This window comes from Synechococcus sp. Lug-A (assembly GCF_024345655.1).
Lineage (GTDB): Bacteria > Cyanobacteriota > Cyanobacteriia > PCC-6307 > Cyanobiaceae > MW101C3.
Window position 1 is genome coordinate 111,817 of the sequence record NZ_JAGQBN010000001.1, and the last position, 114,384, is coordinate 226,200.

At 66.3% G+C, this 114,384-nt stretch carries 105 protein-coding genes, 1 pseudogene and 1 riboswitch (2 of these 107 cut by a window edge); of the genes and pseudogenes, 47 read left to right on the top strand and 59 right to left on the bottom strand.

From position 1 onward, the window contains the following. The 3 genes from cobW to KBY86_RS00570 form a co-directional block, all read right to left on the bottom strand. Positions 1-562: the 5' portion of a cobalamin biosynthesis protein CobW gene (gene cobW / locus KBY86_RS00560; RefSeq protein WP_255139752.1), read on the bottom strand. Its footprint begins 602 nt before the window's first position; only the first 562 of its 1,164 coding nucleotides appear in the window; its start codon is at positions 560-562; its stop codon lies off the left edge, out of view. Between the two features lies 1 nt (position 563). Next, positions 564-1,169 carry a HupE/UreJ family protein gene (locus tag KBY86_RS00565; protein ID WP_255100869.1) on the bottom strand — a complete coding sequence of 202 codons (606 nt, stop codon included), beginning with the start codon at positions 1,167-1,169 and terminating at the stop codon, positions 564-566. Positions 1,170-1,259: 90 nt separating this feature from the next. Then, positions 1,260-1,416: riboswitch (cobalamin riboswitch) on the bottom strand. Beyond that, a complete protein-coding gene (locus tag KBY86_RS00570) occupies positions 1,410-1,940 on the bottom strand; it encodes a pentapeptide repeat-containing protein (protein ID WP_369803028.1) in 531 nt (176 codons plus the stop codon). Its footprint overlaps the riboswitch before it by 7 nt. A 51-nt stretch (positions 1,941-1,991) precedes the next feature. Here KBY86_RS00570 and upp point away from each other — a divergent pair, with 51 nt between their 5' ends. The 3 genes from upp to glmU all read left to right on the top strand — a co-directional run bounded on the left by upp (position 1,992) and on the right by glmU (position 5,538). Beyond that, positions 1,992-2,660, top strand: coding sequence for a uracil phosphoribosyltransferase (gene upp, locus KBY86_RS00575; RefSeq protein ID WP_255100868.1), 669 nt, complete (start codon positions 1,992-1,994; stop codon positions 2,658-2,660). Between the two features lie 99 nt (positions 2,661-2,759). After that, positions 2,760-4,097, top strand: a complete 1,338-nt coding sequence (aroA, locus tag KBY86_RS00580; protein WP_255139753.1) for a 3-phosphoshikimate 1-carboxyvinyltransferase — start codon at positions 2,760-2,762, stop codon at positions 4,095-4,097. Positions 4,098-4,158: 61 nt separating this feature from the next. Beyond that, on the top strand, positions 4,159-5,538 hold the full coding sequence (gene glmU / locus KBY86_RS00585; protein WP_255139755.1) for a bifunctional UDP-N-acetylglucosamine diphosphorylase/glucosamine-1-phosphate N-acetyltransferase GlmU: 1,380 nt from the start codon (positions 4,159-4,161) through the stop codon (positions 5,536-5,538). On the opposite strand, the gene murF is transcribed toward glmU, so the two are convergent. The 15 genes from murF to KBY86_RS00660 form a co-directional block, all read right to left on the bottom strand. After that, the gene (gene murF, locus KBY86_RS00590) at positions 5,502-7,025 is read right to left on the bottom strand and encodes a UDP-N-acetylmuramoyl-tripeptide--D-alanyl-D-alanine ligase (RefSeq protein WP_255139756.1); all 1,524 of its coding nucleotides are present in this window, start codon (positions 7,023-7,025) and stop codon (positions 5,502-5,504) included. The two genes, glmU and murF, sit on opposite strands and share 37 nt — an antisense overlap. Positions 7,026-7,029: 4 nt before the next feature. Then, positions 7,030-7,926 (bottom strand): hypothetical protein, encoded by an 897-nt coding sequence (locus tag KBY86_RS00595; RefSeq protein ID WP_255139758.1) that lies wholly within the window; start codon positions 7,924-7,926, stop codon positions 7,030-7,032. Positions 7,927-7,993: 67 nt separating this feature from the next. Continuing rightward, positions 7,994-9,538 (bottom strand): glycogen synthase GlgA, encoded by a 1,545-nt coding sequence (gene glgA / locus KBY86_RS00600; RefSeq protein WP_255139759.1) that lies wholly within the window; start codon positions 9,536-9,538, stop codon positions 7,994-7,996. A 105-nt stretch (positions 9,539-9,643) separates the two neighbouring features. Beyond that, positions 9,644-10,279, bottom strand: a complete 636-nt coding sequence (locus KBY86_RS00605) for a L,D-transpeptidase (RefSeq protein WP_399220886.1) — start codon at positions 10,277-10,279, stop codon at positions 9,644-9,646. A 561-nt stretch (positions 10,280-10,840) separates the two neighbouring features. After that, positions 10,841-11,338, bottom strand: coding sequence for an ATP-binding protein (locus KBY86_RS00610; protein ID WP_255139760.1), 498 nt, complete (start codon positions 11,336-11,338; stop codon positions 10,841-10,843). Beyond that, positions 11,335-12,336: a sugar transferase gene (locus tag KBY86_RS00615; protein ID WP_255139761.1), complete on the bottom strand. Its 1,002-nt coding sequence runs from the start codon at positions 12,334-12,336 to the stop codon at positions 11,335-11,337. The genes KBY86_RS00610 and KBY86_RS00615 overlap by 4 nt, the downstream gene beginning before the upstream one ends. Beyond that, positions 12,333-12,812: a glycosyltransferase gene (locus KBY86_RS00620; protein ID WP_255139762.1), complete on the bottom strand. Its 480-nt coding sequence runs from the start codon at positions 12,810-12,812 to the stop codon at positions 12,333-12,335. The genes KBY86_RS00615 and KBY86_RS00620 overlap by 4 nt, the downstream gene beginning before the upstream one ends. Then, positions 12,809-13,264 carry a PssD/Cps14F family polysaccharide biosynthesis glycosyltransferase gene (gene pssD / locus KBY86_RS00625; RefSeq protein ID WP_094512885.1) on the bottom strand — a complete coding sequence of 152 codons (456 nt, stop codon included), beginning with the start codon at positions 13,262-13,264 and terminating at the stop codon, positions 12,809-12,811. The genes KBY86_RS00620 and pssD overlap by 4 nt, the downstream gene beginning before the upstream one ends. Beyond that, positions 13,261-14,292: a glycosyltransferase family 2 protein gene (locus KBY86_RS00630; protein WP_255139763.1), complete on the bottom strand. Its 1,032-nt coding sequence runs from the start codon at positions 14,290-14,292 to the stop codon at positions 13,261-13,263. The genes pssD and KBY86_RS00630 overlap by 4 nt, the downstream gene beginning before the upstream one ends. A gap of 40 nt (positions 14,293-14,332) precedes the next feature. Further along, a complete protein-coding gene (locus tag KBY86_RS00635) occupies positions 14,333-15,310 on the bottom strand; it encodes a glycosyltransferase family 2 protein (RefSeq protein ID WP_255139764.1) in 978 nt (325 codons plus the stop codon). Positions 15,311-15,351: 41 nt separating this feature from the next. Then, positions 15,352-16,245 (bottom strand): glycosyltransferase family 2 protein, encoded by an 894-nt coding sequence (locus KBY86_RS00640; RefSeq protein WP_255139766.1) that lies wholly within the window; start codon positions 16,243-16,245, stop codon positions 15,352-15,354. A 128-nt stretch (positions 16,246-16,373) separates the two neighbouring features. After that, positions 16,374-17,654 carry a lipopolysaccharide biosynthesis protein gene (locus KBY86_RS00645; protein ID WP_255139767.1) on the bottom strand — a complete coding sequence of 427 codons (1,281 nt, stop codon included), beginning with the start codon at positions 17,652-17,654 and terminating at the stop codon, positions 16,374-16,376. A 164-nt stretch (positions 17,655-17,818) separates the two neighbouring features. Next, the gene (locus tag KBY86_RS00650) at positions 17,819-18,976 is read right to left on the bottom strand and encodes an O-antigen ligase domain-containing protein (protein ID WP_255139769.1); all 1,158 of its coding nucleotides are present in this window, start codon (positions 18,974-18,976) and stop codon (positions 17,819-17,821) included. Between the two features lie 187 nt (positions 18,977-19,163). Further along, entirely contained in the window at positions 19,164-20,675 is a 1,512-nt protein-coding gene (locus KBY86_RS00655) for a hypothetical protein (RefSeq protein WP_255139770.1), read from the bottom strand. A 6-nt stretch (positions 20,676-20,681) separates the two neighbouring features. Beyond that, positions 20,682-21,725 (bottom strand): polysaccharide biosynthesis/export family protein, encoded by a 1,044-nt coding sequence (locus tag KBY86_RS00660; protein WP_094512891.1) that lies wholly within the window; start codon positions 21,723-21,725, stop codon positions 20,682-20,684. A 595-nt stretch (positions 21,726-22,320) separates the two neighbouring features. Here KBY86_RS00660 and KBY86_RS00665 point away from each other — a divergent pair. The 5 genes from KBY86_RS00665 to KBY86_RS00685 all read left to right on the top strand — a co-directional run bounded on the left by KBY86_RS00665 (position 22,321) and on the right by KBY86_RS00685 (position 29,015). Then, positions 22,321-23,280: a glycosyltransferase family 8 protein gene (locus KBY86_RS00665; RefSeq protein ID WP_255139771.1), complete on the top strand. Its 960-nt coding sequence runs from the start codon at positions 22,321-22,323 to the stop codon at positions 23,278-23,280. A gap of 300 nt (positions 23,281-23,580) precedes the next feature. Further along, positions 23,581-24,642 (top strand): polysaccharide pyruvyl transferase family protein, encoded by a 1,062-nt coding sequence (locus KBY86_RS00670; protein WP_255139772.1) that lies wholly within the window; start codon positions 23,581-23,583, stop codon positions 24,640-24,642. A 59-nt stretch (positions 24,643-24,701) separates the two neighbouring features. Beyond that, complete coding sequence (locus KBY86_RS00675) at positions 24,702-25,301, top strand: heme NO-binding domain-containing protein (protein WP_255139773.1); 600 nt, start codon at positions 24,702-24,704, stop codon at positions 25,299-25,301. Between the two features lie 28 nt (positions 25,302-25,329). Continuing rightward, positions 25,330-27,837, top strand: coding sequence for an ATP-binding protein (locus KBY86_RS00680; RefSeq protein WP_255139774.1), 2,508 nt, complete (start codon positions 25,330-25,332; stop codon positions 27,835-27,837). A 5-nt stretch (positions 27,838-27,842) separates the two neighbouring features. Then, entirely contained in the window at positions 27,843-29,015 is a 1,173-nt protein-coding gene (locus tag KBY86_RS00685; RefSeq protein ID WP_255139776.1) for a PP2C family protein-serine/threonine phosphatase, read from the top strand. Between the two features lie 22 nt (positions 29,016-29,037). On the opposite strand, the pseudogene KBY86_RS00690 reads toward KBY86_RS00685, so the two are convergent. Continuing rightward, positions 29,038-29,385 (bottom strand): annotated as a pseudogene (locus KBY86_RS00690) (STAS domain-containing protein); the annotation flags it as partial. A gap of 204 nt (positions 29,386-29,589) precedes the next feature. On the opposite strand from KBY86_RS00690, the gene KBY86_RS00695 reads away from it, so the two are divergent. Genes KBY86_RS00695 through KBY86_RS00705 form a run of 3 tightly spaced genes read left to right on the top strand, consistent with a single transcriptional unit; the run spans position 29,590 to position 32,007 of the window. After that, complete coding sequence (locus KBY86_RS00695; RefSeq protein WP_255139779.1) at positions 29,590-29,937, top strand: PAS domain S-box protein; 348 nt, start codon at positions 29,590-29,592, stop codon at positions 29,935-29,937. Positions 29,938-29,944: 7 nt separating this feature from the next. Beyond that, positions 29,945-31,573, top strand: coding sequence for an ATP-binding protein (locus tag KBY86_RS00700; RefSeq protein ID WP_255139780.1), 1,629 nt, complete (start codon positions 29,945-29,947; stop codon positions 31,571-31,573). A gap of 26 nt (positions 31,574-31,599) precedes the next feature. After that, positions 31,600-32,007 carry a response regulator gene (locus KBY86_RS00705; RefSeq protein ID WP_255139781.1) on the top strand — a complete coding sequence of 136 codons (408 nt, stop codon included), beginning with the start codon at positions 31,600-31,602 and terminating at the stop codon, positions 32,005-32,007. Positions 32,008-32,021: 14 nt separating this feature from the next. On the opposite strand, the gene KBY86_RS00710 is transcribed toward KBY86_RS00705, so the two are convergent. The 3 genes from KBY86_RS00710 to menD form a co-directional block, all read right to left on the bottom strand. Next, entirely contained in the window at positions 32,022-32,993 is a 972-nt protein-coding gene (locus KBY86_RS00710; protein WP_255139782.1) for a sensor domain-containing diguanylate cyclase, read from the bottom strand. A 114-nt stretch (positions 32,994-33,107) separates the two neighbouring features. Further along, positions 33,108-34,010: a 1,4-dihydroxy-2-naphthoyl-CoA synthase gene (menB, locus tag KBY86_RS00715; protein WP_255139783.1), complete on the bottom strand. Its 903-nt coding sequence runs from the start codon at positions 34,008-34,010 to the stop codon at positions 33,108-33,110. 53 nt (positions 34,011-34,063) lie between these two features. Continuing rightward, entirely contained in the window at positions 34,064-35,887 is a 1,824-nt protein-coding gene (gene menD, locus KBY86_RS00720; RefSeq protein ID WP_399220895.1) for a 2-succinyl-5-enolpyruvyl-6-hydroxy-3-cyclohexene-1-carboxylic-acid synthase, read from the bottom strand. 57 nt (positions 35,888-35,944) lie between these two features. On the opposite strand from menD, the gene lepB (KBY86_RS00725) reads away from it, so the two are divergent. Continuing rightward, the gene (gene lepB / locus KBY86_RS00725) at positions 35,945-36,538 is read left to right on the top strand and encodes a signal peptidase I (protein ID WP_255139785.1); all 594 of its coding nucleotides are present in this window, start codon (positions 35,945-35,947) and stop codon (positions 36,536-36,538) included. A gap of 49 nt (positions 36,539-36,587) precedes the next feature. Then, positions 36,588-36,935, top strand: coding sequence for a DUF760 domain-containing protein (locus tag KBY86_RS00730; protein WP_094513026.1), 348 nt, complete (start codon positions 36,588-36,590; stop codon positions 36,933-36,935). 37 nt (positions 36,936-36,972) lie between these two features. Here the strand turns inward: KBY86_RS00730 and KBY86_RS00735 are convergent, their stop codons facing one another. The 6 genes from KBY86_RS00735 to KBY86_RS00760 all read right to left on the bottom strand — a co-directional run bounded on the left by KBY86_RS00735 (position 36,973) and on the right by KBY86_RS00760 (position 43,715). Beyond that, positions 36,973-38,184 (bottom strand): DUF4336 domain-containing protein, encoded by a 1,212-nt coding sequence (locus tag KBY86_RS00735; RefSeq protein WP_255139786.1) that lies wholly within the window; start codon positions 38,182-38,184, stop codon positions 36,973-36,975. After that, complete coding sequence (locus tag KBY86_RS00740) at positions 38,181-39,020, bottom strand: metal ABC transporter permease (protein ID WP_094512901.1); 840 nt, start codon at positions 39,018-39,020, stop codon at positions 38,181-38,183. The genes KBY86_RS00735 and KBY86_RS00740 overlap by 4 nt, the downstream gene beginning before the upstream one ends. Then, complete coding sequence (locus KBY86_RS00745) at positions 39,020-39,829, bottom strand: metal ABC transporter ATP-binding protein (protein ID WP_255139787.1); 810 nt, start codon at positions 39,827-39,829, stop codon at positions 39,020-39,022. The genes KBY86_RS00740 and KBY86_RS00745 overlap by 1 nt, the downstream gene beginning before the upstream one ends. Before the next feature lie 4 nt (positions 39,830-39,833). Next, positions 39,834-40,766: a metal ABC transporter substrate-binding protein gene (locus KBY86_RS00750; RefSeq protein ID WP_261347328.1), complete on the bottom strand. Its 933-nt coding sequence runs from the start codon at positions 40,764-40,766 to the stop codon at positions 39,834-39,836. Between the two features lie 250 nt (positions 40,767-41,016). Beyond that, on the bottom strand, positions 41,017-42,093 hold the full coding sequence (gene psbA / locus KBY86_RS00755; protein WP_094512903.1) for a photosystem II q(b) protein: 1,077 nt from the start codon (positions 42,091-42,093) through the stop codon (positions 41,017-41,019). A gap of 266 nt (positions 42,094-42,359) precedes the next feature. Further along, a complete protein-coding gene (locus KBY86_RS00760) occupies positions 42,360-43,715 on the bottom strand; it encodes a YcjF family protein (RefSeq protein WP_255139789.1) in 1,356 nt (451 codons plus the stop codon). A 112-nt stretch (positions 43,716-43,827) separates the two neighbouring features. Between KBY86_RS00760 and KBY86_RS00765 the strand changes: the two genes are divergently transcribed. Genes KBY86_RS00765 through trpS form a run of 4 tightly spaced genes read left to right on the top strand, consistent with a single transcriptional unit; the run spans position 43,828 to position 47,073 of the window. Then, a complete protein-coding gene (locus tag KBY86_RS00765) occupies positions 43,828-44,841 on the top strand; it encodes a cation diffusion facilitator family transporter (protein ID WP_255139790.1) in 1,014 nt (337 codons plus the stop codon). Further along, positions 44,834-45,364, top strand: a complete 531-nt coding sequence (locus tag KBY86_RS00770) for a hypothetical protein (protein WP_255139791.1) — start codon at positions 44,834-44,836, stop codon at positions 45,362-45,364. Before KBY86_RS00765 ends, KBY86_RS00770 begins: the two co-directional genes overlap by 8 nt. A gap of 51 nt (positions 45,365-45,415) precedes the next feature. After that, the gene (locus KBY86_RS00775) at positions 45,416-46,060 is read left to right on the top strand and encodes a hypothetical protein (protein WP_255139792.1); all 645 of its coding nucleotides are present in this window, start codon (positions 45,416-45,418) and stop codon (positions 46,058-46,060) included. Beyond that, complete coding sequence (trpS, locus tag KBY86_RS00780; protein WP_094512906.1) at positions 46,057-47,073, top strand: tryptophan--tRNA ligase; 1,017 nt, start codon at positions 46,057-46,059, stop codon at positions 47,071-47,073. The genes KBY86_RS00775 and trpS overlap by 4 nt, the downstream gene beginning before the upstream one ends. Positions 47,074-47,316: 243 nt before the next feature. On the opposite strand, the gene KBY86_RS00785 is transcribed toward trpS, so the two are convergent. Further along, complete coding sequence (locus tag KBY86_RS00785; RefSeq protein ID WP_094512907.1) at positions 47,317-47,775, bottom strand: TM2 domain-containing protein; 459 nt, start codon at positions 47,773-47,775, stop codon at positions 47,317-47,319. A gap of 75 nt (positions 47,776-47,850) precedes the next feature. Further along, the gene (locus KBY86_RS00790) at positions 47,851-48,183 is read right to left on the bottom strand and encodes a DUF2605 family protein (protein ID WP_233132991.1); all 333 of its coding nucleotides are present in this window, start codon (positions 48,181-48,183) and stop codon (positions 47,851-47,853) included. A 1,240-nt stretch (positions 48,184-49,423) separates the two neighbouring features. Between KBY86_RS00790 and thrS the strand changes: the two genes are divergently transcribed. The 5 genes from thrS to KBY86_RS00815 all read left to right on the top strand — a co-directional run bounded on the left by thrS (position 49,424) and on the right by KBY86_RS00815 (position 57,343). Further along, positions 49,424-51,259 (top strand): threonine--tRNA ligase, encoded by a 1,836-nt coding sequence (gene thrS / locus KBY86_RS00795; RefSeq protein ID WP_255139794.1) that lies wholly within the window; start codon positions 49,424-49,426, stop codon positions 51,257-51,259. A gap of 64 nt (positions 51,260-51,323) precedes the next feature. Continuing rightward, entirely contained in the window at positions 51,324-52,376 is a 1,053-nt protein-coding gene (locus KBY86_RS00800) for a glucokinase (RefSeq protein WP_094512908.1), read from the top strand. Between the two features lie 103 nt (positions 52,377-52,479). Beyond that, the gene (thrB, locus tag KBY86_RS00805; RefSeq protein WP_094512909.1) at positions 52,480-53,430 is read left to right on the top strand and encodes a homoserine kinase; all 951 of its coding nucleotides are present in this window, start codon (positions 52,480-52,482) and stop codon (positions 53,428-53,430) included. A gap of 165 nt (positions 53,431-53,595) precedes the next feature. After that, complete coding sequence (locus tag KBY86_RS00810) at positions 53,596-55,170, top strand: NAD(P)H-quinone oxidoreductase subunit 4 (RefSeq protein ID WP_255139795.1); 1,575 nt, start codon at positions 53,596-53,598, stop codon at positions 55,168-55,170. 61 nt (positions 55,171-55,231) lie between these two features. Then, positions 55,232-57,343: a M3 family metallopeptidase gene (locus KBY86_RS00815; protein ID WP_255139796.1), complete on the top strand. Its 2,112-nt coding sequence runs from the start codon at positions 55,232-55,234 to the stop codon at positions 57,341-57,343. A gap of 10 nt (positions 57,344-57,353) precedes the next feature. On the opposite strand, the gene KBY86_RS00820 is transcribed toward KBY86_RS00815, so the two are convergent. The 5 genes from KBY86_RS00820 to KBY86_RS00840 are packed head-to-tail and all read right to left on the bottom strand — an operon-like array spanning position 57,354 to position 65,532. Next, on the bottom strand, positions 57,354-57,950 hold the full coding sequence (locus KBY86_RS00820) for a triacylglycerol lipase (RefSeq protein ID WP_094512912.1): 597 nt from the start codon (positions 57,948-57,950) through the stop codon (positions 57,354-57,356). Between the two features lie 24 nt (positions 57,951-57,974). Next, positions 57,975-58,487, bottom strand: coding sequence for a dihydroneopterin aldolase (locus KBY86_RS00825; RefSeq protein ID WP_315855822.1), 513 nt, complete (start codon positions 58,485-58,487; stop codon positions 57,975-57,977). Then, a complete protein-coding gene (locus tag KBY86_RS00830) occupies positions 58,484-59,794 on the bottom strand; it encodes a glutamate-5-semialdehyde dehydrogenase (RefSeq protein WP_255139798.1) in 1,311 nt (436 codons plus the stop codon). The genes KBY86_RS00825 and KBY86_RS00830 overlap by 4 nt, the downstream gene beginning before the upstream one ends. Before the next feature lie 12 nt (positions 59,795-59,806). After that, positions 59,807-60,829, bottom strand: a complete 1,023-nt coding sequence (locus KBY86_RS00835; RefSeq protein ID WP_255139800.1) for an ROK family protein — start codon at positions 60,827-60,829, stop codon at positions 59,807-59,809. A gap of 11 nt (positions 60,830-60,840) precedes the next feature. Continuing rightward, positions 60,841-65,532: a translocation/assembly module TamB domain-containing protein gene (locus KBY86_RS00840; protein ID WP_255139802.1), complete on the bottom strand. Its 4,692-nt coding sequence runs from the start codon at positions 65,530-65,532 to the stop codon at positions 60,841-60,843. Positions 65,533-65,600: 68 nt separating this feature from the next. Between KBY86_RS00840 and KBY86_RS00845 the strand changes: the two genes are divergently transcribed. The 9 genes from KBY86_RS00845 (at position 65,601) to KBY86_RS00885 (ending at position 74,122) form a co-directional block, all read left to right on the top strand. Next, entirely contained in the window at positions 65,601-66,068 is a 468-nt protein-coding gene (locus KBY86_RS00845; protein WP_255139803.1) for a Ycf51 family protein, read from the top strand. Positions 66,069-66,082: 14 nt separating this feature from the next. Beyond that, complete coding sequence (locus KBY86_RS00850) at positions 66,083-66,472, top strand: DUF4332 domain-containing protein (RefSeq protein WP_094512917.1); 390 nt, start codon at positions 66,083-66,085, stop codon at positions 66,470-66,472. Between the two features lie 65 nt (positions 66,473-66,537). After that, the gene (locus tag KBY86_RS00855; RefSeq protein WP_255100827.1) at positions 66,538-66,846 is read left to right on the top strand and encodes a hypothetical protein; all 309 of its coding nucleotides are present in this window, start codon (positions 66,538-66,540) and stop codon (positions 66,844-66,846) included. 9 nt (positions 66,847-66,855) lie between these two features. Further along, positions 66,856-68,448: a CocE/NonD family hydrolase gene (locus KBY86_RS00860; protein WP_315855823.1), complete on the top strand. Its 1,593-nt coding sequence runs from the start codon at positions 66,856-66,858 to the stop codon at positions 68,446-68,448. A gap of 19 nt (positions 68,449-68,467) precedes the next feature. Then, positions 68,468-69,166: a DUF3887 domain-containing protein gene (locus KBY86_RS00865; RefSeq protein WP_255139804.1), complete on the top strand. Its 699-nt coding sequence runs from the start codon at positions 68,468-68,470 to the stop codon at positions 69,164-69,166. 52 nt (positions 69,167-69,218) lie between these two features. Further along, complete coding sequence (glgB, locus tag KBY86_RS00870; protein WP_255139805.1) at positions 69,219-71,528, top strand: 1,4-alpha-glucan branching protein GlgB; 2,310 nt, start codon at positions 69,219-69,221, stop codon at positions 71,526-71,528. A gap of 26 nt (positions 71,529-71,554) precedes the next feature. Continuing rightward, complete coding sequence (gene hemE, locus KBY86_RS00875) at positions 71,555-72,613, top strand: uroporphyrinogen decarboxylase (protein WP_094512920.1); 1,059 nt, start codon at positions 71,555-71,557, stop codon at positions 72,611-72,613. Beyond that, positions 72,610-73,632 (top strand): NAD(P)-dependent oxidoreductase, encoded by a 1,023-nt coding sequence (locus tag KBY86_RS00880; RefSeq protein WP_255100824.1) that lies wholly within the window; start codon positions 72,610-72,612, stop codon positions 73,630-73,632. Before hemE ends, KBY86_RS00880 begins: the two co-directional genes overlap by 4 nt. A gap of 145 nt (positions 73,633-73,777) precedes the next feature. Further along, entirely contained in the window at positions 73,778-74,122 is a 345-nt protein-coding gene (locus KBY86_RS00885; RefSeq protein WP_255139806.1) for a c-type cytochrome, read from the top strand. Between the two features lie 292 nt (positions 74,123-74,414). Here KBY86_RS00885 and KBY86_RS00890 read toward each other — a convergent pair whose 3' ends face one another. Further along, entirely contained in the window at positions 74,415-74,636 is a 222-nt protein-coding gene (locus KBY86_RS00890; RefSeq protein ID WP_255100823.1) for a hypothetical protein, read from the bottom strand. 65 nt (positions 74,637-74,701) lie between these two features. Between KBY86_RS00890 and KBY86_RS00895 the strand changes: the two genes are divergently transcribed. The 3 genes from KBY86_RS00895 (at position 74,702) to KBY86_RS00905 (ending at position 79,527) form a co-directional block, all read left to right on the top strand. Further along, complete coding sequence (locus KBY86_RS00895; protein WP_255139808.1) at positions 74,702-75,127, top strand: hypothetical protein; 426 nt, start codon at positions 74,702-74,704, stop codon at positions 75,125-75,127. Between the two features lie 121 nt (positions 75,128-75,248). Beyond that, positions 75,249-77,864, top strand: a complete 2,616-nt coding sequence (gene clpB, locus KBY86_RS00900; protein WP_255139809.1) for an ATP-dependent chaperone ClpB — start codon at positions 75,249-75,251, stop codon at positions 77,862-77,864. A gap of 22 nt (positions 77,865-77,886) precedes the next feature. Further along, positions 77,887-79,527: a bifunctional aminoglycoside phosphotransferase/ATP-binding protein gene (locus KBY86_RS00905; RefSeq protein WP_255139810.1), complete on the top strand. Its 1,641-nt coding sequence runs from the start codon at positions 77,887-77,889 to the stop codon at positions 79,525-79,527. 206 nt (positions 79,528-79,733) lie between these two features. Here the strand turns inward: KBY86_RS00905 and KBY86_RS00910 are convergent, their stop codons facing one another. The 3 genes from KBY86_RS00910 to KBY86_RS00920 form a co-directional block, all read right to left on the bottom strand. Continuing rightward, on the bottom strand, positions 79,734-80,024 hold the full coding sequence (locus KBY86_RS00910) for a 4a-hydroxytetrahydrobiopterin dehydratase (protein WP_255139811.1): 291 nt from the start codon (positions 80,022-80,024) through the stop codon (positions 79,734-79,736). A 97-nt stretch (positions 80,025-80,121) separates the two neighbouring features. Beyond that, complete coding sequence (locus KBY86_RS00915) at positions 80,122-80,583, bottom strand: hypothetical protein (RefSeq protein WP_255139812.1); 462 nt, start codon at positions 80,581-80,583, stop codon at positions 80,122-80,124. A gap of 217 nt (positions 80,584-80,800) precedes the next feature. Continuing rightward, positions 80,801-81,253 (bottom strand): secondary thiamine-phosphate synthase enzyme YjbQ, encoded by a 453-nt coding sequence (locus KBY86_RS00920; RefSeq protein WP_255139814.1) that lies wholly within the window; start codon positions 81,251-81,253, stop codon positions 80,801-80,803. Positions 81,254-81,379: 126 nt separating this feature from the next. Here KBY86_RS00920 and KBY86_RS00925 point away from each other — a divergent pair, with 126 nt between their 5' ends. Beyond that, positions 81,380-81,607: a hypothetical protein gene (locus KBY86_RS00925; RefSeq protein WP_094512928.1), complete on the top strand. Its 228-nt coding sequence runs from the start codon at positions 81,380-81,382 to the stop codon at positions 81,605-81,607. Here KBY86_RS00925 and KBY86_RS00930 read toward each other — a convergent pair whose 3' ends face one another. Both KBY86_RS00930 and KBY86_RS00935 read right to left on the bottom strand, forming a co-directional pair. Further along, positions 81,608-82,435 (bottom strand): response regulator transcription factor, encoded by an 828-nt coding sequence (locus KBY86_RS00930; RefSeq protein ID WP_255139815.1) that lies wholly within the window; start codon positions 82,433-82,435, stop codon positions 81,608-81,610. A 383-nt stretch (positions 82,436-82,818) separates the two neighbouring features. Next, the gene (locus KBY86_RS00935) at positions 82,819-83,295 is read right to left on the bottom strand and encodes a DUF2721 domain-containing protein (RefSeq protein ID WP_255100805.1); all 477 of its coding nucleotides are present in this window, start codon (positions 83,293-83,295) and stop codon (positions 82,819-82,821) included. Positions 83,296-83,356: 61 nt separating this feature from the next. Between KBY86_RS00935 and KBY86_RS00940 the strand changes: the two genes are divergently transcribed. From KBY86_RS00940 to KBY86_RS00955, 4 genes are all read left to right on the top strand, one after another. Beyond that, positions 83,357-83,797 (top strand): OsmC family protein, encoded by a 441-nt coding sequence (locus tag KBY86_RS00940; protein ID WP_255139816.1) that lies wholly within the window; start codon positions 83,357-83,359, stop codon positions 83,795-83,797. 41 nt (positions 83,798-83,838) lie between these two features. Further along, entirely contained in the window at positions 83,839-85,380 is a 1,542-nt protein-coding gene (locus tag KBY86_RS00945) for a carboxypeptidase M32 (RefSeq protein WP_255139890.1), read from the top strand. Between the two features lie 224 nt (positions 85,381-85,604). Continuing rightward, positions 85,605-86,192, top strand: coding sequence for an inorganic diphosphatase (locus tag KBY86_RS00950; protein WP_255139817.1), 588 nt, complete (start codon positions 85,605-85,607; stop codon positions 86,190-86,192). A gap of 36 nt (positions 86,193-86,228) precedes the next feature. Further along, positions 86,229-86,951: a L,D-transpeptidase gene (locus KBY86_RS00955; protein WP_255139818.1), complete on the top strand. Its 723-nt coding sequence runs from the start codon at positions 86,229-86,231 to the stop codon at positions 86,949-86,951. Here KBY86_RS00955 and KBY86_RS00960 read toward each other — a convergent pair. The 7 genes from KBY86_RS00960 to rpoD form a co-directional block, all read right to left on the bottom strand. Further along, positions 86,941-88,920 (bottom strand): chloride channel protein, encoded by a 1,980-nt coding sequence (locus KBY86_RS00960; RefSeq protein WP_255100802.1) that lies wholly within the window; start codon positions 88,918-88,920, stop codon positions 86,941-86,943. The two genes, KBY86_RS00955 and KBY86_RS00960, sit on opposite strands and share 11 nt — an antisense overlap. Next, positions 88,895-89,848 carry a hydroxymethylbilane synthase gene (gene hemC, locus KBY86_RS00965; RefSeq protein ID WP_255139819.1) on the bottom strand — a complete coding sequence of 318 codons (954 nt, stop codon included), beginning with the start codon at positions 89,846-89,848 and terminating at the stop codon, positions 88,895-88,897. The genes KBY86_RS00960 and hemC overlap by 26 nt, the downstream gene beginning before the upstream one ends. 119 nt (positions 89,849-89,967) lie before the next feature. Continuing rightward, on the bottom strand, positions 89,968-90,375 hold the full coding sequence (locus tag KBY86_RS00970; protein WP_255139820.1) for a DUF1824 family protein: 408 nt from the start codon (positions 90,373-90,375) through the stop codon (positions 89,968-89,970). After that, positions 90,372-91,040, bottom strand: a complete 669-nt coding sequence (locus tag KBY86_RS00975) for a phosphatase PAP2 family protein (RefSeq protein ID WP_255139821.1) — start codon at positions 91,038-91,040, stop codon at positions 90,372-90,374. The genes KBY86_RS00970 and KBY86_RS00975 overlap by 4 nt, the downstream gene beginning before the upstream one ends. Further along, positions 91,037-92,806 (bottom strand): glycosyltransferase family 39 protein, encoded by a 1,770-nt coding sequence (locus KBY86_RS00980; RefSeq protein ID WP_255139822.1) that lies wholly within the window; start codon positions 92,804-92,806, stop codon positions 91,037-91,039. Before KBY86_RS00980 ends, KBY86_RS00975 begins: the two co-directional genes overlap by 4 nt. A 224-nt stretch (positions 92,807-93,030) precedes the next feature. Next, positions 93,031-94,158, bottom strand: a complete 1,128-nt coding sequence (locus KBY86_RS00985; RefSeq protein WP_094512938.1) for a glycosyltransferase family 2 protein — start codon at positions 94,156-94,158, stop codon at positions 93,031-93,033. A 27-nt stretch (positions 94,159-94,185) separates the two neighbouring features. After that, the gene (rpoD, locus tag KBY86_RS00990; protein ID WP_255139823.1) at positions 94,186-95,559 is read right to left on the bottom strand and encodes an RNA polymerase sigma factor RpoD; all 1,374 of its coding nucleotides are present in this window, start codon (positions 95,557-95,559) and stop codon (positions 94,186-94,188) included. Positions 95,560-95,942: 383 nt separating this feature from the next. Between rpoD and priA the strand changes: the two genes are divergently transcribed. Then, entirely contained in the window at positions 95,943-98,231 is a 2,289-nt protein-coding gene (gene priA, locus KBY86_RS00995) for a primosomal protein N' (RefSeq protein ID WP_255139824.1), read from the top strand. An 88-nt stretch (positions 98,232-98,319) separates the two neighbouring features. Here priA and KBY86_RS01000 read toward each other — a convergent pair whose 3' ends face one another. The 3 genes from KBY86_RS01000 to KBY86_RS01010 form a co-directional block, all read right to left on the bottom strand. After that, positions 98,320-99,444, bottom strand: a complete 1,125-nt coding sequence (locus KBY86_RS01000; RefSeq protein ID WP_255139825.1) for a DUF3153 domain-containing protein — start codon at positions 99,442-99,444, stop codon at positions 98,320-98,322. Then, a complete protein-coding gene (gene argB / locus KBY86_RS01005) occupies positions 99,434-100,375 on the bottom strand; it encodes an acetylglutamate kinase (RefSeq protein ID WP_255100795.1) in 942 nt (313 codons plus the stop codon). The genes KBY86_RS01000 and argB overlap by 11 nt, the downstream gene beginning before the upstream one ends. A 185-nt stretch (positions 100,376-100,560) precedes the next feature. Beyond that, on the bottom strand, positions 100,561-101,124 hold the full coding sequence (locus KBY86_RS01010) for a DUF2854 domain-containing protein (RefSeq protein WP_255139826.1): 564 nt from the start codon (positions 101,122-101,124) through the stop codon (positions 100,561-100,563). A gap of 59 nt (positions 101,125-101,183) precedes the next feature. Here KBY86_RS01010 and KBY86_RS01015 point away from each other — a divergent pair, with 59 nt between their 5' ends. After that, on the top strand, positions 101,184-101,453 hold the full coding sequence (locus KBY86_RS01015; protein ID WP_255139898.1) for a hypothetical protein: 270 nt from the start codon (positions 101,184-101,186) through the stop codon (positions 101,451-101,453). Between the two features lie 141 nt (positions 101,454-101,594). Here KBY86_RS01015 and KBY86_RS01020 read toward each other — a convergent pair whose 3' ends face one another. Next, positions 101,595-102,104 (bottom strand): single-stranded DNA-binding protein, encoded by a 510-nt coding sequence (locus tag KBY86_RS01020; protein ID WP_255139827.1) that lies wholly within the window; start codon positions 102,102-102,104, stop codon positions 101,595-101,597. Positions 102,105-102,145: 41 nt separating this feature from the next. Between KBY86_RS01020 and KBY86_RS01025 the strand changes: the two genes are divergently transcribed. Further along, the gene (locus KBY86_RS01025; protein ID WP_255139828.1) at positions 102,146-102,958 is read left to right on the top strand and encodes a precorrin-6A/cobalt-precorrin-6A reductase; all 813 of its coding nucleotides are present in this window, start codon (positions 102,146-102,148) and stop codon (positions 102,956-102,958) included. Between the two features lie 2 nt (positions 102,959-102,960). Further along, positions 102,961-103,383 (top strand): divalent-cation tolerance protein CutA, encoded by a 423-nt coding sequence (gene cutA / locus KBY86_RS01030; RefSeq protein WP_255139829.1) that lies wholly within the window; start codon positions 102,961-102,963, stop codon positions 103,381-103,383. Here the strand turns inward: cutA and KBY86_RS01035 are convergent. From KBY86_RS01035 to KBY86_RS01050, 4 genes are all read right to left on the bottom strand, one after another. Next, the gene (locus tag KBY86_RS01035) at positions 103,297-104,286 is read right to left on the bottom strand and encodes an adenosine kinase (RefSeq protein WP_255139830.1); all 990 of its coding nucleotides are present in this window, start codon (positions 104,284-104,286) and stop codon (positions 103,297-103,299) included. The two genes, cutA and KBY86_RS01035, sit on opposite strands and share 87 nt — an antisense overlap. Next, a complete protein-coding gene (locus tag KBY86_RS01040) occupies positions 104,286-105,599 on the bottom strand; it encodes an adenylosuccinate synthase (protein WP_094512949.1) in 1,314 nt (437 codons plus the stop codon). Before KBY86_RS01040 ends, KBY86_RS01035 begins: the two co-directional genes overlap by 1 nt. Positions 105,600-105,715: 116 nt before the next feature. After that, positions 105,716-106,189, bottom strand: a complete 474-nt coding sequence (psb27, locus tag KBY86_RS01045; protein WP_255139831.1) for a photosystem II protein Psb27 — start codon at positions 106,187-106,189, stop codon at positions 105,716-105,718. A 74-nt stretch (positions 106,190-106,263) separates the two neighbouring features. Further along, complete coding sequence (locus KBY86_RS01050; RefSeq protein WP_255139832.1) at positions 106,264-108,084, bottom strand: proline--tRNA ligase; 1,821 nt, start codon at positions 108,082-108,084, stop codon at positions 106,264-106,266. A gap of 153 nt (positions 108,085-108,237) precedes the next feature. On the opposite strand from KBY86_RS01050, the gene KBY86_RS01055 reads away from it, so the two are divergent. Beyond that, entirely contained in the window at positions 108,238-108,750 is a 513-nt protein-coding gene (locus KBY86_RS01055) for a hypothetical protein (protein WP_255139834.1), read from the top strand. Positions 108,751-109,452: 702 nt separating this feature from the next. Here the strand turns inward: KBY86_RS01055 and KBY86_RS01060 are convergent. Further along, positions 109,453-110,151, bottom strand: a complete 699-nt coding sequence (locus KBY86_RS01060; protein ID WP_255139836.1) for a class I SAM-dependent methyltransferase — start codon at positions 110,149-110,151, stop codon at positions 109,453-109,455. 171 nt (positions 110,152-110,322) lie between these two features. Here KBY86_RS01060 and KBY86_RS01065 point away from each other — a divergent pair, with 171 nt between their 5' ends. Together KBY86_RS01065 and KBY86_RS01070 are read left to right on the top strand one after the other, a co-directional pair. Beyond that, entirely contained in the window at positions 110,323-110,685 is a 363-nt protein-coding gene (locus KBY86_RS01065) for a 2Fe-2S iron-sulfur cluster-binding protein (RefSeq protein ID WP_094512953.1), read from the top strand. After that, positions 110,682-111,059 carry a Spx/MgsR family RNA polymerase-binding regulatory protein gene (locus tag KBY86_RS01070; RefSeq protein WP_255139838.1) on the top strand — a complete coding sequence of 126 codons (378 nt, stop codon included), beginning with the start codon at positions 110,682-110,684 and terminating at the stop codon, positions 111,057-111,059. Before KBY86_RS01065 ends, KBY86_RS01070 begins: the two co-directional genes overlap by 4 nt. Here KBY86_RS01070 and KBY86_RS01075 read toward each other — a convergent pair. Beyond that, positions 110,995-112,509 carry a hypothetical protein gene (locus tag KBY86_RS01075; protein WP_255139839.1) on the bottom strand — a complete coding sequence of 505 codons (1,515 nt, stop codon included), beginning with the start codon at positions 112,507-112,509 and terminating at the stop codon, positions 110,995-110,997. The genes KBY86_RS01070 and KBY86_RS01075 overlap by 65 nt on opposite strands. A gap of 114 nt (positions 112,510-112,623) precedes the next feature. Between KBY86_RS01075 and lepB (KBY86_RS01080) the strand changes: the two genes are divergently transcribed. Beyond that, positions 112,624-113,454: a signal peptidase I gene (gene lepB, locus KBY86_RS01080; protein WP_255139840.1), complete on the top strand. Its 831-nt coding sequence runs from the start codon at positions 112,624-112,626 to the stop codon at positions 113,452-113,454. Here lepB (KBY86_RS01080) and KBY86_RS01085 read toward each other — a convergent pair. Then, a protein-coding gene (locus KBY86_RS01085; RefSeq protein ID WP_255139841.1) for a dihydroorotase crosses the window boundary here: on the bottom strand, positions 113,393-114,384 show its 3' portion. 280 nt of this gene lie beyond the right edge of the window; the window shows 992 of its 1,272 coding nt (coding positions 281-1,272); its start codon lies off the right edge, out of view — the gene reads right to left on this strand; the stop codon is at positions 113,393-113,395. The two genes, lepB (KBY86_RS01080) and KBY86_RS01085, sit on opposite strands and share 62 nt — an antisense overlap.

Sequence of the window (114,384 nt, forward strand, 5' to 3'; positions counted from 1 at the left end):
GGCTCACCAGCACCAGATCAGCCGCCCGCAACTGGTCCTCGAACAACTCCTCCAGGTCGGAGAGATGATCAAGGCTGGGGTCGGCAGCCCGCTGCCGCTCAAGCGCGGCGGGGTCGGCCACCACACTGCCGCCGGCCAGCGCTTCACCATCCACCACCGTCACCACGCCGTTGACGCGGGTGCGGGTGCGGATGTCGGGCCACTTGAAGGCCTGCACCAGGGGCTCGGGCAGCGCCAGGCCGCTGGTTTCCACCACGATGCCGTCAAGACGATCAGCGGACGCCAGCAGCTTCTGCATCGTCGGCAGAAAATCGTCCTGGACGGTGCAGCAGAGGCAGCCATTGGCGAGCTCCACCAGCCGGCCATCGAGCTCCTCCTCCGGGCAGAAGCCGCAGCTGCGCAGCAGGTCACCGTCGATGCCGACTTCGCCGAATTCATTCACCAGCACCGCCAGGCGCAGACCGCTGGTGGTGAGCAGATGGCGCAGCAAGGTGGTTTTGCCCGCGCCGAGGAAGCCCGTCACCACGGTGACGGGGAGACGCCGTTGCATGGAGGCTGTCATCTCAGGGCACCAACGCGGACCAGGCGAACGTGGAGCCCACGCCGATCAGCACGCCGGCCGCCAGCATCAACCGCGCCGGAGCGAGGCCCGCGCGCCAGCGCTGCACCAACGTGAGCGCCAGCCACAGCAGGGCGCCCTGGCTGATCAGCAGGCCCAGCAGATACCAAACCACGGAGGCGGGCTGCCAGCCGCTCACGGCATCACTGAGCACATAGCCGTGCAGGGCGAAAGCGGGCAGCAGGGTCCAGACAGGCAACCGTTGGATCACCACCAGCCCCACCACCACCAGCGACAACGCCACCAGCGCTTCGGCGCCAGGCAGGGCGGGCAGCAGCAGGCCAAGGCCGGTGGCCGTAAGCCCCACGGCAAGCAGAGCGAGCACCCAGCGCAGGCGCTGCACCAGGCCCACCAGGCCGAGCGCCAGCAGAAACAGCAGGTGATCCGGACCCAGCAGCGGATGACCGATGCCGCTGAGCAGACCCGCCAGCGGGCCCTCCTTCAGGGCGAAGGTTTCCATCAGGTGGTGGGCAGCTGCGGGGGTGGCCAGCAGTGGCACGAGCAGCAGCGGCACGACCAGGAGTGGCGCGAGCTGCAGGGCGCCAGACAACAGCAGAGGGCTGGCTGGCTGGGCCGCACGACGGCCTGGGCCAGCAGCCCGGGGTTGAAGAAACATGGCTCGACCGGTCCTCGCCGGAACTGGATGGGTTGAAACGCCGGCGGGTGTTCTGACTGGCCCTGCCACGAGGACTCGCGGAACAGGCTTCACAGTTGCGGGACAGCGCCGGAATTGCACCGGACTTTCCCCCTTGCCTCCAAGGGATGGATCCCCTGGAACCGGCGAGCCAATCTACCGGCAGCCGAGGCTTTCAACCGTGCTGACGCCGGTGCGGGGATTGACGCCTGCGGCCCTGGCGCAGAGGGCTTTCTGCTGGGTCAGATCGAGCACGGCGTCGCTGAAATCGGCCCCCTCGATCGTGGCCCCGGTGAAGCGGCTCTGCATGAGCATGGCGTTGCGGAGCACCGCACCGCTGAGGTCGGCGTTGTCGAAGCGGGTGGCGAAGGCCACGGCGTCTTCGAGGTCGGCGCCGCTGAGATTGCTGCCCTGCAGATCGCTGGAATTGAACACGGCACCGCGCAGGTTGGTGTCACTGAGGTCGAAGCCCTGCATCGACGCCTTCAGAAACTCCTGCTGCTGCAGGTTGCGGCCATGCATAGCGGGCTGCAGATCCTTCAGCGCCCGCTGGCCGCGCAGCTCCGGTGCCGTGATCGCCAGGGCCGGCGCCAGGGGGCCCACCAGACCCAGCCAGGCGACCGTGACCACCAGCAGGGCAAGCAGGGAGCTGAGCCAACCGGGGCGAGTGAAGGGGGGCAAGAACACACGTACCGTGGGCCCTCAAGTTATGGCAGCCACGGCCGCGGCGCGATCGACATGAGCATGTCCCTGCGGGTGGTGGTGCCGCCCCATCCCCTGATCGGTCACTGGTTGACCCTGCTGCGTGATCAGGACACGCCCCCCTCTCTGTTCGGCACCGCCATGGCCGAGCTGGGCCGCTGGCTCACCTATGAAGCCGTGCGCGACTGGCTGCCCCATCAGCGGGTGACGGTGCAGACACCGCTGGCCAGCACCGAAGGCAGCGTGGTGGACGGCAGCGTGCCCCTGCTGGCGGTGCCGATCCTGCGGGCGGGCCTGGGGCTGTGGCAGGGGGCCCAGGCCGTGCTGCCCACGGCCCGGGTCGCCCACGTCGGCCTGCGCCGCAATGAAGCTGATGCCAGGGCCTCCTGGTACTACGACGCGCTGCCCGAAACAATCGGCCCCCAGGTGGGGGTGCTGGTGTTCGATCCGATGGTGGCCACCGCCGGCAGCCTGGTGCAGGTGCTGGAACGGCTCGAGAGCAAAGGGGTGAGCGGTGACCGGCTGCGGGTGATCACGGCCCTGGCGGCCCGGCCCGGGCTCAACACCCTGGGGCAGCGCTTCCCCCACCTCACCCTCTACACCGCCTGCATCGACGCTGACCTGGATGCCGACTTCCGCATCGTCCCGGGCCTCGGCGATGCCGGTGATCGTCTGTTCGGCACCCCGGCGGCGGCCATTCCCTGATGCCTGCAGCAGGCGCGGCTCCAGCCCTCCTCTGTCGTGCTCGGCCAGACCGTGGCGCCCAGGCCCAGACCTAGGCTCACGGGCCATTGCTCCCCTGGCATGGGACTGGCTGTCGCCGCTTCACCGCCCCCGGCCCGTGCCCTCGGGCAGGAAGGTTCGCGTTCGTTGAGCGGCACCGTGCAGGTGCCGGGCGATAAGTCGATCTCCCACCGCGCGCTGCTGTTCGGGGCAATCGCCACCGGCGAAACCCGCATCGATGGCCTGCTGCCTGCGGAGGATCCGCTCAGCACCGCCGCCTGCCTGCGCGCCATGGGGGTGACCATCAGCCCGATCGCGGCAGGGCAGCCGGTGATCGTGCAGGGGGTGGGCCTCGAAGGCCTGCGGGAACCCGACGACGTGCTGGATTGCGGCAATTCCGGCACCACCATGCGGCTGATCATGGGGCTGCTGGCGGGACGCAGCGGCTGCCACTTCGTGCTGAACGGCGATGCGTCCCTGCGCCAGCGGCCGATGGGAAGGGTGGCCGAACCGCTGGCCGCCATGGGCGCCCAGATCCGCGGCCGCGCCGGCGGCAAGCTGGCGCCGCTCTCGATCCAGGGAAGCGCGCTGCATGGGGCCTTGCTGGGCACCCCGATCGCCTCGGCCCAGGTGAAGTCGGCGATCCTGCTGGCGGGTCTCACCGCCACCGGTCCCACCAGCGTGATCGAACCGGCCCGCTCCCGCGATCACAGCGAGCGGATGCTGCGTGGCTTCGGCGCCGACATCGAGATCGGCGGCGACTCCGGCCGGCACGTGCGGCTGACGCCGGGCCGGGAGCTGGTGGGGCAGCCGGTGGAAGTGCCGGGCGACATCAGCTCGGCGGCCTTCTGGCTGGTGGCCGGGGCGATCACCCCAGGCGCCGACCTGACCGTGCGCAACGTGGGCCTCAACCCCACCCGCACGGGGGTGCTGGAGGTGCTCGAAGCCATGGGCGCCCGCATCGAGCGGCTGGAGCAGCGCCTGGTGGCGGGCGAGCCGGTGGGGGATCTGCGGGTGCGCTATGGGCCGTTGCAGGCCTTTGACATCGGCGGCGAGCTGATTCCGCGCCTGGTGGATGAAATCCCTGTGCTGGTGGTGGCCGCCTGCCGGGCCGAGGGCACCAGCCGGATCCGGGAAGCAGCTGAGCTGCGCGTCAAGGAAACCGATCGGCTCGCCGTGATGTGCCGCCAGCTGGGCGCGATGGGGGCACGGCTGGTGGAGCACCCCGACGGGCTCGACATCACCGGAGGGGTGGAGCTGCACGGCGCCGAGGTGGACAGCGAAACCGACCACCGGGTGGCGATGAGCCTGGCGGTGGCGGCCCAGGTGGCCATCGGTCCCACGCGGCTGCACCGCAGCGAAGCTGCGGCGGTGTCGTACCCCGGCTTCTGGGACGATCTGGCACGTCTGCAGGCCTGAAGCCCACCGGCGAAAGGGCAGCGGGGCGCCGGATAGATTCCCGCCAATTGCCGCCCCCCGCATGCTTGCCGTTGCCGTTCTGGCCGCCGGGAAGGGAACCCGCATGCGCAGCGACCTTCCCAAGGTGCTGCAGCCGCTGGCCGGTGCCACGCTGGTGGAGCGGGTGCTCCGCTGCTGCGACAGCCTCGAACCCGATCGGCGCCTGCTGATCGTGGGGCACCAGGCCGAGCGTGTGGAGGCGTCGCTGGCGGCCCACCACGGGCTGGAGTTCGTGCTGCAGCAGCCGCAGAACGGCACCGGCCATGCCGTGCAGCAGCTGCTGGAGCCGCTGCAGGGCTTCACGGGTGATCTGCTGGTGCTCAATGGAGACGTGCCGCTGCTGCGTCCGCAAACGCTGCGCCAGCTGCTCGACAGCCACCGGCGCGGTGGCGCCGCCGTGACCCTGCTGACAGCCCGGCTGGAGGATCCGAGCGGCTACGGCCGGGTGTTCGCGGACGAGGATGCACAGGTGAGCGCGATCGTGGAACACCGCGACTGCAATGCCGCCCAGCGGGACAACCCGCTCGTGAACGCCGGCATCTACTGCTTCGACTGGAGCCGCCTGGCGGCGGTGCTGCCCCAGCTCTCCAGCGACAACGACCAGGGCGAGCTCTACCTGACCGACACCGTGGCCCTGCTCGGCTCCGCCCAGCACCTGGAGGTGGAGGACAGCGCCGAGACCAACGGCATCAACGACCGCCTGCAGCTGGCCCAGTGCGAGCAGGTGCTGCAGGAGCGGCTGCGGCGGCACTGGATGGTGGAGGGTGTCACCTTCATCGATCCGGCCAGCTGCACGCTCAGCGACGCCACCCGCTTCGGGCGCGACGTGGTGGTGGAGCCTCAGACCCACCTGCGCGGCGCCTGCCGGATCGGCGATGGCTGCCGGCTCGGGCCAGGCTCCCTGCTGGAGAACGCCACACTCGGCAACGGAGTGGAGGTGCTGCTTTCGGTGGTACGCGAGGCCAGCGTCGCTGATGGCTGCGCCATCGGGCCCTACGCCCAGCTGCGGCCCGGTACCGAGTTGGCGGCGGGCTGCCGGGTGGGGAACTTCGTGGAGATCAAGCAGAGCAGGCTGGGCGCCGGCTGCAAAGTGAACCACCTCAGCTACATCGGCGATGCGGAGCTGGGCGAGAACGTGAATGTGGGAGCCGGCACGATCACCGCCAACTACGACGGCGTGCGCAAGCACCGCACCGTGATCGGCGCCGGCAGCAAAACCGGTGCCAATTCCGTGTTGGTGGCCCCGATCCGCCTGGGTGAGGGCGTCACCGTGGGGGCCGGCTCCACCCTTACCCGCGATGTTCCCGCCGGCTCCCTGGCTCTGGGCCGGGCCCGCCAGCTGGTGCGCGAGAACTGGCCGGGGCCTCAGGCCGGCGCCACGCCGGCGGCGCCGGGCAGCTGAGCCGCCAGCAGCGGGATCGCCCGCTCCAGGGCCACGCCACGGCTGGCCTTGAGCAGCAACTGATCGCCCGGTTGCAGCCACCCCAGCAGCGCCTCGGCCGCCTCAGCCGGGCTCTGCACGCGAGCCAGCCGCGGCAGGCCACTGGCCGCTTCCTGCATGGCGGCGCCGATGGCACCACCATCCACGATCACCAGCCCATCCAGCTGCAGATCCGCGGCACGGCGTGCCACGGCGCGGTGGAGCGCCTCGCTCTGCTCGCCCAACTCCAGCATCGTGCCGAGAGCAGCAAAGCGGCGTCCCGGCTGGGCCGCCAGCAGATCGAGGGCCGCCAGCACCGCTTCGGGGGAGGCGTTGTAGGTCTCGTCGAGCACCTGTACAGCGCCGAGCTGCAGACGGCGGCTGCGGCCACCGGGCACCTCCACCCGGAGGACCTGCAGCTGATCGGCCCGCACGCCGAGCTCCAGTGCCACCGCCAGGGCAAGCAGCAGGTTGCGGGCATTGTGGCGCCCGGGCAGGGGCAGCGGCACCCGAAACTCCGTTGGAGAAGGGTCTGTGGAAGCCTCGCCAGTGGAAGCTCCCTCAGCTGAAGCAACAGGAGCAGGAGCAGGAGCGGGAGCGGCAGTGCTTGCAGCGGCGCCGGGGCCGGCAAGCAGCTGCAGCCAGGCGCCGCCGGCCGCGCCGGGATCCCCCTCGATCTGGCCGAGCAGGTCAGGGGCTGGCACGTGCGGGCCCACGGCGACGTCATCGCCTGTGAGCGCCACGCGGCGCACCCGCCCGCTCCACACGGCGCCCAGCGCCTGCTCGAGCAGAGGATCGCCGGCGGGAATCACCACCAGACCGGCCGGGCTGAGCGAGGCTGTGATCTCACACTTGGCCTGGGCAATGGCTTCACGGCTGCCGAGCCGGCCGATGTGGGCCGTGCCGATGTTGGTGATCACCACCACATCGGGCAGCGCACAGCGGGAGAGCCGCTCGATCTCCCCCAGACCGCGCATGCCCATTTCCACCACCACGGCCGCCTCACTGGGGCTGGCCTTGAGCAGGGTGAGCGGCACGCCCACATCGTTGTTCTCATTGCCGCTGGTGGCCAGCACCGGCCCCAGCGGCGCCAGCACGGCGCGCACCAGTTCGCGGGTGGTGGTCTTGCCAGCGGAACCCGTCACGGCGATCAACGGTGCCGCCAGCGTCTGGCGCCAGGCCCGTGCCAGCTGCTGGTAGGCCAGCTGGGTGTCGTCCACGAGCCAGGCGGGCAGGGAGGCAGGGCGCTCCGCGGCACGCGTGCGCGCGATCAGTGCCGCCAGGGCGCCGGCTTCGGCCGCCTGGGAGAGGAACCGGTGGCCATCGTGCTGTTCACCCGTGAGCGGCACAAACAGATCACCCGGCTGCAGACGCCGGCTATCGGTGCAGACGCGGGGCAGCGGCACAGCGGGATCGAGGGCCGGACCGATGGGGTCGCCCCAGAGCGCCACGAGTTGCTCCAGCCGCATCCGCTCAGCCCCCAGCCTGGTGATCGAGAAGGATCATGCCCCCTCCCACCCAGGCAGGCCGGCCGAGCAGCAGCCCGTCGCCATCGCTGAGCTCCAGGTTGTCGTAGCCAAGGGCGCGGGCCCGCTCCAGCCAGAGGTTCGCCTGCTGCTGGCGCTCCTGAGCGTTGAGCCGATCGAGCCTGACGTCCAGCTCCAGTTCCAGAGTGCCGCTGGCGGGATGGGGGCGGGCAACGCGGATCAGCTGCTGCGGGTCAAGGTCGGCCAACAGCTCCAGCAGCGGTTCGATCGCCGGCGGGGAGGGTTCGCTCAGGGCCGAATCAGGCGGGGCGGCCCCAGGCGGCGCAGATGACGGCGCAGGTGACGGCGCAGAAGGCGGCCGCGACGGCGGCGGCGCTGGCGACGGCGAAGGGGTGCCGGCGGAGCGTGCTCTCGTGGAGGGTGTGGCTGGTGAAGGAGTGGCAGGGGATCGCGCTCCCCGCCGCTCCCCTGCCGGCTCAGAGGCGACGGTCCGGGAGCTCGGGGAGTCTGTTGAGCCAGCGGCCGGGGAATGCGGGAGGCCGGGAGCCTGGCCGGGACTGCCGGCGGAGGTGATGGGCGGCTGCAAAGGGGCCGCTACGGGGGCAGCAGGGGGAACCGCACGGGGCGCCAGCGCCCTAAGCCCCACCACAACGCCCGTCAGCCCCAGCAATGCCAGCAGGAGCAACAGCGGCCAGAACAGCGGCGCCAGCGCGCGTGGCCAGAAGCCGGGCACGATCAGATCGGCCTGGCGGTTGCGACGCCACAGTTCCTGCGCCTTCAGGCGCAGGCTGGCGAGCACGGCGATCAGATCCCGGCCGAGGGCACTCCAGGGGCTGGTGTAGAGCGCAGGGAGCTGGGAGCGGCCGGGGTCCGGGTCCGTCATGGGCCAGGTTCAGAAGCAGACGGTGGGATCAGGGCGGATCCGCACGGATCAAGGCAGCTCTACCCGCTCAGCTGTTGCCGCGCCGCAGCAGGGCCGAGAACGGGTTGCGCGACACCGCCGGGGTGGGCCGGGGCGCGACCGGGGGACGCTCCGGGAGGGCCGCACCGTCGGCGAGAGCCGGGTCGGCCTCCTGACCCAACGAGAATTGCTCGACAGCCTCGCGGTTCGGCGAGGGCTCCTTGACGCCCTTCACTTCGCGGTACATCGCGTCGTATTCCAGGGCGGAGCGGGTCCAGCTGTGATCGGCGCGCATGGCGCGCTGCTGCAGTTCCTGCCAGCTGGCGGTGTGCCGATAGGCCTCCCACGAGCGCACGATCGCCGTGTAGAAATCGATCGCTTCATAGCGATCGAAGCAGAAGCCGGTGCCGGTGTGAGTGGCTGGCACGTGGGCCGGCACGGTGTCCACCAGGCCGCCCACCTTGCGCACAACCGGAATGCAGCCGTAGCGCATCGCCAGCAGCTGGCTGATGCCGCACGGCTCGAAGCGGCTGGGCATCAGGAAGGCATCGGCGCCGGCATAGATCAGGCGGGAGAGGGCGTCGTCGTAGGTGAGAAACACCGCGAACCGGCCGGGATGGGCCAGGGCCATCTGCCAGAGCCCCGCCTCGTAGTTGCGATCACCGGTACCCAGCACCACGATCTGGCTGTCGGTGTAAGCGAGCACGCGATCGGCCACCTGCAGCAGCAGGTCCACCCCCTTCTGATCCACCAGGCGGCTCACCATGCCCATCACGTAGGTGTCAGGGTCCACCCGGAGGCCCATGCGTTCCTGCAGCATCCGCTTGTTGGTCGCCCGCGGTGCCAGGTCGTCGGCGCTGAACGTGGCAGGCAGGGTCTTGTCGGTGGCGGGATTCCAGTCGGCGATATCAATGCCGTTGAGGATGCCGCGCAGCTTGCCGCTGATGTAGTTGAGCAGGCCATCGAGGCGCTCGCCATATTCGGGCGTGCGGATCTCCATCGCGTAGGTGGGAGACACCGCATTCACCCGATCGGCGTAGAGCAGGGCCGCCGCCATCGTGTGATCCCCCTGCATGTACCAGGGGCACCAGGTCATGCGGTCGAGCTTCCAGCGCCAGGGGCCCTGATAGCGCAGGTTGTGGATGGTGAAGACCGTGCTGATCTCCGGGTCCTGATGCATCCACACCGGAATCATGCCGGTGTGCCAGTCGTGGCAGTGCAGCACATCCGGCTTCCAGTGGTTCCAGGCGAACTCGGAGATGGCGTTGGCAAAAAAGGTGAACCGCCAGTCCTCGTCGTCACCGCCGTAGATGCGCTCCGGGTCGAACACCGGATGCCCCACCAGATACAGCGGCAGGCCATTGGTGGGATGGGTGGTGGCATAGATCGCAAACTCCGTGCCCATCGCCCAGCCCCGCCAGATCGGCTCACTGGGAATCGACAGCTGGCTCCAGAGCCGGCCGTAACCAGGAAGAATCAGACGCACGTCGTGGCCGAGTGCGGCAAGGGCCGGGGGAAGCGATCCCACCACATCCCCCATGCCGCCCACCTTCACCATCGGAGCACATTCGGCGGCGGCGAACAGCACACGCATCAGAAGATCCGGTCGGCAGGGCCGAACTCTACGGGGGCTGCCTGACGGGTCTGGCTGATCGGGCTGCCTGAAGGGCCTGCCTGTGTGACCCCGAGGGCATCGGGCTCAGGGCAGCACCGTGACCGAGGTGCCCACCTCCACCAGCTCGAACAGCTCCTGCACGCTTTCGTCGTGAAGGCGCACGCAGCCGTGGGACACGGCCCGGCCCACGGTCCAACGGTGTGGGGTGCCGTGAAAGCCGGTCATCAGACAACCCTGCAGATCCAGCACCTGATCACCGCTGAAGCCGCGGCGGCCCGCACAATCTTTCTGGAAGCCGATCCAGCGGCTGCCGAGCGGGTTAGCGGGCCCCGGGCCGATGCGGGTGCCTTTGGCCGGGTGCTCCCACACCGGATTCTTGTGCATGTTCAACACCTCGAAGCGACCCAGCGGGGTTTCCCAGCCCGGCATGCCCACCGCCACGGGATAGGTGCGGATCAGCTCGCCCGCCTCCAGCACCAGCAGGCGCCGCTGGCGGCGTTGCAGCACCAGATGGCGATCGGGCCGCTGCACCAGTGCCACGGGCACCCCCGCCAGCAGGCTTTGGCTGGAGGAGGCCCTGCTCGACGCAGCCGGGGCCGCAAGAGCCGCCGGAGACGGCAACGAGATGGCCGGCAACAGCAAGGCGGCGGCCAGCAGCAACCCGGCGGCGGGCCGCCAGCGCGACTGGGGCAGGGAGGCGGAGCGGCGGTCCGGATCCACGGTCGGAAGGGCGGACGGCGTGGGCAGGCTCTGCAGGCTAGCCAGCGCAAGGGCCCCGGGGCCTTCCAGGAGTGATGGCCACGCAGAAGGTCAAGCTACGTTGACGCTGGCGATCCGAACGGTGAGGACGGTTGCATCGCATCGCTTCCCTGACGTCTGCTGCTCTGTTCATGGGTCTGGAGATCACGGCTGCATCGCTCGGCTCCCCTGAGCACCACCCCGGAGTTCTCTACAGCTACAAGGACAACACAGTGCCGGCCACCTGCTCGAGGAGTTTCTGGTTGCTGCACAAGAGTAAGAAAGTCTGGTTCAGGTTGGATGACAAGCTCAGGGAGCTGCCCCTGGAGACAGCCTTTTACTACCGAGGCCGGAGGATTCTCTACAGCGGTGATCTGGGGAGTCTTCCGAAGGAGAGCCGGAGGTCACTGGAAGCCACCAGCATCATCTGGGGCCAGCACCTGGCCAATGGTTGGGGGCGGGGACCGGAGGGAACCAATTACTACCTTCACCTCTGGACGCGGTGGTCGATCTTTCAACCTGCCCGATGCCATCCTGAGTCCTTCAGCATGACCCACCGGCCCCTGCATCCGTCGTCAGGGCGTGGCTCAGGCACAGGACATTGATGCCGTCGTCCGCCCTGCAGTAGCTGATCGTCCAGCCATACTCCTTCTGAAGCTTCAGAAACATCACCAGCCCCCAATGGGCCTCCCTGGCCAGGGGGTCCGAACCACTGGCGGCGATCTCGGCTTCCACCCTGACCAGTGCCGACGCCAGATCAAAGGCTTCGCCGTGGTCGACAATCCGAAGGCGCACCAGGCGGCTGCTCCGCTGCAGCGCGAGCTGCACCCGTGGTGGCGACACCAGGTGGGCATGGGCATGGCGCACGGCGTTGGTGAACCCTTCCACAAGAGCCAGCTGGGCCTGCATCCAGACATCGGCGGGCACGTCGGGGTGGCCCAGTCCCTCGAACCAGCTGAGGACAAGCTCAAGCTGATTGAGATCACTGCTGACCGCAAGCTGCCCATCCGGCACGAAATCTGCCGCCATGGGCAGACTCATGCTGCCCCCGAATCCTTGCTGAGCAGCACAAGGAATGTTCTGGCGATCAGTCGGAGGTCGTAGCCCAGACTCCAGTTCTGCTGGTAGCGGAGGTCGAGCTTGATCACATCTTCGAAATCACGGATGGAAGAGCGGCCATTCACCTGCCATTCCCCACTCAGCCCGGGGCGCACATCAAACCGCTGCCAGCTGGGAATGGCGTAGCGACGCACCTCATCCGGGGTGGCTGGCCGCGTTCCGATCAGGCTCATGTCGCCGATCAGCACGTTCCAGAACTGGGGCAGTTCATCGAGGCTGGTCTTGCGCAGGATGCGGCCCACTTTGGTGATCCTGGGGTCATTGTCATTCTTGAAGAAAGCGCCCTTGGCCTGGTTCGCCACACTGCCTTTGAGGGTCTCGGCATCGCTCACCATCGAGCGGAACTTCCAGATGCGGAAATGACGGCCCATCCAGCCGCAGCGCACCTGACTGAACAGAATGGGCCCCGGGCTGTCCAGGCGGATGGCCACGGCCAGGGGCAGGAACAGCAGCGCCGTGATCCCCAGGCCGATGAGTGCGCCACAGATGTCCATGAACCGCTTGATCCCGGAGCGCACCGAAGGGTGGGTGAGGGGGGGGCGCTGGTCCTCAACGTGGGAGAGCTGGGGGAGCAGGCCCTCGGAGTGGGCTGCCATCGGCAACAGCTTCTCCAGCCCTGTCAGCTGCAGGGCCAGGAACACCTGCCGGTGCAGGCTCCAGGCGCAGAGGGGAACAGCCCGCTCCTGGACGGCCTTGATGGCGCCGACCAGGGCACCGATGCCGCTGCTGTCGATGCTGGCCGTCCTGCCGAAATCCAGGATCACTTCGCGCAGGTCCTCCACCTCCTCAAGCCAGCCGCAGAAACCGGCGCGGAAAGCCACGGCCTCAGTGACGGTCAGCCGTGGGGGCAGCTGGAGAATCAGCACCCCGTTCTGAACGGTTCTGACCACAGTCGCGTCGGGAGAAGGGTGAGCCGTCATACCGGAGAAAAGTGGCTCTGCAGACTGCGACACAGGGACTGGGCGGAGCTATCGGTCACGTCGCTGATCGAGGTCTTGAAAGGCGCCAGAAGAAAGCGAACCAGATCGCCCGGGCTCCAGGCGATCGGCACCCCCATTTCCGTCAGTGCCAGGGCGAGTTCCACCTGATGATCATCCACATGCTCCTGATAACGCACACTGCGGGGAACAAGAATGAAAGGCTGCTGCATCTCATCGAGCAACAGCACCGTGCCCTCTCCGCAGTGGGCAATCACCACCCGGGCCCTCTGCACGAGGGCCCGAAACGACTCCTCCTTCAACAGCCGATACACGGTGGTGCCACTGGGGAGAAACGTACAGGTGCCGTATTGAACGACGATCTCTTCATCGATGAGCTCTTGTTGGATCAGCAGCTCCACCCACTGCATCAGCCGATTGAAGGGGAACTGCTCTGTTCCGACACTAACGAGAATCATGATCCGAGCTTGCCCTGGACAAGTTCGGCCCGGGGATAACGACGCTGCAGCTGGGGCCAGTGCACATAGAGGATGTCCAGGAAGGGTCGCACCAGCCGCGCCGACAGGCTGAGCGTCTCAATGCGGGTCACGGACTCGATGAACACGGTCTTGCATCGAAACAGCTTACCGAGAAGAAGAAAGGGAACAGCCACACCGGCGCCGGTGGAAAGAATCACGTCTGGCTGCTCTCTGCGGATCACCTGCAACGCCAGCCCCAGGTTGCGCAGCAGATTCGGCAGGTTGCGATTCGTGGGGCTGTGGGCCCAGAGCACCTGTTCATCGGCCAGGGCGGTTTCCGTCGTGGGCGTTCGAAACGTGACCCAGAGATGGGGATGGCGCCCCCAGAAATCGGCCAGCTGCTGCAGCGCCTTGAAATGCCCCCCTGAAGAGCAGACCAGCAGGATCTTCATCGGCTCAGTTCCCCACGCATGCGCCGCTGCTGACTGGCCCCCGTGGAGCGCAGCATCAGACCCTCCAGCCAGCGATAGGGAGCCTCCGGCAACAGCCGCAGCAGGTAGGCGGCCAGCAGCGTGATCAAGGTACGTCGCGGTTCCTCGAGCAGCACCCTCCAGTCGGTGGCCAGGGATTGGTGCAGCAGACGCACGGCCAGGGCGCCGTCCCGCTGGCGGGTGGCCCGGCGGGCCAGGTAGCGCAGCTGATAGGCGCGGGCCCTGGAGCCCCATTGGGCGACGAAATCGGGGTGGGTGGCTTGGGTCTTGAGCAGAACCCGCTCCCAGGAGGCGTACTGCTTCATCAGATTGGCCGAGAGTCCGCCGTCGCTGATGCGGTAAAGCGTCAGTGCCTCGGGGATTCCCTCGATCCGCCAATGGGTCTGCAGCGCAATCCGCAGCCAGCACTCAATATCTTCGGACTGTCGAAAGGTGTCGTCAAAGAAGAAGTCTTCCACTTCGCCATAGAGATTCGCCTCAAAGCGAATGGCATCAAAGACGTCTCGGCGGATCACCACAGCTGAGCCATTGCCGATCGGATTGCGGCAGAAGACGATCTCCGGCGTGATGCCCTGCAGCCTCGGCATCTGGTAGATCCCGATCGGCCTGGAGTTCTCATCGATGAATCCGGAGCGGGAAAAGCTGACACCCACCTCCGGCCGCGCTTGCAGATGAGCCACATGCCGCTCCACCTTGGTGGGAAGCCACAGATCGTCGCTGTCCAGAAATCCGAGGAACTCCCCTTTGGCCTGCCGGATGCCTGTGTTCCGCGCCCCGGCCAGGCCCCGGTTCTGCTGATGCACCACCCGAACGCGCCCGTCCCCATACCCCTGGCAGATCGCCACCCCGTCATCGGTGGAGCCATCGTTCACCACCAGGATCTCCAGGTTGGAGTAGGTCTGGCTGAGAACGGATTCCAGGCTTTCCCTCACCGTGGCGGCGGAGTTGTAGAGCGGCATCACCACTGAGACCAGAGGGGATTGGCTCATGTCAGTGCGCTCACAGGCAGAGGGGCATTGGCGAGGGTCATCATGGCCGTGCCTCGTCGTGGCGGCCACCCGGGCGGCGGAAGGGGGCCAGCAGCTGTCGGGCGAAGACGGCCAGGGCCGTGAGCACGGTACGGCGCGGCTCCCGCAGCAGGATCCGCCAATCCGAGCGCAGGGAGCGCAGCATGAAATCGGTGCCGATGGCGGGGGCTCCTCCGAGGCGCAGGGAGCGCCGGGCCAGGTAGCGCAGGTGGATGGCCTGGGCTGTGGCGAAGTGGTTTGCCACCAGCTCAGGCGCATAGCCACGGGCTTCGCTGATCAGCCGCAGCCAGCCCTGTTCCATGCGTTGCAGGCTTGAGGAGAGTCCCCCGGCCGAGGTGCGGTAGTAGGTGAGCACCTGGGGCAAGCCGGCGATCTGCCAGCGGCCATCGCAGGCCACCCGCAGCAGCCATTCCAGATCCTCCGAATAACTCATGTCGGTGACGAATCCGCCCACTGCGTGGAACACCTGCCGCCGCAGCACCCAGTTCGACGTGGTGTTGGTGGGGTTCTCACAGAGAAAATCCACCGGCCGATGCGATTCCCGGGGCAGGGCCGCCAGCAGGCCGGTGGGCGTTCCCCCAGGGGACAGGAACGCGATGCGGGCGAAACTCACGCCGACATCAGGATGGTTGGCGTGGTAGGCCACATGCAGGCGCAGTTTGTCGGCATGCCAGAGGTCATCGGCATCGAGAAAGGCGATCAGGGGCGCACGGCTGAGGGCCACCCCGCGATTGCGGGCGATCGAGACTCCCGCGTTGGGCTGGCTTACCAGGTGCACTCGGGGATCCTCCCCAAACAGGCGCGACACGATGGCGAGGCTGTCGTCAGTGGATCCGTCATCAACAGCGATCAGTTCCCAGTTGCTCAGGCTCTGGTTCTGCACGGAGCGCAGGGTTTGCTCGATGTGTGGCGCCGCGTTGTAGATCGGTACCACCACGGAAATGGCCGGTTCGTCCAGTTGTTCAGGGTCTGGAACCACCGCAGCCGTCCCGTGGTGATGAAGGTCCACCATCGAGACAGCTACGACGTATGGCTGGAGCGGTGGCCACCCAGAAGACGACGCAGGACGGCCCTGATCCGTGCCATCAGGGTGATCCGGATCATCCGCAGGCGTTTGGCGTAGTAATCGAACTGGTTGATGATGGGCGGCTGCCCCTCCTGGAAGTGGTTCAGCTGGCGCGCAGGCAGCAACTTGGATGTCCAGTCGACGGAGTCGATATGGCGAAACTGTTCGTGGCCGTAGCGGGCCTGAAGCTTCTCCTTGATCTGGTCAGGCGTGCGGTAGGGGTAGTGGCGATTGTAGAGACGCTGCGAGCAGGCTTTGGTGAGTCCGTTGGGCCACTGTGGGGCCACCGCTTCGTTCCAGGGCTGATGGGGTTGGTTGCGGAAGAAGCGGTACTCTCGCCAATTGGCCGAGTAGTACAGGCGCCGTTCGGTGATGGGACGGTGGGGTTCAAGCTTCTCAGCCGCCCAATTCTTGTAATCGGCATCCGTGTAGTAGAACTGCAGATTCCAGGCCGTCACGAAATCGGCTTTCTCACGGTTGGCCGTGGCCAGAACCTCTCTGGGGTCCCCTTCGAGGAACTCATCCCCATCGAGCCGTAGCCACCAATCCTGATCAGCCAGTTCGTGGTTGTATTTGTTGTAGACGATCGAGCGCATCCCATCGCGGAATGGGATCAGGAGCTGGTCCTCGATCACAATCGTCGGATAGTGCTGTGCCAGGGCATTCACGGTTTCCCAGGTTCCATCGGTGCTGCCGTTATCGAGGACGAAGATGCGATCACAGAACGTCAGCGCATGAATCAGACAATCCGCAATGACGTCGCCCTCATTCTTGATCAGACAGATGGCGTAGATCTTCACGCGTGAATCGGGCGGGAGGACGGTACGGCTTGCTCCGATGGCACCCATGGCACCACCGACGTGACCCGGGACTGGGGCGGGGCCAGCGAGGCTTGAAACATTTCCATCACCCTAACCGCGCGCTGGCAGCGCCCTCCATGGGCAAAGGGCTTGGGCCTCAGGCCTGTGAAGGTGCGTCAAAGGCTGGCCGGCTGGGCCACCTGAATCCTTCGCAGCAGCCGTTGCCCCATCATCAGGTAGATCGGCTGAAGCGTGAGATGGGCCGCTGCCACGGACACGGCCACACCCAGGGATCCCCAGGACGTGCCGATCAGGATGGCGACGGTAAGTGCCACCGTGAAGGCCAGATTCCAGAGCAGATCCACCTGGGGCAGGCCAACGGCGCGGAACAGCATCGAGGAGGCGTTGGCGAAGGGTCGGGACAGGGCCGACAGGCAGATCAGCATCAAGATCGGCACGGCACCCTCCGTCACCCACTTCTGACCAAAAACGATCGGTACATAGAGAGGGGCCAGGCTGCATTGCAACGCCACAACGGGCACGATCACCTTGGTGATGGTGAGCAAGTTCTTGCTGAAGCGCTGCTTGAGTTCGGCGGGTTGGCCTCTGACGTCACAGAAATCGGAGTAGATGGAGACGGACAGGGCATTGATCACACTCAGGCTCAGACCCAATCCAGCGTTGAAGGCGAAGTAGTACACCCCAAGTGCTTTGACGCCGATGAAGCGACCGATCAAAAGATAATCAACATTCTCGCGGAACGTGTTGAGCATCTCCACACCCAGGATGCGACTGCCAAATCCCAGCACGGATTTCCAACGTTTGAGGGTGAACGTCATGACGGGACGCCAGGGTTCAAACCGCAGCATCATCGCGACCCAGACTGGAGCCACCAGCAACTTGGGCAGTACAATCGCCCACATGCCCATCCCAAACAGCGCAAAGATACCGGTCAGCAGATTGTCGGTGACGACCGCCGTGAGATTGGTCAAGCTGTAGAACTTGAGCCTGTTTTGCCTGCGTACCAAGGCCGTCTGGACCATGGCGAGTGGGTAGATCAGATAGCTGAAACTCACCACAATGATTGGCAGGATCAGTGCGTTGTCGCTGTAAACGCGGGCAAAGATAAACGAACCAATGATCTGCACGACAAAGAGGCTAAAGCCGATCAGCCAGTTCAGGCTCCATGCCGTCTGGCAGATTTCTTGGACATCCTCCGCATCGGCCTGCACGATCTTGTCCCCGATGCCGTTGCGTGTGAAGACCTTGACAAGCTCGCCGGACGTCAACACGATGGCGGCCAGGCCATAGTCCCTGGGGCTCAGCAGCCTGGCCAACAGCACTGTGGCCACGAGACGCGAGACGCGAATCCCCACCTCCCCCACCCCCATCCAGCCGATGTTGCGGATGAATCGATCCTTCGGGATGAAACCCTTCAGCTGGCTGAGCAGACGCATCAAAGGTCTGCCCCACGCTTAAGACTCGAGTGGCAAAGCAACGGCCACAGACTGTGTCCCCACAGGCAGAGCGGTCGAGACCGCAACGACACTGGCCATGCTGTTGCCTTCAGAATGCTCGTCATGGCATCAAGGTGTCTCACGGCTGTCGGATTGGGTGTGAATCACGGTACAGGAAGTATTTCTGACTGGAGCGGGCCTTTGCTCTCCTGTAGAGCCATTCCCATGATAAGCATTCCAGGCCAAAAGAGGTAGACTAGAATCTCCAGATTCTCGCCAAATGTATACATGAACAAGAGAATAATGATTCCCAGCCCGGCTGAGCCAAGTTGATAGCGGGGACTGGCAGCACGGCGCAATAGATCAAGCGCTGTAACCAACATGGGAACAGCCAGAGCGACGAAGCCAACAATACCCTTCACAAAAAGCACTCCGGCCCAGGTGTGATGGGAACCAATGGCCATGTACTCAACCAGATGGGGGCCGCCCTCTACGACACCATGTCCCCAAATCGGAGCCTCTGTCTCCCAGCGATGGAAGGCGATGCGCTTTAAGGCAAAGCGAACACGCGTAGAGCCAGCCCGAGCACCTTTGAACCCTTCCCAGTAGTCACTGATGGCGGTAAGAATAGACGTAGCAAAGATTCCTCCAAGATAGGAAACAACCCCAAGAGAAATCAGCATGAATGGTTGACGCAGCCTGGATACCACTGCCGTAACGGCTGGAATCAGGATGATGCAGAGCTGGGCAAGACGCGACTTGCAGACGAAGCACATGAGGATGGAGCCAATGATGCCCAGAACCTTCCATTTCCGATCTTTTTCCAGCAGACAGATCATGAAGTTGATATTGCCGACAAACCCAAGAGCAGGCCCCCATGGAGCGAAGAGCCGCCAGCGAAGGTCACCGGTGCTACCGTCAATCTCGTAGAGTGGAACGTCAAAGAATTCATTTCCTGGACCACCGACGGCTCTCAATGGCGAGACATAGAGCACTTCTGGCAGGCCCAGATGCGGGGTTAGCAGAAGGAGCGGCATGATGAGGAGCGTATGAAAGCCCACGATGCAAATGGCACGCGTGGGGATGCTGCTCCGAATCGGCAGAGCTCCTGCCAACGGATAGAGCGCTAGGGCGGCCCACCCTTTGGCCCAACCAATCGTGGACTTGATGATAGCTCCAGTCCCGAGGTTGAAGTTCACATGTCCTGCAATCAAGGCAACTTCCATGATGATCATGCCGATGATCCAAAGCCAAATCACGGGTGATATGGAAATTTCTTCATTTTCCTCTGGGTGATCCATTCGGGCCAGAATCTTGATCAATAGGCAGCCCAGAAGCAGCCAGCAGAGAATAGACCCCACAACGTAGAGTCCACCGAATAGCCAGATAGGGTAGGTGCAAACAATCGACCACCAGACCAAACGCTCTGGCCAGTTTCTCGGCTGAAGATCATCCTCAGACTGGAAGGCCCTTGAAAGAAGCGTTTTAAGTCCCAATGAAGACCCCTTGTTATGTAGAAATCCAATTGGCGACCCGTTTAATCCAGGGCTTGCGGATCCATAGGATCCAAAGACCTACAGTCGTCAGGATGGAACCAAATGCTGAGCCAGCAAGCACCAATGTTCGCTTTGGTGACGTAGCTGTTTCTGGCAAGGATGGCTCCACAGCTATTTGAATCAGTGGGAATGCTGCAAAGATATTGGCCTGGCCAAGATCCAGTTTGGCCAATGTGGATGCAAAGACAGCTTCTGCTATCTGTTCATTCCGCTTAAGGTTCTCCAAAGAAGACTGTTTCTGGGACATCAACCTGAGGCGCCCCTCCAAGGAGCTGATCTGTTGATCAAGCTTGCGAACCTGTGCTGCTGCACCTGAAGCATCTGACTGGTAGTTCACCAAGTTCTGGAAGAGTGAATCGCGACCAGAACTGGCACCAGTCAACGCCAGTCTGGTGAGAGCCTGGGCCGATGGAGAGCGACCGAGTAACTCGTTGGCACGCTGATTCATTGCCTGCCTAGCAGCCTCTTGCCGCTTGATCTCTTTAAGAATGCGAGGATTATTCCGGCCGAACTTAGACAGTTGGACCTTGAGTATAGACGTGGCCTCGCTGTAGTCCTTCACATTCTGCTGGAAGATCTGATCAACCTGCAACTTGAACGCATCTGTTGCCTCTGAAGGAGACAGCCCCAAGCTACGACTCAACTTCTGCAATCGACTCTCTGCCTGCGATTGCAGCGCAGCAAGCTCGGCTCTCTGTTTGCGTAGCTGTTCAATGTTAGCCGAAAGGATTTCAACCTGTTCTACAGAAGTGAGGCCAGACTTGCGCTTGTATGCGGAAACTTGCTTTTGTGCAGTCTCAAGCTTCTGCTGCGTTTCCAGCAGAATCTCCTGTGCTGGGCCTTGCCGTTGCTCGATCTCGCTGACACGCAGCTCATGGAGACGCTCTACCATGGCGTCATGCAACGCATAGGCACGCTTTCGTGCATCTACAGGCGATGGACCGGTGGTATCAATCTGCATCAGCGTTGTATTATCAATGTTCTTAATGCGAGGCTTGGCGAAATCTGCCTTAGGAATATTGGCAATCTTGGCAGCCCGCGCAATGACTTGCTCGCTAACGAAGATGTATTCATAGTTTGCACGAGGATCAAACGTAGCCAGGCCAAGGGATTCGTTTGATGCCGTGGCTTGACCAATTTCAGGCAGGCTTAAGTTAACAGCATTAGCGCTTCCGGGCAAAACCAAAGCCCAAGAGCTTGTATAGACAGGCTTTGCAAGTGCAAGATAGAGAATACTGGTGCTCCAAATCAATCCGTTCGTACAAGTGGATACGAATAGATAGCGACTCCAGCGAAGCTTGTCGGTTCGACTAAGTTTTTTCCACCATCCCTTTGGATCGGGTGCCTTCAACCCAGGAATATTTCGAAACTGTTCGGCAAACAATCGCGCCGCCTTTCCCAAAGGTTCTTGCACGGCCTGTACCTTAGGCTTGAGTCGTCTGATGATCGGCGGAGAGTCCTTCACTAGATTCTAGGGAATACTGCGATCATAAATCAAAACAGATGGATTCAGAAACTGAGTAAAGATGCTAAGAACAGCCTGGAAGTTGGTCATCTTCGAATCATAACAGGCAACACCATCGTCTGCCATGAGATAGGGGTTGTTGGCGTTGCTTGTAGACGCGCGAAGAAGATCTTCTACTCCTCGTTCGTAGACAGTCGTCTTCCCCGAGATCCTTTCAGTTCTCACCAGGATGGCTCGGCGTCGCGCATTGGTGACCATGGTTCCACCAGCACAGTTGGCCGAGACAACCGCATGGGACAAGCGAGATCCATAGGGAAAGTTCCTAGCCTGAGAGCCAATGCCAGCAACAGAGTTTCCAGCCGCAGGAACAGTAAGATTTGAAATGTTAATCTCAACTTCAGCGGGCGTAATCTGAGAAGGGCGAACGATTAGTGGATTAACGGTACCAGTGTCCGGAACAATGACTTGATCACCAGCAATGAGTGGGATGTCGTTAAAAGGTTCTCCCGTGAAAGCACCGGACATGTCAATCACCTGCCTTTTTGAACCTCGTTTCACCTGTATCGCGGCGACATCGGCCGTGGGAGTAATGCCTCCTGCACGACGGAGTGCCGTTGTGAGCATACGATTGAGCGGGGCTTGCCCAGAAAGTTGAACAGGAGTCTGTGTCTGTTCAACGTCACTTAACTCGTTGATTAATAACCTTCCAGGCTGAAAAGCAGATCCAATGACAAAGACCGGTACAGGTGCCCATTGAATGACACTCAGACTGACCCTGAGAAAAGATGGCTGAAAAAAGCCTTGTTGCACCAGGGCTTGATAGACCCGCTTCTGAAGCTGTTCCGGCTCAAGACCCACAGCGTAGATTCCCTTGGAAAAGGGAATTTCAAGCTCTCCGTTCAGATTGATTTCAAAGATGCCACTGAATTCTTCCCCTTCAGGGATTGTCACCTTGACTCGATCTCCTGGGGAGATCGGTAATGCCAAGGACGATCCTGGAGTGCCAACAAAGCAAGCGAGCCCAACAAGCCAAAAAAGAAGTTTCGACATCTGTGTCGATCTGGGAGAGTTCGCTTTTCGGCTTGCTCAGACAATCTTAGCGTATCCGTAGACTGCGGGCTACGGGCTTTCAGCCTGGGCGAGTTTGACGAGTGATCACTCAATCGCCTGATGATTCCCGTCACCTGGAGGCAGGTCCGGTGCAACGTGTGTCTGTATGGCCCCTGGCTTGCCTATCCGTCTTCGGCTGAGTCGGTGTATCGCTCTGCTCCCTACCGCGAAGACTAGCCCTGCGCAGCCAATCAGTGGGTGGCGGCTAATCAATTGAGCTACCGCAAGGCTCTTCCCAAATGGTCGCTGCCGGCGCGGAGTGCTGTCTCCGCCAGTGTTGCGGCTAGTTGTCGCGAGGCTGAGGCTCGTGAGAACCGGTCGTCCCCCAGGAACCGGTACAGCCTGGGGCCTTGGCGCCGTCCTGGTCCACCAGGCCTTGTCAAGGAGCGCCCCATGCCCCCACCGGAGAGCTGGGCACCACCTCAGACGCCGTTCCTACTGGTAGGGGCCTGATGGAGCATGCAGGCGGGAACTGGATCCATGCCCCTCACTGCCGTTGGGATGCTCACGGCTGCTGGGCAATGGAGCTGGGGAGATGGCCACCCTGCCAGGTCCCAATCACAAAGCTGAGCTAAATTCGTGTGGCAAGGTCCCTGAAGGTATGATGGTTAACATTGTAATTGTGGCAACGGCTAACTATCTTTGGGGTGCGGCGGTCACCGTTCGTTCCGCTTTGGAAGCCTGTAGCACAACCCTAAATGTCTATGCCATTTGCGTCGATCTATCGCAGGACGACAAGCGGCAACTTTCCAATTCCTGGCAAGCTGCCAACATCGGCGAAATCAGCTTTATTGATTTCAATCTTGAGCGGGTCAATAGCTTCCGCAGCACTCTGCTTGTCAAGAGTAAATCTCCTTATGCGCGCTTCTTTATACCCGAATACTTGGCGGGTGTATCTCGCTGCATCTATTTAGATACGGACTTAATCGTTTGCTCGGATCTAACTGAACTGCAGCTTCTGGATCTGCATGGCAAATCCAGTGCTTGTGTTATTGATGGTGGCATAGACACCCCACAGCAGCAGCAGCGACTTCGCGAAAAGCTGAAACTAGACAATCCTCGCCAGTACTTTAATTCAGGAGTGATTGTGATGGATCTGGATGCATGGAGGCATCATGAGATCCAATCGAAGGCTCTAGCGGTTGCACAGGAAAACTATGATTTGCTTGACCAAATGGATCAAGATGCTCTGAATATCGTCTTGGCAGGCGATTGGCTGGTGCTCGATCCGAAATGGAATACATCCAAAGGCAGGGCCGATGCTGATTTTTCAGATGGCATTATTCATTTCTTAGGCAAAGTCAAGCCCTGGCACGCAGATTATGCCGCAAACTTTCAAGATCGATGGTTTGCACTACTGGATCGAACCGCCTTTTCCGGTCAGCGGCCCGTTAAACTACTCGGTATAGCAGCCGCCTATCGCAAGTTTGTCCGTACTGTTCCCACCTTGGAGATGGTCAAAGGTAAACTGCGGCGACTCATTCGGTCTACTTGATTCTATCGTTTCCGCCAGGATAGAAGTGTTCTGCGCTGATGGCCTGGCTCACACGGCCTGCCAGCCCCGCTAAGGCGAGCAGCAGCCTGGGCATAGGGATCTGGACAAGCCATCTGATTGGTCGGCAGGTCTGGCTCAGGTCGTTGCACAAGCTACCCGACCCACCACGTGGTTACCTTCTGGCCAGGGCTGATAGGATAAGAACCAGTGGCTTGCTCCTGCTTCACTCTGGATCTATGCGTAACGCGTTAGTCGTTTCTGCGCCGTTTCCATCACTGTTCTCCACTTCTGCCCTCTCCCGTGCGCATTGGCCTGATCAACGCCTACAGCACCCTGAATCTGGGGGATGCAGCGATCTACAGCGCCTTTCGTCAGTTGCTGCCTGATGTGGAGCTGGTGGGTTGCGTTCAGGATGAACGGCCCGATGCCACCCTTGGGGTCACGTTCTTGTCCGAACGGCCCAGGAATTGCGACGCTTACGTGAGCGTGGGGGGGGACATCTTCAACAATTCCCGTGAATGGTTTGTCACCAAAGCCTTCCTCAAGAACCTGGCTGAACTGAGGCACAGTCCGAACCGCACCATCCTGTTCGGCCAGTCGATTCCTCGCTCCTGCCACGGCCTCAGCTTTCTCCTGTTGCAGCGGTATTTCAAGCGCCTGGCGGCTGTCTGTGTGCGGGATGCCGAAAGTCACCAGCGCCTCTGCGCCGCAGGGGTTCAAGCACGGTTGTCCTACGACATTGCCTTTGTGCTGGAGAGCTCCCCCCTGGCGGAGGCCACGGCGCGGCAATGCCTGGAGCGGCTAGGGATTGATCCATCCCAGGCAGCCGTCCTGTCTGTGCGTGGTTTCGACAGCATGTACGGCCACGACAATGAGGCCTTCGTTTCCAGAATGGCCCAGCTCAGCGTTGAACTCACCGAGGCCGGACTCAGGCCCGTCATTTTGATCCAATCGGGCGCCTATGGCTCCGATAATGATCTCGAAGTGGCCGCCGCCATCCAGGAACGGGCCCCCGGCACCGCCATCCTTAACCCGTTCGTCGCCGATCCAGCCGTGCCGAGTTGGCAGTTGGCCATGGCCCTGTTCGCTCTGGTCGACAGCGTGATTGCCGTACGTTTTCACACGGCCGTTCTTTCGCTAGCGGCCGGGCGGGTTCCGTACCATCTCCACTATTCCAACAAGGGCAGGGACCTCTGCCGGCGACTCGATCTACCCGGCTGTGATCTGGCCAGCCTGGTTCCTTCGTCGGCGCTTGAAGCGATTCTGGCCAGCCGCGGGCGCCGGTTTGATCATCAGCACGTGCGTGAACAGGTGCGCCGCGATTTCCGGTGGTGCCTCGATCAACTCCCCGATGTGATCTGACGGTCGTCGTCTGGCCCCTTGGTTCCCTGAGCTAGATTCATCTATCTGGCCGTTCAACGATGTACGGGCTTGTCAACCGGGCCATTCAGCAGATGGTCACCACCCACCATGATGAGGAGGTGTGGCAGCGCATCAAGGAGCGGGCCGATCTCCAGGATCTGGATTTCTTTTCCACGTACCAGGCCTATCCCGACGACGTGACCCATCGGCTGGTGGCAGCGGCCACGGAGGAACTTGGCCTCACGGGTGATCAGATCATGCAGGCGTTTGGTGAGTACTGGATCACCTACACAGCCACGGAAGGTTACGAGCAGTTGCTCGAAAGCACAGGGGACACCCTGCCAGAATTCCTGGATCATCTCGATAATCTCCACGCCCGCGCCGCCCTGGCCTTTCCTGAGCTGCAGCCTCCCTCTTTCCGTTGCGAGCACAGTGCTGACGCCTCCATGCAACTGGAGTACCGTTCAAAGCGGCGCGGCCTTGCCCCCATGGTGACCGGCCTGCTTCATGGCCTGGGCAAGCGTTTTCGTACTCCACTGGCGGTCGATCAGGTCGCCTCTCGCGACAGGGGCGATGCCACGGACCTGTTCCACGTTCGTCTTTCTCCGCCTTCCGAATCTGTCGCAGGTCAGCCGGATGACGGCATGACGAGCGAGTGAAGGTTCGTCGTTTCTGAAGGTGCCTTCCGTGCCGTTACCTGACCACCTTCTCGATCCCCTGTTCCCTTTCCATTTCGTCGTCGACCGAGAGCTACGTATCCAGTCCGTCGGCTCTGTTCTGCGTCGCATCCTTTCTGTCCCGGAGCTGGTGGGGCAGCCCCTCGATGAGCACTTCCTGCTCCTGCGACCGGATGTCCCCATGAACTTCGCCAGTCTGAGTGACTGCACAGACCGGCACGTGATTTTCAAGTCCGCCGCGATTCCATTGCAACTGAAGGGCCAGATCTGTTGCCTTGACGAAAGGGAACAGCTGTTGTTTGTTGGTACGCCCTGTTTGCTGCAACTGGAGGATCTTAAGACCCTCAGTCTAAAGATCAATGACTTTCCTTTGCATGACTCCCTGGTTGACTTTCTTTTCCTGCTGCAGGCCAGGAATGTGGCGCTCACAGAAAGTCAGAAGCTCAATGAGATTCTCATCGCGCAGCGTGGGGAGTTGCGCGAGTCAACCCAGCGTCTGTCGACGCTCAATGCGGAGCTGGAGGCGGCCAAGCAGGCTGCTGAAGCCGCCAATGCCGCCAAGGATACGTTTCTGGCCACGATGAGCCATGAGATCAGAACTCCGATGAACGCCATCATCGGCATGGCCGGTTTACTTCAGGACTCCCAGCTGGAGCCCATGGAGAGGGAGTATGTCGAGATCATCAACAGCAGCACCGATTCCCTGCTGACGATCATCAATGACATTCTCGACTTCTCGAAGATCGAATCCGGTAACATGCAGCTGGATGAGCAGCGCTTCAACCTCCGCATCTGCATCGAAGAGGCCCTCGATCTGAGCGTGTCCCGCCTCTTGGACAAGCCGCTGGAAATGATCCTCGACATCGAGCCCGGCCTGCCCACGGCTGTCATCGGCGACCTCACCCGTCTGCGCCAGATCCTCTGGAATCTGCTGAGCAATGCGGTCAAATTCACCCCCCAGGGCGAGATCGTCGTCACGGTGTCAGCGGAGCCCCAGGCCGCTGAGGCCGGTCAGCCGACCCCGTGCCAGTTCACGTTTCAGATCCGCGACACCGGCATCGGCGTGTCCGACGCGCTGATTCCCCAGTTGTTCGAACCCTTCCGCCAGGCCGATCCCTCCACCGCCCGGCGCTACGGCGGCACGGGCCTTGGTCTGGCGATCACACGGCGCCTGTGTGAGTTGATGGGGGGCTCGATCAACCTGGCCAGCCAGGAAGGCAAAGGCAGTGTCTTCACCTTCAACGTGCTGCTGCATCTTGATCCGGCCCCCCAGGCCAGCAACAGCCCGGAGCCCCTGGTGCCGCCGGCGTCCGCCATCCTGCTGCTGGTCGGCAATCCCACCCTGCGCGCCGTGCTCCAGAAGCAGCTGGGTTGGATAGGGCTCTCGGTGATCGCCCCCGATCCCTGCCAGATCCCCATACCGACCGCCCAGCCCCAGATCGGCGACCTCGGCCCTGGCGTGGTGGTCATCGATGGGCGGCTGCTGTGCTCCGAAGGGGAGACAACCCCGCCAGCCTTTCTGCAGGACCCCGTGCTTCAGCTGCGTCCCTGGATCGTCCTGGCTGACAGGTGCAAGGTGTCAGAGCTGGCAGCGCTGGCCAAGACGCCGGCTGTGATGCTTTCCAAGCCTGTGCGATTCGAACAGCTCCGCCTGGCCCTGATTCAGCAAGGGCAGAGCCCTTTGGAGCGGCGGCTGGCCGGGCCGCCAACGCTGACGCGCGAATCCGCCCCCCAGGGCGGCCCCCATCGCCTCGCCGACCGGCTGCCGCTGCGGCTGCTCGTCGTCGATGACATCCCCGTGAACCGCCAGTTGGCGCTTCAGTTGCTGCAGCGGCTGGGTTACCGGGCCGAGGCCGTGGCTTCGGGCTCCGAGGCGCTCGCGGCCGTGCAGGAGACCCCCTTCGACGTGCTGTTCATGGACGTGCAGATGCCGGAGCTTGATGGTTACGCGACCACGCGGGCGATCCGGTGTCTGCCGGCTCCCTTCGTGCAGCCCTGGATCATTGCCATGACCGCCCATGGCCGTCCGGAGGATCGCCAGGCCTGCCTCCAGGCCGGCATGGACGACTTTCTGGCCAAGCCGATCGTGCCTGCCCAGCTCACCTACGCCCTGGAGCACTACCAGCCCCGCGACCAACCCCAAGCGCCAGCGGGTGGAGGGGCCGACCCGATCGACGCGGCCGCCTGGGAGGAATTGGAGCAAGCCATGGGAGACGGGGCGGCGGCCGTGCTCCAGGAGCTCATCGACCTCTACCTCGAGGACGCGATGCGACTCGTGTCGGCGGTGGTGATGGCCCACCAGTACCACGATCCCCCGGCAATGATCGCCGCTGCCCATTCGCTGCGCTCCCCCAGTGCCAGCCTGGGGGCCCTGCGGTTGGCCACGCTGTGCGGCCAGGTTGAGGAGTCCCTGCGCTCCGATTCGGAGCTGTGGCCCCAGGTCAGAATCGATCAGCTGCTTGTCGAGGCTGGACGGGTGACCGAAGCGCTGCGCCAGCGGCGTCCGATGGACGCCTGACGCCGATGGAAGGTTGTCCCGCCCCGATTTCGATTCTGCTGGTGGATGACGATCGCATCCATTCCCGCATCCTCGAGGTCCGTCTACGCGCCCAGGGCTACCAGATTGTTGTGGCGGATCCGGGTGACAGTGCCCTGGTGCAGGCCCGTGTCTGCCCCCCCACGGTTGTCGTCTGCGACTGGCTGATGGACGGCATGAATGGGCTGGACGTCTGCCGGGCGTTCAAGGCGGAACCGGCCCTGGAATCGGCCCACTTCATCCTGCTGACCTCACGCTCCCGGGTGGAAGACCGGGTGGAGGGGCTCGACTGCGGCGCCGATGATTTCCTCAGCAAGCCGGTGGATCCGGAGGAGCTGCTGGCCCGGGTCCGCTCCGGCATCCGCCTACACCAGGCCAATGAACGGCTGAAGCTCCTGGCGAGTGAGTTGCATCAGCAGAAGTTGCGGCTGGATCAGGAGCTGGAGGAGGCGGCCAGTTATGTGCGATCCCTGCTGCCCGAGCCCATCGGTGGTGCCGTGCGGGCGGACTCCCGGTTCGAGCCCTGCCATGAACTGGGTGGTGATTCGTTTGATTTCTTCTGGCTTGATGACGACCACTTCGTCCTCTACCTCGCCGATGGCTCCGGCCATGGCCTGGCGGCGGCCTTCCCCTCGATTTCCGTTCACAACCAGCTGCGCTCCCGCTCGCTGCCCGTTGATCTGCGTGATCCGGGCGCTGTGCTGCAGACCCTGAACTCCGGGTTTCCGATGGAGCGTCACCAGGGGCGGTATCTGACGCTTTGGTATGGGGTTTATCAGCCCTCCAGCCGAACCCTGAGTTTTGCCAGCGCGGGCCATCCCCCAGCCTTTCTCTGGAGCCGCACCAGTGCCTTTCCCTGCCATTGGCTCAAAGGTCAGGGCATGGCCGTGGGCCTGTTCGACGACGCGACCTATGGCACCGAGAGCCTGGAGGTGGGCGAAGGGGCCTGTCTTCTCATCTACAGCGATGGCCTCTATGAAGTGCCGAGGCCCGGTGGCTTGATGGGGACACTGCCCGACTTCATGCAACTGGTGGAGCAGTGCCAAGACGTGCTCGCTGATGACGATGGCCTGGATCGGTTGCTGTCCCAGATCCTCCACGTCTCGGGCCATGCGCCATTCACCGATGACTACTCGCTGATCCGGGCGCTGCTGTCGTGATCGTTACGGGCCTTCTGGTTGTTCAGGTGTCGGTTGAGCCGCCCGATTGATCGGCAGCCAATGCGGCGATGCATGCCTCACTGTTCGGAAACGTGGTGAACACTTTTTCGGTGCCGGTGAGGTCCAGAACGATGCGGACCTGGCTGCACAGACCGCAAAGAAACAGTTGCTGACCTTGTTCCTTGACCCGTTTGAGCACGGAAACCAGAGCGCCGAATCCGCTGCTGTCCATAAAGTCGACGCCCTGGCAATCAATCAGGATGTCCCTGGGTTGCTCCGCCAGAACTGAACCGACAGACTGCCGCAACTCAGCGCCACTCTGGGCGTCGAGCAGGCCCATGGGTTTCAGGATGTACAGATTATCCACACATTGAAAGGCAAATTGCTAAGAGTTTACCACTCATCGCCGAAAGCCCATTCCTCTGGGCCTGGGGTGTTGAGACCCGCCCGCCGGCTGGTGGCGAGCGGGTGTGGGTCTGACCACAAGACCCATTCCGCTAAGAGGGTAGGAGGGAGCCAATGGAGCACAGCGCTACAGTTCGTAACCAGGTAGGCCGCTTCAGCCGCGAGGTTCATGGTCACGATTGAAGAGTTACGACGCCAATCTCTTCCCTTTGTCGCTGCCGACCAGGAAGGTTTGATTGTAGAGATCAACGATCTGTTTGAGACGACCTATGGATGGACATTGGACGATCTCAAGGGCCATTCTCTTTCCATGATCCTGCCGGCTGCCTATCAAGACGCCCACCATCTCGGCTTCTCCCGTTTCCAGATCGTTGGTGAATCGCAGATTCTCAACCATCCCCTGCAATTGATGACCATCTGCAAAGACAACCAGGCCATCAACTCGGAGCATTTCATTGTGGCCGAACGCCGTGGCGATAGCTGGGTGTTCGCGGCAACCCTGCGACCGTTGACCTGAGGCGTGCATGCCGGACCAGACCCTTGTCGGCCAGCTTCGCAGCACTCTCGGGAGGCTGGAGGCGGCCCTGGGAGCCGTTGACGAGGCCCTTGCCTTCACCGATCTCAACGGAATCGTGGAATGGACGAATGCATCGTTTGATCGGTTCGTGGGTTTGTCCCGCTTGCAGAGCCTTGGCCAATGCCTGAGCCAGATCCTCCCGAGGCCCTATCTCCACGAGCTCAGCGACAGCCAATCAGGCCTGCCGTTCTGGAGCTCGGGATCAGAAGGATCCAGCACCTGGGAACTGCTGGGTGCGCCTCTCCGCCAGGTGATTGAGGTGTCCTGGGCGACTGTCGATCTCCCTGGTAAGCCGTCTTTGGTGTTCACCTTCAGGGACAAAAGCGCGATTGTTCAGGCCCAGGACAAGTTGATCGATGCCCGTGACCAGCTGGAGGTGCAGGTGGTCGAGCGAACCCGCGCGTTGCAGCTGGCGCGCGATGAGGCCCTGGCAGCCAGCCAATCCAAAACCCGGTTTCTGGCCAACATGAGCCATGAAATCCGCACCCCATTGAACGCTGTGATCGGGATGACGGATGTGCTGCTCAGCAGCCCAATGGAGGGGCAGCAACGGGAGATGCTCGAAACGATTCATCAAAACGGCGAGTATCTGCTAAGCCTGATCAACGACATTCTGGACATCTCGCAGATTGAAACCGGGCGACTTGCACTCAACCCCAGAACCTTCGACCTTCATGGTTTACTCAATGACATCATTCATCTCTTTCAGTATCAAGCCTCTGTAAGACACCTCGGCTTACACCTCAGCATGCCACCGGATACGCCGAGATGGCTCTTTGGTGATGATCTCAAGCTGCGCCAGATTCTGTTCAACCTGTTGGGGAATGCTTGCAAGTACACCAATCAGGGGGAGATTCGCCTCAGCGTAGATACCTTGGCGGCCACGGCTAACGGGAGATCCTTCATGTTCCATGTTTCCGACACGGGTATTGGCATCTCCAGGGAGGCTCTACCGCTTATCTTTGAGGAGTTCATTGGCCATTCCAATCCCGCCCAGACGCAGCAAAGTGCCGGCCTCGGCCTCGCCATCTGTTCGAGATTGTGCCAATTGATGGGGGGCGAGATTTCCGTCGATTCGAGTCTCGGATCCGGCAGTTGCTTTACGGTCAGTCTGCCGTTCACGCTGGCTTCGCAGGAGCAGGCTGAGATTGTCAGGAATAATCCCGAAGAGAGCTTGGAGCCTGGAATCAGAATTCTCGTTGCTGATGATAACCGCGTCAACCGCAGGGTGCTTGAGTTGATGCTGGCCAGATTGCATCTAAGCGCAGATGCGGTGGGAGACGGCAATGCGGCCATTCAGTGCGTCAGGAATGGGAACGTGGATCTCATCTTCATGGATGTGGCCATGCCAGGTCTGGATGGCATGGCCGCCTCACGCCAACTGCGCAGCGAAGGTTACTCGGATCTCTATATCATTGCCCTGACAGCCTATTCATTCGACTCCCACCGGCAGGAGTGTGCAGCGGCTGGGATGAACGACTTTCTCTCCAAACCACTTCGATTAGCGGATCTTCGAGTGGCCTTGAGCAGGTATCGCGATTGGCGCCGAGCCACAGAGTCGGTTGCATCCGAATGATACTGAGTGATGCGATGAGGGGCGGGGTGGGCACCATTGATGGTCCATCGGAGTCAAGGTGCAGGCTCTCCCGGGCTTCCATCCTGCTGGCATTGGGAATCTTTTCCATTACCGGTTCTGCCCTGATTGTTACCTACTGGGTGGCTGAACGGACTCTCTTCAGGTCTGTCCAGCAGCGGCTGCTGGATCCGGACATCATCCTGATGGATCTGCGCATGCCAAAGGTTGATGGCTTTGGGACCACCCGCAGAATTCGTGAGCAGGCCGGCAACACGGTGCGGCCCTGGATCGTCGCGGTCACCGCCAACATTCGTGACTGCGACCGTGACGAGGCCTTGGCCAGCGGCATGAATGATTTCATTGGTAAGCCCATCAGGGTCGAGTCCCTGCAAGCCGCCCTGTCCCGGGCCCACGCGGCTGTACTGGCCAAGTGAGTGTGGCTCGGTTCTCAGCCCGGCAGGCTTGTTCCGGACAGCCTGGCCTGCTTCAGGGCCGCTTCAGCCCGTTGGAACAGGTCCTTGAAGCTGGTGTCGTCGCTGCTGGCGCAAGCCGTGCCCAAGCTGACGGGAAGAGGATGGCGGACTCCCCCCACCAGCCAGCCCTGGAGAGCCAAGCCGGAACGGAAGCCCTCTGCCTGGGCTACCGCCTCCTGCCCCACCAAGCCTGTCTGCAACACGGCGAACTCGTCATCACTCACACGCCCGAAGAGGGCGCTCTCCCCAAAGTCCGATTGCAGTTGTCTGGCCAGCTCCTGAAGCAACCGATCGCCCTGTTGTTGGCCGAATCGTGTGCAGAAATCATGGAAGTCATCCAGACCGAAGATCATCAGGGTCAACGGTTCTCCGTACTCCCTTTGCCGCCGGAACTCGTTCAGACCTGCATCGAAGAAGGGTCTTCGGTTCTTGAGGCCCGTGAGGGAGCAGAGGTAACTGTTGCGCCGCGATTCCATGTGCTGGATCACCATCCCAGCAAGGTCCTGCAGCAGTTGTTGTTCGTTGCCGGCGAGTTGCCTCGGCTGGGGGCTGATCACGCACAGGGTGCCGAGGTTGAAGCCGGAGTGGGTCCGCAACGGCACCCCGGCATAGAAGCGGATGTTGGGGTTCCCCGTCACCAGGGGATTGTCCTTGAAACGCTCGTCCGCACTGGCGTCATTGACGACCAGGACCTCATTGCCGCAGATGGCGTGGGCACAGAAGGCCACATCCCTGGGCGTTTCACGCGCCTCCAGACCCACCCGGGAGAGAAACCACTGCCGCTGGCGATCGACCAGGGAAATCAGGGCCGTCGGCACGCCCAGCATCTGGCTGGCCAGGCGTGTGATGCGATTGAAGTCCTCATCGGACTCCGCATCCAGAATGTGTTGCTCGTCGAGGGCCGCCTGGCGCTCAGCCTCGTTGTCCGGTACGGGGTAGGCGGTCATCGCGTAGAGCAGGACGCAGGGGGGACCGGGACGCCGCCGTTCGGCCGTCTATCCCACAACTTGCAGTATGTCCTGTCCTGGTGAGGTCCCGTCCCGGGCTGGTCGCGCGGCGCTTCAGGGAAGCCACGGCGCCTCGCTGAAATCCGGCTCGCGCTTTTCAAGAAAGGCGTTGCGCCCTTCCTGCCCTTCTTCCGTGCGATAAAACAGATGGGTGGCCTGGCCCGCCAGCTCCTGAATGCCGGCCATGCCGTCGGTTTCGGCATTGAAGGCTGCCTTGAGGCAGCGAATCGCTGTGGGACTGTGCTGCAGGATCTCCAGGCCCCAGCGCACTCCTTCCGCCTCCAGCTCCTCCAACGGCACCACCGCATTGACGAGCCCCATGGCCAGGGCCTGGCTGGCGTCGTAGCGGCGGCAGAGAAACCAGATTTCGCGTGCCTTGCGCTGCCCCACCACGCGGGCGAGGTAGCCGGCGCCGAAGCCGCCATCGAAGCTGCCCACCCGCGGGCCCGTCTGGCCGAACACCGCGTTCTCCGCCGCCAGGCTGAGATCGCAGAGCAGATGAAGCACCTGCCCGCCACCGATCGCATAGCCCGCCACCAGGGCGATCACCACCTTGGGCAGCGAACGGATCAGCCGCTGCAGGTCGAGCACATTCAGCCGCGGCAGGCCGCTGGCATCGAGGTAGCCGCCATCGCCGCGCACGCTCTGGTCGCCACCGGAGCAGAAGGCATAGCCGCCATCGGCGGCCGGCCCGACACCGGTGAACAGCACCACGCCGATGCTGGGATCGTCGCGTACGCGCGAGAAGGCATCGCACAGCTCCTGCACCGTGAGCGGGCGAAAAGCATTGCGCTTGGCCGGCCGGTTGATCGCAATGCGGGCCATCCCCTGCGCGCAGGTGTCGAAGCGGATGTCGGTGTAGGTGGCAGCCGGCGTCCAGAGCACCGGAGCTGTGCCGGGCAGCACGGGGTCCGCCGGCGCGGGCTGGGAGGGAGGTGCGGCGGAATCGGGGCGCATCAGGCCTGACAACGGCAGCGGCTTCGGCTCATTCTGCGGAGCCGTGGGCCGGCTCATGCTGGGGAGCCAGGCGCCAGCGCGGCCCGCAGCTGCTGGCGCAGGCGGGCATCCGCCTGGCGATCGGTGCGCAGCTCCAGCAGGGCCAGGGGCTGGGGCAGCGCCCAGGCCAGTGCCTCCTCCAGCTCCTCCAGCTGAGCCACGCGCCGCACGGGCACGCCATGCAACACCGCCAGGGCGGCCTGATCGAGGCTCTGCGGCATGGCGAACAGGCGCTCAAAATCGAAGGGCGCGGCAACCTCCGGCGGAACGGGCGAGGCGCCGGAGGTGCGTATTGGCAGCTGCTCAAAAATGCCGCCACCGCCGTTGTCGATCAGCACCACGGTGAGGCGTCCGCGCAGCTGCTGGCGCCAGAGCCAGCCGTTGCTGTCGTGCAGGAGGGCGAGGTCGCCGCAGAGGAGCAGCAGGGATCCGGCGCTTTCCGCCAGGCCGGCCGCCAGCGAGAGGGTGCCGTCGATACCGGAGGCTCCGCGGAAGCCGAACAGCGGCCGGGGCGCGCCCGCCTGCGGAGCAAAGCTTTCCCAGTCGCGCACGGGGCTGCTGCTGGCCAGCATCACCGGCAGCTGCGGCGGCAACAGCAGGCTCAGGGCCCGGGCGACGGCGGGTTCATTGGCAGCACCCGTGGCCGGCAGGGCCTGACTGAGCCCGGCCTGCACCGTGTGCTCCAGCTCCATCCAGCGCCGTTTCCAGGCGCGGTTGGCCGCGGGCGGCTCCCCCGCCCAGAGCGCCGCAGGCAGCGCCCGGCACCAGGCCGCCAGCCCATGGCCGAAGCGGTGGCTGGCAGTGCCGAGCGGATCGAGATCGCGCGGGTCGCTCTCGCTGATCACCAGCTGGCAACCGCACTGGCGCCCGATCCAGTGCTGCAGCCGGCGGCTGGCGGGCAGGGGCCCGAGCCGCAGCAACTGGGACACCTGCAACGGCTCCGTGGGCTCCTCCAGCAGCAGGTCGTAGCCCGCCACCAGCTCCAGCAGCGGCTGACCCCGCAGGCCCGAAAGGCCATCAGCGAGCAGGGGCCAGCCGCTGCGCAACTGCCAGCGTTGCAGGGCCTGCAGGTGGGCCGGCCACTGCTCCGGGGCACCGCGCCAGGGCCCGGCCACGATCACGCCGGGCTGATCGGGATCCAGCAGCGGCAAGGCTTCCGAGGTCACGGACGGCTCCGGCTGAACCCCCACCACCCTGTCGCTGGGCGTGCGGGCCATCAGCAACGCGATGGCGGCGGCCGAGGGATGGAGCGGCTCCTCGAAGGCCAGGTTGAGGTGCACAGGGCCGGCCGGGTGGCCGATGGCCTCCTGCCAGGCCCGCTGCGCGAGCGCCTGCAGGCTGGCGGGCGTCATCACGGCCAGTCCCTCGGCAGCGCCAGCACCGGCCCAGCGGCAGCTGCAGCGCAAAAAGTCCTCCTGGTTCACCGTCTGGTTGGCGCCGCGCCCCTTCAACCGCTGGGGCCGGTCGGCGCTGAGCAGCAGCAGCGGAATCGCGCCATGGTCGGCTTCCACCGCCGCCGGCAGCAGGTTGGCCACCGCCGTACCGGACGTGGTGATCACCGCCGCCGGCAGGCCATCGGCGCGGCTCAGCCCCAGCGCGAAGAACGCAGCGGAGCGCTCATCGATCGCGGTGTACAGCCGCAGGCCTTCGTCTTCGGCCTCCAGCAGGCCGGCCGCTATCGCCAGCGGCGCCGAGCGGCTGCCGGGGCAGAGCACGAGCCGCCCCAGTCCCAGCTGCCGGAAGGCGAGCAGCAGCGCATGGGCCGCGCCCAGATTCGCCGCAGCGTGAGCGTCGGTGCCCGCTGGGGCATGGCTGCCGAGGCCGTCGTTGCCGCTCACCGGGGCCCATGACTGTTCAGGATGGCCTGATCATGCCCACGACCGGAGCCCCCCGACATGAGCGTCACTCCCACCGGCGGCAGCTCTCCGGACGGAGGCCGCGCCGGGCTGCTGCGCCAGGTCGGACTGTTGCTGCTGTGGGTGGGCGTGGCGCTGCTGCTGCGCTGGGCGGTGATCGAACCCCGCTGGATCCCCTCCGGCTCCATGCTGCCCACCCTTCAGCTCAACGACCGGGTGCTGGTGGAGAAACTGCGGGCTCGCCTGCACCGGCCCCTGCCGGTGGGCACGATCGTCGTGTTCCACCCTCCCGACGCCTTGCTGGCGGCCGGCTACGACCCCGCTGCCGCCCTGATCAAGCGGGTGGTGGGAGCGGCGGGGGATCGGATCGCCGTCCATGACGGCCAGCTGATCCGCAACGGCCAGCCGGTGCCGGAGCCGTGGCGGGCCGAGCCGATCGCCTACGAGCTGGCGCCGCTCGCCGTGCCGCCTGATTGCCTGCTGGTCATGGGCGACAACCGCAATGCCAGCCTCGATTCGCACCTCTGGGGCCCCCTGCCGGCCGACCATGTGATCGGCACCGCCGTGTTCCGCTACTGGCCCTGGAACAAACTCGGACCCATACGGTTCTCCCCCTCTGCGGCCATGGGTTGACCCGGAGAGCTGCGTTATGGTGCAGGCCGTGACGCAGAGCACACCGGAGATGTTCAACCCGGAGTTCCTGACGACCGACAGCGAATCAATCAGCGGCAACTCGCTGATCCAGTACCTGCAGGAGCAATCTCCGGACGTTTTGCAGCGTGTGGCCCGATCCGCCAGCGGCGACATTCAGGACATCATCCGCCACAACGTTCAGGGCCTGCTGGGCATGCTGCCGGGCGAGCAGTTTGAAGTGAAGATCCAGGCCAGTCGCGACAATCTCGCTGGCCTGCTGGCCTCCGCGATGATGACGGGTTACTTCCTGCGCCAGATGGAGCAGCGTATGGAGCTGGAGAGCAGCCTGTTCGGTGAAGGCACCCTTGATGCCGACCCCGGCGAGCTGAGCCTCTGAGCCCAGAGCCCCGCTGGGCTCTCCAGATCCGGGCTGATCAGCCCTTTCCGGCGGCTTGAGGCTCCGCTGCCGGCACCTCCGGCACCACGCCCCAACGCACAAGGGCGCTGTCGATGCCGGCAAGGAATTCCCACGATCCGCTGGAGGGCGCCCACGGGCGTTGCTCCAGGGCATCGGCGAGACGCTGGAGATCCTCCTGGGTGGACGCCACAGGTGCCGCGTAGTGGGCAGGCACCACCTGGCGAATGCTTGGCAGCTGGGCGAGCCGCCGCAGCCAAGCCACCAGGGCGGTGCGGGCCCTGGGAAACACCAGCCGCTCCAACACCGGCGCCACCTGCAGAGGATGGGCATCACCGCCCAGCAGCGCCTCGAATTCAGTCTCCCAACCGGGCTGCCAGCGAAAGGGGTAGAGGCCGAAGTAGGCCTTTGCGGCGCGCAGCCCCGGCCGGAAGCTGCCGGCGATCACCTCTGGCCAGGGTCGCACCTCCAGCGCGGACGGCCGCAGGTAGGAGGCGAACAGCACCAGCCGCATCCAGCCGCGCCGCCGTTGCTCCTGGCCATCGCAGAGCGGCTCGGCGCCCTGCTCGCGGGCATGGAACAGCAGGGGCGTGGGATCGGTGCTGAAGATCTCCGGCGGTTCGCTGGAGATGGCCACCAGCGCATCGGTGACGAGCAGGCTGCCGCTGGCCCGGTGCAGGCAGGCCACTTCCACGAAGGTGCCGAGGCCCAGGTCCAGCGGGCCAAGCATCTCCCATTGCAGCTGCTCGGCGTGGGGCAGGCCCTGCTCGAACAGCACCCGGGTGCGGCCAGCGGGAAATCCGAGCCAGGGCAGGGGCAGCGGCAGCGGAAAGCTCCACTGGCACGGGCTCACCCACACGGTGGCGGCAGGAAAGGCCCGGGCCATCGCCGGCACCGGCAGCTTGTGCTCCAGCCCTGAGCTGGTGGGCAGCACGATCGTGCGCACCGGCCCATAGCGGGCTTCGAGCTCGCGCAGGCTGTGCAGCAGCTCCTGGGTGGGCGCCACTGGCGCGTAGAGCAGCAGCCCATCGGTGAGGCGTGCCACGGTCATGCGGATCGGCACCGCCACGTAGAGCACGCCCTGCAGTTGCTCGAAACTCCAGATCTGGCCAGGCACAAGCTCGCGCACCAGGGTGCGGCGACGGCCATAGGGATAGAGCGGCAGCAGCGGCCACCAGGGCCACCCCTGCCGCAGCCTCGGCGTGGGGGGCAGGCCGTTGGAGGCTCTCACTGCCGCAGCTGCGCCATCAGCCCATGGCGGGGCGCGAAGAGGAAGCTGGCCAGGAAGAGGCAGGTCTGGACCACCACGATGCAGCCGCCGGTGGAGGCATCCAGCCAGTAGCTCCAGTAGATGCCGACCACACTGGAGAGCATGGCGGAGCCGACGGCGATCCAGGTCATCCTGTCGAAGCGATCGGTGAGCAGGTGAGCCGTGGCCCCCGGGGTGACCAGCATGGCCACCACCAGGATGATGCCCACGGTCTGCAGGCCGGCCACCGCCGCCAATGACAGCACCGCCAGCAGCAGGTAATGCAGCACGCCGGTGTGGATGCCGATCGAACGGGCGTGGGTGGGATCGAAGCAGAACAGAATCAGGTCACGGCGCAGCAGCAGCAGCACCGCCAGCACCAGGCCGCAGATCCAGAGCGTCTGCTGAATGTCAGCGGGGCTGATGCCCAGCACATTGCCGAAGAGGATGTGGGTGAGATCGATGCTGCTGCGCACCTTCGACACCAGGATCAGGCCGAAGGCGAAGAATCCGGTGAACACCAGCCCGATCACGGTGTCTTCCTTGATGCGCGTCATCTGCTTGATGTAGCCGATCACCGCCACCGATCCCACGCCGAACACGAAGGCGCCGAGGGCGAAGGGCAGGTTGAGGGCATAGGCGATCACCACGCCGGGCATCACCGCATGGGACACCGCATCGCCCATCAGCGCCCAGCCTTTGAGGGTCATGTAGCAGGAGAGCAGGCCGCAGACGGAGGCCACGAGCATGCTCACCAGCAGGGCCCGCTGCATGAAGGCATGCTGCAACGGTTCGGTGAGCCAGGGGAGCGCGTCCATCACAGGTCGCCCTCACCGGACGGATCCGGCGGGGTGATCGTGAGCGAATCGAGCGGTCCGCCGCCGAAGGTGCGGGCCACGTTCTCCTGCGTGAACACCTCGGAGGTGTCGCCGTAAGCGAGCACGGTCTTATTGATCAGCACCACGTCGTCGCAGAAGCCGGTGACGTGGCTCAGATCGTGGGTGGAGATCAGCAGCGTGCGGCCTTCCTGGCGGAACTGCTGGAACAGCTGGATCAGCAGCTTCTCGGTGCGGATGTCCACGCCGGCGAAGGGTTCATCGAGCAGCATCACTGACGCCTCCTGGGCAAGGGCTCGGGCGACGAAAGCCCGCTTGCGCTGGCCCCCCGAGAGCTGACCGATCTGGCGGTGGCGCAACGGCCAGAGCTCCACCCGCTCCAGGCTCTCACGCACGGCCTGGTGGTCGCTCCGACGAGGAATGCGCAGCAGGTTCATGGTGCCGTAGCGGCCCATCATCACCACGTTCGCCACGCTCACCGGGAAGTTCCAGTCGACGCTTTCGGTCTGCGGCACATAGGCCACCGCCTGCTGTCGCAGGGCTTCACGCAGGGGCACGCCGTTGATGGCGATGGTGCCGCGCGAAGGGTTCACGAACCCCATCAGCGCCTTGAACAGGGTGGATTTGCCGGCGCCGTTCATGCCGACGAGGGCGCAGATGCTGCCGGCGTAGGCCCGCAGCGACACGTCATGCAGAGCCACCACGCCGTTGTAGGCGTAGCAGAGGTTGTCGACGACGATGCGCTCCTGGGCCGGACGGTGCTTAGGCGGGCGGGGCGGGCGGTGTTGCATCGGCTCAGCGCCCCTTGAGTCCGTTGATCAGTGTGGATACATTGTGCCGCTGCAGCTCCAGCAGGGAGGAGGCCGGGCCACCTTCAGGCGACAGGGAATCCACGAAGAAAACACCGGCAAAGCGGCTGCCGCTCTCCGCCGCCACCTGCTTCTGCGCCTCTGCCGACACTGTGCTTTCGCAGAACACCGCCGGCACCTGGCGCTCTCGGACCGTGGCGATCAGGCGGGCCATGCGCTGCGGGGTGACCTGGGATTCGGCATTGACAGGCCAGAGGTAGGCCTCGGTGAGGCCGTAATCGCGGGCGAGGTAGGAGAAGGCGCCTTCGCAGGTGGCCAGCAGGCGGTGCTGGGGCGGCAGGGTGGCCAGATCGCGGCGCAGGTCCCTGTCGAGGGCGCGCAGCTCAGCGCGGTAGGCCTCGGCGTTGCGCTTGAAATCGGCCGCATGGGCGGGGGCGAGCTGGGTGAAGGCCTTGCGCATGTTCTCCACATAAACCTCCGCCAGCCAGGGCGACATCCAGGCGTGCGGATTGGGCTTGCCGGCGTAGGCATCCCCGGCGATCGGCAAGGGCTCGATGCCGTCGGTGAGCACCACCCGCGGCACGTCCGGCAGGCCGGAGAGAAACCGATCGGCCCAGCGCTCGAGGCCGAAGCCGTTGACCAGCACCAGCTGGGCCCCCTCAGCCCGCCGCAGATCGCTGGGAGTGGGTTCGTAGCCGTGGATCTCGGCGCCCGGCCGGGTGATCGACTCCACCTGCAGGTGGTCGCCGGCCACCTGGCGGGCCATGTCGGCCAGGATTGTGAACGTGGTGAGCACGCGCGGTTTCCCTTGCGTCGCTGCGGCCCCTGGCGTGCCAGCCGCGGAGGTGCCGGGGGCCGGAGTCCGCTCGGCCGGACGCGGCGACGGCGTGCAACCCAGCAGGGCGCCACTGGTGAGCATCAGCACGCCACAAAGGGCCAGGGCAGGACGCCTGAGAATCGAGCGGGCCGCCATCAACGGCGCAACGTCAAACACGAAAATGGTCTAAGTGAACACAAGCGGCGCTGACGTAACCGTTGCTGGTGCGGCACGTGCCTGCGGCAGCGGAGGCGCTGCCGGGCCAGAAGAAAAGGCCCCCGCCGCAGCGGAGGCCTTCAGGGGTGCAGGTGCCAGGGGAGGTGGCCCCCGGCGGCTGGCGACAGAGGCTGGCTCAGCCGATCGCCGGAGCCTGCAGCGCCACCGGCACCGACTCCAGCAGGGCCAGGTCGAGCGGGAAGTTGTGGGCATTGCGCTCGTGCATCACCTCAAAGCCGAGGTTGCCGCGGTTGAGCACATCGGCCCAGGTGTTGATCACCCGGCCCTGGGCATCCAGCACCGACTGGTTGAAGTTGAACCCGTTCAGGTTGAAGGCCATCGTGCTCACGCCCAGGGCGGTGAACCAGATGCCCACCACCGGCCAGGCAGCCAGGAAGAAGTGCAGGCTGCGGCTGTTGTTGAAGGAGGCGTACTGGAAGATCAGGCGACCGAAGTAGCCGTGAGCAGCCACGATGTTGTAGGTCTCTTCTTCTTGGCCGAACTTGTAGCCGTAGTTCTGGCTCTCGCTTTCGGTCGTCTCACGCACCAGCGAGCTGGTAACGAGCGAACCGTGCATGGCCGAGAACAGGGAGCCGCCGAACACACCAGCCACACCCAGCATGTGGAAGGGGTGCATCAGGATGTTGTGCTCCGCCTGGAACACCAGCATGAAGTTGAAGGTGCCGGAGATGCCGAGGGGCATGCCGTCAGAGAAGGAACCCTGACCGAAGGGGTAGATCAGGAACACCGCGAAAGCGGCCGAGAGCGGCGCGCTGTAGGCGACGCAGATCCAGGGGCGCATGCCGAGGCGGTAGGAGAGTTCCCACTGCCGGCCCATGTAGCAGGAGATGCCGATCAGGAAGTGGAACACCACCAACTGATAGGGGCCGCCGTTGTAGAGCCACTCATCGAGGCTCACGGCTTGCCAGATGGGATAGAAGTGCAGGCCGATGGCGTTGCTGGAAGGAACAACGGCGCCGGAGATGATGTTGTTGCCGTACAGGAAGGAACCGGCAACGGGCTCCCGGATGCCGTCGATGTCGACGGGAGGAGCGGCGATGAAGGCGATGATGAAGCAGATCGTGGCTGCCAGGAGGCAGGGGATCATCAGCACACCGAACCAACCGATGTAAATCCGGTTGTCGGTGGAGGTGACCCACTGACAGAAGCTCTCCCAGGAGCTGAGACGTCCGCTGCGAACAGCCGTGGCCATTGGAGGTAAGAGGACGGAAGGAAACGGCTTCTTCACCCTCCACTCGCCTCAGGCAGCAACGGAAAATCCGCCAGCATCCGCAGCGAGAGAGCAGCAAAAAACACCGTACAAAAACGCTAAGGAAGAGCAGCCGAAGCGAGGCACGCGGCCTCCATCTCTTCGCAGATGTTCAACAGAAGCGCTCCGAACTTCACGCAACTACATCATTCAGTAGATCAAACGCAACAATCCCCAGCCCTAAGCCCTCAGCCAAAATCCCTAGGCCCCTAGGCCGTGGCCTGGCGCAGCACCCACTGACGGCCCTGGTGGAGGAACGCCGGCCAGTCGAGCCGTTCGCTCTCGGCGGCCCGTGCCACCAGCAGGGGGGCCTGCAGACGGATCGCCTGCAGATCCGCCTCCGCCACGCCGCTGCTGAGGGCCAGCACATCGGCCATCGCCCGGGCCACCACCCGGGTGAGGTAGGCACCGCTGAGCGCCTGCAGGCTGCTGCCCACCAGCCAGGCGCTGCCCTCCAGCCGCATCACGCTGGCGAGGGCCTGGCCGGTCCACTCCACCACCCCCAGCGCCAGGGCAGCACGGGCCAGTTCGGTGGCCGCCGCCCGCAGCTGCTCCATCCCCCAGGGGCAATCCCACAGCCGGGCCATCTCCTGCAGCATCAGCCCGTTGGCCACGGCCAGCACCAGCAGATCCACGCTGGGCAGCGGTGCGGCGAACACGCCGGTGGCCACCAGCCACTGGGTGCGTTGCACGAGCGCCTTGCAGCGCTCACGCCGCAGGCGCTCCAGTAAACCCTGCCATTCGCCGTGCAGCCGTTCGAGCTGGCGCTGCTCGGTGCGGTGCAGCAGCGCGTGGCCCTGCTGGCGGAGCTCCTGGGCCAAGGGCGTCAGGGCAGCAGGCAGGGCCTCGGGCTGGCCGCTCCAGGGCAGCAGCCGCTCCCGCAGAGGCGCCAGCAGCTGGGCCTGCAGATCGGCCACCAGCTGCGGCTCCTCACCCACCACCAGCAGCCAGACGGGCTGGCCGGCAGGCAGCGTCTCCAGCCAGCGCAGATCGGCGGCCTGCAGCGGCGGGTGCACCGCATGAAGCAGCAGGTCGCAGCGGGGGAAGGGGGCCGGCCAGCTCCAATCGGGGCTGTGGGACGCCAGCGGATGGCCCCAATGCAGGGTGATCGGCAGGGGCGCGCGCACGCCCTCCACCAGCGGGCCCTCCAGGGCACGCTCCAGCGGACGCAGGCCCACCAGCCCCAGATCGAGGGCCTGGCGGTGTTGGCGGCCACGCAGCTGCTGGAGCTGGTCGCGGCGCTGCTGCTGGGCCGCCTGGAAGGTGTCGGAGGCGGTCGTGCTGGCGCTCTCCAGCTGCTCGAACTGGGGCAACAGCCCCTCACAGCGTTCGATCCAGCCGTTCCAGGAGCTGGGCAGCTGGGGCGTGATCGGGCCGCGTGGGCGCCGCCACCACCACCAGGCACCGGCTGCCGCAAGCAGGGGGAGGCCGCCCGAGAGGGGGGTGTGCAGGCTGTCGAGCAGCAGCCAACCGCCGAGCACGGCCGCGGCAGGGGCCGCCACCGGCAGGAAGGGAATCAGGCCGCGCCAGGAAGCGGCCTCCAGGGGGCGAGCGGAAGAAGGCAAGGAGAGCAACGCCCGCTGCGAACGAACGTCAGCATCTTTAGCTCAGCTCCTCTCCCCTGCCCAGGGGCTCAATAGGTTGGGGGCAACCGAGCCAGGCCCGGGGGCCTCTCCGATGACGGCTGAGCGGATCCGTCCCGACACGGGCGCCCAGACCCCGAAGGACGTGGCCGACGGGGGGCTGGCCCGTGAAGGCGCCGCCCATGGAGACGCGCCCCGCTCGGCCGTGGCCGACAACCGCGAAGCGGTGAACACGGTGCTGCTGATCGCCTTGAGCGTGAACGTGGCGATGAGCTTCCTGAAACTGTTCGTGGGGCTGTGGAGCGGTTCGCTGGCGGTGCTGGCCGATGCGATGCACAGCGCCACCGATGGCCTCTCCAGCCTGCTGGGGGTGATCACCAACAGCCTTTCCGATCCACTCCCCGACCGCGACCACCCCTACGGGCACCACAAATACGAAGGCATCGGCGCCCTGGCGATCGCGGTGTTCATCCTGTTCGCCTGCATCGAGATCCTGCAGTCGGCGGCGCAACGGGTGCTGGGCGGGCTGGAACCGCTGCGGCTGGAGAACGGCGCCTTCGTGCTGCTGGTGGTGTCGCTGCTGGGCAATATCCTGCTGGCCAGCTACGAACGGCAGCAGGGGCTGCGGCTCAAGAGCGCCCTGCTGCTGGCGGATGCCCACCACACCACCAGTGACATCTGGACCACCTTGATGGTGCTGGCCGGCCTCGGCGGCGCCAGGATGTTTGGGCTCAACTGGCTGGATGTGGCGGTGGCGGCGCCCCTGGCCCTGCTGCTGGTGCTCTCCTGCTGGCAGGTGGTGCGCACCAACCTGCCCTGGTTGGTGGATCACATCGCCATCGCCCCCGAGGCGATCCACACGGTGGCCATGGCGGTGCCGGGGGTGTTGAACTGCCACGACATCGCCAGCCGCGGGGTGCTCGGCCAGCAGGTGTTCATCGACATGCACATGGTGGTGGACGCCGACGACCTGCCCACCGCCCACCGCATCACCGAACGGGTGGAGGAACGGCTGGAGGAACGCTTCGGACCAGTGCGCTGCACGATTCACCTGGAACCGCGCGAATATGCGCGTTCGGAGATCACCTTTCGCGGAGCCCATGGCTGATCGCAACCGTGAGCTGATCGCACTGCTCACGCCCCGCCAGCAGGTGCGCGTGAGCCAGTTGCTGCTGGAGCAGCAGGGCCATGCCAGCTGGCACGGCGGCGTGCCGGTGCTGGTTCTCGATCGCTGCTGGCTGCGGCTGCGGGTCACACCGGTGGAACACCTGGCCCGGCTGTTGCCGCCCGACAGCACGGCGGAGGCGCCGGAACTCGTGCGTTTCCGCGAACTGCGCCAGCAGGGGTTCAGCGAAGGCGCCGCCCAGGGCCGCTGCTGGGAGGAGTTCGGACCCGCGGCCTGCCAGCTCGCCCTGCACCGCCACTGGCAGGCCCTGGAGGGCCCTCATCACGGCTGGACGCTGGCCGCCTACCTGGCCTTCCTGCGCACCTACCGCGAGCTGTTCGCGGCCGGCCAGGAGCGGCCGCTGCCGCTGGTGGTGCTGGGCCGGCGCGGCAGCCAGGAGCCGCACCGCATCCACTGGCTGGTGGAGACCGGAGCCCTTGATGCGGCACACTTGCCCCCTGATTGAAGGCTTGCGGCCATGGCCGACCTGGAGAACGCATCGGTGCCCACAGACGCGATGCCCACCGACTCTGTGACCACCGAAGCGGTGACCACAGACGTGGTCACCACCGACGTGGTGACCGTTGAGGCTGGGCAACAGGTGCAACGCCGGGGCGGTGGTCGCCCGCCGGGCGGTGGCAGGAAAGCCGGCAGCCACCGCGAGAGTGGCGGCCTGCGCATCCGCCTGAGCGAGAACGAGCAACGGGCCGCCAAGGTGGTGCAGGAGGCCTTCCAGCTGCGTTCCACGATCGCGGCGCTGGGCTTTTCGATCCGCACCGTGGCCCAGCTGCTGGAGCAGGGTGCGCTCGATGCACTGGTGGCCGAGATGCGCGCCCAGGCGGGCAACCGGCCGGAACGCAGCCGCCCCGAAGGCGGGCGCTCAGAAACGGGCCGCTATGGCGAAGGCGGTGAAGGCCGGCGTGGCCGGCGCGAGGGCTCCGGAGAAGGACGTCCGGAGGGGCGCGGCGAGCGCCGCGTGATCAGCCGGCCCGATCCCTTCGCCCGCCCGAGCCGGCCGGAGCCGGTGCGTGAGCCCGAGCCAGTGGCCGAAGCCAGCGCCCCCGCTGAGGAACCCACCCTGGCCGATGACGCTGCAGACACCAGCAGCCCACACACCAACGACGCCGAGGCGCTGCCCACCGACGCCGAGACGCAGCTGTGACGCTTCGGCCACGTGTGCTCTCGGGCGTGCAACCCACCGGATCGCTGCACCTGGGCAACTGGCTGGGGGCGATCCGCAACTGGGTGCAACTGCAGGACAGCCACGACACATTTTTCTGTGTGGTGGATCTGCACGCGATCACGGTGCCGCACGATCCCGCCCTGCTGGCGGAGGCCACGCGCCGCACCGCCGCCCTCTACCTGGCCTGCGGCATTGATCCACAGCGCTCCACGGTGTTCGTGCAGAGCCAGGTTCCGGCGCACAGTGAGCTCACCTGGCTGCTGAACTGCGTCACGCCGCTGAACTGGCTGGAGCGCATGATCCAGTTCAAGGAGAAGGCACGCAAGCAGGGCGACAACGTGTCGGTGGGGCTGCTCGATTACCCCGTGCTGATGGCTGCCGACATCCTTCTTTATGACGCCGATCTGGTGCCGGTGGGCGAAGACCAGAAGCAGCATCTGGAGCTCGCCCGCGACATCGCCCAGCAGCGCATCAATGCCCGCTTCGCGCCGGAAGACCAGCCGCTGCTGAAGGTGCCCGAGCCGTTGATCCTGGCGGAGGGTGCGCGAGTGATGAGCCTGATCGACGGCCGCAGCAAGATGAGCAAGAGCGAACCGAATGAGGGCTCACGCCTGCACCTGCTCGATCCGCCCGAGCTGATCACCAGAAAGATCAAACGCGCCAAGACCGATCCGGTGATGGGGCTGGAATTCGGCAACCCCGAACGCCCCGAAGCCGACAACCTGCTCGGGCTCTTCGCCCTGCTCAGCGGCAAGACACGGGACACCGCTGCCGCCGAATGCGCCGCGATGGGCTGGGGACAGTTCAAGCCATTGCTGGCGGAAGCCGCTGTGGCCGCCCTGCAGCCGCTGCAGGAGCGTTATGCCGAGATTCGCCGCGACGAGGCCTACCTGAGCGAAGTGCTGCGCGAGGGCAAGGAGCGGGCGGCAGCCGTGGCCACTGCCACGCTGGAGCGTGTGAAGGCAGCCCTTGGCTTCTTGCCGGCGGCCTGATCAGGAGGGCGATGCCGCGTTCCTTGAAGACTGACGTTGCGTTTACCCAAGCCGATGCAGACATAGCCCCTGGCGTGCCTGCTTTGCTGAGCAGTGAGTGGCACGATGCGACTGATAAACCTTTCGCCATGATTAACACAACGGAGCCAAACTGGAAATCGTGAGGATTGACTGGGGCAACCTATGGCTTCACGCTCCTCTTCGCCTTGGTCGCGCGGGAGCAGTCAGGCTGCGGTAAGCCGCTCAAGGCTCCCGGTACACCACGCGACCACGTTCATCATTGCCCACATCGAGCAGATGCTCATGCAGCAGCTCTTCGATTTCGGTGCGCACGGCGTCGTGGTCGGTGCCGGCAGGCAGGGTTACCGCGAGGATCGCGTCATTGAGGGTGAAGCCAACACTGCCGGAACTGCGGGCCAGCACGAGCAACTGGCGCGCCAACGGCTCCGGGCGGTTGGTGTCGGCTTTGGCGAGGGCTTCCTGCAACACCAGCGGTTGGTTGGCCTGCTCGATCATCGAGCTGATCAGCAGCGCATCAATCAGTTGGCCGATGCCGCAGAAGCCAAAGGTGAGCAGCCACAACACCCCGCTCAGCGGCTTGCGGGCGTAAAAGCGATGCAGACCGCACAGGCCGACGAAGCCGCATGCCCAGAACAGATAGCCGAGTGCCACGTGGCGTCGCTCGATCAGGGGGCTCGCCATGCTCAAAACCAGCGATGCTCACAGCGGATCCCCGATGCTATCGGGGCTCTGGCTGGGCTCCGGCCTGGCGTGGTGTCATCCGTCTCCAGGGGGCGGCGGGGGGAACAGGGCCGGTTTCTGGCGGTCCGGGGGCAGGGTCACCCCCGCCTCCCGCAAGGCTGCCGACAAACCCCACACCTTCATCACAAGGCGGTGCCACGGGGCCATTGCCTGCATGTCGAGGGCGAGGGTTTCACTCATGGCGCCGCGCAGTGCTCGTGCCGCCATCAACTCCTGCAACGAGCGCGTAAGCATGGCATCAAAATCCCGCTGCTCCGTGGGCCCCAGCACTGTTTCCGGGCAATAGGCCAGCAGATCTTGGCCCCGCTCGAACCAACGCTGAAAATCATCCAGCAACGAATCGAGCACTTGATTGAGCAGCGGGCCAGCTCCCGCAGGCTGCGAAAACGGTGAGGAAGAGTCGGGAATCGGTGTGCTCCAGCTCGTGGACAGCCTAGGAACACAGCCCGCTTTCGGCAGAGCGGCGGCTGGCGTACTGGCGCAAACTGTGGTGCGCCGGACCCACGCTTGCAGGTGCAACGCAGGATCAGCCAAGGCGGCGGCCACATCCGTGCGAGATCGCGCGGCTCCGGGCGGAGTGGCTCGGATGGGAGACCGAGGCGGGGCCTTAGGCCGTGCATGCTCTGCCGCAGTCCGGCGCTTGATTCTGTGGCTCCAGCCAACGGCCGCTACAGCTTTCAGCAGCGGCTGAGGAACAGAACGGGCATGGGGCCGCTTCGGCTGATCTCACGTGTCAGCGTCACATCAGAACGATCGAAGAAATCCAGGTGTGTGCTCCATGAGGGCACATCTGTGGCAGCGCTTGTGTTGTTGGCAAGCTGGATGCTGACCCAATACCACTGGTCAGAATTGCTGGATACGCCGTAGAGAACGTTCTTGTCTGAATAATGGGCAAGTATATGATTGCCAGGTCTGTAACAGCTGCAGATCGGGATGGCGTGGATCGTTCCGGTCAAACGTAATGGTTCCCTCCGGCACCATGCTCCAATCCAGCGAAGAATAGGCTCCTACCCTGCGCAGCCGATTGTCGCTGTCAAGCATGGAGGTGGCAGCGATCGCCAGCGCGTCGGTGCCATCACGCAAAGTCCGGAGATTAGTGACGCGATCCCTTACCAACAGATTGAACCTGTGGGGATGCACAGCAAGGCCATGGCCCAAGAGGGTGGTGGGATCCAGAGAATGAGAAAGCACCTGTTCCTTCTGCCTAGAACGAGTGATCCAGTAGAGGCGATTACACGAGCTCAGCCCAAAGAGCAATGCATTCGCCGGCGCGGCACCGGCCACGCCACTGAGCACGGTCCTGGACGCAGCTGCGCCCCTGGATCCAGCCACCTTGTCGCTGAATCGGGTTCTCCGCTTCCAGCCCTGCCTGGCAGTGCCCGCAGATTCGGTCACTCGTCCAGCAGCACAGACACTTCTGAGGTTTTTAGCCTTCTCTCAACGTCCCACCTGAGACAGGCCTCCTAGCGCCAGGGGCTCCGAAGCGGCCGGCCAGCGGCAACCGCCGCACCCAGGGGATGGCAGCGTTCCTATCACTAGGAGGATCAACAGCCGATGCTTAGAGTTGAGGGTCTTCTGGCCCGTTGCCGTGCCTACCGCTTCCCCTGCCGCCGAGCCCGCCAGCCGCTCTGGGGAAACGGTCACCACCCCGGTGCTGCTGCCCAAAACGAGCGAAAGCTCCCAGCTGCTCAAAATTCGCCACTCGATGAGCCACGTGCTGGCCATGGCGGTGCAGAAGCTGTTTCCCCGGGCGCAGGTCACGATCGGCCCCTGGACCGAATCCGGCTTCTATTACGACTTCGACCATCCCGAACCCTTCACCGAAGCCGATCTCAAGGCGATCAAGAAGGAGATGGGCAAGATCATCGGCCGCCGCTTGCCGCTGGAGCGCATCGAGGTGAGCCGCGCGGAAGCGGAAGCGCGCATCTCGGCCCAGAACGAGCCCTACAAGCTGGAAATTCTCGCGGGCCTCACCGAGCCGATCACCCTCTACACGCTCGGCGAGGAGTGGTGGGATCTCTGCGCCGGGCCCCACGTGGCCAACACCAGCGAGTTGAATCCCAAGGCCTTCGAGCTGGAAAGCGTGGCCGGCGCCTACTGGCGCGGCGATGAGAAACGTGCCCAGCTGCAGCGCATCTATGGCACCGCCTGGGAAACAGCCGAGCAGCTGGCAGAGCACCAGCGCCGCAAGCAGGAGGCTCTGCGCCGCGATCACCGCCGGCTCGGCATCGACCTCGACCTCTTCTCCATCGAAGACGAGGCCGGTGCCGGCCTGGTGTTCTGGCATCCGCGCGGCGCCCGCATGCGGCTGCTGATCGAGGATTTCTGGCGGCAGGCGCACTTCGCCTCCGGCTACGAGCTGCTTTACACGCCCCATGTGGCCGATCTGAGCCTCTGGAAAACCTCCGGGCACCTGGATTTCTACCGGGAGAGCATGTTCGGCCCGATGGATGTGGATGAGCGGCAGTTCCAGCTCAAGCCGATGAACTGCCCCTTCCACGTGCTCACCTACGCCAACACCCTGCGCTCCTACAAGGAACTGCCGATCCGCTGGGCGGAGCTGGGCACGGTGTACCGCTACGAGCGGCCAGGGGTGATGCACGGTCTGATGCGCGTGCGCGGCTTCACCCAGGACGACGCCCACATCTTCTGTCTGCCCGAGCAGATCGGCGATGAAATCCTCGGTGTGCTCAACCTCACCGAAACCATCCTCTCCACCTTCGATTTCCAGAACTACGAAGTTCATCTCTCCACCCGGCCAGAGAAATCGATCGGCGAAGATGCCGTATGGGAGCTGGCCACCGCCGGCCTGGTGGAGGCGCTCGATCGCAAGGGCTGGGCCTACAAGATCGATGAAGGGGGCGGCGCGTTCTACGGCCCCAAGATCGATATCAAGATCGAGGATGCGATCGGCCGGTTATGGCAATGCTCCACGATTCAGCTGGATTTCAACCTGCCCGAACGCTTCGATCTGCACTACGTGGCCGCCGATGGCCAGCGGGCGCGGCCGATCATGATTCACCGCGCCATCTTCGGCTCGCTGGAGCGCTTCTTCGGCATCCTGGTGGAAAACTACGCCGGTGATTTCCCGTTCTGGCTGGCACCGGAGCAGATCCGTCTGCTGCCGGTCACCGATGAGGTGCTGCCCTATGCCCACACCGTGCTCGCCCAGCTCAACGCCGCTGGAGTGAGAGCCACGCTGGATCGCAGCGGAGAACGGCTCGGCAAGCTGATCCGAAAGGGCGAGCAGATGAAGATTCCGCTGCTGGGCGTGATCGGCACCCAGGAAGCTGAGCAGGGCAGCGTCAACCTGCGCAGCCGCCGCAACGGTGATCTTGGCGCGGTGGCCCTGGCCGAGCTGCTGGCCGCAGCCGCCCAGGCCAACAGCGTGCGTGCGGCGGGTCTGGAGTTGCCGGTCGGCTGAGCCCTGGGCCCTGCGGCGCATCGTCACCGGGCCTGGCAGCATCCCACCACGGCGCACCTTCCCCATGCCCATCCTGCTGGCCGGCGATATCGGCGGCACCAAAACCCTGCTCGCCACCTATGCCGTGCGGGAGGGTCAGCTGGTGCAGCTGCGCTCGGCCCGCTATGCCTCGGCCGCCTGGAGCGACTTCAGCGCCATGGTGCGTCACTTCCTGGCCGAAGGTGCCCAGGGCACAGAAACAGGTCCGCCCCGCCAGGCCTGCTTCGCGGTAGCGGGGCCGGTGCAGAACGGCCAGGTGAAGCTCACCAACCTCGCCTGGCATCTCGATGCCGGCGCCCTGGCCAAGGCCTGCGCGTTCGAGGCCGTGGAGCTGGTGAACGACTTCGCCGTGCTGATCCATGGCCTGCCCCATCTTTCGCCCGAGCAGCAGCAACCGCTGCGCGGCAACGCCCACCCGGCTGCCGCCGCTGCCACGGGGCCGGTGGCCGTGCTCGGCGCCGGCACCGGCCTGGGGGTGGCGATCGGCGTGCCCGGCCCGCACGGCCCGATCGCCCTGGCCAGCGAAGCGGCCCATGCCGCCTTTGCGCCGCGCCAGGAGCAGGAATGGCGCCTGCGCCAATGGCTGCTCAACGAGCTGGAACTGGAGCGTGTCTCGATCGAGCGGGTGGTGAGCGGCACCGGGCTCGGCCATGTGGCGCGCTGGATGCTGCGGGAGCGCGATCCGGGCGGCAGCCACCCGTTGCACGCCCCGGCCGAGGCCTGGTGGCAGGCGGAGAGGCAGGGGCTGGCGGAGCGGCCGGATCTGCCGGCCCTGGTGGCCCAGGCGGCCCTGGCCGGGGAGGCGCTCGCTGCAGCGGCGCTCGATCTCTGGCTTGGGGCCTACGGCAGCGCCGCCGGCGACCTGGCCCTGCAGACGCTCTGCAGCGGCGGCCTGTGGGTGGGCGGCGGCACGGCCGCCAAGCTGCTGCCCCAGCTGCGTTCTCCCGTCTTCCTGGAGGCCTTCGGGGCGAAGGGGCGGCTCTCGCCGGTGCTGAAGACGATTCCGCTGCGGGCGCTGGTGGATCCGGGGGCTGGCCTGTTCAGCGCCGCCTGCCGCGCCCGCACCTTGATGGGCTGAGCGCAGGGCCGGAATGGCGGGCGTGGAGCAGCGGGCCTGTATCGGCGCGCACCGGCGAATGGGACACTGAACCCATCACGGTCAGCAGGAAGGGAAGGAACGCATGGTCAGGCCCCGCATCGGGCAGGGAGTGGCGGTGGATGTCCCCGCCACCACCGCCAACCTGGGGCCGGGGTTCGATTGTCTCGGCGCCGCCCTCGATCTCAACAACCACTTCCAGCTCACCTGCATCGAGGGGGATGGTGAGCGCTTCGAGCTGATCATCGAAGGCAGCGAGGGCGCCCACCTGCGCGGCGGCCCCGACAACCTCATGTACCGCTCGGCACAGCGGGTGTGGAAAGAGGCGGGCGAACAGCCGGTGGCGCTCGAAGCGCGGGTGCGGTTGGCGGTGCCACCGGCGCGAGGCCTGGGCAGCAGTGCCACCGCAATCGTGGCCGGCCTGATCGGCGCCAATGCGCTGGTGGGAGAACCGCTCAGCCGCGAGAAGCTGCTGGAGCTGGCGATTGACATCGAAGGCCACCCCGACAACGTGGTGCCCTCCCTGCTCGGCGGCCTCTGCATGACGGCCAAGGCGGCGTCGCACCGCTGGCGCGTTGTGCGCTGTGAATGGCATGAAGCGGTGAAGGCCGTGGTGGCGATCCCGGCGATACGGCTTTCCACCAGCGAGGCGCGCCGGGCCATGCCGCGGGTGGTGCCGATCCCCGATGCGGTGGTGAACCTCGGCTCGCTCACCCTGCTGCTGCAGGGCCTGCGCACCGGCAGCGGCGATCTGATCGCCGATGGCATGCACGACCGTCTGCATGAGCCCTACCGCTGGGGCCTGATCCAGGGCGGCCGGCAGGTGCGGGAGGCGGCGCTGAACGCAGGGGCTTGGGGGTGTGTGATCAGCGGTGCCGGTCCGACGCTGCTGGCGCTCAGCAACCGCGACCAGGCCGCAGCGGTGGGCCGGGCGATGACCCAGGCCTGGGAACGGGAAGGGGTGGCCTCGCGCTTTCAGGTGCTGGATCTGCATCTGGGCGGCAGCCGCTGGGAGCCCTTGCCCGACCGCAACTGAACCCGGAGTTCGCCACAATTCCCGCCGACGCCACGGCGGATCCCTGCTGCGATCCGTGTCCACAGCCCTGTTGAGTAGAACTACTCAGCACCGTGCGTGTAACTGATAAATTCTCCGGGTTGCACCGCCCCAGCGGCGGCCCGAACGTTCCCCTCGCAGGCTGAAATGGACGCCAATCTGCCCCTGACGGCCGCGTCCTCTCTCCCTGCAGACTTTCCCTGGCTCACGCTGATCGCCCTGATCCCGGCGGCGGGGGCCCTGTTGATGCCCCTGGTGCCCGGCGATGGCACCGATCCGCGCGCTCCCCGCACCATCGCCCTCGGGGTGCTGCTCGTCGACCTCCTGCTGATCCTTTGGGTGTTCAGCCAGCGCTTCGACAGCAGCCTCAGCGGCCTGCAACTGGTGGAGCGGGTGCCCTGGCTGCCCGCCCTCGGCCTGGAATGGTCGCTGGCCGCCGATGGCCTCTCGGCACCTCTCGTGGTGCTCAGCGGCCTGGTCACCCTGCTGGCGGTGGCCGCCAGCTGGAACCTCAACCGCAAGTGCCAGCTTTATTTCGGCTTGCTGCTGCTGCAGGCCTCCGCCCAATCGCTGGTGTTCCTCTCGCAGGATTTCCTGCTCTTCTTCCTGGCCTGGGAACTGGAGCTGGTGCCGGTGTACCTGCTGATCGCCATATGGGGCGGCGCCCAGCGCCAGTACGCGGCCACCAAGTTCATCCTCTACACCGCCACCGCCTCCCTGCTGATCCTGATCAGCGGACTGGCCCTGGCCCTCGGCGGTGACGGTTTCACCCTCAACCTGCAGGAACTCAGTGAGCGCTCCTACGGCGGCAGCTTCGCCCTGCTCTGTTACCTCGGCTTCCTGATCGGCTTCGGCGTGAAGTTGCCGATGTTCCCGCTGCACACCTGGCTGCCGGATGCCCACGGCGAAGCCAATGCGCCGGTGTCGATGCTGCTGGCCGGCGTGTTGCTCAAGATGGGCGGCTACGCCCTGCTGCGCTTCAACGTGCAGATGCTCCCCGACGCCCATCTGCGCCTGGCGCCGGCGTTGATCGTGCTGGGCATTGTCAACATCGTGTATGGCGCGCTCAATGCCTTCGCGCAGGACAACGTCAAACGGCGGATCGCCTGCAGCTCGGTGAGCCACATGGGCTTCGTGTTGCTCGGCATCGGCGCCATCGACACCCTCGGGCTGAGCGGCGCGATGCTTCAGATGATCAGCCACGGCCTGATCGCCGCTTCGATGTTCTTCGTCACCGGTGTGTTCTACGAGCGCACCAAAACCCTGTCGATCCCCAACATGGGCGGCCTGGCCAAGGTGCTTCCGATCACCTTCGCCTTCTTCCTGGCCAGTTCACTGGCCTCGCTGGCGTTGCCTGGAATGAGTGGCTTCATCAGTGAAATCACCGTGTTCCTGGGGGTCACCAGCAACGACAGCTTCACGATCGGCTTCCGTGTGATCACCATCATCCTGGCCGCCATCGGCCTGGTGCTCACCCCCGTCTATCTGCTGTCGATGAGCCGGCGGGTGTTCTTCGGCCCCAGGATTCCGGCCCTGGCCGTGGTGGGTGACATGAAGCCCCGCGAACTGGTGATCGGCCTGGTGCTGCTGGTCCCCACCCTGGCGATAGGCTTCTGGCCCCGCCTGGCCATTGATCTCTATGGCGCCAGCACCAACGCCCTGGCCGAGAAGCTCAGCGCCCACGCCCAGCTGGCCCTTGGCCGGCTTCCCGTCCTGGGCTGAGCCGCCGGCGGCTGCACCGCTGGGGTGAAATGGGTCCACACCACCCCAACGCTCCCCGGCGATGCCATCCACCCTCGAAGCTCCTGTGGCCCTGCTGGTCGGCGAGGGACTGCCTGACTACGCAGCGATCACTCCCGAGCAGGTCAGCGCGCACATGCCCGGCCTGCTGGCCGAGCTCGATCAGCAGCTCGACCGGCTGGAAGCAGAGCTCTCAGCAGCCCTCGAGGCCGACGCTCCGCTGAATTGGCAGCAGGTGATGGGGCCGCTGCAGAGGCTGGGTGAGCGGCTGCGCTGGAGCTGGGGGGTGGTGAGCCACCTCAACGGCGTCTGCAACGGGCCGGAGCTGCGCACTGCCCATGCCGGCCAGCAGGCCGCCGTGGTGGCCTTCGGCAATCGCGTCGGCCAGAGCAGGGTGCTCTACCGGGCGCTGGAAACCCTCCAGGCCAGCAACGACCTCGATGCCACCCAGCAGCGCATCCTCGCGGCCGAACGGCGCGACATGGAGCTGCGCGGCGTGGGGCTGGAAGGCGACGCCCAGGCTGGCTTCAACGCCACCAGCCAGGAGCTGGCCGAGCTCTCCACCCGCTTCGGCAACCAACTGCTCGATGCCACCAACGGCTGGAGCCTGCTGCTCACAGAAGCGGCCGAGGTGGAAGGGTTGCCCGAAAGCCTGCGCGGGCAGCTGGCTCAGGCGGCACGCCAGGCCGATCACCCCGAGGCCAGCGCCGCCGAGGGCCCCTGGCTGCTGGGCCTCGACATGCCCCGCTATGCCCCTTTTCTCAAATACAGCCGCCGCCGTGATCTGCGCGAGCGTCTCTACAAGGCCCATGTGAGCCGGGCCTCCGGCGAAGACGGCGGCAACGGGCCGCTGATTGAGCGGATCCTCACCCTGCGGCGCGAGCAGGCCCAGCGCCTGGGCTACGCCCACTGGGCCGATGTGAGCCTGGCCGCCAAAATGGCCGGCTCGGTGGAGGAGGTGGAGCGGCTGCTGGAGGATCTGCGTGCCGCCGCCCATCCCGTTGCCCTGCAGGAACTGACCGAACTGCGCGCCTGTGCTGACCGCGCCGGCGCCACTGAAGCCGAGGACCTCCAGGCCTGGGATGTGAGCTTCTGGGCGGAAGTCCGCCGGCAGGAAGCCTTCGCGCTCGACAGCGAGGCGCTGCGCCCCTGGTTCCCGCTGCCGCGCGTGCTGGATGGTCTGTTCGGGCTCTGCAACCGCCTGTTCGGCATCCGCATCAACGCCGCCGATGGCGAGGCGCCGGTCTGGCACCCCGATGTGCGCTACTTCCGCGTCGACGACGCCGGCAGCGGCGAAGCCATTGCAGCGTTCTATCTCGACCCTTACAGCCGTCCCGGCAGCAAAAGGGGCGGTGCCTGGATGGATGAATGCCTGGTGCGCAGCGTGACGGACGACGGCCGGCCGGTGCTGCCGGTGGCCTACCTCGTGTGCAACCAGAGCCCGCCGGTGGGTGACACCCCCAGCCTGATGACCTTCGAGGACGTGGAGACCCTCTTCCACGAATTCGGCCATGGTCTTCAGCACATGCTCACCACGGTGGAGCGGCCTCAGGCGGCAGGCATCAACAACGTGGAGTGGGATGCGGTGGAGCTGCCCAGCCAGTTCATGGAGAACTGGTGCTACGACCGCGCCACCCTGCTGGGCATGGCCCGCCACTGGCAGAGCGGCGAGCCCCTGCCCGAAGCGGAGTTCGCCAAGCTGCAGGCGGCCCGCACCTTCATGACCGGCGCCGCCACCCTGCGCCAGGTGCACCTGGCGCTCACCGATCTGCGCCTGCACAGCCAGTGGACCCCTGAGGACGGCCGCTCACCGGAAGCACTGCGCCGTGAGATCGCTGCCACCACCACCGTGATCGCCCCGATCCCTGAAGACGCGCTGCTCTGCTCCTTCGGCCACATCTTCGCCGGCGGCTACGCAGCCGGCTACTACTCCTACAAATGGGCTGAGGTGCTCAGCGCCGATGCTTTCAGCGCCTTCGAGGATGTGGGCCTCGACAACGAGGAGGCCATCCAGGCCACCGGTCGCCGCTTCCGCGCCACGGTGCTGGGGCTGGGGGGCAGCCGCCATCCAGCCGAGGTGTTCGAATCCTTCCGCGGCCGGCAGCCCTCGCCGGAAGCGCTGATCCGGCACTCGGGCCTGGTGGCGGTGGCCTGAACCTGCCTGTTCAGGGGGCCAGCAGCACCTGCCGCAGCGCCTCCAGCGAGCGCGGGTCACTGAGGATGTGCTGGTGCAGGGTGGGCGGCAGCGGTGTGCACGGCCCCACCGGCAGCACGCCCCGCCAGGCCGGTATCACCACCTGGTCCAGAGGCGAGTAGTAGCTCTGGCACTCCACCCCCTCAAGGCCGCTGAGATCCCCGTTGAGCTCGCGCACCAGCGGGCTGCCCAGCTTCATCTCAGCGATGCCGCCCACCAGCCAGGAGGGCCACGGCTGGGCGACGATCGTGCCCTGCTGGGGGCTGCCGACGCTGATGAAACGCCGCGTGCGCTGATGGCCACCCAGCAGCTGGATCCAGGTGCGACCGATCACTCCGCCCATGGAGAAGCCGAGCAGATCAATCGGCTGATCCGGGCCGAAGGCCGCCTCGATGGCCGCTCCGAGCCGCTCCGCCAGAGGCCGCATGCGGGTGGCCCCGAGCCGGTGGGGCAGGTGGGGGATCAGCAGCGGGTCGCGGGCGCCGGCCAGCTGGCGGGTCAGCCGTGCGAACAGCCGTGGGGTGTCCCAGAGACCGTGGACGAGAACAAGGGGGGGAAGCGCCGTCATCGGGCCATCCTGATGGCCGGGGGCTCAGTGGCCGCTGGAAGCAGAAGTGGCAGGTGCAGCAGGCAGCCCCGCCGGCTGGCCGATCCGCTCCGCGTGCCGCCAGCGCTCCACCGCCACGCTGCCGCTGAAGCCCGGCACAGGGGCCCGGCACTTGCGCAGCTCCAGCCGCTGCGGCACCGGGCCGTACAACCGCTCGATCGTGTTGAGCGTCTGCTCCGCAAAGGCCTCCAGGGTGAGGCAGCGCAGCTCCCGGGCCAGCCGCTGCAGGGCCTGGATCGCCACGCCGTAATCAAGGCTTAGACCCAGAGCATCGGCGCGCCCCGCCCGCGCCAGTGGCCACCAGAGGGTGAGATCCAGCTCGAACCACTGGCCAAGCAGGCGCTCCCGCTCCAGCACCCCCACATGGGCCCAGAGCCGGAGGCCCCGCACGTGGATGGCGTCCGCGCCAAAGCCTGCGGGGTGGCCGGCAGGCTCAACGATGGGGTGGCTGGGCGTGGCGCTGGCGGGTTTGCCGGGCGGGTTTGAGGCGGCAGTCACAGGGGGAGGGAGCGGTGCATGAAGCGCTGATCGCCGCGGGCGTAATCCGCCACGGTCTGGCCATGGCCGCGCAGGCGGTAGCGGTAGGTGACCAGGCCCTCCAGCCCCACCGGCCCACGCGGGGGCAGGGTCTGGGTGCTGATGCCCACCTCCGCCCCGAGGCCGTAGCGGAAGCCATCGGCGAAGCGGGTGGAGCAATTGGCGAACACCCCGGCACTGTCGACGGCGCGCAGGAACTGCTCGGCTGTGGCTGGATTGGCGGTGCAGATCGCCTCGGTGTGGCGGGAGCCGTAGTGGGCGATGTGGGCCAGCGCCGCCTCCAGGTCGTCGACCAGCTTCACCGCCAGGACCAGATCGGAATACTCCGTGCCCCAGTCCTCGTCGCTGGCGGGGAGCGGCACGCCGAGGGCGCAGGCGCGGGGATCACCGCGCAGCTCCACCCCCGCCGCCGCGAAGGCCGCCACCGCCGGCGGCAGGAAATCAGCAGCAATGGCGCGATGCACCAGCAGGGTTTCGATCGCGTTGCAGGCGGCGGGGTACTGGATCTTGGAATCCAGGGCCACCCGCAGCGCCTCCTCGCTGTTGGCCTCCGCATCCACGTACAGGTGGCAGATGCCGTCGGCGTGGCCCAGCACCGGCAGACGGGTGTTGTCCTGGATGAAGCGCACCAGGGCATTGGAGCCGCGCGGAATGATCAGATCGACCAGGCCCTCAAGCTTGAGCAGGGCGAGGCTCTCCTCCCGGGAGGTGAGCAGATCGAGCACCTGCGGTGACACCGCACTGGCGGCCAGGCCCTGCTGCAGGGCCCTGTGGATGGCGGCGCAGCTCAGGCGGGCTTCCCGGCCCCCCTTGAGCAGGGCGCCATTGCCGGAGCGCACCGCCAGCGATGCGATCTGCACCAACGCATCGGGGCGCGCCTCGAAGATCACCCCCACCACCCCGAGCGGCACCGTGATCCGCTCCAGCACCAGGCCCTCATCCAGCTCCGTGTGCAACTGGCGTTGGCCGAGCGGGTCGCTCAGGGCCGCCAGCTGACGCACCCCCGCCACGGCCGCCGCCAGCTTCGGGCCATCGAGCACCAGCCGTGCCGCCAGCGCCGCCGGCAGGCCATCGGCCTGTGCCGCCTGGCGGTCGGCCGCATTGGCGGCCAGGATTTCAGCGGACGCCTGCTCCAGTGCCGCCGCCATCGCCTCCAGCGCCGCCTGGCGCTCGGCGTCGCTGCTCTGGGCGAGCTGACCCGCCGCTCGCCGCACCGCCAGGGCGCGCTGCAGCAGTTCTGGGGAGGGGTCAGGAACGGGGCTGGTCATGGCCCCATCTTCTCAATCGGTGGGCGGCAGGGGCGCGAGACGATCGAAGGCCAGCCGGGCGGCGCCGAGCCGGCCCGCCCCGTTGCCGAGGGCACAACGGCGCAGACGCAGGCCCTCGCGGCTCTCCGGCATCACCCGTTGCTCCACCTCCCGCCAGACCGCCGGCAGGAAGTGGTGGCTGGCGCCGCTCAGGCCACCGCCGAGCAGCACCAGCTCAGGCGTGAGCACATAGAGCAGGGAGCTGAGGCCCGTGCCCAGCAGCTGGCCGTAGCGGTCCCACACCGCCAGGGCATCGGCCTCACCCGCGTCGGCACGGCGGCAGAGCTCGCGGGGCTCCAGCAGCGACAGGCGCCGCAGGCCATTGATGCTGCAGAACTGTTCCAGCGAGCCCCGGTTGCCGCTGTGGCAGTCGGGACCTTGCGGATCCACGCCGATCAGCCCCGGCTCGGCCGCCGCCCCGTGGGGCCCGGTGAACAGCTGGCCGCCCAGCAGCACCCCGCCCCCGACGCCGGTGCCCAGGGTCAGCAGCAGCACGTTGTCCTCGCCGCGCGCCGCGCCGCACCAGGCCTCGCCCAGCAGGGCGCAGTTGCCATCGTTGGCCAGCACCAGCGGCCGATCGAGTCGGGCCTCCAGCCAGTCGGCCAGCGGCACCCGGCGCCAACCCGGCAGGTTGATGGCGATGCGGGCAACGCGACCGGACGCATCGACCGGGCCGGGCACGCCCACGCCCACAACGGCCGCCTGCCGCTCTGGGTCGAGCTGCTCGATCGCCGCGGCGATCGCCATGGACACGGCGCCGGGCATCGGTGGCTGGGGGGTGGGCAGCTCCAGCTCTGCCAGGGCCTGGCCCTTGCGGTCAACGCGGGCCAGCTTGATGGCCGTACCGCCGAGATCCACCCCGATGGCCTGATCTGCCGCGGAGGCTGCCGGCAGGGGAGAGGGCCGCGGAGCCGTGCAGGCCAGGCTTAGGGCGGAAGCCTCGAGCGCGCTGGCAGCCATGGCGGACGTTGAGGCCTTGGATGGGGCATCGGCCATGGGCGGGGCGTTCAGAACCGGAAGAAGAATTGCAGCTGGGTTTGCCAGCGACCTTCCGCATCCACCGATCCCTGCAGGCCGTAGGTGTCGTTGACCTGATAGCGCAGGGTGAACTGGGGGGGGATGTCGCTGCGGTTCGGTGCCGCCAGCATCGAGAGGTTGATCCGATCGGTAAGGTCCAGGCCGAAATCGGTGGCCAGCACCAGCTGGGAGGGCACCCGCCCATTGCCCCTGTTGGGATTCTGGCTGTCGGTTGGCACCACGTAGCTGGGGTAGATCGCGAAGCTCACACGCTGGCCAAGCGCATCGGTGAGCGTGCTCACCAGGGGTGAGAGCAACGACTGGCCCAGCACAGTGGCCAGGGCCGCGCCCGCATTGCCCCCGGTGAGGCCCGCCAGCGAATTACCACCGATCAAGGCCACCAGCCGCTCCTGGGACAGCGGCGGATTGCTGCGCAGCTCCAGTGATTCACCGATCCGGTCGGCCGGACCGCTGATCTTCATCACCACCCGCACCAGATTGAGCTGGTCCAGCGGGGTGAAGCCGCCGCGCAGGTCCTGTTCAGTCACGAAGCCCGGGCTGCGGCCCACCTCCAGGCTGTTCGACACCCGGGTGCGCAGGGCGATGTCGAGGAAGGGCACCAGGCCCAGCGACGGGGTGAACACCGCCACGTTGGGCGCATCGGGATCGAGCGTGAAGGTGGTGGTGAACAGCGTCAGGCGGCCGCCCCTAAGGCGCACCACACCGCGGGCCTGCAGGCTGCTGTCGATCGGCCCGTTGAGGGTGAGCAGACCAGTGGTGCGGAAGGCCGCCACCGGGGGCATCACCACCTCCAGATCAGGGCCAAGGTTCAGGCGCAGATCCTCCAGCTTGAAATAGGAAAGATCGGGCACCGAGCTGCGCAGCGCCTCTCCCGAACCCGTGTCCACACCTGCCCCCATCAGCACCAGCGGCTGCTGGAAGTCCCAGTTCGACTCCAGCAGGGTCTGCATCGCCACAGGCCTCACGGCCACGGTCTTGCCTTCGCCGCCCTCGATCTGCTCCGACTGGGCTAATTGACCGGGCTGCACGTTGAGCTTGCCGCGGCTGACATTCACCTCTCCGCCCACCAGCGGCCGCAGCAGGGTGCCGGTGACGGTGAGCAAGGCATCGGTCTGGGCGTTGAGGCGCGGCACGCTCAGGCGGGCGGTGGTGAGTTCCACCTGCAGCGGCTTCTCCTCCGGCAACGGGGTGAACAGCCGCAGGCTGCCGGCGGCCTTGATCGCCCCCTTCTGCCCCACCTGGCCGCTGAACTCCTGCACCAGTAGCTGCTCAAAGTCGAACAGCACGGTGGCTTCCAGCCTGGTCACCTCCTGACCGGCCAGCAGCAGCTCGCCGCCTCGGACGCGCAGGAAGCCGTTGGCGGAGGGGTCGTCGAGGCTGCCGCGCACCAGCAGCTCCAGATCGGCGCTGCCCCTACGCCAGAGCAGTTGCTTGCCGCCCAGGGCCGTGAGGAAGCGCAGGCCATCGCCGCGGCTGGAGAGCCGCAACCGCAGGCCGTCGCTGGCGGGATCCAGCGGCACCCGCGCGCTCAGATCCACGCTGTCGGCGGCACTATCCCCACGCAGGGAGGCCTGGGCCGACACAGCGGCTTCATCGAGGCTCACCTGGGCGTTCTGGAGCACAAGCGGCATGCCGTTGAGCGAGCCGTCGCGCAGGGCCACCCGGGTGGTGAACTGTGGCTCCGGTGCGGACCCAGGCCGGCCCGCGCCACCGATCCGGAAGCGGCCTTCCAGATCGATCGTGCCGCGCAGCCCATTGGGAACCGGCGTGATCAGAGCCAGCAGCCCCAGCGAAAGACCTTCCAGCGCGAACTGGCCCAGGCCGGGTCCGAGCGGCCCCTGCAGCCGCACCACGAAGGGCTCCAGCTGCAGGGCCTGATCGCGGTCGTCGCCCTTCAGCCACAGGTGACCCTTGGCGTTGAGGGTCAGCCTGAGCGCGGCGAGGTTGGGTCCGGCCAGGGTGCCGTCGAGATCCACCAGGCCGCGCAGCAGATCGGTGCGGAACTTCGGCCTGGGCGCCATGCCGGCCTGGGCGGAGTCCTCGAGCCGGGCGCGAGCCGCCGCCAGAGCTGCCAGTTGATCGGCCACGGTGCCGCCCAGGGTGTCGATCGCCAGCACACCCAGATCGCTGGCGCGTCCATGGGGCGGACCCACCACCCCGCCGGTGCGGGCGCGGAGCTGAAGCACTTGCTCGAAGAAGGCGCTGGTGAGCGAACGGCCTTCAAAGGCGAGCTGGAGCGGGCCACCGCCACTGCCGGTGGCCCGCAGGCTGAGCTGGCCACCGCTGAGCGGATCGACCCGGCCACGGAGCCGGTAGCGGCCCTGGCGGAGGTCACCTTCGGCCACCAGCTCGCGGGCGAGCAGCCCCAGCAGCGCCGGGCGCTCCACCTGCACCCGGCCGTTCATCGTGAGCGGCGCCAGGCCCACCACCCCTTGACCGCTCAGCAGCCCCTGCAGCGGCTCGCGGCGGCCTCCTCGGGTGGTCTCTAGGCGCAGGCCGTTGAGGGGCAGGCCGCGGGCCTGCCAGCGGTACTGCTCCCGGCTGCCATTGAGCGCGAGCGTGCCCCCCTGGCGCTGCAGGCTCACCTGCCGCGGCAACCAGGAGGTATCGAGGCTGGCGGTAAGCGAGCCGGGCAGGGCGGTGCCGGTGGAGCGCATGCTCAGCTGGCTGCCGCTGCCGGCCGCCACCAGCCGCCCGGTCCAGCGTTCCCGCAGTTGCAGCGGACCACTGCCCAGGTCGGCCACTTCCAGGCGCAGGTCGGGCCGCAAGGCCGCCAGCGGACCGCGCAGGCTGCCGCGGGCCCCCAGCGTGCCGAACAGGCGGACTCCCACCAGCGGACTGAGGCGCTGCAGGGGATAGGCGGGCAGGTCGAGCAGCAGGTCAAGATCACCCGCCACCAGCCCGCGGCGGTTCTGCCAGCGCAGCGGCAGGCGCCCCTGGGCGGTAAAGCCCGGCGCCGTCAGGTCGTCGAGACGCAGCAGCCCGTCCCTCCAGCCCAGCTGCGCGATGGTGGCCCCCAGCACCGACCGACCCTCCACGCTCACACCGGCCGGAGCCCGCAGCACGGCCGTGAGCGTGTTGGGCACGGCAGGACGGCCACCCGCCCTAGCGGAGGCGGCACGGGCCAGCAGGTCGAGGCTCAGCAGCGGGCGGCCCTGGCGGGCCAGCGAGCCCTGCAGGCGTGGGGCCAGCAGCGTTCCCGACGACTCCAGCTCCAGCGACAGCGGCTCCTGACGGCCCAGCAGCGAGCCCAGCCAGGGGGCGGCGCTCCAGAGGCTGGGGTGCAGCGAGCCCGATCGACTGCGCACCGCCAGCCTGGGCCAGAGCGCACCGTCGGCCACCAGCTGGGAACGGCCGGACGTCAGCTGTAAACGCCGCAAGTCCACTGCCAGGGAACGGCGCCGGTCCACCTGCAGATCGGCGCTGAGCGCCAGCGGTGCCGGGCTGGTGGGCGTGCCTTTGCCGAGCGGAACCCGGCCGGTGAGCTGCACTCTTGGTTGCAGCCAGGGCCCCTGAACCTGCAGTTGCAGGCGATCGCCGCGCCGGGGATCTTCAGCACCGCCGGTGAGGGCGAAGGAACGGCCCGGCACCAGCGAACCAGCGGCGCTGCCGCGCCAGTTGGCCATGCTCCAGCGCATGGGATCGAGGCTGATCTGGTCGTCGCGGCAGCGCAGCTGGGCGCTGTCGGCTTGCCAGGGGGCGGGCAGCTGGGGGTCCTGCAGCTGCAGTCCGCCCAGGCGCAAGTTGCCGCCGCAGCGGAAGCGACCGGCTTGCTGCGGCAGTGTCAGCGAAAACGACAGGCGGCCATCGGCGCGACCGCTGAGATGGCGCCCTCCGGCAACCCCTGGCCGCGCGAAACCGATGCCGGCCGGCAACAGGCCCGCCAGGGGCCCGAGCTGCACCTGCCGCAGCCGCAGCGCCAGATCAAGCTCGCGGCGGTCCCACTGGAAGCGGCCCTCGGCGCGCAGGCGGCCGGCAGCAGCGCCAACGGCTTGCCTCAGCCCGTCGCCGGCTGCAGGCCGTCCGGCGAGAGCCGCCGGCTCAGGCTTGCGGGGCAGGCGTTGCGAGCCGTTGAGGCGCCAGTTCACCAGGCGCTTCTGCAGGTTCACCGCCACCGAGCCCCGCAGCCGCAGGTGGAGCCCCGCCGGGGCAATGGTGACCGGCGTGGAATCGGCGAGGTGCACGTTCAGGTTCAGCCGCGGCGGCTGTCGGCCGGCGACGGTGCCGCCGAACACCCAGTACTGGCCGGCGGCATTGCGGACGAGATCCATCTCGGCGCCCCTCGCCGTGAGCTGGAGGGTGGGGGTCCAGGTCTGCAGGCTTCCCAACGGATCCAGCCCCACAGTGAGGGAGCGCACCTTCACACTTGACCCGTCATTGGGGCCGGGGCTGAAGCGGCTGGCGCCGATCGCCATGCCCCAGGGCCGCAGCCCGTCGTAGGGGCCGAGTTCAAGGGGATGACCCAGGGCGCGGGTCAACTGACGTTCAAGGTCGGGGCGCCAGCGGTCGTAGAGGCTGCGGCCGATGTGATCGGCGCCGAACCAGCCCGTGGCCACCAGGCCTGCACCGAGCACTGTGGCCACCACCAATGGGCGGCGCCGTCGCCGCCGGCCCACGGCCTCTGCCACGGCCCCTGCATTGCGCTCAGCGTCGTCCCCCATCGGCTCGCTTCTATCACCGCCTGAGGTGGCCGCAATATATAAGTTGAATCCCCTGCCGCCCAGCCCCCATGCCTGCCGATCCGATCCTGCTCAAAGCCGGGCAGTGGCTCGCGGGGGCGAGCGCGGTGCTGGCCGTGGCGACCCTGGTGGGGTTCATCTCCAGCTGGGGGATCCGCTTCCGGCTGGTGGGGGTCACCAGCTTCACTGTGCTGCTGTCACTCTCCTGCTGGGCCTTCGCGATCAGCTACAACCCCCGTGAGAAGGTCGAAGGGGCGGTGAACGCTCCGATCGTGTTCGACAACGGCACCAACCTGGTGGTGGCCACCACCGGCGCCGATCTGAGCCCAGCCTCCTACGGGCCCACCGTGGAGCAGGTGGCCCGCAACCTGCGCGGCAGTGGCCGCATCACCACCGACGGCAGCGTTCATGTGCGCCTGCGGCGTGTGGAAACGGTGGCACCAGGCGTGAGCAAGCCCGTGGTGCTGGCGGAAGCCACCCGCGGCCGCGATGGAACCGTGGTGGTGATCAAGCCCTGAACGTCCCCGCCCCCATGTATCCCCTGCCCCAGCACTTCCATCTGGAGCAGGAGCAACTCCAGGCCGCCGGCGTGCGGGAGTGGGCCAGCCTGGCCCGGCTCCAGGACGGGGCCCTGCGCCAGTTGGCGAGACAGGGGGCTTCCGAACAGCGGCTGACGCGTCTGCGCGGCCAGGCAAGGCTGATGGAGGCGCTCGCCCTCGACGCCGGTGATGCGGCCCTGTTGCTCCATGCCGGCATTGCCACAGCCACCGCTCTGGCGGAATGCTCACCGGAACGGTTGCAGGTGCAGCTCACCCGGCTGGAGCGGGCCCTGCGGCCAGGAGCTCTTGCCAGAATCGACCGTGACACCGTGCGCGGCTGGATCCTTCGGGCCCGCAAGGCATCCAGTCGCTCCCCAAACTGACCCGCCGCGCCCCTGCCCCACCCTCCATCTCACTGGAATGGGAGCACTCCCTCCTTGGTCTTGCATTGATTTACACCCGTCGCTGGGGAGACACCAGCCATGCGCTCTGCTCCCTCACAGCCGCACTCGCATCGTTCGCCGTACTGGCAGCCGCTCCAGCCGGTGCCGCTTCCGCCCTGCTCGAATCGGTCAAACAGAATCCGCAGGTGGCCCAGAACCTCTGCAGTCAGTTGCGTGCCCTCAATGCCCAGGGCGTCCGCTCCAGTTCCCCCCAGGCTGTAGCGATGGTGGCCCAGAGCCGCAACGTCAGCACTCAGGACGCCGAAGTGCTGACGACTTACGTGGTGGGCCTCTACTGCCCAGACGTGCGCTGAGCCGCACCGGTGCCTGACGCCCTGCCGGTGGAGTCCAGCGACACCTGGATGCCCTGCGCCGATGGGGTGAAGCTGGCCAGCCGCGTCTGGAAGCCGAGCACGCCTGGGCGCTGGCCGGTTTTGCTGGTGCGCCAGCCCTATGGCCGGGCCATCGCCTCCACCATCACCGCCGCCCATCCCCACTGGTATGCCCAGCAGGGCTATGCGGTGGTGGTGCAGGACGTGCGCGGTCGGGGCGATTCGGCCGGCCAGTTCGAAGGATTCGCCCAGGAGGCCCTGGATGGGGCCACCGCGGTGCAATGGGCGCGCAGCCTGCCGTTCGCCGATGGCAAGGTGGGCACCTACGGCTTTTCCTATCAGGGCCTCACCCAGGTGCTGGGCAGCGCAGACACGGCGCCACCGGATGCCATGGCCCCGGCCATGACCGGCCTCGATGAACGGCTTCACTGGGCTAGCGACGGGGGCGCACACCGCTGGGCGCTGGGGCTGGGCTGGGCACTGCAGCTGGCCGCAGAAACCGTGCGCCGCCGCGGTGACCACGACGCCTGGCAGGCGATCCGCCGCAGCCTGGAGAACGGGCAGTTCCTGATGGAGGGGATGGCGCTACTGGAGCGCCACGACCCCAACGGCATGGGGCTCGGCTGGCTGCACCTTGATCCCCGGGAACCGCACGGCTGGCGTTGCCACCACCCTCCGCCGGCCCTGCTGCGCCAGCCCATGCTGCTGATCGGCGGCTGGCTCGACCCACATCTTTGCGGCGTGCTTGACCTGCTTGAACGCAGTCGGGCGTGCGGCGGCTCAGCGAAACTGCTGGTGGGTCCCTGGACCCATCTGAACTGGAACGGCGGAATTGATCAGCTGCAGCTGGCCTTCTTCGACCGGCATCTGCGTGGCCGTGAGCCCACCAAGATGCCGGCTGCCTGCGCACTAGGCGACCTCACCAGCGGGGCCTGGGTCCCTGCCCCGGCCGCTCCTCATCCTTCCCTGGTGTGGGGCCTACGCAGCGGCGGGCTGGCGGCGATCAATGCAAATGAGGGGCAGCTCACAGAGGCCGGGAAGGGGGGTGGTGCGGTGTGGCTGGTGCACGACCCCTGGCGGCCCTGCCCCGGCCGTGGTGGCCATCTGGCCCTGGAGGCCGGCCTGGTGGAGAGGGGCGACATCGACCAGCGCAGCGATGTGGCCTGTTTCACCTCGGCGCCTCTCGCGCAGGATGTGCAGCTGTGCGGCAGGCCAGAGCTGGTGGTGGATCTGGCCGCCGATCAGCTCGGCCACGACCTGTGTGGGGCGCTTTCGGTGGTGCGCGCCGGTGGCAGTCAGGTGCTGCAGCTCTGCACAGGGGTGAGTCGCTGGCTCGGCCACGATGCCCTGACCGTGCAACGACGCCGGCTGCAGTTCCAGCCCCTGCTGGCCACGCTTCGCGCCGGCGAATGCCTGCGCCTGTCTTTGGCGGCGGCGGCATGGCCGCAGATCGCCGTCAATCCCGGCGATGGCTATCACCCCAGGGGCCGCACAGGTCCCGACCATCGGGTGATCACCCTCCAGTTCAGTCTCCAAGAGGCGCAGTTGCACCTCAAGCCGCTCACGTCGGCGAAACTTTGCTGATCCCAACCCTCTGACTGCCATGGTTCTACGTTCAGCCCTTCTGGCTGCGGCCCTGTTGGCCGGCTTCTCGGGGCCGGCGGCACTGGCCACTACCAGCCTCTCCCAGGCCGACGCCAAGCGTGCAGCAGAAAACCTGCTCACGGCCATCGGCCAGAGGAACAGCCAGGCGATCTACGAGCAGCTGGCTCCGGAGTTGCGCCAATCCACGACCGTTGAAAAGGTCAATCAGCGCCTGCAGGGCCAGGAAAGGATCCTCGGCAGCAAGGTGCTCGAGGTTGTGAGTGGGGTGGACGACAGCACGGTGGAAGCGGAGCTGACCACCCCCAGCGGCGCAAAGAAGATCGTGCTGGTGGTCGACGAACGGGGCCGGTTACTGGCCTGGGAGTGGGAGCGCAGCAGCACACCAATCCGTCAGATCGCCAGCAGCTTCGTTTCCGCAGTGAGCCGTGGCGAAGTGGTGACGGCACGGAGCATGCTGTCGCTGGAGCTGCAGCAGCAGATCTCCGCGCAGGAACTCACAAACCGCTGGCAGAACCTGGAAAAACGCACCGGCCCCTTCCAGCGGGTGCGCGGCACCCTGGTGGCCAGTCAGGGTGGTGACCAGCAGCTGGTGCTCGTCACCACCCAGTTCAGTCGTCTCACCGACAACCTGTTCGTGATCCTCGATTCCGCCGGCCACATCATCGGCATCGATTTCCCCACCACCCCGCCGCGCTGAGGCGGGGAGCAGGTGGGCGGCCTAAGCTCCCGGCTCGCCCGCATGTGCGCCCATGGCTCCCGCCAGCCTCGACTGGATGGTCCAAGACGGTCAGAAACTCGAAGAGTGCCGTCACGATCATCCGTTTGCGGTGCTGGGGCCCCAACCTCTCGGCGATCACTGGGTGGTGCGGGCCTGGATGCCCGAGGCCGAACGGGTGGAACTGCGTCTCAATGGCCAGTCGCTGGCGATGGAGTGCCCCCATCACCGCTGGCTGTTCGAAGCGGAACTGGATCACGATCCCGCCCAGAATTACCAGTTGTGGGTGCGACGCGCAGGTATCGAGCACCAGCAGCACGACCCATGGGCCTTCCGTGAAGAGTGGATGGGCGAGCTTGATCGCCATCTCTTCGCCGAAGGCAACCACCACCACATCTGGCGGCGGCTTGGAGCCCATGTGTGCGAGCGCAATGGTGTGGCGGGCGTGCAGTTCGCCCTGTGGGCTCCCAATGCCCTCACGGTGGCGATGCTGGGCGATTTCAACGGTTGGGATGGCCGCCACCATCCGATGCAGCTGCGCCTCGGTGGCATCTGGGAGCTGTTCATCCCCGGGCTGATGCCGGGAACGATCTACAAATACGAAGTCCGCAATCAACACGGGCACTGCTATCAGAAGGCCGATCCCTACGGCTTCCAGCACGAGGTGCGACCGCAGCAGGGGTCGGTGGTGGCGCAGTTGGGCCAGTACCGCTGGTCCGACCAGGGCTGGCTGGCCGAGCGCGACAGCCGCGATCCGCTGGAGCAGCCGATCGCCGTCTACGAGATGCATCTGGGCAGCTGGATGCACGCGGCCATGGATCAACCCTTCGTTGAGCCCGATGGCACGCCCCGGCCGCCGGTGGCCGCCGCTGATCTCAAGCCAGGCGCCCGGCTGCTCACCTATCCGGAACTGGCCGACCGCCTGATCCCCTATGTGAAAGCACGCGGCTTCACCCACATCGAGCTGCTGCCGATCGCCGAGCATCCGTTCGATGGCTCCTGGGGGTATCAAGTCACCGGCTTCTATGCCCCCACCAGCCGCTTCGGTTCCCCGGATGAGTTCCGTGCCTTCGTGGACCGCTGCCACGCCGAAGGCATCGGCGTGCTGCTCGACTGGGTGCCGGGCCACTTCCCCAAGGACAGCCATGGCCTGGCCTTCTTCGATGGCTGCCACCTCTACGAGCACGCCGATTCACGCATCGGCGAGCACAAGGAATGGGGCACGCTGATCTTCAACTACAGCCGCAACGAAGTGCGCAACTTCCTGGTGGCCAATCTTGTGTATTGGTTCGAGGAGTTCCACATCGATGGCATCCGGGTGGATGCTGTGGCGTCCATGCTGTACCGCGATTATCTCCGCCCGGATGGAGAGTGGCTGCCGAACGAATACGGCGGCAGGGAAAATCTCGAGGCCGTGCGCTTCCTGCAGCAGGCCAATGCGGTGCTTTTCCATCATTTCCCGGGGGCGCTGTCGATCGCCGAAGAATCCACCACCTGGCCCATGGTCACCAAGCCCACCGAAATCGGTGGCCTGGGCTTCAACTTGAAGTGGAACATGGGCTGGATGCACGACATGCTCGATTACTTCGAGCTGGATCATTGGTTCCGCCAGTTCCATCAGAACAACATCAGCTTCTCGATCTGGTATCACTACACCGAGAACTTCATGCTGGCCCTCAGCCATGATGAAGTGGTGCACGGCAAGAGCAGCCTGCTGCACAAGATGCCCGGCGACGATTGGCTGAAGTTCGCCAACGTGCGCGCCCTTCTCGCCTACATGTGGACCCACCCGGGCAAGAAGACCATCTTCATGGGGATGGAATTCGGCCAGCGCTCCGAATGGAACGTGTGGGGCGATCTGCAGTGGGATCTGCTCCAGTACGACGCCCACAAAGGCCTGCTGGCCATGGTTGACGACCTCAACCGCTTCTACCGCGAAGAGCCAGCGCTATGGCGCGACGACTTCGTGGAATACGGCTTCCAGTGGATCGACTGCAGCGACAACCGCCACTCTGTGATCAGCTTCATGCGCCGGGAGAGCACTACTGGGCGCTGGCTGGTGGTGGTGGCCAACTTCACCCCGCAGAGTCATTCCCACTACCGGGTGGGGGTGCCGCTTGAGGGCTACTACAGCGAGGTGTTCAACACCGACAGCAGCCGTTACGGCGGCAGCAACCTCGGCAATCTCGGCGGCAAGTTCACCGATACCTGCCCCATGCACGGCTACGAGCAATCCATCAACCTCTGCCTGCCGCCTCTCAGCGTGCTGGTGCTGCAGCGCGATGAAGCCCGCAGCCAGGCCCTGTGTGACGAATCCACCGAAGCCGGCCGGCTGGTCGGGTAGGTTCGCCGCTGGCATTCCCTCCCTCCATGGCCGAAACCCTGCCCCTGCTGCTGCGCGCTGCCCGAGGCGAGCAGGTGGAGCGGCCGCCGGTCTGGATGATGCGGCAGGCCGGCCGTTATATGAAGGTCTACCGCGACCTGCGTGACCGCCACCCCGGCTTCCGGGAACGCTCGGAGATCCCCGACCTCTCCTACGAGATCTCGATGCAGCCGTTTGAGGCCTTCGCGCCCGACGGTGTGATCCTGTTCTCCGACATCCTCACGCCGCTGCCAGGTATCGGCATCGACTTCGACATCATCGAGAGCAAGGGGCCGATCATTGATCCGCCGATCCGCAGCCAGGCCCAGGTGGATGCCCTGCGGCCGCTGGAACCCGCCGCCGCCCTCCCCTTCGTGGGCGAGGTGCTGGGCAGGCTGCGCCAGAGCGTGGGCAACCAGGCGGCCGTGCTCGGCTTCGTGGGCGCTCCCTGGACCCTTGCCGCCTATGCGGTGGAAGGCAAGAGCAGCAAGAACTACGCCGTGATCAAGGCGATGGCGTTCCAGGAGCCGGCGCTGCTGCATCAGCTGCTGGGCCACCTGGCCGATTCGATCGCCACCTACGTGAGCTACCAGATCGAAAGCGGCGCCCAGGTGGTGCAGCTGTTCGATTCCTGGGCCGGTCAGCTCAGCCCGATCGACTACGACACCTTCGCCGCTCCTTACCAGAAGCGCGTGGTGGACCAGGTGAAGGCGAAGCACCCGGACACCCCGCTGATCCTTTACATCTCCGGCAGCGCCGGCGTGCTGGAGCGCATGGCCACCACCGGCGTGGATTTCATCTCCCTCGACTGGACCGTGGACATGGCCGACGGCTGCGCCCGTCTGCCCCAGCACCTCGGGGTGCAGGGCAACGTGGATCCCGGCCTGCTGTTCGGCACGCCTGAGGCGATCCGCGCCCGCATCGTCGACACGGTGCTCAAGGCGCGCGGCCGCCGTCACATCCTCAACCTGGGGCACGGCATCCTGCCCGGCACCCCCGAAGACAACGCCCGCGTGTTCTTCGAAGCCGGCAAGTCGGTGAATGAGTGGATCGGGGCGGCTGTTTGAGCAGTTCCGCATCGCCCGGCCCGCGCCAGCGGGTGCTGATCACCGGCGCCAGCGGCTGCGTCGGACAGACGATCGCTGAACAGCTCTACCGCGAAAGCGACGTGGAGCTGCTGCTCTGGCTGCGCGATCCCGCCAAGCTCACCGCCCTGCCGGCCGACGATCCGCGCATCACCCTGCTGGTGGGCGACCTGCGCGATCAGGAGCCCCATGCCGAGGCGATCGCCTCCGCCGACCGCATCATCCACACCGCCACAGCCTGGGGCGATCCCGAGCGGGCCCAGCAGGTGAATGTGGTGGCGGTGAAGGAGTTGCTGGGCCGCACCGATCCCGAACGGCTGCAGCAGGTGATCTATTTCTCCACCGCCAGCATCCTGGATCGCAACCTGCAGCTGCTGCCGGAAGCGCAGGCCTACGGCACCGAGTACATCCAGACCAAGGCCCTGTGCCTGCAGCAGCTGGAGCAGCACCCGCTGGCGGAGCGGATCGTGGCCGTGTTCCCCACGCTGGTGTTCGGCGGCTCGGTGCAGCCGGGTGATCGCTTCCCCACCAGCTACCTCACCGCCGGTCTGCAGGAGGGGGTGCGCTGGTTGTGGCTGGCGCGCTGGTTGAGGGCGGAGGCCAGCTTCCACTTCATTCATGCCGTGGACATCAGCCGGGTGTGCGTCCACCTGTGCCTGCAGCCGCACCAGCCCAACAGCGAACCCGGCCAGGGGCCGGTGCGGCGCCTCGTGCTCGGTCAGCCCGCCGTCACGGTGGATGGGGCGATCACCAGCCTGTGCCGCTGGCGCCAGTGTTGGCGGCCGCCGTTCGGCCTGGCCCTGAGCGGCTGGTTGATCGAAGCCCTGATCAAGGTGCTGCCGATCGAGGTGAACGCCTGGGATCGCTTCAGCATCCGTCAGCGCCACTTCATCCACAGCCCGGTCAGCCCGCCGGAACGGTTCGGCCTGGTGAGCCATGCCCCCACCCTGGAGCGGGTGTTCGACGCCGCTGGCCTGCCGCATCGCGGCGCGGTGGGCTGAAGGCTGGGCCGCCACACCGGTTGACGGCAGCCCACCTCAGCTGGCGCCACGCGCCGCTTGCGTAACGAGATTGTTTCGATCCTCCCGCGTGCTGCAGCGCCGCGTGGGGACGAGACCCTAACTTCTTCTCGTTGCACGCCTTTCGATGCGCCGTCTGCTGTCATTTGTTGCCCTTGCCCTGGCGCTTCTGCTGGGTTCCGCGTCTCCTTCGTTCGCCGCGGATGTCGCCCATGGCGGCCAGGTGTTCTCCGCTAACTGCGCGGCTTGCCACATGGGCGGCGGCAACGTCGTGAACGCCGAGCGCACGCTCAAGAAAGAAGCCCTCGAGGCCTACCTGGCTGACTACAGCGCCGATCACGAGGCTGCCATCGCCATGCAGGTCACCAAAGGCAAGAACGCCATGCCCGCTTTCCTCGGCAAGCTCACCGAAGCTGACATCGCCGATGTGGCTGCGTACGTCGAGCAGAAGTCCTCGGAAGGCTGGTCCTGAGCTCTGCTTCCGCTCGCGCTGTCAGGCTCGGGCCCCTCAAGGCTTTGATCTTCACGGCCCATCCTTGAGCCTGGCCTGAGCCTCCATCTGCCATCCGCCTCTTCACCGGGGCGGATTTTCTGTGTGAGCGCGCGGAAGCCTGGGCGGATCAACCGGTAGGGCAATGCCGTCCGGCGATCCGCCGCTCAGCCAGCTGCCGTGAGCTTCCTGTGCTGGTGTTCGAGGGGCAGCACACCCGCGCCATGCCTGCCACGCGTCGTCACAGCCAGCCCAGCGCCTTGAGGCACGGCCTTCAGCCCAGCTGCTTGCGGCGGGCGAGCACGGCCAGATACAGGTCTTCCGGTACATCGCGGATGTCGTACTCGCTGGGCAACACGCCGTGGGCATGCCGGTGCACCACCAGCCAGCAGTTGCGCTCCGGATCCCTGGCGGTGGCATCGAACAGCCGCGATTCTTCCGCCAGCCGGCTCACCAGCTCATCGGTCGGGATGGAATCAGGGGGCAGGGCTGTCATCGGCGGGCGCACCATCCATGGCCTGGCCAACGAGACTAGGCAGGCGCCCCCCTACCTCCATGGCCATGAGTCCCGCAGCCCCGCCGCTTCGCCAGCCGGGGGGCCACAGCGTTCTCAACAGGCGCTGCAAGCGCCATGGCTTCGTCTGCCGGGCAGCGCTTGCCTTCACCACGGCGGCCACCCTCACCACCGCCCTGCTCGGGCCAGCGGCGGGTCCTGCCCGCGCCCAGACCCCGTCTCCCAACCAGCCAGAGGCGATCGGCCCCTCCACAGCGCCGCTGAAGAGCTGCCCACGGCTGCCGCCCACCCCTGATTCCAACCTGCAGCCGCTGCAGCTCAAACCCGAGCAGGTGCCAGGCAAGAACGGCATGGGCTGCCTCTCCGCGGCCGATGCCATCTATGGGCCCGATGGCTGCCCCGTGCGCCGTTGCACCAGGGCGGAGAGTCTGCGCCGGATGCAGTTCCCGCTTCCCGCCGCCACAGGGCCGTGATCGCGGGCGCCATGGGGGGTTTTCTGTGGGTATCGGTTCGGTGCTCCCTCTGAGCCCAGCGCAGAAGTGATTCATAGGGTGATTTCATCTCCCCCCGACGGCGCAACGCGCGCACCCTGCCATGCACCCCACCGCCGAAACCTTCACCGAAAAGGCCTGGGCCGCCATCGTGGCCGCCCAGCAGCTGGCCCAGCAGAAACGCCAGCAACAGTTGGAAAGCGAGCACCTCTTCGCCGCACTCCTGGCCCAGCAGGGGCTGGCAGGGCGGATCCTGGAGAAGGCCGGCGTGAACCCCGCCGTGCTCACCGAGAAGGTGGAAGCCTTCATCGCCGGCCAGCCCAGCCTCGCCACCGCGCCCGAGAGCGTGTACCTCGGCAAGGCGCTGAACCTGCTGCTGGATCACGCCGCCACCCTGCAGAAGGAATTCGGCGACAGCTTCACTTCGATCGAGCATCTGGTGCTCGCCCTCGCCAACGACGCCCGTTGCGGCCGCCAGCTGCTCTCGCAGGCAGGCGTGGATGCCACGAAACTGCGTCAGGCCATCGAAGCCGTGCGCGGCAGCCAGAGCGTGACCGATCAGAACCCCGAAGGCACCTATGAATCGCTGCTGAAGTACGGGCGTGATCTCACCCAGGCCGCCAAGGACGGCAAGCTCGATCCGGTGATCGGCCGCGATGAGGAGATCCGGCGCACGATCCAGATCCTCAGCCGCCGCACCAAGAACAACCCGGTGCTGATCGGCGAGCCCGGCGTGGGCAAGACCGCAATCGTGGAAGGCCTGGCCCAGCGGATCATCAACGGAGACGTGCCCGCGGCGCTGCAGAACCGGCAACTGGTGTCGCTGGACATGGGCGCCCTGATCGCCGGAGCCAAGTACCGCGGTGAATTCGAGGAGCGGCTCAAGGCCGTGCTCAAGGAGGTCACCGCCTCCGAAGGTCAGATCGTGCTGTTCATCGACGAGATCCATACGGTGGTGGGGGCCGGCGCCAGCGGCGGCGCCATGGATGCCAGCAACCTGCTCAAGCCGATGCTGGCCCGCGGCGAACTGCGTTGCATCGGCGCCACCACCCTCGATGAGCACCGCCAGCACATCGAAAAGGATCCGGCCCTGGAGCGGCGCTTCCAGCAGGTGTTCGTGGACCAGCCCACGGTGGAGGACACGATCTCGATCCTGCGCGGGCTGAAGGAGCGCTACGAAGTGCACCACGGCGTGCGCATCGCCGACAACGCCCTTGTGGCCGCCGCCGTGCTCAGCAGCCGCTACATCGCCGATCGCTTCCTGCCCGACAAAGCGATCGATCTGATGGATGAATCGGCAGCGCGGCTGAAGATGGTGATCACCTCCAAGCCGGAAGAGATCGACGAGATCGATCGCAAGATTCTGCAGCTGGAGATGGAGAAGCTGTCACTGGGCCGTGAATCCGATGCGGCCAGCCGCGATCGGCTCGAACGGCTGGAGCGGGAACTGGCCGAGCTGAGTGAGCAGCAGAGCGGCCTCAATGCCCAGTGGCAGAAGGAAAAGGGCTCGATCGACGAGCTCAGCGCCATCAAGGAAGAAATCGAGCAGGTGCAGCTGCAGGTGGAGCAGGCCAAGCGCAGCTACGACCTCAACAAGGCGGCCCAGCTCGAATACGGCACCCTGGCGGAACTGAACAAGAAACTGGCAGCCAAGGAGAGCGAGCTCAATGCCGCCGGTGCCGACAAGACCCTGCTGCGCGAGGAGGTCACCGAAGACGACATTGCCGAGGTGATCGCCAAGTGGACCGGCATTCCGGTGGCGCGGCTGGTGCAGTCGGAGATGGACAAGCTGCTGCATCTGGAAGCGGAACTGCACCGCCGCGTGATCGGCCAGGAGCAGGCGGTGACCGCCGTGGCGGATGCGATCCAACGCTCCCGCGCCGGCCTGTCCGATCCCAATCGGCCGATCTCCTCGTTCCTGTTTCTCGGCCCCACCGGCGTGGGCAAGACCGAGCTCTCCAAGGCGCTGGCGGCCCAGCTGTTCGACAGCGCCGACGCCATGGTGCGCATCGACATGAGCGAATACATGGAGAAGCACGCCGTGAGCCGCCTGATCGGAGCGCCTCCCGGCTATGTGGGCTACGAGGAAGGCGGCCAGCTCACCGAAGCGGTGCGGCGGCGTCCCTACGCGGTGATCCTGTTCGACGAGGTGGAGAAGGCCCACCCCGATGTGTTCAATGTGATGCTGCAGATCCTCGATGACGGCCGCGTCACCGATGGGCAGGGACGCACGGTGGATTTCACCAACACCGTGCTGATCCTCACCAGCAACATCGGCAGTGCCTCGATTCTCGACCTGGCCGGTGATCCAGCCCGCCACGGCGAAATGGAGCGGCGGGTGAATGAGGCCCTGCGCGGCCACTTCCGCCCCGAATTCCTCAACCGCCTCGATGAAACGATCATCTTCCACAGCCTGCGGGCCGAGGAACTGCGCCAGATCGTGGAGCTCCAGGTGGAGCGGCTGCGGCTGCGGCTGGCCGATCGCAAGATCGGGCTTGAGCTCGATGCCGCCTCACTCGACTGGCTCGCCACCGCCGGGTACGACCCCGTGTACGGCGCACGGCCGCTGAAGCGAGCGATTCAGCGGGAGCTGGAAACCCCGATCGCCAAGGCGATCCTGGCCGGTACCTACGGCGAAGGTTCCAGCGTGGGGGTGTCAGTGCTGGGCGAGCGGCTGCACTTCCAACCCCAGCGCCAGGTGGAGCCTGCGCTCGCATGAGGCCCCTGCTGGAGGCGCGCCGATGAGTGACGCGCCCCCGCCGACCAGCGCAGCGGCTGCGGCCAGTCTGGCCGCCACGATCGCTGCCCTCAGCCGGCCATCGGTGTATCCCTTGGCCGACTGGCAGGGCGTGGCGGCCAGCGAGCGGCAGGTGCAGGTGGTGCAGACCCACATCAGCGTGGTGTTCCTCACTCCGCGCCACGCCTACAAGCTCAAGAAGCCGCTGCAGCTCTGGCATCTGCTCGACTACAGCAGCCTGGAGCGGCGCTGGCACTGGTGCCGGGAGGAGGTGCGGCTGAACCAGCGCCTGGCCGCCCCCATCTACCTGGGCGTGCGGGCGCTGGCAGGAGAGCCGGTGGTGGTGATGCGGCGCTTTGATCGGCAGCGCACCCTGCGTGCCCGGCTCGAAGCCGGCCCCGTGCCGGCCGCACAGATGCGGGCCCTGGGGGGCGTCATCGCCCGCTTTCACAAGGCCAATGGCAGGCCCGGCGCGGATGGCCGCGCCGCCATCCGGCGCTTCGCCCGCGTGCTGGCGAGCAACGTGCAGGCCACCGCCAGCGCCGTGCCCGCACTGTTTCCCGCCCCGGTGCATGCTGCCCTGGTGAGCAGCCTGGCCGCGCAGCTGCGCCGACAGCGCCACGCGCTGGCCACACGGATCGCCGCCGACTGGGGCGTGAACGGCCATGGCGACCTGCGCCTCGAGCACGTGCTGCTGGAGGCAGAGCCCGGCCCCTTGATCGTCGATTGCGTGGAATTCAATGCGGGGCTGCGGGAGGTGGATGGCGCCTCCGATCTCGCCTTCCTGGTGATGGAACTTCAGGCCAGCGGCCATGCCGAGCAGGCGGAAGCGCTGCTGGCGGGTTACGGCCGCCCGATCGATCCGGCGGTGCTCAACCTGTTCTGCGCCTACCGGGCCCATGTGCGGGCCAAGGTGGAAACGGTCAGCTGGGCCGAGCACGACCGCGCCGCCACCGAACGCCTGGCGGCTGAACGCGGTGCGCGCGGCCACCTGTCGCTGGCACTCGCCTATGCCCGCACCGGCTTGCAACCGCCGCCGCTGATCCTGCTGCGGGGCCTCTCGGGCTGCGGCAAGAGCCACCTGGCCGCCCTGCTGGCTCCCTGGTTGATCGCCGAGACGATCAGCAGCGACCGGGTGCGCAAGGCGCTGTTCGGGCTGGACCCCCTGGCCCGCTCCAGCGGTGAACAGCGGGACCGCCTTTACAGCGCCGAAGCCCATGCCCGTACCGAAGCGGCGCTGCTGGAGCAGGCCGCCACAGGCCTGAAGGCCGGGCGTGCCGTGCTGCTCGATGCCACCCACCTGCGCCTCGCCAGCCGCCAGCGGGCCACCGCCCTGGCCCAGGAGCTGGGGGTGCCCTGGTGCATCGTCGACGTGGACGCCTCAGCTGAACTGATCGAGACACGCCTGCGGACGCGCCTGCAGCGCAACGACGACCCCAGCGATGCCGATCTGGCCGTGGCGGCACTGCAACGCAGCCAGGTCGAACCGCTCACGCCATTGGAGCAGCGGCACACCCTGGGCTTCCGCGCCGGTGATGACCCGACCACGCTGCTGATGTCGCTCTGGGAGCGGATCGGCTGCGGCGGCACGGACGACACGCCCAAAACTGGGCCCAGTCTGGCCAGAGGTCATGGCTCGGATTGAGATTCAGCCCTCTCGGAACCAGTCTTTCCGGTCCCAGTCTTTCCGGTCCCAATCTTCCCGGTCCCAGTCTTCTTGGACCCAGGGTCTTGGATCAGGGCTTCTTGAACCCGGGAATCCTGGAGGCGGGAGCTGTCATGGATCCGTACCTCTGAGATCCGGCTGCTTGAGATCCAGCCGTCTTGGATCCAGCCTTCAGGATCTGATGCTCAGGGAGTGAGCAGACTGTTGATCCGCCGCGCGAGCTCCCGATCCAGGCTGGAGAGGTCCCCCGCATCGTGGGTGGTGAGATCGATCACCACGCGGTTGTAGACGTTGCTCCATTCCGGATGGTGGCCAAGAGTTTCCGCCAGCAGGGCCACCCGGGCCATGAAACCGAAGGCGGCGTTGAAATCGGCGAATACAAAGGTGCGATGGAGCTTGCCGTTGCTCATGCTCCAGCCCGGCAGCTGAGCGGGCAGTGCCTTGATCTCCTCAGGGGTGAGCAATTGGGCCGCCATGACAGGTCCGCAGAACAGTGCTCCCACCAGGATGGCAAGCAGGCCCAGGCGCGCAAGCGGGTGGAAGCACGCCCAGGGGGCACGCCAGCCCTCTGGTTCAGCAGCCGGCATCGCTGAGGTCATGGAGCCGATCAATCAGGAGGTCGAGTTCGGTGTCGCTGTCGGCATCGCCGCCCAGACGCAGGCGACGCTGCACCTCACCATTGAGCCGTTCGCCGCTGCGCAGTGCCAGCAGGGTGGCGGGGGAGACCGTGGCCACCGGTGGCCCAAGCTCCGCTGGCGGCTCCATGAAGGAACCAGGCGGTCGGCTTGCCAGAGCGGTGATCGCAGCGGTGAGGGCGCCGATGGAGCAGTGCAGCTGAGTGATCTCACAGCGCAGGCGCAGGATTTCCGCCGTCAGCTCGTCGTTACAGCCGCGGCTGGGCTCGGGGGCCGGGACGGGGGTAGAACCGAGGCTGCGGTCTTGGCCGCTCCGGGACGTGGAGCCAGCGGCTATGCGCGCAGAAGCAGGAATCGGCACCGGCTGCACCGGGGCCCGGGCGGATGGCGCTCTCTCCATGGCCTCACTCTGCCGTGGGGTCAGTCTGCCGTGGGGTCTCTCTTCCCATGGCCTCACGGTGTTGCGGCAAGTCTCTGCCGTTGCCTGCGTCTCCAAGGGCCTCGGGGTGCGACGGGCACTCCCAGAGGTGGACAGGTAGAGCCCAAAGGCATAGGCGTAGTCGGGCGCGAGCCTCGCCGGTGTTCCGCCGGAACTGTTCATCCCCCCTGAAGACTGCTCATTCCCCCAGCAGATGGAGGCTCAGCTCACGGCAACTGCCAGCGGCGCGGTGCTCCCAGAGGTAAACCGCCTGCCAGGTGCCGAGCATCAGGCGGCCCTGCTCAAACGGCAGCGACAGGGTGCTGGCCGTCAGTGCCGTGCGCACATGGGCCGGCATGTCGTCGGGGCCTTCGTCGTCATGCACCCAGGGCCGCAGCCGGCCTTGCCCACTGAGCGGGCGCACCCCTTCCTGCGGCACCAGCGCCTGCAGAAACGCAGCAAGGTCCAGCAGCACACGGGGATCGGCGTTTTCATTGATCGTCAGGCTGCAGCTGGTATGCCGGAGCAACACATTGAGAACGCCCTGGCGGAGTCCAGAAGCGGTCACGCAGGCAGCCAACTGAGATGTCAGGTCGGTGAAGCCCTCACCCTCGGTGGAAACTCGCAGTTGCGACCAGTACTGACAGAGCATGGAAAACAGGCCGGGCGGTCATGGTTGGGTCATCTTTAGTCTCTATGGTTGCGCCATCACAACAGATTTCCAATGGCTCCCCTTCCCCTTGCTTCATGGCGTGCCGCACAGCTTCCTATTGGCCTGATGGCGCTGCTCATGGTTCCGCTGGCGGGTGGGGCTGTGGCGGGCGGGGCCATTGCACAGCAGGTGATCCCGAAGCGAGAAGGAATGTGTCCGCTCGGGTATGTCGACACCTTCAACGGCAAGTGCAGTACCCTCGGGGTCACCTCTTACACCGTGAGTCCACGGGATGGAGAAGCCTGTCAGTCGGGCTGGATGAACATCGGCGGAGGCTATTGCCGCAAGAAATGATCACAGGGGATCACGGCCTTGGCTCGGTCCCTTTTGCCAGCGCACAAGCCCGGTGGTAACGGCGATCAGGGCAGCATGGTTGCGATTGCGTGCTCCCAGTTTGCTTCGAATCGCCTTCATGTGGGTTCGCACCGTTTCCACGGACACGAGCAGCTGGGCAGCGATCTCTGCATTTCTGTACCCTTCCACCAGCTTGCAGAGCACATCGCGTTCGCGGGGGGTCAGCCGTGTTCTGACTTCCCCAACGGAGCTGAACGTACCCTTCAGCATGATCGTCAACAGAGGGGCATCCATGTAGATGCCGCCATCAAGGATCACCTTGAGCGCCGTGACGATATAACCCCGGCCCGCATAGCGCTCTAGGCAGATGCCATCACTGCCCGAGGCGAACGCTTCCTCCAGCACGTCCGATGTTTCGTTCTGCAAGATCAGCAGGCACGGCAGGTGGGGATAGCGATGCTTGATCCTGCGAATGAAAGCCATTCCCGTGCTTCCTTCAAGGAATTCACCCACCAGCACAAGATCGGGCACGAGCTGCTGAAGATGCTTCAAGCCAGCCTCCTCAGTAGTGGCGCTATGCAGTGAACAGACCACACTTTCCAGGAGAATTTTCATGTGGCCGATCATCATGCGCCGAGCGCTCACACACAGCAGCGAGCGACCAAAGAGTAGCTTCCTGGTGGCTTCATCGTGCTCCAGATCAGATTGTAGGAACGGGTTGAAATCCATTAATCGTCCGGCGAGTCTGCCGCTGAATGCCGCAGCGGCAGATGGTCGAGTTGCCTTTGTGCAGACAACTGGGGTATCAGAGGTAACAACGCCAGCCATGGGATGGACAGAACAGGGACATGGTCCATCTGAAGGCGGTTAGCCGCCTGGAACACCCCCGACACGGGCCAAATCGACCACATTGGGCGGGTGGGAAAATGTGCACGGCCGGGCAAAGTCGTACAGAACGAAGTTGTGTGAGGGTAGCCGTTTCCATGGCGAATTGCAGAAGAATTGCCGTGCCATCGCTCGGGCACCGTTAGAACAGCACCCTATTCTTCTCATTTTTTGCGCCACACCGGTCACTCACACCAGCCTGGAGACACGCAATCCTCTGAAAACGCATTGGCGCCCCATTCAGTTTCACTACCGCACGGGCCAGGCAATGCCCTGAAGCCTCAATACCGAAGCGCGCGGTCACTGCGCCTGGCGCATCGGCAGGTTCAGTAGTAACGCTTGGGATTCTGGGAAATCGCCAGCTGCACCTCCTGCAGGAAAAGCACCAGCCCCACGATCAGCATCAGCATCGCCAGCACGAAGGCTGGCACCAGGATGGCGGCAAGATCCAAAACCGCCACCGCACTCACGAACATCACAGCCACCACCGCGGCGATCAGCAGCGCTGTGAAGGTGACGCAGAAGATGGCGCGGTTGATCAAAAACATGCGCTTCTTCTGCACATCCAGCGATTTGCGCAAGCGGCGCGCCTCCAGGGTGGTGCCCCGAGCGAGAGCCTCCTGCAGCAGGCGGGTGCGGTCGACGATCCGTGCCAACCGCTGGGTGAACATGCTCAGCAGGCCGGTGATGCCCGTGAGCAGGAACACCGGCGCCACCGACAGCTGAATGGCATAGGAGAGCTTGGCGACCGCTGCGGTGCTTTCCGTGCCGGCCGCGAGCACGAGGATGTCCGGGGCCGTCATCGCATTCCGCCAGAAGACTCCGCTGCCATTCTCAGGGGCAGACACGATCGGCCTCGCCGCGATGACCACCATCCAGTGCCAGTACGAAGGTTCGCTCCGCTGCCAGGCCCTGCATGAACCCTCCGGTTCCTCCCTGCTCACCGATGCTCCGCTGGACAACGAAGGGAAGGGCGAGCGCTTCTCCCCCACCGATCTGGTGGCTACGGCCCTGGCCACCTGCATCCTCACGGTGATGGGCATCACGGCCCAGCGGCACGGCTGGGCGCTGGAGGGGAGCCGGGCCCGGGTTGAGAAAACGATGACCCGCTCCGGTCGACGCCGCATCGAGGCGCTCACGGTGTGGATCACCCTGCCGGAGGGCCTGGCGGCGGATCATCGCCAGTTGCTGCAGTGCGCGGCGGAAAGCTGCCCGGTGAAGCAGAGCCTGGAAGGCGCCGTGGCCATGGAACTGATCTGGGAGCACGCCGGCACGCCCGCCTCAGACCAGCCGCCGGCCGCATGAGCGAGGACGCCATGCTGGGCCTCGCCACCGCAGCTCCTCCGATGTCCGAGCCGGCCACCGCCCTGCAACGCCTGCAGGATCACCTGCACGAAACCAGGGTGCTCGGGTCGATCAGCAGCGCGCTCTACTACGACCAGAACACGGTGATGCCTGCGGCCGGGGCCGAGTGGCGCGGCGAGCAGCTGGCCTTGCTGGCGAGCCAGATCCATGCCCGTCAGAGCAGCGCCCACTACGCCGAACTGGTGGCGGCCGCCGAGGCGGACCTGGGGGCCTCAGCGCCAGCCGAGCGGCGCCGCAACCTGCAGCTGGTGCGCCTCGAACTGGAACGGCAGCGCTGCCTCGACCCTGTGCTGGTGGCCAGCCTGGCCAGGGCGCAGTCGAAGGGCAACGCCCTCTGGCAGAACGCCCGCCGCCACAACGACTTCCCCACCTTCGCCCCCGCCCTGGCGGAGCTGATCGCCCTGCGCCAGGAGCAGGCCGGGCAACTGGCCAGCGCCGAGCCGGCGCCGCGCAGCCCCTGGGAGGTGCTGGCCCAGCCGTTCGAACCCGACATCAGCACAGCGCGGGTGGAGGAGCTGTTCGCCCCGCTGAAGGCGACCCTGCCGGTGCTGCTGGAGCAGGTGGCCGCCGCCACCGCCCAGCAGAGCGGGGAGAGCACCGCCACCGCCGAGCTGCCGGAGACGGAGCAGGAACGCCTCTGCAGTGAGCTGCTCGACAGCTGGGGCTACGACCCGACGCGCTGCCAGCGCTCCCGGTCCGCTCACCCCTTCTCCTGCACGGTCGGACCTCAGGATTTCCGCATCACCACACGCGTGGTGCCCGGGCAGCCGTTCTCCTCCTTCCTGGCCACCGCCCACGAATGGGGGCATTCGCTCTACGAGCAGGGCCTGCCCCGCAGCACCGACCACTACTTCCCCTGGCCGCTCGGCGAGGCCACCTCGATGGGGGTGCATGAGAGCCAGTCGCTGTTCTGGGAATGCCGGGTGGCCCGCGGCCGCGCCTTCGCCGCCCGTTGGCAGCCGCACTTCGTGGCCGGCGCCGGCGCAGATCGCTGGGGCGGCATCGATGGCTTCTGGCGGGGGCTGAACCCGATGCGGCCCGGCCCGATCCGCGTGGAAGCCGATGAACTGAGCTACTGCCTGCACATCGTGCTGCGCTTCGAGCTGGAGCTGGCCCTGCTGGAGGGAGGTCTGCCGGTGGCCGACCTGCCCGGTGAATGGAACCGGCGCATGGTGGACCTGCTGGGCCTGCGGCCGGCCAGCGACAGCGAGGGCTGCCTGCAGGACATCCACTGGGCTGAAGGCCTGTTCGGCTACTTCCCTTCCTATGCTCTCGGCCATCTGATCAGCGCCCAGCTGGCCGAGGCGATGGAGCAGCAGATCGGGTCGATCGAGGCACACGTGGCCGCCGGCCAGGAACAGGCGCTGCAGCAGTGGCTGGCGGCCCACGTCTGGCCGCTGGGGCGGGCGGTGAACGGGGAGGAGCTGGTGGAGCAGGTCACGGGAGAGCGTCTCAGCGCCACGCCGTTCCTCAGCTATCTGGAAGCCAAGGTGCAGCAGTTGCTGAGCAGCGTCCGCCACTGAGCCGGTGGGAAAGGCAAGGCGAGCGCCTGCGGGGGGCTGGTGGCGCGGCCGTCAGCGTGGGTCGTTAACAGAGGGTGAGGCCGTCAGGGTGCATGGTGATTCGAGGCCGAGTCTGAGGGTGACCTGAGAGCAAGGCCGTTCGCATGCGCCTTCGTGCGTGCCCCTGAGTGAGGCCGGTCTGGGGCACTCCGTAGGATCGGCCGCGCCGCTCGTTTCCCATCGCCATGGCGAACATCGACCATCCGCCCAGCCGCACGATGCTCAACCTGCTGCATGTGCTGCCGGCCTTCGCCGACGAAGCGGACCTGCGGTTGAACACGATCGTCGAGCTCAATTCGATGACGATCAACAAATACGAACTGATCACCGAAACCGGCCATCTCAAACTCGACCGGGTGGGCTACTCCTCCCTGGCCTATCCCTTCGCCTACGGCTGCATCCCCCGCACCTGGGATGAAGACGGGGACCCGCTCGACATCGAGATCGTGGGTGTGACCGAGCCGCTGGTGCCCGGCAGCCTGGTGGAGGCCCGCATCATCGGCATCATGACCTTCGACGACGGCGGCGAAGTGGACGACAAGGTGATCGCCGTGATCGCCGATGACAAGCGCATGGATCACATCACCAGCTACGAGCAGCTGGGCGCCCACTGGCAGAAGGAAACCCACTACTACTGGGAGCACTACAAGGATCTGAAGAAGCCCGGCACCTGCAAAGTGAATGGATTCTTCGGCGTGGAGGAGGCGGTTCGCATCATCAAGGAATGCGAAAAGCGCTATCTCGACACCATCGATGCCAAACTTGTGGGCTGAAGCCCCACGACCGGCACCTGAATGCGCCCGATCCCAATGGTTCTTCCGCACCTTCGCAGTCCTGGCGCCTCCACCGGTGGTCTGGTGACCTCCACCGGCGCACTGGTGATCAGCCTGTGCAGCGCCACCCTGCTCGCAGGCACCGCTGCACTGGCACTCCCCACCGCCACCCCGGCGGGTCCAGCCAGCTCGGCGCCGGGCACGGCCACACCGGCACCTGCGGTCGCAGCGCCGGAAGCCACAACACCCACAATCACGGCGCCTGGAACCACCCCGGCAGCCAACAGCCCGGCACCTGGAGCCACCACTGCCCCAGCCACCGCGTCACCCACCACCCCAACGGCGCAGCCGGTCGCGGCCTCACGGATCGTGCTGCGGCTGGGCAAGCGGGACATCCGGCTTGAGCAGGGCGGCAAGGTGTATGGCCCCTGGCCTGTGGCGATCGGTGATGCCCGCACGCCCACGCCCACCGGCACCTTCCAGGTCACCAACAAGGTGGTCAACCCGATCTACGCCAGCACCAGAACCGGCAAGGTGAAAGGCACCGTCGGGCCGAACGGTCCCCTGGGTGATCGCTGGCTGGGGTTCAAGACCGTCGGCCCCAACCAGTTCGGCATCCACGGCACGCCCAGCGCCTGGGCATGGACGGTCAGCTCCCGCTCGGCGGTCACCAATGGCTGCGTGCGCATGTTCCACGAACACGTGCGCAAACTCTTCGACCTGGTGGACGTGGGCACCCCGGTGGTGATCACCCGCTGAGCCCACGGGCCAGCGCGAGCGCCATGCCATCACGGCTGGCCATGCCTTGAAGCTCATCGGCTCGCAAGCCTGCCCATGGCACACCGGCCGGCAGCTTGGCCTGAGGGCCATCGTCCTGTTCAAACACCGGCAGCTGGCGCAGACCGTTGGGGTTGAGCTGGTCCTCCAGCTGCGCGAGGCTGGCGCTGGCCGGCAGCCAGATCAGCTCGGCGCGGCGGCAGTCGCTCAGCGGCGCCGCCCCCCCCTGGCTGGTGATCACCCGCTGGAGGTCCATCAGCGTGGCCAGCCCCACCACCCAGCCGTCCTGCTCGATCAGCAGACAATGGCCATGGGCCCGCACCAGCTGCGCCAGCGCCTCTGCCGCAGCGGTGGTTCCCGGCAGCACCAGCGGTCTCTCCGGTTCCAGCGCTGCCCGCACCGACAGGCCCGCCAGGCGGGCACGACGTTCCTCTTCCACCGGATCGGGCCCCAGCAGGCCTGGATCGGCCAGGCCATGCCATCGCTCCACCAGCACGGCGCTCAGCCCCGTGGCCGCCATCAGCGGCAGCACGATGCGGATGTCGTGGGTGAGCTCGAACAGCAGCAGCAGGGCCGTGAGCGGCGCCCGGGCACTGCCGGCCAGCACGGCGGCCATGCCCACCATGGCGTAGGCCGGCGGTTCGGCCACCGGCAGGCCGAAGCCGCTTTCGCCCAGCAGCTGGCCGTAGCAGTTGCCCAGCACTGCCCCCAGAAAGAGCGCAGGGGCAAAGCCCCCCCCCACAAAGCCGCTGGCATTGCTGAGCCCCGTGGCCAGCAGCTTCACGGCCAGCAGCGCCAGCAGGCTGGTGAAGGCCACACCACCTTCCCTGCCCAGCAGCGCTTCGATCGTGTCGTAACCCACGCCCAGCACCTGCGGGAAACCGAGCGCCATCACTCCCACCCCAAGGCCGCCGAGGGCGTTGACGAGCACGGCAGGCAGGCGCTCCACCCGCCGCTGCACAGCGGCGCTGCGGCCTGCGGCCAGGATGCTCACCAGCGCCCACGACATCAGGCTCGCCACCACCCCAAGGCCCAGGTAGAGGGGCAGCTCCAGGGGGGAGCGCACCTCGTAGGCGGGCAGGCGGAAGATCGGCTGGTCCCCCAGCGACAGTTGCGTGACCAGGGAAGAGGCCACCGCCGCCACCAGCACAGCCCTGAGACTGGGCCGGCCGGGGATGGTGCTGTAGGCCCCCTCGAAGGCGAAGAACACGCCGGCGATCGGCGCCTGGAAACCGGCCGCCAGCCCGGCCGCCACGCCGGCGGCCACCAGTGCCTTCTGGGAATCGGGTGTGAGCCCCCCGCGCAAGCCGAGCCAGAGGCCGATGTTGCCGCCGCTCTCCACACTCGGCCCCTCCGGACCGAGCGAGGCGCCACTGCCAAGGCTGAGTGAGGCGGCAATCAGGCGCAGCAGCGGCAGGCGCGGCGTCGCTGGCAGGGCGCCATCAGCCATGGCCATCAGGCTCGGCAGGCTGGGGCCCAGATCACGCGCGAGCTGGCGCAGCAGCCCTACACACAGTCCACCCAGCACCGGCGCCAGCAGCACCGGCCAGGAGGTCAACCAACCGGCCAGGCCGCTGGCGGGCACGGGCAGCGGCACCGGCACTGGCGGCAGTGGAGGCGGTGGCAGGAAGCCGATGCCACCGAGACCAATCAGCACCAGCGCCTTCAGCGGGGTGCCGGAGGGGGCGGAGGTGGTGAAGATCTCCGGTGGTGGGGTGGGATCGGGCTGAGCGCTGCCCAGCAGCCCCGTGCCCCACTCCACAAGCGTGCCGAACAGGAAATTGTTGATGAAGCCCAGCAGATAGTGGAAGCCCACCACGGCCGCGCCGGTGAGCACCCCCACCAGCGCAGCCCAGGCCAGCAGGCTCCACTGGAAGGGCAGTCCACGGCTGTCACCCTCCCGTGGCTGGGGAGGGCCGGCCGGTTCAAGCCTCGGGCCTGACAGCTGCAAAAATCTCCTCCAGGATTTCGCCCGCCCCTTCACTGCGCAGAGTGTGGGCGAGGGCGATGCCGATGGCCTCCGGCTCGGTTTGATCGCCGCGGGCCTCGTTGCGAAGCAGACGCTGACCGTCGAGGCTGGCCACCATGCCCGTCAGCACCAGCTCGTCACCGTCGAAGCGGCTGTTGACCCCGATCGGCACCTGACAGCCACCTTCGAGCTGGCGCAGGAAGGCCCGCTCCGCCAGGCAGCGGCGGGCCGTGGGGAGGTGCTCCAGCACCTTGATCGTTTCGAGCACGGCGGTATCGCCCTCGCGGCATTCGATGCCGAGCGCGCCCTGACCCACGGCGTGCAGGGAGATCGAGGGGTCGATCAGTTCATGGATGCGGTCAGCCAGCCCGAGCCGGCCCAGGCCGGCGGCGGCCAGAATCAGGCAGTCGTACTGGCCGGCATCCAGCTTTTCCAGCCGGGTGATCACATTGCCGCGCACATCCTTGAAGGTGAGCTGGGGGTAGTGGTGGCGAAGCTGGGCGAGCCGGCGCAGCGAGCTGGTACCCACCACGCTGCCTTCCGGCAGGGTGGCCAGGTTCTTGTCGGCATGGCGGGCGTGCACCACCAGGGCATCGGCGGGATCCTCCCGCTCGGTGACGCAGCCGAGCATCAGCCCCTCAGGCAGGTTGGTGGGCAGATCCTTGAGGCTGTGGACGGCGATGTCGGCTTGGTCGACCAGCATCTGGGCTTCCAGTTCCTTGGTGAACAAGCCCTTGTCACCGATCTTGGCCAGCGCCACATCAAGGATCTTGTCGCCCTGGGTGGCCATCGCCTCGATGCTGATCTCCAGCGAGGGATGGGCAGCGGAGAGGGCATCCCGCACCCAGTGGGTCTGCACCATCGCCAGCTGGCTGCGGCGGGAGGCAATGCGCAGGGTGGAGCCGGCCATCACGTCAGTCCTCACTTCGGCGTCACGGCCGTTTCACAGCCGCCCAGCCTAAGGACAGGCCGGCCGCGGGCCCGGCGACGTAACAGAGAACCTGATCCATCAGCGGCACCAGGCCCGGATCAGGCGAAGAAATCGAGCGGGAACGGTCCCCAGGTGTCTTCCGCTTCGGGCGCCACGCTGCTGTGGCCGGTGATCAGCAGGCCGCAGCCGAGGCCGGATTCCGGACGCAGCAGGAAGTGACCAGTGCGCTGGTTGCCCTTGAGGAACACCGGGCCCTCCTCACTGTCAGAGGTCTCGCGGCCAGGAGCCTGCAGGGGCTCCCAGCCGAGGGCCTTCTCACAGGCGCGCAGCGCCGCCACCGCCTGGGAGGCGGAGGGTGCCATCACCCCGACGGTGAACCATTTACAGGCCGCCAGCCGCTGGTCGAGTTCACTGCGCAGCGCCTGACGGGCCGCGGCAGTGAGCTCCGGCGCCGTACGCAGGCCGCAGAGAGCCGCGAGCGTGCTGAGCGAAGCGGGTGTGGTCAAGGGGTTCGCCCCAGGGAAGGGCCAGTCTGCCGGGGAGCGCAGAACTGGAGGCTCACGGCGCAGATGCTGAACCAGATGAAGCCGACGCAAGCGCCACCCACCATGTCAGTGGGCCAGTGCACCCGGCAGTAGAGGGTGCTGAGCCACACCAGCGCCACCCAGAGCGAGGCACCCACATACAACGGGCGCCGCAGGCGCGGGTAGAGCGAGGAGAGGATCATGCACATGAGGAAATAGAACACCACGGCGCCGGAGGCATGGCCACTCGGAAAACTGCGGCCGATCACCTCCACCAGCCGGTCGGGGGGGCGCGAGCGATCAAACATCGGCTTGAGCCAGCGATCCACGATCAGCAGAATTCCAGCCGTCCCCACCGCCAGCCAGCGCAGCTCGTTCCAAGCCCGCTTGGTGTAAAGGAACACCAATGCGGCCGCCACCAGCACGGCGGTGAAGCGGGTGCCGCTGAGCTTGTACACGAGCACGAGCAGGGCGCCCGGCTGGGGAGGAATCACCTGGCCCAGCCAGTCGAGGATGGCGATATCGAGCTCAGGGTGCTTCTGGTTCACCATCGTGGCCTCGATCCAGAGCACCAGCCCCAGAGCGATCACGCAGGCCAGCAGCCTGGGGACGCCGAACAGCCGGCACCAGCGGCGGAAGCGGTTCACGAACCGGCGCCGCCGGGGCGGGGCTCTGATCCCTTCACCGCTGCCGGCCCGGGCACGTAGCGAAGCAGGCGGTGATTGCCGCGGCTGGCCAGGGTCTGCACCTGCCCCCCCTCCGTGTTGAGGTCCTCGAGCTTGCGCTGTTCGCCGAACACCAGCACGCTGGTCGGCTGGCTGTCCCGCAAGCCCCGACGGGCCCCTTTGACGCTGTCAAAGAACTGCACGGGCCGGCCGCTGTAGAACACCACGCTGTAGCGCATGTAGCCCACCACCAGCAGCGGTTCCTGCGGTCCAGCCAGCTGGCCGGCGAGAACTGCGAGCTCGCGCACCGGTTGCTGTCGCTCCCTCTCCATCAAGGGGGCAAGTCCTGGCACCACCAGCAGGAGGACGCCGGCAAAGGCCGCCGCATCTGGCAGCCACAGGTGCTGCAGCGGGCCGCGCCGCAGGAGCTGCACCACCATCGCGATCGCCGCCACCGCCAGCAGCCCCCCCAGCAGCATCGGCAACCCGGAGCTGTTGAGGGCCTTGGCAAAGCCGGGATAGGCGGGGTCGGAAGCGGCCCAGCGCGGGGCCACCACGGCGGCAGTGGCCATCACCGCCAACAGCAGCGCATTCAGCCAGCCGAAAAGCTTCTGCCAGCGGTCGGTGGCCGGTAAGGGGGCGGCCGCAGCGGGCAGCGGCTGCCAGAACAACGCCACCAGCAGCGCACCGGCGGGAATCAGGGGCAGGATGTATCCGGCGAGCTTGGTGCTGGCGACAGAGAAAAACACCAGCACCACCAGAAACCAGACCAGGCAGAACGGGGCCAACTGGGCGGTGCGGGGTTGCCGGCGCCAGTGGCCCAGTTGCCAATAGCGCAGCCGCACCATGGCCAACGGCAGAAACAGCGACCACGGCAGCAGCAGGATCACGCACCAGGGCAGATAGAAGTACCAGGGGCCGGAATGGCCGTAGAGCACCGAGGTGTAGCGCTGCAGGTTGCTGAAGCCGAAGAAGCCGCCAAGAAAGTCGGCGCCGTTCACCTTTGCAGCCCACACGTACCAGGGACTGCCCACCGCCAGGAACAGCACAGCCATCTGCAGCATCGGCATTTGCCGCAGCACCGTGAACAGCTGGGCCTGGCAGAGCAGGAACACCACAATCACCGCCCCCGGCAGCACCAGACCCACGGGTCCCTTGGCGAGCACCGCAATGGCACTGAACACAGGCATCACCACGTAGCCCACGCGCCGCAGCACGGGCCTGTCCACCTGGCTGTACGCCAGGAAAAAGCCGAACAGCGAGAGCGTGATGGCGCTGGAGAGGAACATGTCGGTGACGGAGCTGCGCCCCCAGCCCACCCAGGCGGGGTTGAGCGCCAGCAACACCGCCCCCAGCCAGGAGCGCCGCAGGCGAGCCGGCGTGGCTTCGCCTTCAGCAAGCAGCCACAGGAGCACGAACCCCGCCACCACCACCAGGCTGGCCATCAGCGCCACCGGCAGCCGGGCCGCCCAGGCGCTGACGCCGAAGAGGCGGAAGCTGAGGGCCACCATCCAGTACCCCCACACCGGATAGTCAAAGAACGGCTCGCCGTTCCAGTGGGGCGTGATCCAGTCGTTGCGCAGCAGCATCTCCCGGCCCACTTCCACAAAGAGGGCTTCGGTCTTGTCCATCAAGCTGAGCGTGCCCAGGTGATTGAAGAAGGCCAGCCAGCAGAGCAGCAGCAGACCGGCGGCAGTCACCAAGGCCAGGCGGGCCGGGCGCGCCTGCAGCGAGGAGATCACGAGCATGCGATCAGGAGGCGGGCTGGGGAAGGAGGGAGCAGCCACCGACGGCGGGACGCCAGAGCGGAGGGACTGGTGAGGCGCTGAGACAGATCGGATTTCAACACATCCAACTGGAGCCGAGAAGGGTCTGAATCGAGGGGAATGAGAGCCAGGGAAATCGAACCAAAGGCGATCAGGTCTATGGCGATCAGGTCAATGGCCATCGGGTGCAAGCGGAAGACTTCCGCTCAGGGGGTGTTCCAGACAAAACGCGATGAAGCAGCGTAGTTCCACACAAACACCACGGCAATACCGGCGATCTGGGCGAAGAGGGTGTCACTCGCCACCCTCGTGTAAAACACACTGGCCAGGCCGATATTCGCGAGCATCGGCAACGAGGCCACCACCAGAAACTTGACAAGGCCGGCAAACAGGGGGAAACCCTTGAGCCGCAGGTGGCGGAAGGTGAGGGTGTTGTTCACGAGATAATTGCTACAGGCCGAGGCGATCACAGCCGGTGGCAACGAGGCCACGAAGGAGAAGCCCAGCAGGATTAAGAGGTTGGACACCAACAGCTGCACGCCGATCCCGGAAACACCAACCAGGGCAAAACTCACAGCACGCCGTGGAACCATCCGCAGCAGCAACGTGTGGATGATCGAAACGCCGAAGTCCCACAGAACGGAGATGTCCAGCTTGGAGCTTCCGAAGGTGCGGGGCTGGAAGGTGAGCGGGGTTTCTTCGGCAATCAGATGCCCGCGGCTGATCGACAGAAGCTCGTAGAGAAATTTGAACCCCTGAGAATCCACCTGCCGGATCATCGGCAGGCAGCGGTCGAGGCGCAGGGCGAAAAAGCCACTCATGAAATCGCTGAGGTGGCGATAGCGGGGCAGGGTGAAACGTGCCAGGCGATTGGCCAGCACCGATCCCCCTTCCCGTTTGTCGCTCAACCCCTTGATGGAAGCCTCTGGGTGAAAGCGGCTGCCGATCACCAGATCGACGTTGCGGGCCAGCAACAGCTCCAGCGCCGCCGCCACCGACGCGGGCTCATGCTGGCCATCACAATCCATCACCACGGCAAGATCGCCGGTGCTGTCCAGCAGGCCTTCTTTGATGGCGCTGGAGAGGCCTGAGCGCCCCACGCGGCGGATGAGGCGCAGGCAAGGCTCCCCATGCGCCAGTTCCTTGACGAAATCAGCCGTTCCATCGGCGGAATCATCGTCAACGACGATCACCTCCAGCTGAAAGCGATCACGTAGAGCCAGCAACTGCTGGAGGATGGGCTGGATGTTCTGCCGTTCGTTGAAGGTGGGCAGAACAATGGTGACCCTCGCTGCCGGGGTAGACCCGGCAGACGCGACGACCGATGCGGGCAAAACGGAGGGAACGCTGACGATTGGAGGTTACTTGATGTACTCCTTCAGCACCCCGTTGCGATTGGGGTGCCGCAGTTTGCGCAGCGCCTTGGCTTCAATCTGGCGAATGCGCTCGCGGGTCACGTCAAAGATCTGACCGATCTCCTCAAGGGTTTTCATCCGGCCATCGTCAAGGCCGTAGCGCAGGCGCAACACATCGCGCTCCCTCGGGCTGAGGGTGGCAAGCACACCTTCGAGATCCTCACGCAGCAGATTCTTGGCCACATCCTGCTCGGGATTCTCGATATCCGCCTCGATGAAATCGCCAAGGCGGGAATCCTCCTCCTTGCCGATCGGGGTTTCCAGGGAGATAGGCAGCTGGGCGGATTTGGCGATGAAACGCAGTTTCTCGATCGTCATCTCCATGCTCTCCGCAATCTCCTCTTCGGTAGGTTTGCGGCCGAATTCCTGGCTGAGCACCTTGGTGGTTTTCTTGATGCGGGAAATCGTTTCGTAGAGGTGAACAGGCAGGCGGATGGTGCGGCTCTGATCGGCGATGGCGCGGGTGATCGCCTGACGAATCCACCAGGTGGCGTAAGTGGAGAACTTGTAGCCCTTTTCGTGATCGAACTTCTCAGCGGCACGGATCAGGCCGAGGCTGCCTTCCTGGATCAGATCCTGAAAGGAAAGGCCGCGGTTCATGTACTTCTTGGCGATCGACACCACCAGGCGCAGGTTCGACTGCACCATCTTTTCCTTGGCGCGCCGGCCGAGCATCAGGCGGCGGCGGAACTTCACCAGGGGCATGTCCACCAGCACCGCCCACTCCTTGGTGTCGGGGTAGTGGCCGTTGTCCTGTTCGAACTGGGCGGCAAGCTCCTCGAGGTGGAGAAGGTCGGCGATCTTGCGGGCCAGCTCGATCTCTTCATCGGGGCGCAGCAGGCGGATGCGGCCGATCTCCTGGAGGTAAACCCGGATCGAATCCTCGGTGTACACCCCTTTCGGGCCCACCTTGATGCTGGCCAGAGCCTTGGCGGAAGCCGCCTTGGCCTCCTTCTTGGCCTTGGTGCTGTCGTCGGCCTGGGCGAGCAGCTCGTCGGCGATGCCATCAAGGTCGAGCGACTCGACGTCGTCAACGGCGTCCACCGCCTCAGCGTCCTTGACAGGAGCCGCTGCCACCTTGGCGGCTTTGGCCGCCGCCGGCTTGCGGGTGCGGGTGGCCTTGGGCTTGGCTTCGGCCGCCGCCTTGGTGGTGGCTGTCGCTTCACCTTCGGCAGAGGCTGCGGCAGCAGCGGGCTTGGACCTGCTCTTGACAGCCTTCGCGGGTTTGGGCTGGATCAACGTTTCCTCACCGTTGGGCGAGGACACCGCGAGGATGGTGGCAGCAGGAATCTTGGGCTTGGCCGCAGCAGCTGGGCTCATAGGGGGAAGGGCGAAACGGGTTGAAAACGAAGGCTGGGAGAAGCGTTCTGGAGAGGTCGCCCCGTTGGCGTGATGGCATCGACGTCAACCAACATGCCGAGGCGCCGCGGCATTCGCCGAAGTGCCAGGCACGATGGGAAATCGAGCGCCCTAACGAGATGGAACCAGACCGGAAACGACAACGGCGGCGCGAAGGCCAGAGCAGGGCTGTCAGGGGTGGTCGCAGACCCAGCAGCCCTGCGGAGAAAAATCCGTATGGCTGGCTTCAGATCTTCCCTCTGGACGGAACTCTGCCTGGTTCCGACAGCAGCCGTTTGGACTGCTCAACCTGATCACCTTAAGAAACACCCATGGTGTTTGCAAGGCAAACGCAGCAGCTCGTCGTGGCCGATGCACACGCCCCACCCTCCACGGCAGTGATCTACTGGCAGGTCTGGGTGGAAGCCGGCCGGGAAGGCCGCATCTTCACCTATGCCAATCCCCAGCATCTTGAGATCGCCGCCGGCGATCTGGTGCGGGTGCCACTGCGTGGACGGCCCCATGTGGGACTGGTGGTGGAGGCGCTCCAGGCCCTTCCGCCCGATCTGCAGGCGGCGCGGCTGCTGGCGATCACCGCCGTGCATCAGCGCGCCGCCGTGGATCCCCTCTGGCAGGAGTTGTTACAGGAGGTGGCCCATCAATGCCACACCACGGTGTTCAAAACGCTCAAATCAGCGCTGCCGTCGGGCTGGCTTGGCCAGTGGCGCCCATCCCAGCCGGCCGGGCCGCGCCCGCTCCAGTGGGTGAGCGCGACGGCGGACGCGGCAGCGGCCAGTCCTCGTCAGCAGCAGTTGCTGGAGGCCCTGCACCAGTGCGGCGGCGGGGCCTGGCTGCGCGATGTCTGCGGCGGATGGGGCTTCAGCCGTTCGGTGGTGGAGGGGCTGCGCCGTGGGGGCGGGGTGTGCATCACAGCCCGTCTGCCGGGCCCGGAGACGGCTGCTCGTGCCCATGGCCTGCCCGGCGGCGACCGCAGCACGCCACGGTCGCTCACCACAGCCCAGCAGCAGGCACTGGAGGCGATCCTGGCCTCGCCGCCTGGCAGTGAGCTGCTGCTCTGGGGCGTGACCGGCTCGGGCAAAACCGAGGTGTATCTCCAGGCCGCCGCCGCCGCGCTGGCGGCCGGTGAAAGCGTGCTGCTGCTCACCCCTGAGATCGGCCTGATCCCCCAGCTGCTGGATCGCTGCCATGCCCGTTTCGGCGGCGACGTTCTCGAATACCACAGCGGCGTCAGCGACGCCGGGCGGGTCCAGGTGTGGCGCCGCTGCCTGGCGGCCCGGCAAGGCGAGCCGTTGCTGGTGGTGGGCACCCGCTCCGCCGTGTTCCTGCCGCTGCAGCCGCTCGGTCTGATCGTGCTGGACGAGGAACACGACACCTCGTACAAACAGGACGCTCCCATGCCCTGTTACCACTGCCGCGACGTGGCGCGGATCCGCTGCCGGAACAGCGGCCGCCTGCTGCTGGGCAGCGCCACCCCCTCCCTGGAAACCTGGCTGGCCTGCCAACCGTCCAGCCTTGGCCACGGCGACGTCGGCAGGCGCCCAGCCACCACCCTGCTGCGGCTGCCTGAGCGCATCGGCGGCGCCCAGACCCCGTCGGTGAGCGTGGTGGACATGCGGCTGGAGCTGGCCGATGGCCACCGGCGCCTGATCAGCCGGGCCCTGATGGAGCGGCTAGAGCAGGTGCAGGAGCGTGGCGAGCAGGCGGTGGTGCTGGTGCCGCGGCGGGGCTACAGCAGCTTCCTCAGCTGCCGCAGCTGCGGTGAAGTGGTGCAGTGCCCCCACTGCGATGTGGCACTCACCGTGCACCGCCAGCGTGAGGGCCGTGCCTGGCTGCGCTGCCACTGGTGTGACCACCGCCAGGAGATCACCGAGCGCTGCGGCCACTGCGGTTCCACCGCCTTCAAACCCTTCGGCGCCGGCACCCAGCGAGTGATCGAGCAGCTGGAGAAGGAGCTGGAAGGGCTGCGGGTGCTCCGCTTCGACCGCGACACCACCCGCGGCCGTGACGGCCACCGGCGTCTGCTGGCTGCCTTCGCCGCCGGAGACGCTGACGTGCTGGTGGGCACCCAGATGCTGGCGAAGGGCATGGACCTGCCCCGGGTGACGCTGGCGGCGGTGCTGGCGGCTGATGGTCTGCTGCACCGGCCCGATCTGCGCGCCGCGGAACAGTGCCTGCAGCTGCTGCTGCAGCTCGCCGGCCGGGCCGGTCGGGGCGAACGGCCGGGATCCGTGCTGGTGCAGACCTACAGCCCTGACCATCCGGTGATCTGTCACCTGATCGATGGCCACTACGAGCGCTTCCTCGACGAGGAGCTGCGGCTCCGCCGTCAGGCCCGGTTGGTGCCCTTCAGCCGTGCCTGTCTGCTGCGCTTCGCCGGTGACTCCGCCAGCGCCACCGCCACCACCGCCGCCGCACTGGCGGAGCGGGTGCGCCCGGCGGTGGAGGCGGCAGGCTGGGAGCTGATCGGGCCGGCACCAGCACCGGTGGCGCGGGTGGCCGGTCGGCACCGCTGGCAACTGCTGCTGCACGGGCCGGCCGGCACCCCGTTGCCCCTGCCCGAGGAGCAGGCGCTGCGCCAGGGCCTCGACGGCCGGGTGACGCTCAGCATCGATCCCGATCCGATGGAGCTCTGAGAGGGAGAGCCTCTCGGGGCAGGCAAACCGGTCCCAGTCACTCTGCGACAGAACCTCTGCACCGGCGCACCTGGAAAGGGGGCGTTGATCAGGCCCCGTCGGCGTCCTGGGGAACGGGCAGCTCGGGCCAGCCGAACCCCGATGACCAGCGCAACCGCTGCAGGGCGAGGGCGGCACAGAGCAGCAGCAGGATCACCATCCCACCCAGACCCAGCCTGCTCCAGCGCCAGGTGCGCAGCTCCAGCCGATTGGCGGCGCCGGTGGCAAGGGGCCAGCGCACACCGGTTCCTTCGCGAGCGGCCGGCCGGGGGGCGGCCTGCCGCACGGCGCCAAGGGAAACCGGACGGAGCACCATCTGGAGATCGAGGCCCGGAACGGCGTCAAGGGGCTGAAGATCGAGCTCCAGCCACAGGTGCTGGCGCACCCCCAGCAGCCAGTTCCGCTCGCTCAGTTCGAGGCGGGGCGGGGGCAGCTCCACACCGATCCGTTCAGCGGCCAGGGTCGTGGTGCGTGCCAGCAGGGCCTGAATCTCCACCGCCGGCAGGGAGGGGCTGCGCAGCTCCTGGCGGGGGCCGTCTCCCTTGAGGCTCAGGCGGGCACCTGGATCGGCCTCCGCCACGGCCGTGGCGAAGCGTTGCTGCCAGGGGAGCTGGCGGCCGGTGTCGCTGCTCCAGACCTGGGTGAGCTGCAGCCGCCCCGGGCCCGGAAACTGCAGCTCCGTGTCCACCCGCAGGCATCCGCTCAGCAGGGTGAGCACCAGCAGCAGCACCAGGGCGACCACGGCGAAACCAAGGGGCTGGCGCGTGGGGCCCACCGGTGGCGGCGGCGGCTCAGGCGGCCCATCGCGGCGCGGCATCCAGCGGCTGGCTGACTTCAGCCGGCCTTCCAGGGGTTCGGCCCCACCCAGGCTCGGCAGGGTGAGGGACCAATTGGCCGGACGCTGCAGCGCCGGGGCATCGAGAATCATCTGCAGATCCCTGGCCTGCAGGCGCAGTTCAGGATCGGTGCTGGCGCGCAGGCTGCGGCAGCAGGCCTGAGCAGCGGCGGTGTCACCCTGGCCGATCCAGGCGGTGACCATCAACAGCCGCAACTGACCGCCGAACGGGGAACTGGGTGGGTGCTGGTCGGCCAGGGGTTGAAGCAATCGCAGACACTGGCCGTAGTCGCCCCGCTCGAGAGCGCGGCGCGCGCTGAGCAAGGACTCATCCTCCATGGCCAGGCAAGCCGGAGCGGCGGACGGGCGAGGCGGCAACGGTATCGGGCTGGCAGCGACCGACCACCATCGTGCCGATGCCGGCATCGGTGAACACCTCCAGCAGCAGGGCATGGGGGACGCGACCATCAACGATGTGAGCGGCCCCCACCCCCTGGGCCAGGGCGCGGATGCAGCATTCGGTCTTGGGGGTCATGCCACCGGCCACCACGCCGCTGGCAATCAGCTCGCGGGCCTGGGCCAGGGTCAGATGGCGCAACAGCGAGCTGGGATCGTCGCGGTCGGTGAGGATGCCGGGGGTGTCGGTGAGCAGGATCAGCTTTTCGGCCTGCAGGGCAGCGGCCAACTCACCCGCCACCGTGTCGGCGTTGATGTTGTGGGCCTGGCCTTCGGCATTGGCGGCCACACTGGAAATCACCGGGATGTAGCCCGCGTCAAGCAGGGGAGCGAGCACGGCGGGGTTCACGGCGGCCACATCCCCCACCAGTCCGTGGGAGCCACCGCCCCAGGCGCGGGCCTCCACCAGCCTCCCGTCACTGCCGGAGAGCCCCACGGCCCTGCCGCCCAGGCGGTTGAGGCCATTGACGATCTGCTTGTTCACACGGCCCACCAAGACCATCTCCACCACATCCATGGTGTCGGCATCGGTGACGCGCAGGCCGTCACGGAACGTGGGCTTGATCGCCAGCCGGGTCAACCACTCGTTGATTTCCGGGCCGCCGCCGTGCACCACCACCGGCCGCACCCCCACACAGGCGAGCAGGGCCAGATCACGGAACACCGCCTCCTGCAGCGACTTGTGGGCCATGGCCGCACCGCCGTACTTGACGACCACCCGGCGGCCGGCGAAGCGCTGGATGTAGGGAAGGGCCTCGCTGAGGACGGAGACCCGCAGGCTGTCCTCGGCGCTGATCAAGGGGTCCTGGCTCAATGGACTGCGGGGTGATGGTGGGTGGAGAGACTGAGGTGAGCGGGCCGGGATCGACGGCGCTGGCGGGTACCGGGCTGGACTGGAGTGGACGGGTCCGTGGCCGGGATGGGCTGGTACCGAGCTGTGCCCGGGCGGTGGAACGCCACGGGTTCAGAGCCGTCGGAGGCCCTGGGGAGGTGCGGCGATCAGGGCACAGGCTCAGGGCTGACAGCCGCCGTGGGGAGCAGCGCCAGCTCCAGGAGCGAGGCATCGAGCGGCCGCAACTCGGCCGTGAGGCCCGGGCCGAAGAAACGACCAAGGCGCTCCTGACGTGCCTGCCAACGCTCCAGGCTCACGCCATTGAGACGGAAGCGCAGGATCAGGCCATAAGCACCGCCCTGCTCCAGCTCAGCCACGCTCACCAGCTCGGGCGGGCTCTCCTCGTCCCAGAGTTTGAGGGCTTCGAGGGAGGATTCCAGGTGGGCTTTCTGGCCGTAGCGCCAACGGGTCACGTCCTTGAGCACTTTTCGCAGCGGCTCGCTGGCCGTCTCCTCCCGCAGACGTTGATAGGTGGCCGGGGGGGTGAGCCGTTCGGCAGGCGGCAACTCCGAGGATTTCAGCGCCAGGCCACCCAACAACACAGGGATGCCATAGAAGACACCGGCCAGGCTGATGTTCGGGCTATCGGTGACGTACGCGATCGAACCGATCACGGTGAGCACCGCTCCGAGAATCGTGAGCAGGCTGCCGGGGGAGGTGAGGGCTTGCATGGGCCCATCCTCCAGCAAAGCCGTGCAGGATGGAGAGGCAACGCCAGCGATCCGCCTCCATGTCCCTGTCGCCGACTGCCGACGGCCTCGACCCTGCGGCAGCCGCCAACGTTGATGCCGGCCGGGCGGCAGCCTCAGCCAACCCCACTGGAGCCGCACAGACACCGAGCAACCGGGTGCTGCTCGATCAGCTCACCGAAGACCGGCTCTGGCTGCTGCGTCAGATCGATGCGGGCCGCTGGAGTGAGCTGCGCCTCGATCTGGCAGCCCTGGAGCGCGAACTGGGCCAGATGCTCGACCAGGCCAGCGAGAAGCTGCAGACCGACTGAAACGTCCGGTGGTGGGAGTGGCGACGTCCGTTTGGCCGCCAACCCCCTCATCCGAGCGCATCCGGCCCATTCGTTCAGCAGGGCACGCCCGCTTGCTTCAGTCACGCGCGCAGGTTGGTTCACGCATGCCCTGTCTCCTGATCAGAACGGGATGTCGTCTTCCTCCTGGGTGTCAGGCACGAGAGGAGCGGAATTCCAGGTGGGTGTGGCCGGGGCGGGAGCGGCAGGTGGCGGGTTCTGCCGCACCGGCTGGCGCACAGGAGCGGCGGCCCGTGAGGCCCCCATCGGCGCAGGAGCTGGCGCCGGCGCCCTGGATGGGTCGGCGCTTCCGCCAGCACCGACCACAGCTCCGCCGAGGGGATGGAGCCGGGAGAGGGTGAACTCGGCCCGCTTCTCCTTGGTGCCATCCGGGCGGTTCACAGTGTTCATGCGCAGGCGCCCTTCCAGCACCAAGCGCTGGCCCACCTGAACGCGGTTCTGCAGGTCCTGCGCCAGATTGCCGAAGCCCACCACCTTCACCTGGCCGGGCGGGTCATCCGGGCGCAACCCGTCGATCTGCACGGCCATCTCCGCCACCGGCGTCTGGTTGTCCTGGGTGTAGCGCACCTGGGGCGCCTCCAGCACCACCACCTCCAGCAAGCAGTGATTCATCTCTCCGTCCGCACCGGCGGGCCACATCCTGATGCACGGCCGTGAAATGCACCAGCGGGCGCCTGTGGCTGATCAGCGGCACCGGTGAAGGTCCCTGGCTCGCGGCGGCACTGCTGGCGAACGGCTGGGAGCTGACCGTCTCCGTGGTGAGCCAAACGGCGGGGCGCGCTTACTCCCCGCACCCCCGGCTGCAGCTGGAGGTGGGCGCGATGCAGGGCAGCGCCGGCATCCAGCGGCACCTGGAGGCGGCGCAGCTTCAGCGGCGCCCCTACCAATGGGTGGTCGACGCCAGCCATCCCTTTGCGGTGCAGATCAGCGCTCAGCTGGCGACGACCTGCCAGCCGCTGGGGCAACCGCTGCTGCGGCTGCTGCGGCCGCTGGAGCCGCACCTCGCCCCGCGGCAGACCCTGTTGAGCGATCTGCAGGCCCTGGGGAGGGAAGATCTGCGCGGCCAACGGCTGCTGCTGGCGATCGGTGCTCGCCATCTGGCCACCGCCGCTGCCCATGCCAACGGGGTGGAGCTCTTCGCACGGGTGCTGCCCACACCCGCGAGCCTGCAGCAGGCGCGGGCAGCGGGGCTGCCGGATGCCCACCTGGCCTGCCTGCGGCCGGCCGGCGGCCCACTGGGGGGGGCGGCCCTCGGCATCGAGCAGGCGCTGCTGCGGCAGTGGCAGATCAGCGCGGTGCTCTGCCGGCAGTCGGGCGGGCGCACGGAGCGCGGCTGGCAACAGCTCTGTGCCGCCAGGGATCTGCAGCTGCTGTTGCTGGCGCGCCCCGCCGAACCCCCAGGGGTGGAAGGCTTGCCGCTGACAGAGCTGCTGGAGAAGCTGGGCCAGCCCGCCCGCTGGCTCTAGCCATGCCACCGCCTTCCAACGACCCTGCCACGGCGCTCACACTGGTGCTCACCACCGAGGCGGACGCCGCCCATGCTGAGCGGCTGGCGCAGGCCCTGCTGGAGGAGCGGCTGGCGGTCTGCGTCAGCCTGCTGCCGATCACCTCGCTCTATCACTGGCTAGGAAGGATGGAGCGCAGCACGGAAGTGCAGCTGCTGATCAAAACCAGCGCCACCCAGCTGGAGGCGTTGAGGCGGCGCCTGCACGCATTGCACAGCTACGACACGCCGGAGTGGATCCACTGGCCGGCCCAGACTGAAGGCGCCTATGGCCTGTGGCTGCAGGATGAGCTGGCCGGCTCAGCCCAGATGCAGCCGCACCAGATCCTGCAGGGAGGCCTGGGGTCGGGGTCCCAGCTGGGTGACCACCAGGCCGGCGCAGAATGAGCCCAGTCGACCGCAGTCCTCAAGGCTCTGGCCCTGGGTGTAGCCGTGCAGGAAGCCGGCCGCATAGAGGTCGCCGGCGCCGGTGGTGTCCACCAGGGGGCCCAGCTGATATGCCGCAATCGTGTGACTGGTCCCTCCGGCCAGCACCAGCGATCCCTTTTCGCTGCGGGTGAGCGCGGCCACCTTGCAGCAACCACGCACCCGGTCCACCGCCTCCTCAAAGCTGTCGGTGGCATAGAGGGAGCAGATCTCCAGCTCGTTGGCGAAGAGCAGATCCACGTGGCCATCCACCAGTTCGAGGAAGCTGGCGCGGTGGCGCTCCACACAGAAACCGTCGGAGAGGCTGAGGGCCACCTCACCACCATGGGCGCGCACCACCTCGGCAGCGGCGATGAAGGCCCGCTTGGCCGGCTCGGAATCCCAGAGATAGCCCTCCAGGTAGAGCACCTTCGCCTGCCCCACCAGCTCCAGGTCGAGGTCGGCGGGATCGAGCGTCACCGAGGCGCCCAGATAGGTGCACATCGTGCGCTGGGCGTCGGGAGTAACCAGGATCAGACAGCGGGCCGTGGAGGGACCGGACGTGGTGGGGGGCGTCTGGAAGTGAGCTCCCACAGAACGAATGTCATGGGCGAAGATCCCGCCCAGCTGATCGTTGCGGACACGACCGATGAAACCGGCGCGGCCGCCCAGCTGGGCGATGCCCGCCAAGGTGTTGGCTGCGGATCCGCCTGAGGTTTCAAGGCCAGGGCCAGAGGCGGCGTAGAGGCGATCGGCCTGGGCTTCATCCACCAGCGCCATGGTGCCTTTGGTGAGGCCATGGGCAGCAATGAAGGCATCATCCGCCTGCACCAGCACATCCACGATGGCGTTGCCGATGCCGACGACATCAAATTGTCTGGGCATCACGCGCTCAACAGGGCCCGCTTGGGACCGTGGATCGGATCCTCCACGACGATGGTCTGGTCACGTTGAGCCCCGAGGGACACGATGGCGATCGGCACCTCCATCAGCTCGGCGAGGAAGCGGAGATAAGCCATTGCCGTGTCCGGCAGCTCCTCAAGCTGGCGGCAGTCGGCAGTGGAGCTCTGCCAGCCGGGCAGCGTTTCGAAGATCGGCTGACAGCGGGCGAAATCCTCGGCACTGCTCGGGAAGTGGTCGATGCGCTCGCCGTTGAGCTCATAGGCCACGCACACCTGGATCTCGTCGAGCTCATCGAGCACATCAAGCTTGGTGATCGCCAGGCAATCGAGGCCGTTCACCTGAACGGCATAGCGGCCGATCACGCCATCGAACCAGCCACAACGGCGCCGCCGGCCGGTGGTGGTGCCGAATTCATGGCCGCGATCGCAGAGGTGATCGTTGAGGCTGCCTTCGAGCTCGGTGGGGAAAGGCCCTTCGCCCACGCGGGTGGTGTAGGCCTTGGCCACACCGATCACACGGTCGATCAGCGTGGGGCCAACCCCTGCGCCGATGCAGGCGCCACCGGACACCGGATTGGACGAGGTGACGTAGGGGTAGGTGCCGTGATCAAGGTCGAGCAGGGTGCCTTGGGCCCCCTCGAACAGGATGTTCTTGCGGGCACGGGCGGCCTCGTGGATCGTGCGGGTGCAGTCGACAACGTGGGGCGCCAGCCGCTGGCCATAGGCGGCGTACTCAAGGATCACCTCCTCGGGATCGAGCGGCGGCAGGTCGTAGATGCGCTCCAGGATCAGGTTCTTTTCGGCCAGGGGAGCCAACAGGCGATCCCGCAACCGGTCCACGTCGAGCAGGTCGAGCACCCGGATGCCGTTGCGCTCCGATTTGTCGGCATAGGTGGGGCCGATGCCCCGACCGGTGGTGCCGATGCGGCGATCACCGCGGCGCTGCTCCATCGCCTGATCCAGCAGGCGGTGGTAAGGCATGGTCACGTGGGCCGTGGAGGCGAGCTTCAGGCCGGAGATGTCGATGCCGAACGTGGCGAGCATGTCGAGCTCACCGAGCATGACCTTCGGGTCGACCACCGTGCCGGAGCCGATCAGGCACGTGGTGTCGGGATAAAGAATGCCGGAAGGAATGAGGTGCAGTTTGAGCACCTTGTCGTCGACGACGATCGTGTGACCGGCGTTCACACCCCCCTGATACCGCACCACCACATCGGCGGAGCGGCTGAGCAGATCGGTGATCTTTCCCTTGCCTTCGTCACCCCATTGAGCACCGATGACGACGACATTGGCCAAGAAGGAAACAGCGGCCCGAAGCCGCTTCTAAGCACAAACAGAGAGCCTCTCAGATCAGCTGCCCCTTCGTAAACCCCCCAGCGGCATCCGTGATCCCGCCGGGGGTGGTCCGGGCTTCAGGCGCCGCGCACGGCGTTGGTTTCAGCCTTCTTGAGCTCCTTCTCGAGGCGGGCGCGCAACGCGTCGGGCAGCGGGCGGTTGGCGTAGTTGGTGTAGTGGCCGGCCAGCGAATTGACGGCGGTCTGCATGGTGGTGAAGGAGGGCAGGCCGTTCACGTTCGCCCGGGGGCGGTAAAGCGCCATGTAGTCGGAGATCAGGGCGCGGGCGTCGGTCTCGGCCGCGCTGCGGGCGGGGTCGTCCTGCTCCAGGGCGATGGTGCTCAGCAGGCTCTGGGCCACGGTCACGGTGTCGTCCACGTAGACGCCGCTGAGGTTGCCGGTGGCACTGCCGCAGGCCGTGAGCGTGAGGGAGAGGCAAAGCGCGACCATCAGGGCCGACGCCATCAGCCGGCGGCCGAGACGTTGAACGGCGAGCAACAAGGGCCGGAAGGCGCCTTGGCCTGCTTCGAAACGCCAGGGGTGCGCGGCCATCGGTGCTCCTGATTGAATCGAGAAACTCTATAAGCCGTGCCAGCGAGTTCCCCCCGCACTCAGGCCCCCAGCGCTCAGCAGGAGGGGGCCCCCCTGCCCAGCCGGCCCGCTTCCACCACCGCGATCAGCTGGGCGGGCAGATCAGCGGCGGCCAGCTCCTGCCGCTCGCCGCTGCGGCGCTCCACCAGCTCCACCTGGCCCTGGGCGGCCCCGCGCCCCACCACAACCCGCCAGGGAATGCCGATCAGGTCGGCGTCCTTGAACTTCACACCCGCGCGCTCGGGGCGGTCATCGAGCAACACCTCGATCCCGCCGGCCTCCAGGGCTGCATCGAGTCGCTCGGCCAGTTCCACCTGCACAGGCTCCTGCATGTTCGCCACCACCACGATCACTTCGTAGGGCGCGATCGGTAGCGGCCAGCAAATGCCGTTGGCGTCGTGGTGCTGCTCCACCGCCGCCTGGGCCAGCCGTGACACGCCGATGCCGTAGCAACCCATCCACAGCGGCTCCTCCACTCCGGCCTCATTGGTGAAGCAGGCATCCAGGGCAGTGGAGTACTTGCGGCCCAGCTGGAAGATGTGCCCCACCTCGATGCCACGGCTGGCTTCCAGACGCTGCTCGGGGTCGTGCAGACAACGGTCACCCGGCTGGGCAGCGCGCAGATCCGCAGTGTCGGGCGTGGGCATGGCCTCGCCCCAGCAGGCTCCCACCAGGTGATGGTCGAGGCTGTTGGCGCCGCAGACAAAAGCGCCGAGATCGGCGGCCGACGGATCGGCCAGCCGCAGGAAGCGCTGCTGCCAGCTCGCAGCCCCTTGCAGCAGCGCATCAGGCAGGTGGGGGCCCAGGAACCCCAGCGGCCAGGGCTCAAGCCCTTCCGCCAGCACTTGCTCAGGCGTGATCGGCTCGAGGCTCAGCAAGGCGCCTGCATCGGCGCAGCGGGCGGAAACCGCGTTGGAGAGCTTCACAGGATTGAGAGTCTGATCGCCGCGCAGGCTCACCAGCACGGGCAGGGGGCCACCGCTAGCGAAGCGGGCGAGCAGCACCAGCACCTTCACGGTTTGGGAAGGATCAAACCCATGGGCACTGCAGAGCGCCTCGATCGAGCGCTGAGCGGGGGTGGCCAGCAGGGTGGGGGGTGCCGTCGTTGCCAGTGGCACCGCCGGCTCCACCCGGGAGCAGGCGCGCTCCTGGTTGGCGGCGTAACGGCCATCGGGGCTGGCGAGGATCAGATCTTCGCCGGCATCGGCGGTGACCATGAACTCCTGGCTGGCGGAACCACCGATGGCACCGCTGTCGGCCTCCACCGCCACGGCACGCAAGCCGCAACGCTCGAAGATGCGTCGGTAGGCCTGATCCATCACGCCGTAAGCCGCTTTGAGATCCTGCTCATCGGCGTGGAAGGAATAAGCGTCCTTCATGATGAATTCCCTGCCACGCATCAGCCCGAAACGGGGCCTGATCTCATCGCGGAATTTCGTCTGAATCTGATACAGACAAACCGGCAACTGTCGGTAGGAACGCAACAGATCCGCCGCCAGAGCCGTAATCACTTCCTCGTGGGTGGGGCCCAGGCCAAGCGAACGGTCCTGGCGGTCGAGCAGGTGGAACATGATGCCCTCCCCAGCGGTGTAGCCCTGCCAGCGGCCGCTGCGCTCCCAGAGCTCGCTGGGCTGCAGCTGGGGGAGAAGGGTTTCCAGCGCCCCAGTGGCGTTCATCTCTTCTCGCACAATGGCCGACACCTTCTGCAGCACACGCCACAGCAAGGGCAGGTAGGCGTAGATCCCGGAACCGATGCGGCGGATGTAACCAGCACGCAGCAGCAGCCGATGGGAGGGAATCTCCGCCTCCGCAGGATCGTCGCGAAGCGTCACCAGCATCAGGCGGGAGACACGCATCGAGCGAACCGGAGCAGGGGCTGGACGCTATCACCGAGCCCCTCGGCAGGGGCGAGCGGCAAGAACGACGGCGAAAGGCTCGGCGGGAACCCAAACGCCGCGGCGATTTCTGCTACATTCATTTTTGAGTCCCAGTAGTCCAAGGTTTGTCTCATGTCCACACATCCGAAGGGCGCTTTCGGGGGTGGGGTGGCCGGCCCTGGCCCTGGTTCCCCTGCGGTACCCCCACAAGCTCAAGACTCCACGCCCCCCGGCGCCCCGTCCTTCAGTGCCGACGCACCCCCGGAAGGCCTGATCACCATCGATGAGGTGCAGCGGGCTCTGAACCGCTCGCGCGCCTCGGTGTATCGCTACACCAACACCGAACCGCGCAATCTCAATCCTCCCTTCAACCCACGGCGTCTCAACCCCGAATACCGCACCGATCAGAAGGAAGCGCTGCTGTTTCACCCCAACGAAGTGGCCAGGTTCGCCCGTGACGTGCTTCGCATCAAGGAAGTCACAGTGGAAGTTCTCAACGCCCCTTCCACCATCACCCAGCAATTGCTGGGATCCATCCTTGACGAACTGCAGGGGATCCGGCGCCTACTTCAGGGCATGGAACGTGCTCCCACCGACCTGAACAGCAAACGGGAGCACATTGAGCAGTCACGGCCGGCAGCCTGATCGCTGCCTCCTGACAGGCGTTCCACACGACGCACGGCAAGCAAAACGAAAAGATGGCATAATCGAGTCAAGATCCATGCCGAAATGGTGGATGAACTCCACCATTTTTGCAGCAGACGTTACAGACCTGCCCCAGCAGCGCTGTTCCTGCTCTGGATCTGCCACCCGAGCCCCACGGCGTTTCGGCCTTTCGTGCCGCAATCCTGAGCTCGGGGGGTGTCCCTCAATCCCCGTCCATGGACTCCGCCCAGTCTCGATTTCCAGCCGAAGACCTCCCTTCCACGCTCACTGAATCCGACGCCGACCCTGGCGAGGACCCATTCAGTACGGAATCCCTCCTGTTTTCCAGCTCGGCCGTTGCGGGCGGCTTGATCGGCCTGATGGCCGTGTTCATTCCGTTGATCTCGGTGATGGGATCTCGGCCTGCCGTCCTGCCCCGCCTGAGCCGTCTGCCAAGCGCACCAGCGCCCCTGCACCACAACCAGGCCCAGCCGCCTTCCTCGGGCATCGGTCCATTGAGCCTGCCCCGAAAGGTTCTGCGCTGAACAGCCCGTCGCTGAGCTCGCTCACTTCCTGAACGTCCCCACAGGCAGAGCCAACTCCAGTGGCAAGTTGTGCGATGGGAACGCCGCACGCGCTGCCCCATGACGGCGCTCACAGGCGGTGCACTGGCGGTGCTCAGGGGGTCTGCAGTGTCTGCTCTCAGGCCACGCGCTGGAGCAGAAAGCCTTCGTAGTCGAGGGCCTGAAAGATGCGTGCAGGGTCGCCGAAACCTGCGGCATTCACCAATGCCGTGAGGCGGGCATCGCCGATCGGATGGAGGCCCTGGGTGAGGGGGGCGATCCGGTCGGCATCCAGTTCGAGGCCGCTCACCCTCTGAAAGCCGAGCCAGGCCTCGGTGATCTGCTCCTGGAGGAGCGGCAGGGCCGGCCGCATCAGATCCACCAGCACCAGTTGGCCGCCGGGCCGCAGACAGCGGGCCAAGGCACTCAGGAACGCCAGCTTGGTGCCGTCGTCTGGGAGCGACTGGAGCACGAGCACGGAAAGAGCGCCGGCGAACCCCTGCTCGTTCGTGAGCGCCTCTGCCGTGGTTTGCAGCCAGCGGATCGGGGCAGCCTCGCCGAGGCGCTGCCTTGCGGCGGCGAGCATGGCCGGTGAAGGGTCGATCGCCGTGAGTTGCCAATCGGGGCGTTGAGCAACGGCTTCCACCAGCTCAGCCCCCGTGCCGCATCCGGCCACCAGCACCTCGGCGCCCTCAGGAGCGGCGAGCGGGGAAGCGGCAAGCAAGGCCACAGCCAAGCGCGCCAGGCTGGCGTAGCCCGGGATCAACCGCTGCACCACCAGGTCGTAACCCTCGGGTTCGAGCGGATCGATCAGAGGAGAAACTTCAGCTGACGCCAAGGCCCAGGATCCGTTGTCAGCGATGCTAGGCGGCACCGCGGGCTGGGCAGCCCATTGGCAATCCCGCGACAGCGACGCCGAGCCTGGGGAATGGGCCAACAAGCGTTGCATTCACGGGCAAGGGCCACCGCCTGCAGGTAGGTTGGTCGGCGCCCAGACTCCCTCCCTGCCGTGCCCACGATCCGGTTCGAAAACGAAGGCCAGAACGTCGGTTGCATCGAGGGGGCGAACCTCCGCAAGGCGGCACTCGACGCTGGCATCAACCCCTACAAAGGGTTGAACAACCTCAACAACTGCGGGGGCCTGGGCCAGTGCGGCACCTGCGTCGTCGAGGTGCTGGAGGGCGAGCGCAACCTCTCCCCCCGCAGCGACGTCGAACAGGTGTACCTCTCCGATCGTCCGGCCAACTACCGCCTGAGCTGCCGCACCAGCGTCACGGGGGATGTCACCATCCGCACCCGTCCGGATGCCGCCGTCGGCAAGGGCTCCAACAGTCTGGTTGGTGCGCTCAAGGCCCTCGTCGGCATGAAGTGAGCGTGGGCCTGAGGGTCTACAGCTACGCCGCCTGCTCCACCTGCAGAAAAGCCCTGCGCTGGCTGCAGGAGCAGGGCCTCGACGCCGAGGTGATTGACATCACCCTTCATCCTCCGTCCCTGGAGGAGTTGCGCCTGGCCCTCGCCCAGCTCGAACGCCGCCGCTTGTTCAACACCAGCGGCGTCAGCTACCGCGCCCTGGGCTCCGCCGTGGTGAAAGCCATGGACGACGAAGCCGCGTTGGCCGCACTGGCCTCTGACGGGAAGCTGATCAAGCGGCCCTTCCTGATCAGCGCCACCGGCAACGTGCTCACGGGCTTTGATCCCCAGCAGTGGCAGACGCTGCTTCGACCGGAGGCACCGGCGGCACCGTGAGCTGATCGAGCTCGCGGATCAGGGCATCGATGCCGCTGCGGTTGATCTGGCCCAGATAGGTGAGCTTGAGTTCCTCAAGCAGCGAGCACAACAGGTGCTGACTGCGCGTCACGGCGGGGCCCGATTCGAGGCTGCCGGCCAGCTCTTCCCAGAAACGGTCGAGGGAGCGCTGCATCAGGTCGATCTGGCGGTCGTCCGGGTACTCCAGCCGCCGGCCGGCATTGCGGGACAGCTCCAGGAGGCTGTCCACCATGCCGGCGGACAGCTGGCGGGCGAGCTCCTGCTCCACCTGCAGCAGCGGCTGAAGCTGGCGCAGCGCCTGAGGCACCACGGTCTGCTGCAGGCTCTGCTGAAGGATGTGGCTCAGCAGGGCTCGCAGTTCCGGCGCCAGCCGCGGCATCACGTCGTTGAGCAGCAGGGGGCCCCAGATGCGCAACAGCTCCACTAGCTCACGCTCCTCGTTGATCGTCACGGTCTGGTGGCTGCGCAGGGCCCGGATGCGCCGGGGCCAGTGGGGGGAACGGATCAGGCCCTGAGCCCCATCCACCAGCTGCAGGGCCAGCACCTCGAACAGCTCCACGGCCAGCAGCGACACCACTCCCCGGCTCACCACCGCGCGCAGCGGCTCGAAGTTGACGAGGCCGCTCACCTGCAGCCGCTCCACCACGGGAACCAGGCGCAGCCAGCGCCAGAAGGGGAGCAGCAGTGGCAGGTCGGTCCAGCGGCGCAGCAGCGCTCCCCCCCAGCTCAGCCCGGGGATGCGCCGCCGCAGCCGGGCGGCGCGCAAGAGAATGTCGAGCAGAAAGACGCTCTGGAACGCCAGCAGATCCAGTCGCCAGAAGTGGTCGGTCGGGCGGCCGTTCTCATCGATTGATCGCCAGTAGTTGGTGGACACCAGCGGCAGCACCTGCTGCTGCCAGAAGCGGCGCTCCGTTTCCCAGGGGTGCTGGCGCAGCCATGCATCGCTCAGCAGCCTCTCGGCAGAGCCTTTGGCGGAATCCAGGTCAGCCTGCTGGCGCAGGCGGTTCTTGATCTTCTCCAGCGTGCCCGCCCCCACCGAAGCCAGGAACGGGTTGTCGTCGATCATCTGCTGGGTGAGCTCCACCTGCCGACGACGCAGCTCCGGCGCGCTCTCACCCGCGGAAAGGGCACGATCGAGCTGCTCGAACGCGGCCAGGTAGGCCTGGGTTTCCCGGTGCGGTTCGATGCCCTTCACCGGGTCGTAGAGGGGGGTGATGTCGGGCAGCAACGGCAGCGGCAGGACCACCGGCAGCGAAGGCAGCGGATAGAGGTTCCGCTGCAGCCAGAAGGTGCGCAGCGGCACGTAGGTGAGGTCGAAGCAGACCCACAGCAGATTGAAGCTGGCCCAGATCGCCACGAAACGGTCCCAGCGGCGCGCCAACGCATTGCTGGCAAAAGGCCGGATCGCATGCCAGCGGGGGCGGACCATGAACACCGAGCGGTTCGGTCAGGGTAGGAACGCGAGGGAACATGGCTGGGCGCTTAAGGTTTCAAGTCGGCCACTTCGCGCCTCCGGCGCCCTCCCTCCGCTGCCCGAACTCTCTTGACCACTGAGGATCTGCCAAGGCCTCCAGAAGCGCCCACGAACCCCGAGCAGCCTTCCCCTCCGCCGAAGGGCCATCGCGGCGGTGAATCCGAGAGCGCCTGGGCCTTCTGGCGCAGCGTCCTGATCACCCTGCTGGTGGCGCTGGGCATCCGCCAGTTTCTGATGGAGGCCCGCTTCATCCCCTCTGGCTCGATGTTGCCGGGGCTGCAGATCAACGACCGGCTGCTGGTGGAAAAGCTGTCGCTGCGGAACCGCGAGCCACGCCGGGGCGAAATCCTGGTGTTCAACTCCCCGTTCCATTTCGATCCGGCTCTGCGAAAGGATCGCAACAGCGGTCCGCTGCGCTGCCTGCTGGTGAACATTCCGCTGGTGGGCTCACTGCCGGGCCTTCAGGAGCCGGCCTGCGATGCCTACATCAAGCGCGTGGTCGCCCTGCCGGGCGAGCGGGTGGCCGTGGATCCCCGCGGGCGGGTGAGCATCAACGGCAAGCTGCTCAATGAGCCGTACGTCAAGAATTACTGCCCCGTCGACAGTCAGGGAGCGGGGCCCTGCCGCACCATCAACACCGTGGTACCGGCCGGTTCGGTGCTGGTGCTGGGCGACAACCGCGCCAACAGCTGGGATGGACGCTTCTGGCCTGGCTCCCCCTTCCTGCCCCAGAAAGAGGTGATCGGCCGTGCCTTCTACCGGTTCTGGCCGCTGGATCGCCTGGGTGAGCTCGGCGAAAACGACAAGGCCAGTGGTGAATCAGCGGTTCCGCCGCTGCTCATACCTGAGGCCCCCGCCACAGCTCCGGCAGCACCCCCACCGCCAGCACCTGCCCAGTGACAGTTTCAGCTTCGAAGGGCTGATTTGCCGCACGCGACGCATAGGGATCGGCTGCCTCCAGGGTTGACGCGGCGGCGGGATCGAACAGCAACCAGCGGCGTGAACCGGGCTCCAGCCTGTCTTCGTCCAGCCCCAGCAACCTGGCGGGGCCCCAGCAGAGACGCTGCCAGAGCGCAGCAGGCGCCCAACCCTGCTGCACCACCAGCTCCTGCCACAGGGCAGGCAGCACATGGCGGTGACCAGCCAGCCCGGGGCGGCGCTGATCGAGCGGCAGTAGGCGTTCTTCGGCATCAAGCGGCAGGTGATGCACTGCCACCGCTGTGAGCACCCCGTCGGCAAGGGCCTGGATCAAGGCGTGGCGATCCTCCGGGCTGCCCAGCGAGGGTTCAAGGCGCCAGCCTTCTGCCACCGGATCAAGGCTGCCGCTGTCCGCCACCAGGTGCCACCAGCAGACGCTCGCCTGCAGCGGCAGCCCGGAGCTGCGCAACAGGGCCACCCCCGCAGCGGTGGAGAGATTCGCCAGCCGCAGCGGAGCATCGGGCAGGGCGCGGGCCAGCTGCAGCAGGCTCTGCAACGGCAGCGTTTCGCTGAACACGGGATCCGGCGGCCAACCAGCCCGGAGCGCCTCCACGCTCTCCCGCACGAAACCGCCGAGGGTGAGGTCAGGGTCGCGGGGTGAAAGCAACACGGGCAGAGGCCCCGCCTCCGCCAGCCGCAGCCCGCGCTCCAGCAACGCCAGGGGCGGCAGGGCGCCGTCTTCGGCCAGGCCGATGGCGCCGACCGCCGCCAGATCACCATGGGGCGCCAGCTCCTGGCCGCGTCCTCCGCGGCTGAACGCCCCCCAGAGCGGCAGGAGAAAGGGATCTGGGGCCTGCAACTGCAGCCGCTCCGGACGGTCCCGCCAACTGCCGGCCCGGGGAAGCAAGGCCA

Coding starts and splice junctions, on each gene's coding strand:
- upp (WP_255100868.1), top strand. CDS start 1,992: ATGAGCATGTCCCTGCGGGTGGTGGTGCCGCCCCATCCCCTGATCGGT.
- aroA (WP_255139753.1), top strand. CDS start 2,760: ATGGGACTGGCTGTCGCCGCTTCACCGCCCCCGGCCCGTGCCCTCGGG.
- glmU (WP_255139755.1), top strand. CDS start 4,159: ATGCTTGCCGTTGCCGTTCTGGCCGCCGGGAAGGGAACCCGCATGCGC.
- murF (WP_255139756.1), bottom strand. CDS start 7,025: ATGCGGCTGGAGCAACTCGTGGCGCTCTGGGGCGACCCCATCGGTCCG.
- KBY86_RS00595 (WP_255139758.1), bottom strand. CDS start 7,926: ATGACGGACCCGGACCCCGGCCGCTCCCAGCTCCCTGCGCTCTACACC.
- glgA (WP_255139759.1), bottom strand. CDS start 9,538: ATGCGTGTGCTGTTCGCCGCCGCCGAATGTGCTCCGATGGTGAAGGTG.
- KBY86_RS00610 (WP_255139760.1), bottom strand. CDS start 11,338: ATGAGTCTGCCCATGGCGGCAGATTTCGTGCCGGATGGGCAGCTTGCG.
- KBY86_RS00615 (WP_255139761.1), bottom strand. CDS start 12,336: ATGACGGCTCACCCTTCTCCCGACGCGACTGTGGTCAGAACCGTTCAG.
- KBY86_RS00620 (WP_255139762.1), bottom strand. CDS start 12,812: ATGATTCTCGTTAGTGTCGGAACAGAGCAGTTCCCCTTCAATCGGCTG.
- pssD (WP_094512885.1), bottom strand. CDS start 13,264: ATGAAGATCCTGCTGGTCTGCTCTTCAGGGGGGCATTTCAAGGCGCTG.
- KBY86_RS00630 (WP_255139763.1), bottom strand. CDS start 14,292: ATGAGCCAATCCCCTCTGGTCTCAGTGGTGATGCCGCTCTACAACTCC.
- KBY86_RS00640 (WP_255139766.1), bottom strand. CDS start 16,245: ATGGGTGCCATCGGAGCAAGCCGTACCGTCCTCCCGCCCGATTCACGC.
- KBY86_RS00645 (WP_255139767.1), bottom strand. CDS start 17,654: ATGCGTCTGCTCAGCCAGCTGAAGGGTTTCATCCCGAAGGATCGATTC.
- KBY86_RS00660 (WP_094512891.1), bottom strand. CDS start 21,725: ATGTCGAAACTTCTTTTTTGGCTTGTTGGGCTCGCTTGCTTTGTTGGC.
- KBY86_RS00665 (WP_255139771.1), top strand. CDS start 22,321: ATGGCCACCCTGCCAGGTCCCAATCACAAAGCTGAGCTAAATTCGTGT.
- KBY86_RS00675 (WP_255139773.1), top strand. CDS start 24,702: ATGTACGGGCTTGTCAACCGGGCCATTCAGCAGATGGTCACCACCCAC.
- KBY86_RS00685 (WP_255139776.1), top strand. CDS start 27,843: ATGGAAGGTTGTCCCGCCCCGATTTCGATTCTGCTGGTGGATGACGAT.
- KBY86_RS00695 (WP_255139779.1), top strand. CDS start 29,590: ATGGTCACGATTGAAGAGTTACGACGCCAATCTCTTCCCTTTGTCGCT.
- KBY86_RS00700 (WP_255139780.1), top strand. CDS start 29,945: ATGCCGGACCAGACCCTTGTCGGCCAGCTTCGCAGCACTCTCGGGAGG.
- KBY86_RS00710 (WP_255139782.1), bottom strand. CDS start 32,993: ATGACCGCCTACCCCGTACCGGACAACGAGGCTGAGCGCCAGGCGGCC.
- menB (WP_255139783.1), bottom strand. CDS start 34,010: ATGCGCCCCGATTCCGCCGCACCTCCCTCCCAGCCCGCGCCGGCGGAC.
- lepB (WP_255139785.1), top strand. CDS start 35,945: ATGAGCGTCACTCCCACCGGCGGCAGCTCTCCGGACGGAGGCCGCGCC.
- KBY86_RS00730 (WP_094513026.1), top strand. CDS start 36,588: ATGTTCAACCCGGAGTTCCTGACGACCGACAGCGAATCAATCAGCGGC.
- KBY86_RS00740 (WP_094512901.1), bottom strand. CDS start 39,020: ATGGACGCGCTCCCCTGGCTCACCGAACCGTTGCAGCATGCCTTCATG.
- KBY86_RS00745 (WP_255139787.1), bottom strand. CDS start 39,829: ATGCAACACCGCCCGCCCCGCCCGCCTAAGCACCGTCCGGCCCAGGAG.
- KBY86_RS00750 (WP_261347328.1), bottom strand. CDS start 40,766: ATGCTCACCAGTGGCGCCCTGCTGGGTTGCACGCCGTCGCCGCGTCCG.
- psbA (WP_094512903.1), bottom strand. CDS start 42,093: ATGGCCACGGCTGTTCGCAGCGGACGTCTCAGCTCCTGGGAGAGCTTC.
- KBY86_RS00765 (WP_255139790.1), top strand. CDS start 43,828: ATGACGGCTGAGCGGATCCGTCCCGACACGGGCGCCCAGACCCCGAAG.
- KBY86_RS00770 (WP_255139791.1), top strand. CDS start 44,834: ATGGCTGATCGCAACCGTGAGCTGATCGCACTGCTCACGCCCCGCCAG.
- KBY86_RS00775 (WP_255139792.1), top strand. CDS start 45,416: ATGCCCACCGACTCTGTGACCACCGAAGCGGTGACCACAGACGTGGTC.
- KBY86_RS00785 (WP_094512907.1), bottom strand. CDS start 47,775: ATGGCGAGCCCCCTGATCGAGCGACGCCACGTGGCACTCGGCTATCTG.
- KBY86_RS00800 (WP_094512908.1), top strand. CDS start 51,324: ATGCCCATCCTGCTGGCCGGCGATATCGGCGGCACCAAAACCCTGCTC.
- thrB (WP_094512909.1), top strand. CDS start 52,480: ATGGTCAGGCCCCGCATCGGGCAGGGAGTGGCGGTGGATGTCCCCGCC.
- KBY86_RS00810 (WP_255139795.1), top strand. CDS start 53,596: ATGGACGCCAATCTGCCCCTGACGGCCGCGTCCTCTCTCCCTGCAGAC.
- KBY86_RS00815 (WP_255139796.1), top strand. CDS start 55,232: ATGCCATCCACCCTCGAAGCTCCTGTGGCCCTGCTGGTCGGCGAGGGA.
- KBY86_RS00820 (WP_094512912.1), bottom strand. CDS start 57,950: ATGACGGCGCTTCCCCCCCTTGTTCTCGTCCACGGTCTCTGGGACACC.
- KBY86_RS00830 (WP_255139798.1), bottom strand. CDS start 59,794: ATGACCAGCCCCGTTCCTGACCCCTCCCCAGAACTGCTGCAGCGCGCC.
- KBY86_RS00835 (WP_255139800.1), bottom strand. CDS start 60,829: ATGGCCGATGCCCCATCCAAGGCCTCAACGTCCGCCATGGCTGCCAGC.
- KBY86_RS00840 (WP_255139802.1), bottom strand. CDS start 65,532: ATGGGGGACGACGCTGAGCGCAATGCAGGGGCCGTGGCAGAGGCCGTG.
- KBY86_RS00845 (WP_255139803.1), top strand. CDS start 65,601: ATGCCTGCCGATCCGATCCTGCTCAAAGCCGGGCAGTGGCTCGCGGGG.
- KBY86_RS00850 (WP_094512917.1), top strand. CDS start 66,083: ATGTATCCCCTGCCCCAGCACTTCCATCTGGAGCAGGAGCAACTCCAG.
- KBY86_RS00865 (WP_255139804.1), top strand. CDS start 68,468: ATGGTTCTACGTTCAGCCCTTCTGGCTGCGGCCCTGTTGGCCGGCTTC.
- glgB (WP_255139805.1), top strand. CDS start 69,219: ATGGCTCCCGCCAGCCTCGACTGGATGGTCCAAGACGGTCAGAAACTC.
- hemE (WP_094512920.1), top strand. CDS start 71,555: ATGGCCGAAACCCTGCCCCTGCTGCTGCGCGCTGCCCGAGGCGAGCAG.
- KBY86_RS00885 (WP_255139806.1), top strand. CDS start 73,778: ATGCGCCGTCTGCTGTCATTTGTTGCCCTTGCCCTGGCGCTTCTGCTG.
- KBY86_RS00890 (WP_255100823.1), bottom strand. CDS start 74,636: ATGACAGCCCTGCCCCCTGATTCCATCCCGACCGATGAGCTGGTGAGC.
- KBY86_RS00895 (WP_255139808.1), top strand. CDS start 74,702: ATGAGTCCCGCAGCCCCGCCGCTTCGCCAGCCGGGGGGCCACAGCGTT.
- clpB (WP_255139809.1), top strand. CDS start 75,249: ATGCACCCCACCGCCGAAACCTTCACCGAAAAGGCCTGGGCCGCCATC.
- KBY86_RS00905 (WP_255139810.1), top strand. CDS start 77,887: ATGAGTGACGCGCCCCCGCCGACCAGCGCAGCGGCTGCGGCCAGTCTG.
- KBY86_RS00910 (WP_255139811.1), bottom strand. CDS start 80,024: ATGGCGGCCCAATTGCTCACCCCTGAGGAGATCAAGGCACTGCCCGCT.
- KBY86_RS00915 (WP_255139812.1), bottom strand. CDS start 80,583: ATGGAGAGAGCGCCATCCGCCCGGGCCCCGGTGCAGCCGGTGCCGATT.
- KBY86_RS00920 (WP_255139814.1), bottom strand. CDS start 81,253: ATGCTCTGTCAGTACTGGTCGCAACTGCGAGTTTCCACCGAGGGTGAG.
- KBY86_RS00925 (WP_094512928.1), top strand. CDS start 81,380: ATGGCGCTGCTCATGGTTCCGCTGGCGGGTGGGGCTGTGGCGGGCGGG.
- KBY86_RS00930 (WP_255139815.1), bottom strand. CDS start 82,435: ATGGCTGGCGTTGTTACCTCTGATACCCCAGTTGTCTGCACAAAGGCA.
- KBY86_RS00935 (WP_255100805.1), bottom strand. CDS start 83,295: ATGACGGCCCCGGACATCCTCGTGCTCGCGGCCGGCACGGAAAGCACC.
- KBY86_RS00940 (WP_255139816.1), top strand. CDS start 83,357: ATGACCACCATCCAGTGCCAGTACGAAGGTTCGCTCCGCTGCCAGGCC.
- KBY86_RS00945 (WP_255139890.1), top strand. CDS start 83,839: ATGTCCGAGCCGGCCACCGCCCTGCAACGCCTGCAGGATCACCTGCAC.
- KBY86_RS00950 (WP_255139817.1), top strand. CDS start 85,605: ATGGCGAACATCGACCATCCGCCCAGCCGCACGATGCTCAACCTGCTG.
- KBY86_RS00955 (WP_255139818.1), top strand. CDS start 86,229: ATGGTTCTTCCGCACCTTCGCAGTCCTGGCGCCTCCACCGGTGGTCTG.
- hemC (WP_255139819.1), bottom strand. CDS start 89,848: ATGGCCGGCTCCACCCTGCGCATTGCCTCCCGCCGCAGCCAGCTGGCG.
- KBY86_RS00980 (WP_255139822.1), bottom strand. CDS start 92,806: ATGCTCGTGATCTCCTCGCTGCAGGCGCGCCCGGCCCGCCTGGCCTTG.
- rpoD (WP_255139823.1), bottom strand. CDS start 95,559: ATGAGCCCAGCTGCTGCGGCCAAGCCCAAGATTCCTGCTGCCACCATC.
- KBY86_RS01000 (WP_255139825.1), bottom strand. CDS start 99,444: ATGGAGGATGAGTCCTTGCTCAGCGCGCGCCGCGCTCTCGAGCGGGGC.
- KBY86_RS01010 (WP_255139826.1), bottom strand. CDS start 101,124: ATGCAAGCCCTCACCTCCCCCGGCAGCCTGCTCACGATTCTCGGAGCG.
- KBY86_RS01015 (WP_255139898.1), top strand. CDS start 101,184: ATGTCCCTGTCGCCGACTGCCGACGGCCTCGACCCTGCGGCAGCCGCC.
- KBY86_RS01020 (WP_255139827.1), bottom strand. CDS start 102,104: ATGAATCACTGCTTGCTGGAGGTGGTGGTGCTGGAGGCGCCCCAGGTG.
- cutA (WP_255139829.1), top strand. CDS start 102,961: ATGCCACCGCCTTCCAACGACCCTGCCACGGCGCTCACACTGGTGCTC.
- KBY86_RS01035 (WP_255139830.1), bottom strand. CDS start 104,286: ATGCCCAGACAATTTGATGTCGTCGGCATCGGCAACGCCATCGTGGAT.
- psb27 (WP_255139831.1), bottom strand. CDS start 106,189: ATGGCCGCGCACCCCTGGCGTTTCGAAGCAGGCCAAGGCGCCTTCCGG.
- KBY86_RS01050 (WP_255139832.1), bottom strand. CDS start 108,084: ATGCGTGTCTCCCGCCTGATGCTGGTGACGCTTCGCGACGATCCTGCG.
- KBY86_RS01055 (WP_255139834.1), top strand. CDS start 108,238: ATGTCCACACATCCGAAGGGCGCTTTCGGGGGTGGGGTGGCCGGCCCT.
- KBY86_RS01075 (WP_255139839.1), bottom strand. CDS start 112,509: ATGGTCCGCCCCCGCTGGCATGCGATCCGGCCTTTTGCCAGCAATGCG.